The sequence below is a fragment of the Streptomyces sp. NPDC046712 genome (assembly GCF_040645695.1).
Classification (GTDB): Bacteria; Actinomycetota; Actinomycetes; order Streptomycetales; family Streptomycetaceae; genus Streptomyces.
The window spans coordinates 56093-169236 of the sequence record NZ_JBEYYW010000007.1 but is presented as its reverse complement, the minus strand read 5'-3'; the positions used below and the strand labels follow the sequence as shown (position 1 = coordinate 169236).

At 70.4% G+C, this 113144-nt stretch carries 103 protein-coding genes and 10 pseudogenes (1 of these 113 cut by a window edge); 59 read left to right on the top strand and 54 right to left on the bottom strand.

Annotated elements, in window-relative coordinates; translation table 11 throughout:
* Positions 1-19: 19 nt before the first annotated feature.
* Together ABZ939_RS12250 and ABZ939_RS12245 are read right to left on the bottom strand one after the other, a co-directional pair.
* On the bottom strand, positions 20-256 hold the full coding sequence (locus ABZ939_RS12250; RefSeq protein WP_361852340.1) for a hypothetical protein: 237 nt from the start codon (positions 254-256) through the stop codon (positions 20-22).
* A gap of 190 nt (positions 257-446) precedes the next feature.
* Positions 447-725 (bottom strand): hypothetical protein, encoded by a 279-nt coding sequence (locus ABZ939_RS12245; protein ID WP_361852337.1) that lies wholly within the window; start codon positions 723-725, stop codon positions 447-449.
* A 406-nt stretch (positions 726-1131) separates the two neighbouring features.
* Here ABZ939_RS12245 and ABZ939_RS12240 point away from each other — a divergent pair.
* The 9 genes and pseudogenes from ABZ939_RS12240 to ABZ939_RS12200 all read left to right on the top strand — a co-directional run.
* Positions 1132-1956 (top strand): annotated as a pseudogene (locus ABZ939_RS12240) (Rieske 2Fe-2S domain-containing protein); the annotation flags it as partial.
* A gap of 69 nt (positions 1957-2025) precedes the next feature.
* Positions 2026-2607, top strand: a complete 582-nt coding sequence (locus tag ABZ939_RS12235) for a hemerythrin domain-containing protein (RefSeq protein WP_361852619.1) — start codon at positions 2026-2028, stop codon at positions 2605-2607.
* Between the two features lie 64 nt (positions 2608-2671).
* Positions 2672-3673: a hypothetical protein gene (locus ABZ939_RS12230; protein WP_361852334.1), complete on the top strand. Its 1002-nt coding sequence runs from the start codon at positions 2672-2674 to the stop codon at positions 3671-3673.
* 490 nt (positions 3674-4163) lie between these two features.
* Positions 4164-4490 (top strand): plasmid stabilization protein, encoded by a 327-nt coding sequence (locus tag ABZ939_RS12225; protein ID WP_361852331.1) that lies wholly within the window; start codon positions 4164-4166, stop codon positions 4488-4490.
* A 957-nt stretch (positions 4491-5447) separates the two neighbouring features.
* Entirely contained in the window at positions 5448-6524 is a 1077-nt protein-coding gene (locus tag ABZ939_RS12220; RefSeq protein WP_361852328.1) for a YihY/virulence factor BrkB family protein, read from the top strand.
* A 96-nt stretch (positions 6525-6620) separates the two neighbouring features.
* Positions 6621-7199 carry a phosphatase PAP2 family protein gene (locus tag ABZ939_RS12215; RefSeq protein WP_361852325.1) on the top strand — a complete coding sequence of 193 codons (579 nt, stop codon included), beginning with the start codon at positions 6621-6623 and terminating at the stop codon, positions 7197-7199.
* A 582-nt stretch (positions 7200-7781) separates the two neighbouring features.
* A complete protein-coding gene (locus ABZ939_RS12210; RefSeq protein ID WP_361852322.1) occupies positions 7782-8768 on the top strand; it encodes a glutathione S-transferase C-terminal domain-containing protein in 987 nt (328 codons plus the stop codon).
* Positions 8769-8852: 84 nt separating this feature from the next.
* Positions 8853-9389: a DUF3592 domain-containing protein gene (locus tag ABZ939_RS12205; RefSeq protein WP_361852319.1), complete on the top strand. Its 537-nt coding sequence runs from the start codon at positions 8853-8855 to the stop codon at positions 9387-9389.
* Positions 9390-9703: 314 nt separating this feature from the next.
* On the top strand, positions 9704-10849 hold the full coding sequence (locus ABZ939_RS12200; RefSeq protein ID WP_361852316.1) for an SMI1/KNR4 family protein: 1146 nt from the start codon (positions 9704-9706) through the stop codon (positions 10847-10849).
* 73 nt (positions 10850-10922) lie between these two features.
* On the opposite strand, the gene ABZ939_RS12195 is transcribed toward ABZ939_RS12200, so the two are convergent.
* Positions 10923-11672 (bottom strand): transposase family protein, encoded by a 750-nt coding sequence (locus ABZ939_RS12195; protein WP_361852313.1) that lies wholly within the window; start codon positions 11670-11672, stop codon positions 10923-10925.
* 127 nt (positions 11673-11799) lie between these two features.
* Between ABZ939_RS12195 and ABZ939_RS12190 the strand changes: the two genes are divergently transcribed.
* Positions 11800-13911 (top strand): HEAT repeat domain-containing protein, encoded by a 2112-nt coding sequence (locus tag ABZ939_RS12190; RefSeq protein ID WP_361852310.1) that lies wholly within the window; start codon positions 11800-11802, stop codon positions 13909-13911.
* Positions 13912-14030: 119 nt separating this feature from the next.
* Here ABZ939_RS12190 and ABZ939_RS12185 read toward each other — a convergent pair whose 3' ends face one another.
* From ABZ939_RS12185 to ABZ939_RS12170, 4 genes are all read right to left on the bottom strand, one after another.
* Positions 14031-14918 (bottom strand): DUF4436 family protein, encoded by an 888-nt coding sequence (locus ABZ939_RS12185; RefSeq protein ID WP_361852308.1) that lies wholly within the window; start codon positions 14916-14918, stop codon positions 14031-14033.
* A 350-nt stretch (positions 14919-15268) separates the two neighbouring features.
* The gene (locus tag ABZ939_RS12180) at positions 15269-15868 is read right to left on the bottom strand and encodes a hypothetical protein (RefSeq protein WP_361852305.1); all 600 of its coding nucleotides are present in this window, start codon (positions 15866-15868) and stop codon (positions 15269-15271) included.
* A gap of 101 nt (positions 15869-15969) precedes the next feature.
* Positions 15970-16515 (bottom strand): GrpB family protein, encoded by a 546-nt coding sequence (locus ABZ939_RS12175; protein ID WP_361852302.1) that lies wholly within the window; start codon positions 16513-16515, stop codon positions 15970-15972.
* 93 nt (positions 16516-16608) lie between these two features.
* Positions 16609-17223: a transposase gene (locus ABZ939_RS12170; RefSeq protein WP_361852617.1), complete on the bottom strand. Its 615-nt coding sequence runs from the start codon at positions 17221-17223 to the stop codon at positions 16609-16611.
* Between the two features lie 65 nt (positions 17224-17288).
* Between ABZ939_RS12170 and ABZ939_RS12165 the strand changes: the two genes are divergently transcribed.
* Both ABZ939_RS12165 and ABZ939_RS12160 read left to right on the top strand, forming a co-directional pair.
* A complete protein-coding gene (locus ABZ939_RS12165) occupies positions 17289-17837 on the top strand; it encodes a GNAT family N-acetyltransferase (protein WP_361852299.1) in 549 nt (182 codons plus the stop codon).
* Between the two features lie 785 nt (positions 17838-18622).
* A complete protein-coding gene (locus ABZ939_RS12160; RefSeq protein WP_361852614.1) occupies positions 18623-19210 on the top strand; it encodes a TIGR03086 family metal-binding protein in 588 nt (195 codons plus the stop codon).
* A gap of 289 nt (positions 19211-19499) precedes the next feature.
* Here the strand turns inward: ABZ939_RS12160 and ABZ939_RS12155 are convergent, their stop codons facing one another.
* The 5 genes and pseudogenes from ABZ939_RS12155 to ABZ939_RS12135 form a co-directional block, all read right to left on the bottom strand.
* The gene (locus tag ABZ939_RS12155) at positions 19500-19673 is read right to left on the bottom strand and encodes a hypothetical protein (protein WP_361852296.1); all 174 of its coding nucleotides are present in this window, start codon (positions 19671-19673) and stop codon (positions 19500-19502) included.
* 336 nt (positions 19674-20009) lie between these two features.
* A complete protein-coding gene (locus tag ABZ939_RS12150; protein ID WP_361852293.1) occupies positions 20010-20495 on the bottom strand; it encodes a hypothetical protein in 486 nt (161 codons plus the stop codon).
* 1319 nt (positions 20496-21814) lie between these two features.
* The gene (locus ABZ939_RS12145; protein ID WP_361852290.1) at positions 21815-22378 is read right to left on the bottom strand and encodes a GNAT family N-acetyltransferase; all 564 of its coding nucleotides are present in this window, start codon (positions 22376-22378) and stop codon (positions 21815-21817) included.
* 996 nt (positions 22379-23374) lie between these two features.
* Positions 23375-23815 (bottom strand): DUF6086 family protein, encoded by a 441-nt coding sequence (locus ABZ939_RS12140; RefSeq protein ID WP_361852611.1) that lies wholly within the window; start codon positions 23813-23815, stop codon positions 23375-23377.
* A gap of 244 nt (positions 23816-24059) precedes the next feature.
* A pseudogene (locus ABZ939_RS12135) lies at positions 24060-24304 on the bottom strand (transposase); the annotation flags it as partial.
* 187 nt (positions 24305-24491) lie between these two features.
* On the opposite strand from ABZ939_RS12135, the gene ABZ939_RS12130 reads away from it, so the two are divergent.
* Positions 24492-25073, top strand: coding sequence for a GNAT family N-acetyltransferase (locus ABZ939_RS12130; RefSeq protein ID WP_361852287.1), 582 nt, complete (start codon positions 24492-24494; stop codon positions 25071-25073).
* Between the two features lie 199 nt (positions 25074-25272).
* Positions 25273-25623 carry a hypothetical protein gene (locus tag ABZ939_RS12125; protein ID WP_361852284.1) on the top strand — a complete coding sequence of 117 codons (351 nt, stop codon included), beginning with the start codon at positions 25273-25275 and terminating at the stop codon, positions 25621-25623.
* 62 nt (positions 25624-25685) lie between these two features.
* Here ABZ939_RS12125 and ABZ939_RS12120 read toward each other — a convergent pair.
* From ABZ939_RS12120 to ABZ939_RS12105, 4 genes and pseudogenes are all read right to left on the bottom strand, one after another.
* Positions 25686-26171, bottom strand: a pseudogene (locus tag ABZ939_RS12120) (IS5 family transposase); the annotation flags it as partial.
* Positions 26172-26523: 352 nt separating this feature from the next.
* Positions 26524-26619, bottom strand: a pseudogene (locus tag ABZ939_RS12115) (transposase); the annotation flags it as partial.
* A gap of 141 nt (positions 26620-26760) precedes the next feature.
* Entirely contained in the window at positions 26761-27378 is a 618-nt protein-coding gene (locus ABZ939_RS12110) for a DUF1707 domain-containing protein (RefSeq protein WP_361852281.1), read from the bottom strand.
* A gap of 97 nt (positions 27379-27475) precedes the next feature.
* The gene (locus tag ABZ939_RS12105) at positions 27476-28141 is read right to left on the bottom strand and encodes a nitroreductase (protein ID WP_361852278.1); all 666 of its coding nucleotides are present in this window, start codon (positions 28139-28141) and stop codon (positions 27476-27478) included.
* A gap of 178 nt (positions 28142-28319) precedes the next feature.
* Here ABZ939_RS12105 and ABZ939_RS12100 point away from each other — a divergent pair.
* Positions 28320-28722, top strand: a pseudogene (locus tag ABZ939_RS12100) (transposase); the annotation flags it as partial.
* A gap of 282 nt (positions 28723-29004) precedes the next feature.
* A pseudogene (locus tag ABZ939_RS12095) lies at positions 29005-29478 on the top strand (1-acyl-sn-glycerol-3-phosphate acyltransferase); the annotation flags it as partial.
* Between the two features lie 36 nt (positions 29479-29514).
* Here ABZ939_RS12095 and ABZ939_RS12090 read toward each other — a convergent pair.
* The 5 genes from ABZ939_RS12090 to ABZ939_RS12070 form a co-directional block, all read right to left on the bottom strand.
* Entirely contained in the window at positions 29515-31170 is a 1656-nt protein-coding gene (locus ABZ939_RS12090; RefSeq protein ID WP_361852276.1) for a cation acetate symporter, read from the bottom strand.
* On the bottom strand, positions 31170-31454 hold the full coding sequence (locus ABZ939_RS12085; protein WP_361852273.1) for a hypothetical protein: 285 nt from the start codon (positions 31452-31454) through the stop codon (positions 31170-31172). Before ABZ939_RS12085 ends, ABZ939_RS12090 begins: the two co-directional genes overlap by 1 nt.
* Positions 31455-31751: 297 nt before the next feature.
* Positions 31752-33008 (bottom strand): helix-turn-helix domain-containing protein, encoded by a 1257-nt coding sequence (locus ABZ939_RS12080; protein ID WP_361852270.1) that lies wholly within the window; start codon positions 33006-33008, stop codon positions 31752-31754.
* Positions 33009-33423: 415 nt separating this feature from the next.
* The gene (locus ABZ939_RS12075) at positions 33424-33564 is read right to left on the bottom strand and encodes a hypothetical protein (protein WP_361852268.1); all 141 of its coding nucleotides are present in this window, start codon (positions 33562-33564) and stop codon (positions 33424-33426) included.
* Positions 33565-33772: 208 nt separating this feature from the next.
* Positions 33773-35047 carry an acyltransferase gene (locus tag ABZ939_RS12070; protein ID WP_361852265.1) on the bottom strand — a complete coding sequence of 425 codons (1275 nt, stop codon included), beginning with the start codon at positions 35045-35047 and terminating at the stop codon, positions 33773-33775.
* Between the two features lie 265 nt (positions 35048-35312).
* Here ABZ939_RS12070 and ABZ939_RS12065 point away from each other — a divergent pair.
* From ABZ939_RS12065 to ABZ939_RS12040, 6 genes and pseudogenes are all read left to right on the top strand, one after another.
* Positions 35313-35672 (top strand): annotated as a pseudogene (locus ABZ939_RS12065) (GNAT family N-acetyltransferase); the annotation flags it as partial.
* 731 nt (positions 35673-36403) lie between these two features.
* A complete protein-coding gene (locus ABZ939_RS12060; RefSeq protein WP_361852262.1) occupies positions 36404-37054 on the top strand; it encodes a DUF4360 domain-containing protein in 651 nt (216 codons plus the stop codon).
* A 314-nt stretch (positions 37055-37368) separates the two neighbouring features.
* On the top strand, positions 37369-38409 hold the full coding sequence (locus tag ABZ939_RS12055; protein WP_361852260.1) for a vWA domain-containing protein: 1041 nt from the start codon (positions 37369-37371) through the stop codon (positions 38407-38409).
* A gap of 205 nt (positions 38410-38614) precedes the next feature.
* Positions 38615-39946, top strand: coding sequence for an LCP family protein (locus tag ABZ939_RS12050; protein WP_361852257.1), 1332 nt, complete (start codon positions 38615-38617; stop codon positions 39944-39946).
* Between the two features lie 144 nt (positions 39947-40090).
* On the top strand, positions 40091-41368 hold the full coding sequence (locus ABZ939_RS12045; protein WP_361852254.1) for a hypothetical protein: 1278 nt from the start codon (positions 40091-40093) through the stop codon (positions 41366-41368).
* 120 nt (positions 41369-41488) lie between these two features.
* Complete coding sequence (locus tag ABZ939_RS12040) at positions 41489-42037, top strand: hypothetical protein (protein ID WP_361852251.1); 549 nt, start codon at positions 41489-41491, stop codon at positions 42035-42037.
* A 216-nt stretch (positions 42038-42253) separates the two neighbouring features.
* Here the strand turns inward: ABZ939_RS12040 and ABZ939_RS12035 are convergent, their stop codons facing one another.
* From ABZ939_RS12035 to ABZ939_RS12025, 3 genes are all read right to left on the bottom strand, one after another.
* On the bottom strand, positions 42254-44908 hold the full coding sequence (locus tag ABZ939_RS12035) for an ATP-binding protein (protein WP_361852248.1): 2655 nt from the start codon (positions 44906-44908) through the stop codon (positions 42254-42256).
* A 322-nt stretch (positions 44909-45230) separates the two neighbouring features.
* Positions 45231-45656, bottom strand: a complete 426-nt coding sequence (locus ABZ939_RS12030) for a hypothetical protein (protein ID WP_361852246.1) — start codon at positions 45654-45656, stop codon at positions 45231-45233.
* A gap of 279 nt (positions 45657-45935) precedes the next feature.
* Positions 45936-46955 carry a helix-turn-helix domain-containing protein gene (locus ABZ939_RS12025; RefSeq protein WP_361852243.1) on the bottom strand — a complete coding sequence of 340 codons (1020 nt, stop codon included), beginning with the start codon at positions 46953-46955 and terminating at the stop codon, positions 45936-45938.
* A 97-nt stretch (positions 46956-47052) separates the two neighbouring features.
* Here ABZ939_RS12025 and ABZ939_RS12020 point away from each other — a divergent pair, with 97 nt between their 5' ends.
* Positions 47053-47871 (top strand): dienelactone hydrolase family protein, encoded by an 819-nt coding sequence (locus ABZ939_RS12020; RefSeq protein WP_361852240.1) that lies wholly within the window; start codon positions 47053-47055, stop codon positions 47869-47871.
* Positions 47872-47940: 69 nt separating this feature from the next.
* On the opposite strand, the gene ABZ939_RS12015 is transcribed toward ABZ939_RS12020, so the two are convergent.
* The gene (locus ABZ939_RS12015) at positions 47941-48636 is read right to left on the bottom strand and encodes a DUF4232 domain-containing protein (protein ID WP_361852237.1); all 696 of its coding nucleotides are present in this window, start codon (positions 48634-48636) and stop codon (positions 47941-47943) included.
* A gap of 404 nt (positions 48637-49040) precedes the next feature.
* On the opposite strand from ABZ939_RS12015, the gene ABZ939_RS12010 reads away from it, so the two are divergent.
* The gene (locus tag ABZ939_RS12010; protein ID WP_361852234.1) at positions 49041-50150 is read left to right on the top strand and encodes a calcium-binding protein; all 1110 of its coding nucleotides are present in this window, start codon (positions 49041-49043) and stop codon (positions 50148-50150) included.
* A 190-nt stretch (positions 50151-50340) separates the two neighbouring features.
* Here ABZ939_RS12010 and ABZ939_RS12005 read toward each other — a convergent pair whose 3' ends face one another.
* Both ABZ939_RS12005 and ABZ939_RS12000 read right to left on the bottom strand, forming a co-directional pair.
* Positions 50341-50643 carry a hypothetical protein gene (locus ABZ939_RS12005; RefSeq protein WP_361852231.1) on the bottom strand — a complete coding sequence of 101 codons (303 nt, stop codon included), beginning with the start codon at positions 50641-50643 and terminating at the stop codon, positions 50341-50343.
* 118 nt (positions 50644-50761) lie between these two features.
* Entirely contained in the window at positions 50762-51262 is a 501-nt protein-coding gene (locus ABZ939_RS12000) for a GNAT family N-acetyltransferase (RefSeq protein ID WP_361852229.1), read from the bottom strand.
* Between the two features lie 220 nt (positions 51263-51482).
* On the opposite strand from ABZ939_RS12000, the gene ABZ939_RS11995 reads away from it, so the two are divergent.
* Positions 51483-52406, top strand: coding sequence for an aminoglycoside phosphotransferase family protein (locus ABZ939_RS11995; protein ID WP_361852227.1), 924 nt, complete (start codon positions 51483-51485; stop codon positions 52404-52406).
* 246 nt (positions 52407-52652) lie between these two features.
* Here the strand turns inward: ABZ939_RS11995 and ABZ939_RS11990 are convergent, their stop codons facing one another.
* A complete protein-coding gene (locus ABZ939_RS11990) occupies positions 52653-53585 on the bottom strand; it encodes a LysR family transcriptional regulator (RefSeq protein ID WP_361852225.1) in 933 nt (310 codons plus the stop codon).
* A 92-nt stretch (positions 53586-53677) separates the two neighbouring features.
* Between ABZ939_RS11990 and ABZ939_RS11985 the strand changes: the two genes are divergently transcribed.
* Both ABZ939_RS11985 and ABZ939_RS11980 read left to right on the top strand, forming a co-directional pair.
* The gene (locus ABZ939_RS11985) at positions 53678-55135 is read left to right on the top strand and encodes an MFS transporter (RefSeq protein ID WP_361852222.1); all 1458 of its coding nucleotides are present in this window, start codon (positions 53678-53680) and stop codon (positions 55133-55135) included.
* A 162-nt stretch (positions 55136-55297) separates the two neighbouring features.
* Positions 55298-56151 (top strand): annotated as a pseudogene (locus tag ABZ939_RS11980) (transposase).
* 109 nt (positions 56152-56260) lie between these two features.
* Here the strand turns inward: ABZ939_RS11980 and ABZ939_RS11975 are convergent.
* Positions 56261-56764: a GNAT family N-acetyltransferase gene (locus tag ABZ939_RS11975; protein WP_361852219.1), complete on the bottom strand. Its 504-nt coding sequence runs from the start codon at positions 56762-56764 to the stop codon at positions 56261-56263.
* Between the two features lie 201 nt (positions 56765-56965).
* Between ABZ939_RS11975 and ABZ939_RS11970 the strand changes: the two genes are divergently transcribed.
* Both ABZ939_RS11970 and ABZ939_RS11965 read left to right on the top strand, forming a co-directional pair.
* A complete protein-coding gene (locus ABZ939_RS11970) occupies positions 56966-57496 on the top strand; it encodes a GNAT family N-acetyltransferase (RefSeq protein WP_361852216.1) in 531 nt (176 codons plus the stop codon).
* 304 nt (positions 57497-57800) lie between these two features.
* On the top strand, positions 57801-58991 hold the full coding sequence (locus tag ABZ939_RS11965; RefSeq protein WP_361852213.1) for a cytochrome P450: 1191 nt from the start codon (positions 57801-57803) through the stop codon (positions 58989-58991).
* A 106-nt stretch (positions 58992-59097) separates the two neighbouring features.
* Here the strand turns inward: ABZ939_RS11965 and ABZ939_RS11960 are convergent, their stop codons facing one another.
* From ABZ939_RS11960 to ABZ939_RS11945, 4 genes are all read right to left on the bottom strand, one after another.
* Complete coding sequence (locus ABZ939_RS11960) at positions 59098-59445, bottom strand: hypothetical protein (RefSeq protein WP_361852210.1); 348 nt, start codon at positions 59443-59445, stop codon at positions 59098-59100.
* A gap of 121 nt (positions 59446-59566) precedes the next feature.
* Positions 59567-60121, bottom strand: a complete 555-nt coding sequence (locus ABZ939_RS11955) for a Clp protease N-terminal domain-containing protein (protein WP_361852208.1) — start codon at positions 60119-60121, stop codon at positions 59567-59569.
* Entirely contained in the window at positions 60121-60330 is a 210-nt protein-coding gene (locus ABZ939_RS11950) for an HTH domain-containing protein (protein ID WP_030315760.1), read from the bottom strand. The genes ABZ939_RS11955 and ABZ939_RS11950 overlap by 1 nt, the downstream gene beginning before the upstream one ends.
* Positions 60331-60489: 159 nt before the next feature.
* Positions 60490-60894: a hypothetical protein gene (locus ABZ939_RS11945; RefSeq protein ID WP_361852205.1), complete on the bottom strand. Its 405-nt coding sequence runs from the start codon at positions 60892-60894 to the stop codon at positions 60490-60492.
* 826 nt (positions 60895-61720) lie between these two features.
* Between ABZ939_RS11945 and ABZ939_RS11940 the strand changes: the two genes are divergently transcribed.
* Positions 61721-63439, top strand: coding sequence for a PP2C family protein-serine/threonine phosphatase (locus ABZ939_RS11940; protein ID WP_361852202.1), 1719 nt, complete (start codon positions 61721-61723; stop codon positions 63437-63439).
* A 204-nt stretch (positions 63440-63643) separates the two neighbouring features.
* Here the strand turns inward: ABZ939_RS11940 and ABZ939_RS11935 are convergent, their stop codons facing one another.
* On the bottom strand, positions 63644-64558 hold the full coding sequence (locus ABZ939_RS11935) for an oxygenase MpaB family protein (protein WP_361852199.1): 915 nt from the start codon (positions 64556-64558) through the stop codon (positions 63644-63646).
* A 171-nt stretch (positions 64559-64729) separates the two neighbouring features.
* Here ABZ939_RS11935 and ABZ939_RS11930 point away from each other — a divergent pair, with 171 nt between their 5' ends.
* Positions 64730-65266, top strand: a complete 537-nt coding sequence (locus tag ABZ939_RS11930; protein ID WP_361852196.1) for an NUDIX hydrolase family protein — start codon at positions 64730-64732, stop codon at positions 65264-65266.
* 141 nt (positions 65267-65407) lie between these two features.
* Here ABZ939_RS11930 and ABZ939_RS11925 read toward each other — a convergent pair whose 3' ends face one another.
* The 3 genes from ABZ939_RS11925 to ABZ939_RS11915 form a co-directional block, all read right to left on the bottom strand.
* Complete coding sequence (locus ABZ939_RS11925) at positions 65408-67867, bottom strand: macro domain-containing protein (protein ID WP_361852193.1); 2460 nt, start codon at positions 67865-67867, stop codon at positions 65408-65410.
* Positions 67868-68017: 150 nt separating this feature from the next.
* A complete protein-coding gene (locus tag ABZ939_RS11920) occupies positions 68018-68923 on the bottom strand; it encodes a LysR family transcriptional regulator (RefSeq protein WP_361852191.1) in 906 nt (301 codons plus the stop codon).
* Positions 68924-69251: 328 nt separating this feature from the next.
* A complete protein-coding gene (locus tag ABZ939_RS11915; protein ID WP_361852188.1) occupies positions 69252-69953 on the bottom strand; it encodes a type 1 glutamine amidotransferase domain-containing protein in 702 nt (233 codons plus the stop codon).
* Positions 69954-70226: 273 nt separating this feature from the next.
* Between ABZ939_RS11915 and ABZ939_RS11910 the strand changes: the two genes are divergently transcribed.
* Complete coding sequence (locus ABZ939_RS11910) at positions 70227-70697, top strand: flavodoxin family protein (protein WP_361852185.1); 471 nt, start codon at positions 70227-70229, stop codon at positions 70695-70697.
* Between the two features lie 143 nt (positions 70698-70840).
* On the opposite strand, the gene ABZ939_RS11905 is transcribed toward ABZ939_RS11910, so the two are convergent.
* Positions 70841-71224 carry a ribosomal protein L7/L12 gene (locus ABZ939_RS11905; RefSeq protein ID WP_361852182.1) on the bottom strand — a complete coding sequence of 128 codons (384 nt, stop codon included), beginning with the start codon at positions 71222-71224 and terminating at the stop codon, positions 70841-70843.
* A gap of 152 nt (positions 71225-71376) precedes the next feature.
* Between ABZ939_RS11905 and ABZ939_RS11900 the strand changes: the two genes are divergently transcribed.
* The 5 genes and pseudogenes from ABZ939_RS11900 to ABZ939_RS11880 all read left to right on the top strand — a co-directional run bounded on the left by ABZ939_RS11900 (position 71377) and on the right by ABZ939_RS11880 (position 75271).
* Positions 71377-71925 carry an SMI1/KNR4 family protein gene (locus ABZ939_RS11900; protein WP_361852179.1) on the top strand — a complete coding sequence of 183 codons (549 nt, stop codon included), beginning with the start codon at positions 71377-71379 and terminating at the stop codon, positions 71923-71925.
* A gap of 327 nt (positions 71926-72252) precedes the next feature.
* Positions 72253-73002: pseudogene (locus ABZ939_RS11895) on the top strand (sigma-70 family RNA polymerase sigma factor); the annotation flags it as partial.
* 12 nt (positions 73003-73014) lie between these two features.
* Positions 73015-74391: a CAP domain-containing protein gene (locus tag ABZ939_RS11890; RefSeq protein ID WP_361852608.1), complete on the top strand. Its 1377-nt coding sequence runs from the start codon at positions 73015-73017 to the stop codon at positions 74389-74391.
* A 119-nt stretch (positions 74392-74510) separates the two neighbouring features.
* On the top strand, positions 74511-74756 hold the full coding sequence (locus tag ABZ939_RS11885; protein WP_055639523.1) for a helix-turn-helix transcriptional regulator: 246 nt from the start codon (positions 74511-74513) through the stop codon (positions 74754-74756).
* The gene (locus ABZ939_RS11880) at positions 74756-75271 is read left to right on the top strand and encodes a hypothetical protein (RefSeq protein ID WP_361852176.1); all 516 of its coding nucleotides are present in this window, start codon (positions 74756-74758) and stop codon (positions 75269-75271) included. Before ABZ939_RS11885 ends, ABZ939_RS11880 begins: the two co-directional genes overlap by 1 nt.
* 106 nt (positions 75272-75377) lie before the next feature.
* Here ABZ939_RS11880 and ABZ939_RS11875 read toward each other — a convergent pair whose 3' ends face one another.
* A complete protein-coding gene (locus tag ABZ939_RS11875) occupies positions 75378-75878 on the bottom strand; it encodes a hypothetical protein (protein WP_361852173.1) in 501 nt (166 codons plus the stop codon).
* Between the two features lie 152 nt (positions 75879-76030).
* Positions 76031-77404 carry a pyridoxal-dependent decarboxylase gene (locus ABZ939_RS11870; RefSeq protein WP_361852170.1) on the bottom strand — a complete coding sequence of 458 codons (1374 nt, stop codon included), beginning with the start codon at positions 77402-77404 and terminating at the stop codon, positions 76031-76033.
* A 30-nt stretch (positions 77405-77434) separates the two neighbouring features.
* On the opposite strand from ABZ939_RS11870, the gene ABZ939_RS11865 reads away from it, so the two are divergent.
* Entirely contained in the window at positions 77435-77659 is a 225-nt protein-coding gene (locus ABZ939_RS11865) for a hypothetical protein (RefSeq protein WP_361852167.1), read from the top strand.
* Between the two features lie 22 nt (positions 77660-77681).
* Here ABZ939_RS11865 and ABZ939_RS11860 read toward each other — a convergent pair whose 3' ends face one another.
* Positions 77682-78428 carry an SDR family oxidoreductase gene (locus tag ABZ939_RS11860; RefSeq protein WP_361852165.1) on the bottom strand — a complete coding sequence of 249 codons (747 nt, stop codon included), beginning with the start codon at positions 78426-78428 and terminating at the stop codon, positions 77682-77684.
* 109 nt (positions 78429-78537) lie between these two features.
* Between ABZ939_RS11860 and ABZ939_RS11855 the strand changes: the two genes are divergently transcribed.
* Together ABZ939_RS11855 and ABZ939_RS11850 are read left to right on the top strand one after the other, a co-directional pair.
* Positions 78538-79044, top strand: coding sequence for an Rrf2 family transcriptional regulator (locus ABZ939_RS11855; RefSeq protein ID WP_361852162.1), 507 nt, complete (start codon positions 78538-78540; stop codon positions 79042-79044).
* Positions 79045-79287: 243 nt separating this feature from the next.
* Positions 79288-79722 carry an ester cyclase gene (locus ABZ939_RS11850; protein ID WP_361852160.1) on the top strand — a complete coding sequence of 145 codons (435 nt, stop codon included), beginning with the start codon at positions 79288-79290 and terminating at the stop codon, positions 79720-79722.
* A 154-nt stretch (positions 79723-79876) separates the two neighbouring features.
* On the opposite strand, the gene ABZ939_RS11845 is transcribed toward ABZ939_RS11850, so the two are convergent.
* Complete coding sequence (locus ABZ939_RS11845) at positions 79877-80431, bottom strand: DUF3291 domain-containing protein (RefSeq protein ID WP_361852157.1); 555 nt, start codon at positions 80429-80431, stop codon at positions 79877-79879.
* Positions 80432-80463: 32 nt separating this feature from the next.
* Positions 80464-81192, bottom strand: a complete 729-nt coding sequence (locus ABZ939_RS11840) for a helix-turn-helix domain-containing protein (RefSeq protein WP_361852154.1) — start codon at positions 81190-81192, stop codon at positions 80464-80466.
* Positions 81193-81387: 195 nt separating this feature from the next.
* Between ABZ939_RS11840 and ABZ939_RS11835 the strand changes: the two genes are divergently transcribed.
* Positions 81388-82368 (top strand): tellurite resistance/C4-dicarboxylate transporter family protein, encoded by a 981-nt coding sequence (locus ABZ939_RS11835; protein ID WP_361852151.1) that lies wholly within the window; start codon positions 81388-81390, stop codon positions 82366-82368.
* A gap of 162 nt (positions 82369-82530) precedes the next feature.
* Here the strand turns inward: ABZ939_RS11835 and ABZ939_RS11830 are convergent, their stop codons facing one another.
* Complete coding sequence (locus ABZ939_RS11830) at positions 82531-83076, bottom strand: GNAT family protein (RefSeq protein WP_361852148.1); 546 nt, start codon at positions 83074-83076, stop codon at positions 82531-82533.
* 388 nt (positions 83077-83464) lie between these two features.
* Between ABZ939_RS11830 and pucL the strand changes: the two genes are divergently transcribed.
* The 10 genes and pseudogenes from pucL to ABZ939_RS11780 all read left to right on the top strand — a co-directional run bounded on the left by pucL (position 83465) and on the right by ABZ939_RS11780 (position 97572).
* The gene (gene pucL, locus ABZ939_RS11825; protein WP_361852145.1) at positions 83465-84382 is read left to right on the top strand and encodes a factor-independent urate hydroxylase; all 918 of its coding nucleotides are present in this window, start codon (positions 83465-83467) and stop codon (positions 84380-84382) included.
* 138 nt (positions 84383-84520) lie between these two features.
* Positions 84521-84593, top strand: a pseudogene (locus ABZ939_RS11820).
* A 57-nt stretch (positions 84594-84650) separates the two neighbouring features.
* The gene (locus ABZ939_RS11815; protein ID WP_361852142.1) at positions 84651-85805 is read left to right on the top strand and encodes a gala protein; all 1155 of its coding nucleotides are present in this window, start codon (positions 84651-84653) and stop codon (positions 85803-85805) included.
* Complete coding sequence (locus tag ABZ939_RS11810) at positions 85802-87859, top strand: ankyrin repeat domain-containing protein (RefSeq protein WP_361852139.1); 2058 nt, start codon at positions 85802-85804, stop codon at positions 87857-87859. Before ABZ939_RS11815 ends, ABZ939_RS11810 begins: the two co-directional genes overlap by 4 nt.
* Positions 87856-89052, top strand: a complete 1197-nt coding sequence (locus tag ABZ939_RS11805) for an AAA family ATPase (RefSeq protein ID WP_361852136.1) — start codon at positions 87856-87858, stop codon at positions 89050-89052. Before ABZ939_RS11810 ends, ABZ939_RS11805 begins: the two co-directional genes overlap by 4 nt.
* Before the next feature lie 11 nt (positions 89053-89063).
* Complete coding sequence (locus tag ABZ939_RS11800) at positions 89064-90269, top strand: VWA-like domain-containing protein (protein WP_361852133.1); 1206 nt, start codon at positions 89064-89066, stop codon at positions 90267-90269.
* 192 nt (positions 90270-90461) lie between these two features.
* Positions 90462-92345, top strand: coding sequence for a hypothetical protein (locus tag ABZ939_RS11795; RefSeq protein WP_361852130.1), 1884 nt, complete (start codon positions 90462-90464; stop codon positions 92343-92345).
* 39 nt (positions 92346-92384) lie between these two features.
* Positions 92385-94130, top strand: a complete 1746-nt coding sequence (locus ABZ939_RS11790; protein WP_361852127.1) for an FHA domain-containing protein — start codon at positions 92385-92387, stop codon at positions 94128-94130.
* A complete protein-coding gene (locus ABZ939_RS11785) occupies positions 94127-95776 on the top strand; it encodes a serine/threonine-protein kinase (protein WP_361852124.1) in 1650 nt (549 codons plus the stop codon). Before ABZ939_RS11790 ends, ABZ939_RS11785 begins: the two co-directional genes overlap by 4 nt.
* Before the next feature lie 32 nt (positions 95777-95808).
* On the top strand, positions 95809-97572 hold the full coding sequence (locus tag ABZ939_RS11780; protein WP_361852121.1) for a hypothetical protein: 1764 nt from the start codon (positions 95809-95811) through the stop codon (positions 97570-97572).
* A 102-nt stretch (positions 97573-97674) separates the two neighbouring features.
* Here ABZ939_RS11780 and ABZ939_RS11775 read toward each other — a convergent pair whose 3' ends face one another.
* Positions 97675-98229 (bottom strand): hypothetical protein, encoded by a 555-nt coding sequence (locus ABZ939_RS11775; RefSeq protein ID WP_361852605.1) that lies wholly within the window; start codon positions 98227-98229, stop codon positions 97675-97677.
* 137 nt (positions 98230-98366) lie between these two features.
* On the opposite strand from ABZ939_RS11775, the gene ABZ939_RS11770 reads away from it, so the two are divergent.
* Positions 98367-99527: a hypothetical protein gene (locus ABZ939_RS11770; RefSeq protein ID WP_361852118.1), complete on the top strand. Its 1161-nt coding sequence runs from the start codon at positions 98367-98369 to the stop codon at positions 99525-99527.
* 209 nt (positions 99528-99736) lie between these two features.
* Here ABZ939_RS11770 and ABZ939_RS11765 read toward each other — a convergent pair whose 3' ends face one another.
* Both ABZ939_RS11765 and ABZ939_RS11760 read right to left on the bottom strand, forming a co-directional pair.
* The gene (locus tag ABZ939_RS11765) at positions 99737-100372 is read right to left on the bottom strand and encodes a GNAT family protein (protein WP_361852115.1); all 636 of its coding nucleotides are present in this window, start codon (positions 100370-100372) and stop codon (positions 99737-99739) included.
* Positions 100373-100602: 230 nt separating this feature from the next.
* Positions 100603-101838 carry a SpoIIE family protein phosphatase gene (locus ABZ939_RS11760; RefSeq protein WP_361852113.1) on the bottom strand — a complete coding sequence of 412 codons (1236 nt, stop codon included), beginning with the start codon at positions 101836-101838 and terminating at the stop codon, positions 100603-100605.
* A 161-nt stretch (positions 101839-101999) separates the two neighbouring features.
* On the opposite strand from ABZ939_RS11760, the gene ABZ939_RS11755 reads away from it, so the two are divergent.
* Positions 102000-102692, top strand: coding sequence for a VOC family protein (locus tag ABZ939_RS11755; protein WP_361852110.1), 693 nt, complete (start codon positions 102000-102002; stop codon positions 102690-102692).
* A gap of 30 nt (positions 102693-102722) precedes the next feature.
* Here ABZ939_RS11755 and ABZ939_RS11750 read toward each other — a convergent pair whose 3' ends face one another.
* Complete coding sequence (locus tag ABZ939_RS11750) at positions 102723-103304, bottom strand: GNAT family N-acetyltransferase (RefSeq protein ID WP_361852109.1); 582 nt, start codon at positions 103302-103304, stop codon at positions 102723-102725.
* 76 nt (positions 103305-103380) lie between these two features.
* On the opposite strand from ABZ939_RS11750, the gene ABZ939_RS11745 reads away from it, so the two are divergent.
* On the top strand, positions 103381-103911 hold the full coding sequence (locus ABZ939_RS11745) for a GNAT family N-acetyltransferase (protein WP_361852106.1): 531 nt from the start codon (positions 103381-103383) through the stop codon (positions 103909-103911).
* 141 nt (positions 103912-104052) lie between these two features.
* Here the strand turns inward: ABZ939_RS11745 and ABZ939_RS11740 are convergent, their stop codons facing one another.
* Positions 104053-104862: an alpha/beta hydrolase gene (locus ABZ939_RS11740; RefSeq protein ID WP_361852103.1), complete on the bottom strand. Its 810-nt coding sequence runs from the start codon at positions 104860-104862 to the stop codon at positions 104053-104055.
* Between the two features lie 311 nt (positions 104863-105173).
* Here ABZ939_RS11740 and ABZ939_RS11735 point away from each other — a divergent pair, with 311 nt between their 5' ends.
* The 3 genes from ABZ939_RS11735 to ABZ939_RS11725 all read left to right on the top strand — a co-directional run bounded on the left by ABZ939_RS11735 (position 105174) and on the right by ABZ939_RS11725 (position 108163).
* Positions 105174-105914 (top strand): class I SAM-dependent methyltransferase, encoded by a 741-nt coding sequence (locus ABZ939_RS11735; RefSeq protein ID WP_361852101.1) that lies wholly within the window; start codon positions 105174-105176, stop codon positions 105912-105914.
* A 176-nt stretch (positions 105915-106090) separates the two neighbouring features.
* Positions 106091-106831 carry an SDR family oxidoreductase gene (locus ABZ939_RS11730; protein WP_361852602.1) on the top strand — a complete coding sequence of 247 codons (741 nt, stop codon included), beginning with the start codon at positions 106091-106093 and terminating at the stop codon, positions 106829-106831.
* A gap of 258 nt (positions 106832-107089) precedes the next feature.
* Entirely contained in the window at positions 107090-108163 is a 1074-nt protein-coding gene (locus ABZ939_RS11725) for an alpha/beta hydrolase (protein ID WP_361852098.1), read from the top strand.
* A 77-nt stretch (positions 108164-108240) separates the two neighbouring features.
* Here ABZ939_RS11725 and ABZ939_RS11720 read toward each other — a convergent pair whose 3' ends face one another.
* The gene (locus ABZ939_RS11720; protein ID WP_361852095.1) at positions 108241-108741 is read right to left on the bottom strand and encodes an SRPBCC family protein; all 501 of its coding nucleotides are present in this window, start codon (positions 108739-108741) and stop codon (positions 108241-108243) included.
* A gap of 63 nt (positions 108742-108804) precedes the next feature.
* On the opposite strand from ABZ939_RS11720, the gene ABZ939_RS11715 reads away from it, so the two are divergent.
* Positions 108805-109404: a TetR/AcrR family transcriptional regulator gene (locus ABZ939_RS11715; RefSeq protein WP_361852092.1), complete on the top strand. Its 600-nt coding sequence runs from the start codon at positions 108805-108807 to the stop codon at positions 109402-109404.
* 115 nt (positions 109405-109519) lie between these two features.
* Positions 109520-110062: a GNAT family protein gene (locus tag ABZ939_RS11710; protein ID WP_361852089.1), complete on the top strand. Its 543-nt coding sequence runs from the start codon at positions 109520-109522 to the stop codon at positions 110060-110062.
* Between the two features lie 74 nt (positions 110063-110136).
* Here the strand turns inward: ABZ939_RS11710 and ABZ939_RS11705 are convergent, their stop codons facing one another.
* The 4 genes from ABZ939_RS11705 to ABZ939_RS11690 all read right to left on the bottom strand — a co-directional run.
* Positions 110137-111135, bottom strand: coding sequence for a zinc-dependent alcohol dehydrogenase family protein (locus ABZ939_RS11705; RefSeq protein WP_361852086.1), 999 nt, complete (start codon positions 111133-111135; stop codon positions 110137-110139).
* A 149-nt stretch (positions 111136-111284) separates the two neighbouring features.
* Entirely contained in the window at positions 111285-111731 is a 447-nt protein-coding gene (locus ABZ939_RS11700) for a DUF6114 domain-containing protein (RefSeq protein WP_361852083.1), read from the bottom strand.
* Between the two features lie 2 nt (positions 111732-111733).
* A complete protein-coding gene (locus ABZ939_RS11695; protein WP_361852080.1) occupies positions 111734-112390 on the bottom strand; it encodes a DUF6230 family protein in 657 nt (218 codons plus the stop codon).
* A gap of 199 nt (positions 112391-112589) precedes the next feature.
* A protein-coding gene (locus ABZ939_RS11690; protein WP_361852077.1) for a TetR/AcrR family transcriptional regulator crosses the window boundary here: on the bottom strand, positions 112590-113144 show its 3' portion. The gene runs 120 nt beyond the window's last position; only the last 555 of its 675 coding nucleotides appear in the window; its start codon lies beyond the right edge, outside the window; it ends in the stop codon at positions 112590-112592.

The window sequence follows — 113144 nt, the reverse complement described above, 5'->3', positions numbered from 1 at the left end:
GGCACCCAGTACGCGGCCGCTACTCCTGCGTGACAAGGTGCAGTTGCGACACGGGTACTTCCGTGGTCGCGTCGACGTTCTCGCCGTCGTACCACTCGACGGTGGCGGTGTCGCCGGACAACGCGGTGATTCTGCCGACCGGGAGGTCGGCGAGCGACACTGGCGATCCTGCGGTCTGCCCCAGATCCTGCGTGGTCACCCTGTCCCCGACTGCGAATCTGCTGGCCATTGGTTCCTCCGAGATCAGATGCGACATGAAGCCCCCCACCGGGTGAGGCCCCCACGTGAGGGGTCGCGCCGCGGCAGGGCCTCGTATTCACCCGCCTGGCGAAGCCCCGGCCGAGCCCTAACGCCAGGTCTCACTGCTGGGACCGCGCCCCGCGACTCAGCGGGCGGTCGTCGGCGGCCAGATCCGACCGCCCGCGGAGCGGCCACGGGGACCGCGTTCAGGCGGCTGCGGGCCGGGACGGCGGGGCGATCGGGGCGGGGCCGACGACGGTCAGAGGAATGCCCAGGCCCTCGCACATCCGGCGGGTACGGGCGAGCGCGCTGAGTGACGCCGGGGACGGGTCGGCGGTGGCCAGCTGCATCCTGACCAGACGCGGGCGGTGCGCGAGGAGAAGCGTCTCGATCTGCAGAGCGGCCGCGGCGCGACTGGGGACGTCCAGATCATGCAGGAGTTCCACGTGCAGGACGCCGTCCTCGACCAGATGCCTGATGACCATGGAACCTCCAGCGCCCCCGGGCTCGCCCCTGCCGCAGGACGCTCTGGTGAGAGCACTACAAAGGGCGGCACGACCATTATCTGCGAAAACGTGCGGCATGAGCAGTTGAGCGGCGTATGCCGGATGTCTCTCGGCGCCAGGACGGGGCCCGGCCCTTGGCGATGAGCCAGTCCCGCCACGTGCCGGTCCCGCCACAGCGGGCTCGGCCGTGCGGGGGCTGGATCGTGGCGCCCCGCCTGATCGAGAACATTCCCGCTGGACCGATCCGCTCGGCGGAGGGCCGTTTTCTGTGCCCGTGATGGGTTACACGCCAGGCATGGCCACCCACGGACTACGCAGTCGCACTCTCGCGCTCGCCCGCGCGGCACTGCCTTCGAACAGAGGGCCCGGCCGCATCCTGTCGGCGATGGAGCGCGTCGAAAACTCCCCTCGGGCCGACTGGGCCGTCGACGTCCTGCGGGCGGCGGTGAGGGGTCTCCCGCTCGGTAGCGCCCGCGACGTTCTCCACGGGCGATGGCTCGGACATCCGGTCCACCCGCTTCTGGTGCAGGTCCCCATCGGTGCCTGGCTGTCGGCCGCCGTACTCGACCTGCTGCCCGGCGAACGGCGCGCCGCGCGCGTCCTCGTCGGCGCCGGCTTGGTGGGGGCGGTGCCGTCAGCGGTGGCGGGCTGGACCGACTGGGCCGAGTTGCGCCGCCCGCAGATGCGTGTGGGGCTTGTCCATGCGGTTGCCAACGTCACCGGCGTTGCCTTCTACACGACCTCCTTCGTTGCCCGCTGCCGTGGGCGACACCTGCGTGGCAGGGTGTGGGCGTTCTGCGGCCTCGCCGCGGTCGGCACCGGTGGGGCGATCGGCGGGCACCTTGCGTACCGGCAGGCCGCGGGAGCGAACCACGCCGAGGAGGTCACCGTCCTGGTCGCACCGGGCTGGCACGACCTCGGCGATATGACGGCCCTGCCCGTGGGCCGGCCCCAGCAAGGTCGTATCGGCGAGGTTGCCGTGGTGATCGTCCGCGAGACGGACGGAGAGGTCCACGTGCTGGCCGCGCGGTGCAGCCACATGGGCGGACCGCTCGCCCAGGGCGAGATCGTGGACGGCTGCGTCCGCTGCCCCTGGCACGGCAGTACGTTCCGCCTGTCCGACGGCTGGAACGTGACCGGTCCCGCCACCTCACCGCAGCCCGCGTTCGAGGCCCGCGTCGTCGAGGGTCGCGTCGAGGCGCGTCTCCGCGGCCGTATCCGTACCGGTGGGAGCAAGCGGGCACCGGGCGGACCTTCTGCGTCCCCCGAAGGAACGGCCGTGAGCAGCTCGAGGACCGGCACGCCGCACACGGTGGAGTCGGAGGACGACATCTTGGAGCAGCTGGTCCAGCAGCACGACCGGATACGTCAGCTCCTCGCCGAGACCCTCGGATCGGACGGCGTGGCGAAGCAGCGGTGCTTCGACGAACTGCGCGGCCTGCTCGCCGTACATGAGTCCGCCGAGGAGATGGTCCTGCGGCCCGTGGCCCGGCGTGTCGCGGGGAAGGTCGAGGCGGACGCCCGTAACGAAGAGGAGTCCCGGGCCAACGAGATGCTCGCCGAACTGGAGGAACTCGACGTGCACAGCGCCGAGTTCAACTCCCGCCTCATCGCCTTTCAGCAGGCGGTCGAAGACCACGCACAGCGCGAGGAGCGCGAGGAGTTTCCCGCCATTCGCGCCCGGTGCGACATCGAGGACCGCCGGTCGATGGGGCGCCGTCTGCGCATGGCCGAGCGTATGGCGCCCACTCACCCCCACCCCACCACCGCGGGCTCGACCGCCGCGCAGTGGACGGTCGGCCCCTTCGCCGCCCTGATGGACCGCGCGAAGGACGCCTTCCGGAACTCGGGCGGTTGGTGAGGCCCCGCCCCCGGCCGCCCACCCGCCCCGTGCCCCGTGCCCCGTGCCCCGAGAGGAGACGTCCATGGTCGCGCCAGTGACGGTGGCCCGCGCACAAGGACTGTTCAACCTGGCAGGCGGCCTCTGGCCCCTGCTGTCGCTGCGCACCTTCGAACGCGTCTACGGCCCCAAGACGGATGACTGGCTCCAGAAGACCTCCGCGGGACTCCTGGCGGTCTCGGGAATGAGCATGCTGCGGACGGCGGCCACCGCCGAAGGAGTACGCGCGGCGCGGCGCACGGGTGTCGGAACCGCCGTGACCTTGCTGGCCGTAGACGTGGTGTACGTGCCGCGGGGGCGGATCAGCCCTGCCTATCTGATGGACGCGGCCAAGGAGATCGCATGGCTGACCGCCTGGTTCAAGGCCGGCCGCCTCTCGAGAAACGGCTACGGAACCGGGGGCCACGGGGCGGAGGAGCGCGGGGCCGGGGACCGGGGGGTTGTGGGCGCCGGAGCCGATGATCGCGGGGCCGGGGACCGCAGGGCTGTCGGTGCCGGGGCTGAGGACCGCGGGGCCGAGGGGCAGGTCGCCTCGCACGCCTCGGATCCGCGTCTGTTGGACGTCTATCTCAACGACCACCTCGCAGGGGCCTCGTCGGGTGCCGCCCTGATGCGCCGTGCGGCGCGGGCGCACCGCGGCAGTCCCCTCGGGCCCCAGCTGGAGGAACTGGCAGAGGAGGTGCGGCAGGACCGGGCCAGCCTGCGCGGGACGATGTCCGCGCTCGGTGTCCGGCGGCGCCCCAGCAGGGCGGCGCTGGGGCTCGTGCTGGAGAGGGCGGGGCGACTCAAGCTGAACGGCCGGGTCTTCTCCCGCTCTCCGCTGAGCGACGTCGTCGAGTTGGAGGCCATGCGCCTTGGCGTGGAGGGGAAGGAGGCGTGCTGGCGGTCGCTGCGCACGCTCGCCCGTACGGACCCTCGGCTCGATCCGGTCCGCCTCGACTTCCTGATCCATCGCGCCCGCCGCCAGGCCCGGGCTCTGGAGTCGATGCGCGCGTCCTGCGTCCCGCACGCCCTCACGACCCGTTGAGCCGACGGTCGGCGGCCTCGCCGCGTCGCTGCATGGGTACGACCTCCTGCCGCCACCTGGTCGGCGAGCTGCGGTGCCGGGGGCGCCAACGGCGCCGACGCCCGTACCCGCCCGGCGTACCGACGGTGGCGCCCGGCTGGTCAACGCCGAGGTGGTGGACTACCTGCGCAGTGGCGTCGAGTACGGCCTGCTCGTCCCTGACGCCACAGACCCGTCGCCGGAGCCACTGAACAACCGGGCCCGTCGGTCTCGGCACGGAGGGGACGGCTGCCCCTTGATCCCGCGGCAATCGAGCCCACCGGTTGAAGCTGCCGCCGACGGATGAGGCATCCCAAAGACCGGCCATTCGCGGGAAGTCGGTCAGGTCCCGGCTAAATCGGCGGAGACCGGCTTCGGGTTCCCGTCCGGGCGCGCGTGAGATGCGAGGCGGATTGGGTACGCGCAGCATGGCCGGGAACCCCGAATCCCTCTTGAAGGAAGTGCAGTCATCATGCCTAGAGGAAGTAGCCCCAAGCGCGAGCGCCAGTACGAGCACATCAAGGAGTCCGGCGAGAAGCGCGGCATGTCCGAGGGCCGCGCGAAGGAGATGGCCTCTCGTACCGTGAACAAGGAACGCGCACGGTCGGGCGAGAGCAAGTCGGCCAGCCGCAGCTCCACTCAGGGCAAGTCCGCCTCGCAGCGCGGCGGTGAAAAGTCGGGCGGTGGCGGTTCTTCCGAACGCACCAAGGACGAGCTGTACCAGGAAGCCAAGAAGCGCGGCATCGAGGGCCGCTCCAACATGACGAAGCAGCAGCTCAAGAACGCCCTCGGCCACTGAGCACGAGCCCGGCACGTCAATGCTCCTCGGCCTCCCCGCCCGCCTCGGGGCCCCGCCACCCGGGGCCCCGACGCGGTTGAGGCAGTCCACCGTCAGCTGATCAGACGCCCGCGGTGGGTACTGGACGGCGCCCCGGGCCAGTGAGACCAGTCCGGATGGCTTTGCCTAACGGAGCGGATAGCCGCTGAATCGACGAGCATCCAGAAGGTTGGCAGTGGCCGAAAGGGTCAGACGCGAAGACAAGGCAAGCATTCTCGTCACCGACTCAGGAGGCCACGACGAGCAAGCCGCAGGAGCCTGAGCGCGGCGTAGCGGCAATGGAGCAGCCACACCGGAGGGGCTGCGGCCCGGCAGGACCAAGGTCCTAGCCCCGCTCCAGTAAACGGGCGGGCGCGCGAATCTGCGGCCCCGCATCCCGCCCCTGGTGCGCAGAGGATCAATCGCATGGGAATTGTGAAAGCCACTCTCACACGCGTACGCGGGCTCATGAAGGAGTCCGACGGCAAAGCGCTGCAAAATCCGGGGATGCGGATGGAGGGCCGCCGGCTCCAGGAGGAAGGTCAGGCCGAGACCACGGCTGCGCGGGAACGACGAAGGCAAAGGCGACGCGCTCGGTAAAAGGCCCCCCTTCCGGCCTTCCGGCTGCGGCCCCAGCGGGACCGATGCGAACCCCGTGCCCGACTGTGACTCCCTCCCCTCCGATGAATCCACAGGACTTCCAGTCGAGGGCCCGAGGGCTCGAGGGCTATAGGCCACATCGGGAAGGACAGTCCGGTCGTCGCACGAAGTTGCGTGCGACGACCTGGTCAGCGTTGGCAACCCGCTGCACGCCCCTCGACGGCCGCAACGGTCGCGGATGCCCGATATGTTTCGTCATCCAATCACCGCGAAAATTCATGCCCAAAAATACGGAATCCGGAGGTTCATTGGGCGTCATCTGCGGTTACCCGTAGAGGCATGGCACCGATATGGCGACGGAAACGGGATGGCCCATACCAGCAGGATGGCGGGCAACCGGATGGCGGCCGCGGGCCGCACGACGAGCGCCGCGCCGCAGGGCCCGATCCGCAGGTGGAGCGCGCGGCCCCGGACGGGCCCACGGACATGCCGAAGAAGTCGTGGGGGGCGGTGCTGAAACGGACGGTCTCGGAATTCAAGGACGACGAGCTCGCCGACCGCGCGGCGGCGCTGACCTACTACGGCATCCTGGCCCTGTTTCCCGCCCTGCTGGTGCTGGTCTCCCTGCTTGGCATCGCGGGCAAGTCGGCGACGCAGAGCGTCCTGGACAACCTCACAAAGCTCACGCCGGGCTCGGCACGGGACATCATCACCGACGCGGTGACCCAGCTGCAGGCCAGCAGCGGCACCGGATCAATCCTGGCGATTGTCGGTCTGCTGGTCGCCCTGTGGTCAGCCTCGGGATATGTGGCCGCGTTCATCCGCACGTCCAACGCGGTCTACGACGTTCCCGAGGGGCGCTCGGTGTGGAAGGTCACGCCCCTGCGGCTGGTTCTGACGCTCGTGTTGATGATCCTTGCCTGCATCAGCGCGCTGATCGTGGTGTTCACCGGCCCGCTCGCCCAGCAGGTTGGCACCGCCCTGGGTGTGGGAGACGCCGCTTTGACAGTGTGGTCGATCGCCAAGTGGCCGGTCCTCGTCCTACTGGTCACGATCATGATCGCCCTCCTGTACTGGGCATCGCCGAACGCAAGGGTCCGCGGATTCAAATGGATCACTCCCGGCAGCTTCCTGGCTCTGCTGATCTGGATGATCGCTTCGACAGGCTTCGCGCTGTACGTGGCGAACTTCGGCTCCTACAACAAGACCTACGGCGCCCTGGCCGGAGTGATCATCTTCCTGGTGTGGCTCTGGATCACGAACCTGGCGATTCTGCTGGGCCTGGAATTCGATGCCGAGCTGGCCCGCGAACGCGCGATCATCGGCGGCCACCCCGCCGATGAGGAGCCGTACGTCGAGCCCCGGGACACCCGCGCATGGAGTGATGCCGACCGCAAGGAGATGCGCGACCACTGACACTGAGCCTCGATCCCCACCCTGGGCAGGCCGGCGCCCGGAGGCCGGTTCGCTGGATTCCCCATCGGCTGGATTCCCCATGGAAAGCAGGTGGCCATGCGCTTGCTCAACGACTTCCGCCGCCTCGACCGCCGGCTGACGCGCCGGGCCGCCTCCTGGGACACCCCCTGGGCACGACGAGTGCTGCCCGCCGTGGAATCAGCGGCGGAGCGATCCAAACTGTGGTGGGCCGCCGCCCTGGCCATGGCTGCCACTGGCGGGCTCAAGGAACGCAAGGCCGCAGCCGCCGGCGTACTGAGCATGCTCACCGCGCAACTCATGTCGAACGCGGTGTGCAAGCAGCTGACCGAGCGCCGCCGACCGCCGGAAGAGCTGATCCCGCACGATGAGGTCGAGGACCGGCCGGACTCCTCCTCATTCCCCTCCGGGCACACCGCCGCAGCGGTGGGTTTCGCAGCCTCTGTGGCCACCACGTCGCTCTGGTGGGGAGCAGCGGCAGGGGTCGCAGCCGTCATGGTGGCCCTCGAGCGCGTACACACCGGGGCGCACTACCCGAGCGACGTCGTGGCAGGCGCCGTCATCGGCCTGGCCGGTGCCTGGCTGGTCGGCCACGCACCCAGCCTGCTGCTCCGCGCCCTGTCGCCACTCCCCGCAGCGCGGCCTCGCTGTCCCTGAGTGCCGAGGAAGCGGGCCGCCGTCCGTCAGAGCGCCAGCCCTCCGAACGAGTGGACATCGGGCGGCAGCAACCGGGTAGACGAGGCCGGTGTCCAGCCACGACCCACTCCCCTCCCCCGTCCGGCGTGCCATCGACGACATCGTCGAAGCCGTACGCGATCACGACGACGCCCGCATCAACCGCCTCCTGCGCGACTTCGCCCAGGTTGCCGACATCACCGCCCTGTTCGAACTCCGCCGGAAACTGAGCGCAGGCTCAGACAGCCACTCTGCTCGCAGATCCGGTCCTCGGCTGTCACTCGCGGACCCTGGATAGCCAGAACCAGCCTGTGCGCCGGAGAAGATGCCGCCTCGCTGTGCGCAGGAGGCCTGACCTCGAAGAGCCGGCTCGACCCTGGTCTCCATCGGCTACACCGCCTACGGAGACCCGGCGTGGTCACCGCCCTCGCCGGCGGGGTCGGCACCACCGTCCTCGGCCTCATCGCCACCGGCGGATGACCCTGGGAAGCAACGGCTGGGCGGAGCGCTGACGGGCCACGACCTTCGAGCTGCGCGAGGTCCGGAGCGGCTAGGCTGGGGAGCGTGGCTGGCGACGGCGAGTTCGAACGGGACCAGAACTACATCGCGACGCGGATCACGGCGGATGGCCGAGACGGCTACCCCGTGGAACCTGGGCGCTACCGGCTGGTCATCGCCCGGGCCTGCCCGTGGGCGAACAGGGCGGCGATCGTCCGGCGCCTGATGGGCCTTGAGGACGTGCTGTCCATGGGTATCGCCGGCCCGCTGCACGACGAGCGGAGCTGGACGTTCCATCTGGATCCCGGCGGCAAGGACCCGGTCCTGGACATCGAGCGCCTGCAGGAAGCCTTCTTCAGGCGTGAGCCCGGCTATCCGCGTGGCATCACGGTGCCCGCGATCGTCGACATCCCCACGGGCCAGGTGGTGACGAACGACTTCGCCCAGATCACCCTCGACCTGGGACACGAGTGGGCGGCCCACCAGCGGGACGGCGCGCCCGACCTCTACCCGGAAGAACGGCGCGACGAGATCGACGACGTGGCCGACAAGGTTTTCCAGGACGTCAACAACGGCGTCTACAAGTGCGGCTTCGCCAGCACCCAGGGGGCGTACGACAGGGCGTACCGTCGATTGTGGGAGCGGATGGACTGGCTGGAGGAACGGCTGAGGAGCCGGCGCTACCTGGTGGGCGACACCATCACCGAGGCCGATGTCCGGCTCTTCCCGACCTTGGTGCGCTTCGACGCCGTCTATCACGGCCACTTCAAGTGCAACCGCCAGAAGCTGACCGAGCTCCCCGCCCTCTGGGCGTACGCGCGGGACCTCTTCCAAACACCGGGCTTCGGCGACACCATCGACTTCGAGCAGATCAAGGCGCATTACTACGTCGTCCACAGCCACATCAACCCGACGGGGATCGTCCCGAAGGGCCCGGAATCCGGCGGCTGGCTCACCCCTCACGGGCGCGAAGAACTCGGCGGACAACCGTTCGGCGACGGCACGCCGCCCGGTCCGCCGCCCCAGTCCGAGCGGGTGCCGTCGCTCGACTGAGCCGAGAAGAACACGCGACCGTACGCCCCCCGCGGCAACCGAGCTGGCCGCGCTGACGACGAACGCGATGCGGTCGTGAACCGCATGCGACAGGAGACCGTCACCGTCACGCCGCCCCCCGGCACGGCTGGGAGACGAGCTGTCACAGCGGCCCCCTGCGCAACCGACTCCCCCACGCGGCGCGTCGCACCACACATGGAACGCGAATGGCTCTTCTCGCTCATCCCGCTGACGATCGGCGCGGCCTTCCTGGCCTTCGGTATCTACGGACTCCGCCGCGCCGGCGCGCTCCGTCGCCATGGTGTCACTGCGCAGGGCCGGATCGTCCGCCACGACGTCAGGCGCGGCGACGAAGGTGCCAAGTTCTACCACCCGGTCGCAGCTTGGACGACCCGGGACGGCCGCGAGTGCGAGTACTCATCCAGGTTCGGCCGCGGTTCCATCGGAGGCGGCTTCGGCGTAGGCACCTCTGTCACGGTTCGATACGATCCAGCAGATCCCCGCCGGTTCGCGATCCAGGGCTGGGACGTAGCGACGGTCGACCTGCTGTTCACGGTCTTGGGGTCGGTGTTCACAGCGGGCACGTTGATGGTGCTGCTCGTCCGACTGGTCACGCTCTGACCGCAGTCTCGTCCTGGCGGCGGCTCCACGTCCGCATCGAATGACCCGGCCCCCGACAGGGGGGCCTGCCGGCGCAACATGGGGGCTCGCTGTCAGTGCCCTCCGTCATTGAGCTTCTTCGAGTTGGCCACCGATCGGGTGATTGCGACTGAGCGCTTCAGTGTCGAGTGGGCGGCTGCAGCGTCCGGTGCCAGCAGCTTGGTGAGCCGGGCCAAGGGGCCGCTCGAAGCTTGCCGGCCTGAACGCCAACCCGGCGGCAAGGCCGGTGAGCGACGATCAAGCTGTTGTCAGCCGCTGGTTCTAAGGTCGGCCCTATGACATCAGACCTGGTCCAGGACTCATGGACTCGCATCGACGCGTGGCTGCGCGAGCACGCGCCCCGCACGTTTGCCACGCTTCGGCCGCCTGCAGGCGGCGAGGAGATCGCAGCAGCGCAACAGGAACTGGGGGTCACCTTTCCTCCGGACCTGGTCGCTTCACTCCTCCGGCACAACGGGGCGCTGGAGGGACCTGAGGCTTTCCGCTTCAGCACGGGCGACCGGCTGCTCGGAGTGAGCGGAATCCTCGGGGACACCGGGTTCATGCGCGGCATCGACCAGGGCCTCGACGGGGAGACCGAGGGCTACTGGCTTCACGATTACGTGAAGTTCGGTTCTTACGACGTGACGTCGGACGGTCTTCTGATGGATTGCCGTACCGGGCGGGACTCCTTCGGTGTGATCGGACGGTTCTTCGACGAGACCGGCACCAGTTTCGGGCAGGCCGACTCGCTGGGTGAGTATCTGGCCGAACTGGCCGGCACGCTTGAGCGCGGCCAGGACGCCGGTGTCGTCACCTTCAACGGCCGGCTGTTCTGGGAGGCGCGTCCGCCTGCCAGGCCGCAGTACAGTGCCGACGAGCCCCTTCCCGCACCGGATGAGCAGCTGCCAGAGCTGGACCTGTCCTACAGCCCCACCGACCTCCTCCACGTGAGCCACCTGGACGGGCATGAGGAACTCGGTGCGCTGATCGCAGTCCTGCCGTATGAGCAGGTGGTCGACGCCGCGCGGAAGCAACTGCGCAGACTGGCGGTCGAAACGGGTCTGAACAACTACCCGGAGGTCAAGACAGCCCTGGACGCGTGGGAGTGCGGTGTGGCCCTGCCGCAGCCTGACCAGACCGGCCCGCTCGCCTTGCGACTCCGCGCGGTGCTCGCACAGGCCGACACCGGCCGAGACCACACGCGCAGGTGGGCCGCGGAGAAGATAGCCCTCGGGATCTGGGGGTCCCCGTACAGGTCCGTGTGCGAGAGCGCGGAGACCCGGAGTCACTTCACTCTCGATTGGCGTGCGGATCTGCATGCGGACCTGGGCAATCAGCCCCTGCCACCGATACCTGACGACCGATTCTGGGGGGCGCTGCGCAACCCCGCCATCGACTCCAGTTGGTACGCGGCCCAGTACAGCCAAGATCAGGACTGACCCCAGGGGTTTCGGTTCCGCGTGAGCGCTTCATGTGGCGGTTATAGCCAGACGAAGCGCTCACTAAGGATCTTCAGCGCTGCCGGTCCAGCGTGAGGATGGCCTTGACGATTGACGTCATGCGGTTGGGGCTGCACCGGGACCTGCGGAAGATCCGCCAGGACTTCAGGCTCGCGACACCGCGTTCAACGGGCGCTCGTGCTGCGGCCAGCGCCCGGTTGAGGGTCTTCTCGGTGGGAGTGAGTTCCTGGAGTGGCTTGCGTCTGATGCCGGTCGTCCGCCACGGTCCTGCGCCTTGGTAGGCGAGATCGGCCAGGATGGGAACGCCCTGGCGCTCGCAGATCCGGATGATCCGGTGGGTGCGGGCGGCGGTCAGGTCGTGTGTGCGGCCCGGCAGGGCGGGCGAGAGCCACAGCAGCCGGCCGCCCCGGTCGGTGACGACCTGCACGTTCACTCCGTGGCGCCGGTGTTTGTGGGAGTAGTCGGCCCGGCCGTCGCCGACCCGGTCGCACTCGGCGAGGGTTCCGTCGAGCAGGATGAAGTCGGGATCGTGCTCGCGCAGCGTCTTGAGTAGACCCGGTGCTCGTTCGGCGAGCAGGTCGACGACCGCGCGGGTGTAGGCGTGGGCCGTGGACTCGCTGATCCCGAACCCGGCGGCGATCTTCGCCAGAGTGGTGTGCTCTCGCAGGTACACCAGTGCCACCATCGCCCGCTGGGACGGACGGAGCTTGCAGCGCCGGTCGCCCTCACGAGTGACAACCAGCATGGCGACCCACTCCACGAGCGCATGCGGCAGGTCAAGTGCGGCAGGATGGATGACCAACGAGGCCCCCCGAGCCACGTGATTGAGACGTCAGACATCTCGATCAACAGCTCGGGGGCCTCGTTCGTTGCGCTTCACGACCATCACCCGATCGGTGGCCAACTCGAAGAAGTTCATTGTGCCGTCCATGATCAACGAACGTGACAGCATCGACTGGTCGTCGATGGGCCACGCATACGGTCCGGCCGGCGACGTCCCCGTGTGGCTACGGGAGATGGCCTCGGCCGACCCCGACGTACGGGAGAAGGCGTTCCGCAGTTTCTACGGTGCGGCTCACCACCAGGGGCACGTGTACCCGTGCACTGCGGCGAGCCTGCCGTTCCTGTTTGCCCTGGCCGACGACCCCGCGACTCCTGACCGGGCATCGGTCATCGAGTTGCTGATCAGCATCGGACGCGAATCCTTGGACTGCGACATCGACGCCGTCCACATCTCGCCGGACGGCACCGAGTCGACGGCCCACGTGGACGTCGTTGCGGAGATGCGCGGACGCGCCGACGCCCTGGTCCGCTATGCGGCGGACCCGGATCCGCTCGTGCGCCGGGCGGCGATCGAGGGGCTCGGCCTCTTCCTCGACGATGGCGACCGTGCGGTGGAGGCAGTGCGCGGCCGGCTGCCTGCCGAGGACGGGATCGTGGAACGACTGCTGGTCGTACGGACGATGGCCGACCTCGCGCTACGGCTGCCGGCCGCGCATGCCGAAGCCACGGCTTGGCTCGACACCCTGGCCGGCGACACGACGTCGCCCCCCGACATCCGGCTCGCCGCCCTCGTCCACCGGGCCCGATGCACCCCACAGGAGATCGGGCACGACGTCGTACCGACGGCGATCGAGCTCCTTCGCCGGATCACGCCCGCGCCGGACAGCGCGCGCGAGGATGACGCATGCGGGACCGGTTCGGGAGGATGCGCGTGCACGGCGGCCTCTGAGCGCCCGGCTACCCACGACATCCCGCCGCACATAGCGGCCGCCTTCGAGGACCTCGAACGGCACAGCCGCGTCCACGCACCGACCACGTCCCTGCTGGGCACCTTCCACGCGGCGCTGGACGCCAGCGTGCCCAAGCGTACGGCTCTGCTCACCGCGCAACTCCGCAGCCCGGACCCCGCCACCCGATACGACGCGATCCGCATGACCCAGGACCTGATCCTGGCCTGGCGCGGTGATCACACCGACCTCGTCCTGCTTCTCGCGGACTGCCTCCGGCCCGATGATCCGTACACCGCAGCCGCGGCGGCCGAGAGTCTCAAATCTTTGGTGCCCGTCTCCGAGCCCGCTCGCGAGGCCCTCGCCGCCTACGTCGCCGCACACCGCAGCGCGCACGGCCCGGACGTGTGGGCGGCCCCGCAACCGCTGCTACGCCGCGCCCACCAGGAATCAGTCCTCGCGCTGGCACGCCTCGGCGACCTACGGGCCCTGCCTGACCTGCTGACGGCGCTGGACGGCGATGCCGACGCCTGGCGTGCCCTGCAAGTCGCCGGCCGTCTACGCCCTGCCGCCGGTGAACTCGTACCGCGGCTGATCAGGCGTCTTGCCGCCACCGCCTTCTCCCAACAGTGGTCCGAGGCGAGCGCCGGCGCGCTGGTGTCAGCCCTTGCCGCACTGCGCGACCCGGCAGCCGTACCCGCGATCACGGACGCCGTCACCGCCGCAGTCCGTCACGAGGAATGGCGAACTGCCGCCTCCGCCCTGGACGCTCTCGCCTCCTTCGGCGCCGCAGCCGCAGCTGCCCTCGACGTCGTCCGCCCGCTCGCCGACGCGGAGGACGTCGACGTGCGAGCATCTGCCACAACTGCTCTGTGGGAGCTCGGAGGCGACCCCGAAAGCGTGGTGCCGAGACTGCACGACCTGCTCGACAGCTACCGGCACCACGAGGCGGCCGACGTCCTCGGCCGGATCGGATCGCCCGCCGCGATCGTGCTTCCGCGACTCCGGCAGATGCTGACCGCCGACTACGAATGGAGTCGGGTCCACGCCGCGGCCGCGCTGTGGGAAATAGGCGGCGAGCCCGAGGCCGCCGTCGTGGTCCAGACGCTGCTCGGTACCTGGGAAAAGAACGACGCGACCTCCAATCACGTCGTGACCTGCCTGAACCGCATGGGCCCGTCCGCCGCACCTGCCCTGCCCCGCATTCGCACAGAACTCGCACTGCCCCGCCGCAGCGGCCGCTTCAGAAGCACCGCGGACGACGAGGAACTGCAGGGAATCTGCCGCGCCATCGTGGCTCGACTCGCCTGACCTACGCACCACGCCGCCCCGTGATCCTTGGGCGGCAGGCACTCCCACTGAGCGCGTACTCGGCCGGACGGCGGGGTGACGTGGGTTCCGTGAACGACGAGGTGGATTGTGATCGGGGACTAGGTGCGGTGAGTGTCGTCTGACTGGAGGGCGACGCGGACACCGGCGATGACCACAGCGATCAGGCAGAGAGCGATGATGGTCTCGGCCCACAGGAAGGCGAACCAGTCCAACACGCAGCCGATCGGTGGTGTGCCGGGGGCGTTGTTGCGGAACGCCGAGAGGGCGAACAGGGTGGCGGCCATCCAGCCGAGGGCGGCCCAGACCAGGCCCTCGCCGCGGGTCGTCAGGTACCAGGCCCCCATGAGCACGGACGCCGCCAGCGCCCACATCACAACCATCATGAAGACCGCGAAGACGAGCAGGCTGCCCGATCGGGACAGGTTCAGCCCGACGACGGCCTCTTGCGGGGAGGACGTGGGTGTCGCGGAGATCGAGAAGAGTGTGTCGTTGTTGGAGAACAGCAGCCGCACCGGCACCTGCTTGCCACCCAACAGTGCCCGGAACCCGATGTCGGTCTCGTACGAGTCGAACGGGTAGTCGCTGATCGATCCACCCGTGATCGCAACCTGTACGTCCCTGGTCGCGATCCGCTCGTGCGCCTTGAACGCCAGGTCGTCGAGGGTCGCTACGGAGGTCTGGAGGCTGAGGTCGGCCACCGGGGCGATCCCCTCCCCCTCGCCGAAGCTCCCGCGCGGGGTGACCCGGACCCGCAGTGCCAGCTCTCTGGCCGCGGCGTCGACGCCTTGGACGGTGGCTTCCACGTCCACACGGTCGGCGGCTCCGGATCCGACCGTGTGGACCGTGTCGAGCACCTGCCGCTCGGTCACCTGCAGCCACGACCCCACGGACACGGCCACCACGATCAGGACCGCGATGGGAAGCAGGACCGGCAGGAGCGACGCCCTGAAGCGGCGGGGACGAGGTGAGTCCGAGGGTGGGGCCATGGTGACTCCGACGAGGCAGGAAGGGGAACGGACTCCGGCCCGACGCCGGCAGCGGACCTCGCGCCCACGCGGCGCGGTCTGCCGAAGCCGGGCACGAGCGTGGCGGGCAGGCCTCATCTCCGAGACGCGGGGCGGTGACCGCAGTGCGATCCTCGTCGACCGGGCCCACGATCCACCGCATCCGGACGGGCGTGTCGGATGGGGGCACCGACCGAGGCCGGTTCGGATCCGGCGTCTTAGCTGGTCGCAATGAAGGCGGCGACTCCGGCCATGGCCCCGTGAGCAAGGAACCCTTGGCAGGTCCCCTGGGGGAGCTCTGTGGAATCAACGACGGTCAAGGTCGACCGGTCTTACAGGGGCAAGCGTCGGGCGGTCTCAATCCAAGAGGCCTCGTGACGGTTGTCCGTGATCTCTCTGAAGTTACGGGCGGCTACGGTGCCGGTCGGCCGACGCCTGGTCCTTGGCGCGGTGCTCAGCAAGACGGACACGGCCATTGACAGCGATTTGAACGCCACGTAGGGCTGGACCCCGGAGGACCACCAATCGAGCGGTTCACCTCGCTGGATGGTCCGCCTGACGGCCTTGAACGCTTGGCGGACACCACCGAGCACATCGACCTCCTGTCCGGTCAGCACGCGCTCGGCGGCCACTTTGGCCAGCAGGGCTTCGATCTCTCCTTCGGCTGCGGTCGCCCGCTCGAGACATCCCCAGCCGACATGCTCAGGCGTGGTGACGGGCGTGTGGCCGCTCGTTAAGGCATTCCATGTCTTCCAGACAGCTACGAACTCCCCGTAGAGCCGTTGGAAATCCTGCGCAGCGGCCAGATCCATGTCGCGGTTCTTCTTGACCTGGTCCCAGTGATCCGTCACTCGAGTGGTCACAAGCCAGCCGCCACCGAGAGTAGCCGCGACCGTGAGCAGGGGGACACCTACCAACTCGATGATCGACATAGGTCTCCTGACGAGGGGTCATCGCGGGCAATCCAATTGTGCTGCGCCGTGAGAGAGAAACTCCAAGGATTTCGACTGTAGTTGTGGTCCGAAGGGAAGGTTCAGGCGTCACTCAGATCGGGGATCCAGCCGGTGGCCTGAGCCCAGGCGTCAGCGCGGCGGATGATGTCCCACACAACGGCATCCTTCGCCTGGACGTAGCCGGGCCGGTCGTTGCGGAACTTGGCGGCGAAGCGCCGTTTGGCCGCTGCATACTCGGTCATGGCAGACGTGTGGCAGCGGAGGTAGTCGCGAAACAGCAGTGGGAACTGTTGGGAGAAGCTGCCTAGCTGTCGCACGTGTACGTGTGTGCGGTCCTGACCTGGAGGCTCCCGGAAGTACCGTTTGGTCAGTTCGGGATTGTCCGCCCGGTACACGAAGCCCATGCCTGTCAGCGGGCCCAGGAAGGCGTCGGTCGGCTCCAGCGATGTCACTGAGATCTGGATGTCGATCACCGGCTTGGCCGCCAGTCCTGGCACCGAGGTGGACCCGATGTGGTCGATACGAACTGCAGCATCACCAAGGGCCGCACGCAGGGCCACGCCCCACCCGGCGAACATCTCTGGCCATGCAGGGTCATAAGGCACGATCTCGATTGGCTCGCCCACAGTGAACAGTGTTCCAGATCCACTCCAGGCGTGACCGGGCGCCGCCGGTCTCGAGTGGGATGGTCTTGTGCTGTGGCTGGTGTGATCACGGCGTCAGAGCCGTCTCGGCCAGCCCCGTCCACCGGGCTGAGTCCCCGCCTGCGGCGGCTGCAAAGCACAGACAGCGGCTACCTCGACACCGGACTCGTCGTGCCCCACCGCCGGCGCAAGGGCGAACACCTGCCCGGCCGGAAGGCCCAGTGGTTGTCCCCAAACCCTCCCGCCCAAGCCCGGGACGACCGCCCGGCTCGAAGAACCAACGGCAGGCAACACGCCACGAGGTCGGCCTCGAACTCGCGCCCCACCGTGGTGGATGGTGGGCGGCCAGCCATCGCAGCGAGCCGCGCTTGCTCCGTTGGGCGGCCTCGTCCTTCTTCTCCGGGACGGTGCACTGACAACGCCCTTGCAGCTAGGCACGGTTGGCGCGCGAGGAGTAGGCCTTGTCCGCCCGTACCCGGTCCGGCCGAGTACGGGCGGACGGCCGCCGCCAGGCCGAGGCACACGGATGCTCTTGGGCACAGTCCGCCACGGTGCGCCGGTCCGCTTCCGCCACCGAAACCCATTGATGAGCTGCGGTTTCGTCCACTTCGGTGGCCAACCCCGCTGCCCCGTCGGCAGCAACGACTCCAGCACCGCCCACTGCGCGCCGGTCAAATCACCACGACCCATGGCAATGTCATCCCAGTAGTGGATCACCCGGGTCACCGACAACCCACAGGCCCTAACGTTGGTCCATGCTCAAGATGCCGTCACGAGTCGAACTATGCCCGCTCACCCTCGCCGACCAGGACGAGTTCTGCACGCTCGCGCAGGCCAGCTCCGAGCTGCACCTGCCATGGATGCAGCTACCAGCGACCGCGGAGGAGTTCCAGGTCTGGATGCGTCGCTTTGACGACGGCACCAACCGGGGCTTTCTGGTCCGTGTCCGGGAGACCGGCGCAGCCGCAGGCATGGTCAACATCAACTCGATCATCCGGGGCCGGTACCAGGGCGCGTCCCTCGGCTATGCGGCCTTCGCCCCGTCCGCAGGGCACGGGTACATGACCGAAGGGCTCGCCGTCACCCTGCAGCACGCCTTCACCGACCTGCGGCTCCACCGGTTGGAGGCCAACATTCAGCCGGCGAACAAAGCATCCCTGGCTTTGGTCCAGCGGCTGGGCTTCCGCTACGAAGGGGTTTCCCCCGCCTACCTCTACATCGACGGAGACTGGCGGGACCACGAACGCTGGGCCATCACCGCACCAAACCCCTGGACACCCGATCCATCCCTTCCCGAGGTCTGACTCGCACCGCGTCGCTCATGAATCTGACCCGGAGCCTCGGCGCGCGCCACGTTGACGCCGAGGGCGTCTGCCGAAGTTCGTGCGGGCCCCAGCCCTGGGAGGCTCTCATCCCGTCGTGTCCCGGCCGCACGCTGCTGACCACCATTGGCCGGCTACCGGCTCCTGCGCCTGCCCGATCCGACGGCCGCCGGTCAGCCGTCCCCGCAGGCGCGCCTGCGGAGTGCGGATCACGTCAGGTTCAAGGACGCCGGCAGATCCCGTGCGACGGCGGCGGCCAATGCTGCGCGGGCGGCTCGGGCCGGAGGAGCGTACGGGCTGTCGAGCTGTTCGACGAGGTCGTCGTCCCCGGCTGCCATGCGGTGAAGCGCGCTTGAGACCCGCTCTCTTCCCCGGGCGTCCTCCCGGCCCTCCACACAGGAGTTCATCCGGCGCAACGGTCGACCGGTGCCTGACCGGCGACACGGACGCCCTCGGGGCCGACAGCGCGTTCCTGGACCGCATTGCGAACGCCTACCGGCGCCATCACACCGAGGCCTACGGCCAGGAAAAGCGCTGGCGGAGACATGCCTTCTGGCGCCGTCGGCAGCACTCCGAGTGAAGTGGCCGGACCCGTGCATCCTTCCCGTACGGGCCGGGCGTATGCCGCGCGGCTGCTCCGCAGACGGCCGTACGCAGCGATCACGGCGGCGTACCCGGCGATGGCGATGGCGATGGACTGCGGGCGCCGAATCGGCACGGAGCGATGAGTTCTGAAGTCCTCGACGGTCTGTAGTTGCATGGACAAGATGGAGCACATCGATCTGGGAACGGCTGCGGAGCGGGTGGCACGGCTCGCCGAGGGCATCGACGACGAGCGGCTCGGGGACCCGACGCCGTGTCCGGAGTACGCGGTACGGGATGTGCTCGCGCATCTCGCGGGGCTGAGCGTGTCCTTCCGCGACGCGGCCCGCAAGGACTTCGGGCCGACGACCAGCACGCCGCCCGGGTCGGTCCGGCCGGTCCTGGCGGACGACTGGCGTACCGGGCTGCCTGAGGCGCTGGACGCGCTGGCAGCGGCCTGGCGCGAGCCAGGCGCGTGGGAAGGGGACACTCAGGCGGGCGGCATCGAGATGCCGGCCTCCGTCATGGGCATGGTTGCGCTGAACGAGCTGGTGATCCACGGCTGGGACCTCGCGCGGGCGACAGGCCAGGCGTACGAGGTGAGCAAGGAGGAACTGGCGGTGTCCGAGGCCCTGCTGACTCCGGAGGAAGACGCTTCGGCCGAGGAGGGCTTCTTCGGCCCGGTCGTCCTGGTCCCGCACGACGCGCCGCTGCTCGACCGCGTGGTGGGCCTGAGCGGCCGACGCCCGGACTGGCGCCCTCCGACGTCCTGACCAGCGGTGGAGAGACGGCGAATCACCCCCGGCATGCACAAGGCCGCCCGAGTACATGGAGCGCCGGTTGCGTCGACGCTGACGATGTGGGCCAGGGGCTGCAGCCCCTGGTTGGTGCCGGTGCGGGCGGGGGCGCCTCAACGCGACGGGCAGCGGCTCGGCCAACGGCACTCGGCTCCAGCTACGACGTGCTCTGAAGAAGCCGACCGCAGAAGGACGGTTGGCTGAGGGAAAGGCCCCCGACCCGCCTACCGCATCGGCCGATCCACCGGTGCAATGGGAGGCGCGTTCAGCACGGCCCCTTGTCCTGACCGGTGCCGCAGATCGGGCCGGGGTCTTCGTAGATGGAGATCAGAAAGAGACCGAACGCGATCAAGGCGATCGTCATGCCGATCGCCCAGTACCTGTTCTGCCGGCGACGGGCCTCCTCGTCGCGGGCGTCGCGATCTTCGTCGGCGCTCATGATGTCCCCCCTTGGAAGGCTCCCCGCCGCCGGACGTTCCGTGCGGCGTGCCGTGCCCCCAGAGGGAGTCTTTCTCGTCCACGGGGCACTCACTCCTATCCGTCCCGAGATACGCACCCAGGGCTGCCGGCGGCAGGATCGCCGCCGGCGGCCCGCTCCCGCGCCGAGGTTCCGGTCAGCCGTTGTCCCGAGGCCCGACTCGCCACGTAGCCGCGCGCGTGTCGTGTCGCATCCCCCTGAGTGGCGAACGTGATGATGCGTAAGCACTGCACCCGGTTCGCGCGCAGGGTGCGGCCATGGCGATCAGGGTGTCCTGAGCATCCGAACGATGAGAGCTCAGAACATGCGGTGACCCTGCACCCACGCGGTCCTCGTGCCGTCCTGCCGGACGAGGCGGAACTTCTTGATGCCTTCGTACCTGGCGCCGAGGGCCCGGAACGTGAGGCCGGCGACGAAGCCCACGGAGACGAGTGCGAAAAGGATGCCGACAGGGTTCGTCGACTGGTCCGACTCTTCTCGGGTCTGTCCTCCCAGATGGAAGAGCATGGGTACGGTGACCAGCAGCGAGAGCAGGAGCGCCCATCCGAGTACCAGGTAGATCCGACGCTTGACGCGCGCCTTGGCTTCACTCTCGACCCTGACCGAGAACAGTTTCGTGCACCGCGGGCATGCGAACGTCACGTCCTCGTCGCCTCGCTCCGGGCGGAGCATCTCCGGCGTCGACAAGGCGGCCACGCTCCACTTCACTGTGGCCGAGCTGAGCCCGCTCTCCACGCTCATGCGGCACCCGATACCCAGGGAATAGCTCTCATCCAACGACACGATGTCCCCCTGCTTCCCCAGCCCGGCCCCCTGCTCCGTACGCGGCCTGGCAGCGGCCAGATCGTAGCGTTCGGAAGGCGTGCCGGAACCCTGTCATGGTGGACGTCCCTACCCACTTCCGGCGGCACTCATGACCCATTTCCGGCAGTGGGACGTGCCACAGAGCACGTTCGTGAGGCGGAATCGCGGTGAGGGCCGGACGAAGCCCACCTCACTCGCGAGAACAACAGTAAGTCGCCTCCCCCCGGGGCACTTTGAAGCGAACGACGACAACTGACGTTCCAGCGATCGTCCTGCCGCGAGCAGACGCCACAGCCTGTCGTCATCGGAGGAAGGCCGGCGCGCCGACAGCCGATCGCGAAGGCGAGCTACGCGGTCATGGTGCGCAATACGCGATGGCCCGACCGCTGTTGGGGGTGCCTCGAGGATCATTGGCGGGGTGGTGCATCACGACTTGCCATGTGTCGTTGGGTGTATTGGTGGTGATCCGGTTGGAGACAGCAGGGACAAGCCTGTCGCCCAAACCGTGACCGCCGGAGATCGCCGTCTGACCGGGCGGACAGATGGCGAAGCTGGAACGGCTCTCGGCCAGGGGCACCGTGACGATTTCGCCGAATACGGGGGTGGTTTTGAGGGTGCCCGTCGGCCCGGCCTCACCCTGCGGGCCGGCAGGACCTTGCGGACCAGTCTGGTTCCAGGTGACGGTGAGCTCGTTGGCCCGGCACCGCTCCCCGGCCTCGAAATCGATGCCCCGCAGCGCTCCGGTGCGCTGGCTGTAGCAGCCGGTGTAGACCCTGCGGCGATGACGCCCCGTCCGAATGCGTGCCCGACCGCACTCCCGGGTGGGGGCACGGCCACATTCGACTGTCATACGGCTCAGGGCGATCGGGGCACCGTCAGACCCTCACCTGATACCCGTCCGCTAGACGGCACCGTCTACGGGTTGCGATTGCGCGGACGCCCGAGCTACGACCAGGGATGGGCCCCGGTCGCCCCTCACTTACGCGGTCGAGCACGCCGCCACTCCCGGCACCACACTCGCGCTTACCAGCAACCAACCGCACCCGAGCAAGTGGTTCGGCACACGAAGCAGCCCGATCCTGCCTGCCCAGGCGGCTGACACCATCCGCGCCGCCCTCACCGACGGCTGGACGCCGGAGAGCCCCGGCTCACCATTCCGCCGCGACCAGTCAGCGGGCTTCGTCTCGTCCCACTGACTCACCCTCGCTCGAGGCCTCGTCGACCCGGCGATCAGTGAGGCCTTCCGCCGTCCGCCACCAGTCTGCTCGCCCATGGGGGCGTCCCGTGACTCCTGGTCGTCACTGGGGTGCGTCGCGCAGGTCCCGGATGAACCAGTCGAACCGTGTGGCGTCGTTGCTCCGCGGCTGCTTGCCGAGGGTGAACCCTGCCCGCCGCGCGACTGCAGCGGATGCGGGATTCTGCGGATCGACCCGTATCACCGCCTCCTCCCCGCCCTCAGCGGCCGCGTATTGGGACGCCAGGAGGACCGCGCGGGTAGCAAGGCCGCGCCCCCTCCAAGACGGATAGAGGCCATATGCGACATTCACCTGGCCGGAAGCCAACCCCTCTCCTGCGAACCGCAGATCGATCGTCCCCACGAGCGCCTCGTCGGCGCCCACCCGGATGCCGAAAGCGCGGAGCGGACCGGCGGTCTTCCACTGTTCCCGACAGTGCCGGAAGTAGGCTTCAACGCCCTCGCGCGTGCTTGCACCGCCGTTGAGCCAGCGCACCAGCAACTCATCCTCCCCCGTGAGATGCGCCTCCACATCGTCCAGGCGCAACGGCGACAGAGTGATGATCCCGTCGGACAGCTTCACTTCATGCATCAGCCGATTCTTGACGCCGAAGTTGCGTCGCACCATCGGATTCCGCGGGACGTCGCGCAGAGCTACCCCGCCGCAGGAGATGATCTCGGTATGGCTGGTGTGATCAAGGCGTTGGAGCCGTCATGGATGGCCCCGTCCACGGGCTGGGGCCGAGTGCTCGTACCGTTGTTCGGGTACCGAAGTCGGCGGCGGACCGGTTGATCGAGCCGCGTCAATTCGAGAGCAGCGGAGTGGATCACCTGTTGTAGGTGGATCGGCAGAGCTTTGCGATCGACGGGGAGACCACGTTGTCGGCGGCAGCACAGATCTGCCTCATGTCGTACGGCGCCTGATGGACAGGCACGTGCCGGGATGTGGCTGCGGGCTGCTTCGTCTTTCGCACGGTCGCGGTAGGGCGCGGGGCCGGACGCTGGAGGCGGGGGCGAGACGGTGTGCGGTGTGCGGCGGGGCGGGGAGACGGCGTCGTCGAACTCCTCGTCCTCCTGGTGCTCGCCGGCACTTCCGGCGTGCTGGGACCGGTGAAGGCCAACTCCTCGCGTGCCGGGGCCGGGGTCGGCGGAACGGCGAGCGGTGAAGGCGAGCGCGCCTCCGCGGGCGCCAACTGGGGCTGCTGCGGTGGCCGGTATGAGTCGACCGACACACAACCGCCCACTCCGAGGAGGGCGACGAGGGCAAGAGGCATGATCCAACGCACCCGGCCAGCTTTCCGCACCTACAGCCGCTCGCGGCCGCGCCGGCCGCAGGTTCACCATCACGGGCTACGACCACGGCCCGGGCCCACTCGAGCTTTCTCACCCAGTGTCGTGGTGGCTGAGCTCTCTTGCGCACCCCGCCCGAGAGTTCGCCGACGCCCCAAGACGCAGTCCGCCGTTGGCCCACGTCCACAGCCGTCGCCGCAGAGAGGGGCTCCCGTGGCCCCGGCCGTCGTGAGGCGGGCTCCGGCCCCCTGTTGCGTCCCAGCCCAGGGTCGTAGAGCAGCACCGAGTTGTCGACGGCGGGCTGCGACCGGTTCGTCGTGCGCGCCTACTACGGTCAACGGGGCATTCGCCGCCCCAGCTCCCGTGCCTTCTCGCACAGGCCCGCTCTCCAAGCTCCGCCTTCCGCCGGGGCCGACATCCCTGTGACGGCGGAAACCTGTACGTCTTCAAGCGCGGCTTCGGGGCTTGCTCCGAGTTGCGCCCAGTCCACCCCGATCCCAGCGCGCTCTGCGAGAACCAGCACGATGGCGATGAAGTTTTCAGAGAGCGCGAGGATGATGGCGTGGCTCGTTCTTCGGTGCTGCGCCAGCAGCGCGTTGACGAACGTCTTGAAGGCGGCGGGGTCGATCTGGCACTCGTCGTTCTCCATCGGCCCGATTCCCGATGGGATTCCCAGCTCCGACTCGAAGACGGCTACTTGGCACTGGAACATGCGGGAAGCTCCGTTGGACGGGTTCCACAGGGTCTTATCGCCGATGTCGAAGTACTGGCTCATCGCGGCACCTTTCAGCTGATCATGGCGGGTCAGCGTATCCATCCGGATCGCCGCTGTCGCCGGAGTTACGCCCTGCCCAGACGACGGTGGCAGATGGGCCGTCGCAAGGGTGGAATCAGCTCAGGGGCGTTGTCGACGGCTGGCGACCGCCGGGGCGCGCCGCGCGAGCGTCCGAGTCCGTGGTCGGCCGGCTCGGTGTCGATGCCGCCGGGCGGCTCCTTCTGACGATCCCCATTCCTCCCGGTCCGGCGGCGTGCTGGTGGGCCCGGCAGACAGTGGAGTCGACGCTCACATCCCACGTGATCAGGTCCTCTGCGTCCGCTGGGCCTGCAGTTCGGGTGAAGATGACTTCCAGGTGCCGTTGCGCTGCCAGCGCCTGAACAGGTCATAGACCCGGTCCCACGGACCGTACCGTTCGGGCACATCGCGCCACCGCGTCCCGGCTCGATTCCCCACCGTGTCCCGTTGACCAACTGCCGCTGGGTCCATATCGGCGACCGACCGGTCTTCCTGCCCTTGGGTAAGAGCGTTGCCAGTCGGGCCCACTGTTCGTCGGTCAGATCTCCACGCGCCACGGCTCGTGATCATTTCGCAGACAAGATCAGCTTACGTGACGGTCCGAGGTATGTCACAAATCGATGGCCGAGTGTGTGAGTGAGCGTCAGAATTACCGCCCATGGAACCCGTCTCGCTGACGACGCAGCGTCTGCTTTTACGCCCGCATGATCCCAGGGACGAGGACGCGGTCTTCGCAGCTTGCCAGGATCCCGACCTTCAGCGGTGGACGGACATTCCCGAGCCATACGAACGGCAGCACGCCGCCTTCTACTTACGCGAACTGGTGCCGCGTGGCTGGCGCGACGAAACGATGTACCACTTCGCGGTGGAGGACCGGGAAAGCGGAGTGCTGGTGGCATCCGTCAACGTGCACCGTCACGCTGACACATGGGGAATCGGGTACTGGACCGTGGCGGAGCACAGAGGCCGAGGCTATGCGACGGAGGCGGTACTCGCCCTGGCCAACTGGTCCTTCAACGAACGAGGAGTCCAGCGCCTGGAGTGGAGAGCAGAGGCCGGGAACATGGCCTCCTGGGCCGTAGCAGAGAAGGTCGGCTTCGTCGGGGAAGGCACCCTCCGCGCGGCGCAGACCAACAGGAACACCCTGAGGGACACCTGGGTCGGCGCTCTCCTGCCCGCCGACCTCGGTCTGCCCTTCGCTCTCCCCTACTGCCCCGCAGAGCCCGACCTTCCCGGGTGACGCGCACCGAAACGACGACCGCCAAAAGAACGAGAGCCGCCAAGGCCCAGGGCCGATCCACGTGCCCCTGGACGGCGGGGGCAAGCCCCCTAGGGGCTGTCCGGCGGATCAGCTGGAGCTGAGACCGGAGCACTGCCGCACCCCTGTGCACGTCCCGGAGGACGAGTCCGCTGAACTACCTGACGAACTTTTCGACGCTGTGGACGACCTCATCGAGGCTTACGGCGCGGACGACATCGCCGAGATCGTCGCGCAGGCCGTGGCCACAGGCCGCGTCGCGGTGAGGGAGGCGACCACGTTCCTAGGAGTCGCGCAATGGTCCGGTACTGACAACGGTACTTCGCTGCGGCGCACTCTCGATGACTGGGTGCGACGGGCGGACGACACCGCCCGCCTCCACATGGCTCTCCACCAGGATGTATGGCCCTTGCCGACCACCGTGGAGAAGAACGCCAAACTCACTGAAATCATCGCCCGGTACCCGGAACACCAAGCAATCTGCACACACATGATCGCCACCCGCCCTGCACCCGCTCGGCCGCGCCCTTGAGGGCCATCCCGTTACCATCGCAGCTGCTTGAGGAGACACGGGCCTAGGTTCTGTGCAGCGGATCATGCGCGGAGCCAGAGTCTGATGGCGGTTGTGGTGACGGTGCCGGGGAATACGTAGGCGCGTTTGCGTTCGTCGTAGCGGGTGGCGACGGCCCGGTGGTGTTTGAGCCGGTTGATGGTCCGGTCGACTTCATTGCGGCGGTTGTAGAGCTTGCTGTCAAAGCCGGTGGGCCGGCCGCCCTTGCTGCCGCGGCGTTTGCGGTTGGCCCGCTGGTCCTTCGGTTCTGGGATCGTGTGTTTGATCTGGCGTCTTCGCAGGTGGCTGCGGTTGCGGCGTGAGCTGTATGCCTTGTCGCCGCTGACGTGGTCCGGCCGGGTGCGGGGGCGTCCGCCGCCGGGCCGGGCGACACGGATCCGAGCGAGGACTTCGGTGAACTGAGGTGCGTCGCCCCACTGTCCTGGGGTGACCAGCAGGGTCAGCGGGCGGCAGCCACCCTCGCCGGCGAGGTGGATCCTGCAGGTCAGACCGCCCCGGGACCGGCCGAGTCCCTCGTCGGGGCGGTGGTTTCGAGGCGTCGCTCTTTCTTTGGGACCCGCGGGGCTGTCTCGAGCCGGCCCGCCAGATCGGTGTCGGCCTGGACCGCCCACAGGATCCGGTCCCAGGTGCCGTCGCGACTCCTCTCGCCCGCTCAAGGAGCCCAATCCGGCATTCGACGTTGTCGCCTGGCCTTGTATCGCTCACGGTCGAAGCCGGGCGGGCGACCACCGTCGAGCCCCTGCGAAGGCGGTGCCCGGCCTGGTCGCGCTTTTCCGGAATGGTGTGCGGGATCTGCCGGCGACGATCGGCCTTGACCTGCAACTTCTTCAAGACCCTGGCCCAAGTGCCATCGATCTGTCAGCGGTAGAGCGTGTATGAGGTCCTCCACGGACCGTACCGCTCGGGTATGTCCCGCCACGGCGAGCCGGTGCGAGCACGCCACCAGATCCCGTCGAGGGCCTGCCGGCCAACCCCGTGGGGCCCCATCTCGATATCGGCGGCAACAGCCGCTCCAGCGGCGCGCACTGTTGGCCCGTCAGCTCGCCACGAGCCATTCCAAGATCGTTTCAGATCTTGATCAACGCCTTGGCGCGCGTCCTAGCCCTGCGTCGGGTTGCTGTGCAGCTTGCTCCGTTCCCGGCGGTTGGGGTGTCGGATGATTACTCCTCCCGCCCCGCCGGACCCAGTGAGCCGGATCAGCGGAGTTCCCGGGAGCCGGTCGGGAGTGGTCTTGTCCTTCAGGCCGCCGACGCCGGGATCCATGCCGCTGGTGTCTGCGGCCCAGGCGTCGGGGATGACGATCGTGACACCAGATGTCTCCCCGTACGCCTCCACTGCGACCTCCCTGAGGCGGCACTCAACTCGGGTGAAGTCAACCTTCACACCCCCCACGCCTCCGTGAGCGATCACGTGGCTGGGAACCTCCCAGCGCCCGGGGCCTCGAGACGCGCCATACATGCCGCCCTTGAGCACCAGCGGCGGCTGGCTCTCAGAGGAATTCAGCCTCGGCAAGTCGGCGGTCAGGACGGCCAACTCGGCGTGGGTCTTGGACTTCAGCGCCTGCTCCAGGCGTGAATCCAGCTCATCGAGATCGATTCGCCCCTCGGCTGCCGCATCGCGCAGCTGCTCCACCACTGCTTCCCGGTCGTCGTGAGAGGCGCGGAGCTCACTTGAAGGAGCAGGGCGCGGAGAGGGCTCCAGAGGCTGGGCAGTCATGGCCACAAGGATAAGCAGCCAGCGGGCCGGGCGGGCTGGGACTGCACGTCTCAAACAGTGCCTAGGACCCGTCCTGTCGATCTTGACCATCCAGCGGTCACACTCCGATGAAGCTCACTGTTTCCGTCATGTCCGCTCGCCCGGTACGCAGCCGTGGCACACCTTCCTTCTCGTATCCCACTGAGGCACCACAGAAAAGTACGAGCCCGCCATCAGCTCCGACTATCTGGCGGACAGTCTTGTGGTACATGGTCCACATGACCTGGGGGCAGCTGTGCAACCCTTCCGCCCTCAACAGCAGCATGACCGTCTGCAGGTACATCCCCGCGTCAGCCCATTGTCCGGGCCCCATCGTCCGGTCGATGTAGCAGAAGAGGACAACCGGCGCCCCGAACGCTTCCGAGTTCAAGGCGGCGATCTTCTTGGGCCTGTCGGGGTCGTCGCGCTCGATGCCCAGCGCTCTGTACCGCTGGGCGGCCGCGGCGGAAAAGCGGTCCAGATACGGTGACGTCAGTTCGGCCGGGTACATCGGATACTCCCGGTCATCACCCGGGTCTCCCGCCAGTGCCCTGGCCGTCGCGCGCCTCTTCAGTTCGGCCAAGGGCTCGCCGGTCACAACATACACATGCCACGGCTGGAGGTTCCCGCTCGAAGGAGCCCGCGTCGCTGCGGTCAGCACTCGTTCGAGTCTCTCCTTGGATACGGGCTCATCGCTGAACGCCCGCACAGCCCTGCGGCTGTCCACGGCCTCATATACGTCCACGTCTCGCGTCCTCTCACTCGACCGTGCCCCTCTACCGTATTCAGCCCCCCTGACGATCAGTCCAGTCGTGGGTAGGACTGTGGGAGACATCGATGACCTGACGGATGCTCAGTGGGAGCGGCTTCGGCCACTCCTGCCGGCGAGTAGCGGCGGGCGTTGTGGCAGGTGACGGGGTCACCGGCAGGTGATCAACGGGGTACTGCTCCGGATCAGTACGGTGTGCAGTGGCGGGACCTGCCGGAGGTTTATGGGCCGTAGAAAGCAGTGCACGAGCGGTATCGCCGCTGGTCGGCGGCGGCACCTGGGTGCTCGTGCTCCAGCGGGTGCAGGCCGAGCCCGACGCGGTCGGTGATATCGACTGGGTCGTATCCGTGGACTCGACCTCGGTACTGGCCCAGCAGCACGCGCCCGAGCACGTGTGGCACCACCGTCGAGCCTCAAAGGGGCCTCGCCAGGGCGATCAAGACTCCTCGTGTCCGAATGGAACTGGTCGACCTCCCGGCGGGCGTGGTGCCGAAGGCGAGGCGTTCGGCCGCTCGCGCGGCGGCCTCACCACCAAGCTTCCCCTGAGCGCGGATGGCCGCTCCCGCATGCGCAACACCGTCGAGCGGGCGATCAACCGGCTCAAAGGACTTCCGCGCGCAGGTACCGACAAACGTGGCTAGGTCTTCCTTTGCACGGTATCCGCCGCAGCCTCACGATCTGGCTTCGCAACGTGGTGGCACGGTCAACGTAGTCCTGGCGCCTCGCCGTGGGGCGCCAGGATGGCACCGCCGATTCCCGGTATCGACGCGCTCGGACTCAGGGTGGCTCCGCGTCAAAGCCGCCTTCGAGATAACCGCTCGACCGGCGCGCCGACCTGACTCGGCGTGCCGCCCGTCGTATTGGCCGCCGCGGGTCTGTGGCGCATCCCCGTGCTCGGCCGAGCACGGGCCCGCGAAGGCCACATCCCCGTGATCCGCGACGATCGCCGCGCCTCGGACGCTCTCGGCCTCGCCGCGAAGGCCCTTGAACGGGGACGCCTCGTCCTCATCTACGCCGAGGGCGTCGTCCCCCACCGCCGACGCTGTCGAAGCGCCTCCCCCGCGCCTTTCCGCAGCAGCCACTCGTGCCTCGCCCGCTGCACCGGAGCGTCCGTCGTTCCGGTGGGTTAAGCGGGGTGCCAGCCGTGTCACCTCGGGCAACACGGCAGACCGGCTCGCCGGAGGGGCCGCCGCACCGCTGCGGCGGCCTGCTCACCGCTCGCGTGGACCGGGGACATCGCGGCGCGCACGACGCAGGCCCACACGGCGGTGACTGCCGCATGGAGCACTGCGGCCGACCGCCTCGGGGGGCCTCCTGGCTCGGGCAGGATCGCGGGTCGGGTCGGCTCCTTAGAACGCCTCCGCCTGCGTACGTTCGTCAGGGCCAGGGCCATAGCCAGGACCATGCCCCGGGCGCTGACTTGGAGGAGTGGCGCGTCGCCATGCGCCGGTGCTGCCCAGCCGGCCCAGGAGGAAGGCAATAGGCATCGACACGAGGACGACCGTTTGCAGCGGGAACCAGTCGACGTGCCAGTCAGGAAAGAGCGCCAAGGGGTTGCCGGAGAAGACCGGGCTGGACAGTTGCAGCCCGACGGCGCAGCCCAGACCTCCGTACAACGTCCAGAGCAGGCCGGTCCGGGTGTAGCCCTTCCAGAAGAGGGAGTACACCAGTGCCGGAAGCAGGGAGGAGGCGGCCACCGCGAGGGAGAGAGCCGTCAGGAATTGAACGTTCCACCCCTGGACCCAGACCGCCAGGGCGATGCTCAGGACGCCGACGCCGGCGGACGCCAGGCGGGCGGCGGCCACTTCCCGGCCCTCGGTGGTGCGCCCACGGCGCAGTACGTGGGTGTACAGGTCGTGGGCGATCGTCCCCGCTGCCGCCAGGGTGACGCTCGCGACAACGGCCAGTGTGGTGAGAAAGACGCCGGAGGCGACCAGGACGACGAGCAGCGCCCCGTCGGCATCGGCGCCCGAACCGCCCGCCAGTTCGCCGGCGAGCATCAGCAGCGCGCTGTTTCCGCCCGGGTCGGCGGCCAGGATCGCCGGCGCGCCGATCAACGCCGAGGCCGCGAAGCCCATGAGAGCCGTGGTGAAGCAGAACACGCCCACGATCGTGAGGGTGTGGCGCACGGTTCGGCGGGCGGTGGCGGCGTCGGGAGCCGTTCCGAGTTGCAGGGCGACGTGGGGCAGGCAGGCGACGCCAAAGACGATGGTGATCATGAGACCGATGAAGTCCAGGGTGCCCGCGGGCTCGGCGCTGCTGCCGAAGCGTAGGCCAGGGCGCAGGTAGTCGACGGGACGACCGCTTCCCTGTCCGGCCGCGGCGATCAGGGAGTCGGGGCTCCAGTGGAAACGGTGCAGCAGCACAGCGGACACGCCCACGGCCATGCAGAGCAGGACCACCGTCTTGATCACCTGGATCACGACCGTACCGCGCATGCCGCCGAACGCCGTGGTGCAGACGACGAGAGTACCGATCATGACGACGGCCGTCTTCTCGATGCCCGGACCGGACATCCCCAGCAGCGCCGCGGTGGTCACTCCCGCCCCGGAGAGCTGCACGACCAGATAGGGGACGCAGGTGCAGAGGGTGACGACGGCGACCGCGATCCTCACCGCTCGTCCCGGGGCACGCAGGCCGAACGTGTCGCCCAGGGTGTAGCCGGCGCGCTCGCGCAGGGGTACGGCGAGCAGAAGCAGTACGCCGAGGGAGAGCACGGTGCAGAGCGCGATGAACAGGCCGTCGTACCCGAAGACGGCGACGCTTCCCGTGGTGCCGAGCACCGTGGCCGAGGAGAGGTAGACGCCGGAGAGGACGAGAGCCCCTCGCAGGGGCCGCAGTGTGCGGCCCGCCGTGTAGAAGTCGTTGACGCGGTCCCTCGGCGGGCCGCTGAGGACGCACAGGAACAGGATGGGGACGATGAACGCCACGAAGCAGGCGAGGATCAGTGCCTGGGTGTCCGTGTCCAGGGTGCCGGGCGCGGCGAGCGGGATCGCGGGTCTCATCAGTACTCCCCGTGCTCGTGCGCGGCGTGGCGGCTGCCCGTCCGGGACTCGTCCGCCCGACGGTCGTAGCGCGCCGCCGTCCACACCAGCAGCACTGCCTGGAGGAGTAGCGCCGGCACGCCGATGCCGACTTCGCCCTGGACAGGGGCGGCCATGAAGTCGGCGGCGGAGCAGACGAGCAGCAGATGCACGGCGAAGGCCGTTCCGTTGATCACGGCGAAGGACAGGCCTGGACGACGAGGCCGGGAGTGATGAGGGGAGCGGGGGACGTACGGATAGGTCATAGCGGTCTCTCCTGGCGCGCCTGGGTGCGGGTGGATCGCCTCTGAACGAGGCTCACCAGAGCACCCGGCCCCTCGCCTCGTCCATGCGCTTCGCCCGCACCGGTGTCCGTTCCCAACACCCGACAGGTCTGACTGTGCCGTAGCCCAAGGGAGCTGAGGCCCGAGGGAGCCGAGGGCCTAGGGAGCCGAGGGCCTAGGGAGCCGAGGGCGAAGCGAGCCGACGGCCAAGGGAGCCGAGAGCCAAGGGAGCCGACGGCCAAGCGAGCCGAGGGCCAAGGGAGAGGCCGCTAAGGAGAGTCAGGCCGGTGGGCGACGCCGCTGTGCGTCGTCGGCGGAGCGCGCTGCCGCGGACGGTCCCAGCAGGCGGTGGGCGTCGAGGGCGAGGGTGAGTTGCACCAGGTCGCGGGGGCGGGAAAGCGCGAGGCCGGTGATCTGCTCGATACGGCGCAGGCGGTTCAGCACGGTGTTGCGATGGCAGAACATGTGCCGAGCCGCCTGGACGGTGGAGCCACCGCATTCGATCCAGACGCCGATGGTGTCGAACAGCAGGTCGCGGTCGGCGGGTTCCAGGTCGTACAGGGGCCGCAGCACCTGGCGGACGAGTTCGTTGGACAGCTCGGGCCGCGAGAGAAGGAGTCCGTCCGGCAGGCGGGAGTCGAGGCGGACGACCTCCCCGTCGCGCCGGCAGGTGCGAAGAGCGAGTCCCGCCATGTCACGGGCGCGGGCCAGACTCTCCAGGCCGGGGACCACCGGGCTGATCCCGATGCGGAGCCCCGGGCCGGCGACGAGGCCGGAGGCGAACGCCTCCAGTGGCAGGTCGCCCAAGTGGGCGACGAACACGGCCCGTTGACCCCAGGCATGCCGCAGGACGCGTATGCCCCTCAGCTCCGGAGCGGACCGGGGCACGCGGCCGTACGGCGGTGTCGCCTCCGCGACCGCGACGGCGTACAGGTCGTCGAGCGGCAGATCGAGGATGTCGGCCGCGCTCCGGGTGAACTCGGGTTCCTGACGCGTCTCCAGCAGGGCGGCGAGGATCAGACGTACGCGTTCGGCGTGCCGGCCGGCCACTCCCTCGATGACCTGTCGGTAGGCGTCGGCGACCAGGACGGCGTCGCGGTCGTTGCTCTTCCACACCAGCTCGGCGACGTGTACCAGTCGGCGCGCGTCGCCCAGGCCCTCCCGCTCCACCACGTCGATCATCCCGCTCCAGACTTCGGATCCGGCGACACGGAAGGCGTGCAGGACCTCGTCGAGGGGGCGGCCCTGTTCCGCGCGCCGCATGCCCAGCTCTCTGGTGAACCGCTCGACGTCCACGATCCTGCTCGGATCCACTCCGGTCTCCAGCCCGTGGCGGATGCCGGTTCCCACCGTCTCGCGCACGTCGGGCGGCGCGAGCATCGGGTCGGCGTAGTACGGCACCTCGGCGCGGATCTTCTCCAGGACGGCGTCCGTGAAAACCGTGCCGTACCCGAGAAGCCGCCGGCATGCACGGTCGAAGAGCTCGAGCGAGGAGGACGGGTCCGTGGCGCTGCCGGGGGCGGAACTACGGTGCATGGACGCTCCTGGTGGACGGGGTGCGAGAGCACCGCGCGAGGTGCCGACGTGCTCGATGCGGCGCCGACGCGAGGTGCGGACGTGCTCGACGTGCGGTGCCGGCGCGAGGTGCCGACGTGCGCTGCGCGGAGCGCGGGGTCCTTCTCCGGGCCGGTCGCCGTAGGCGAAAGCCGGCAGCGTCCTTCCCGGCGAACACCATGCTAAGCGGTCGGTCAGAGAGTGGTGAGGTCTCAGCCGGATCGTGATGATTCCGTCGCCACGGACGCGTGATGGCACCCAGGCGAACACGTCCGGAAGCCTCGAGCATGCCCCTGCCAAGCCGAGGGAGCGCCGCCGGCCGACGAGGTGGGAACGCTCCTGCCGGCGGCAGCGGCCGAGGGTGTGAATGAGCGCTGCGGCGCGCAGCGCACGGGCCTTAGGGGACGGCTTGGTGGAGGAGTTCGGCCTGGTGGCGGGCGATCGCGGCGAGTGGGACGTCGAGATCGTCCAGGGTGGGATCGCACTGGCCTGCCCGTTCGGTGACCTCGAGGGTCCAGGGCCGCAGGGACGCGCTCACGCGGCGGCGCTCCGGCCCCCGGGGGCCGGAGCGGGCTGCGCATCGAGGCCGGCTTCCAGGTCGGTGGGGAAGTCACCATGGGCGTCGATCGGCTTCTGCGCGGACCGCTCGTCCGCGCGGCCCAGATGTCGGCTTGTCGAAGCCTGCCGTCCGGCCTGGTGGCTGCTCTCATCTCTGCGCTGATCGACATGCGGCAGGTACGGGCAACCTACTGCCCCGCGGCGTCGCCGCCCCGGCTGTCCACGACCTTCGGCCCCGACCTGTGGCTCGGCGTGTACGTCTCCCGGGAAGGCTCGCGTACGCCGAAGAGGAGGCGGGTCGCCCGGGTGCGGCGTACCAGGAGTTCGTAGGCGGCTATCGTCAGGCCCAGCGAACCGAACGCGATGACCAGGTACTTCAGTAGCATCGGCGCCTCCCAGCCGACGACCCCGTACGCGACGGCGACGACGATGGGCTGGTGGAGGACGTAGAGCGGCAGCACCCCGGCTGCCAAATAGCCGTACAGCCGCAGACCGCGGCCGGGCGACCGGTCGGCGGGGCGGGGTGCTCGGCGGGCCGCCCGTCGGTCCAGGAGGCCGAGGATCGCGACCAGCAGGCACCAGCCCGCCGCCCCGTACAGCGCGCGGCCGCCGATCGCGAGACCGGTCATGTCCGTGAACGGATCACCGTCCTCGGCCTCGCCCGCGAGCAGGAAGAGCGGGAGGCCGGTGAGGAAGAGGGCGAGGCCGAGCATGGCCGCGGGCACGGCGTCGCGGCGCATGGCCGTGCGGATCCGTTCGTCGGCGGCGAGCCCGAACCCGTACAGGAAGAACAGCAGATACGCCCAGCGGCTCCAGCCCGCGAAGGATTCCTCCAAGCCGACGAAGGCGCAGATGAGGGTGAGCGGGACGGCGGGGATCAGCAGGATCGCTCCGCGTCGGCGTACGAGAGCGCCGAGGGTCGGCCGGACGTCCCCCTTCGCCAGAAGGGCCAGCCCGGCAAGGAGGAGGGAGAAGGCCAACAGCAGGACCACGAACCACAGATGACCGGTCTCGAAGTACTCGCCCTCCAGCACGAACGGCGCGTCCGACCACTCCCACCGCACGTCGAAGAAGCGCGGCAGGAAGTCGGCGTAGGACTGGTCGTACGCGGGGTCCGCGGCTCGCTCCCGCAGCCAGACGGGCAGCGGGATCAGCAGCACGGTCGCAACCACGAGCGGGAGGCCGAGCCGCAACAGCCGCTCGCGGGTGAAGCCGGCGGCCCCTCGCCTACGCAGAGAGTGGCAGGCGCCTAGCCCGGCGATCAGGAAGAGCATCGGCATGGCCCAGACGACGGCGAGCCCGGCGACGGCTGTCGTCGCCTGGGTGGTCTCGGCGTTCTTCACGTAGTAGTCGTCGCGAGTGTCGAAGACCAGTGCCGAGTGGAAGAAGACCAGGCCGATGACGACCAGAGTCCGGATGGCGTCCAGTTCGGGCCGCCGCGCTGAAGCGTCCTGGGTCGTCATGCGGCACCCACCCCCGTCGAACGCCGCCCTGTGGTCGTTCCAGGCTAGGGGAATCACGCGGTGAAGCCGAGGTGCGCGGCGGGCAGGAAACTCGTTCAGCTCTCTCGCTCTCTTACTCACCGGCTCCGCGGGCGTGCGCTGGTGCGGGTGGCAGGCGGTGTGCTTCCCGACAACCAAGAAGACCGTGGTCATGAAGCGCTGACCGGCCAACTTTGCACCGCGGGTCAGGGATAGGAGCCTGGGGCTGAAGCGCGGCGGAGGAAACGAGGTCGACTACCTCGCGGTCTGCCCTGCGACGGACATCCCTGTGGCGAAGGGCGGCGTCGACTACCAGGCCAAGGAGGGCGTCGGCACTCTGTGGCAGCTGGCAGTCCACCCCGCATTGCAGTCGCGTGGGATCGGCACGTTCCTTGTCGAAGCCGCGGAACTGCGGATCAGGAGCCGCGGTCTGCGGCAAGCGGGGCTGGCTGTGGAGGAAAGCAACACCCGCGCACGTGCGCTGTACGAAAGGCTCGGCTATGTCGCCTTCGACCGTCAGCCGGACTCATGGGACGCGCAGGCCCCCGATGGATCGTTGCGTCGCTACGAAACGATGTGCACATTGATGCGGAAGCAACTCGCTTAGGGTCAGTCACCTTCACGAGATCTGACAGCAAGCTGGTAGCCCCAGCCGCATGACGCGGCACGCGCGCGTACGAGTCCGGCCGCAGCCCATCACTCACCGCGCCCAGGCGACCGGTTCGCACTGCTGACGTCTGACTTCTCCCCCGGTCATGACCGCCCGCCCAAAGCGTCACCGCACACTCCTCCGGGGGTCAGCAGCGCAAGCGAACGAGCTCATCGACGCCGCCTTGGACAGCTGCCCTCGACTGCACCCCACCCAAGGCCCCACAAGTAGCGGGCTTTGAGAGGTCACCTTTCCCAGAGCACCAGCCCAGTCCCCGTCCTGCCACAGACACAGGCTGCGCGTTTCCCTGCCTACAGGGCCCACCTACTGCTCGGACCGCCCGGTTCGTGTGAGGCGTCAGGGGCGCCACCGGCTGTTCCGAGCCAAAGGGAGGGGTGTTCGCGGTGCGATTGTTGGCCGGGCTCCGCACTGTCCTTCCGTGCCCGGGCCTCTAGCATTCGACCACCCCCGCCCGCACCGGCGGGGCGCCCCGGGGATGCGCCTGACATGTACATGATGCTTCAACCGTTGTCGGCTGCACCACCCCTTCCGCACCACCAGCGCCTCGATCCACCGCAGTAGGTCCGTGACGGCCGCCCGCCTCTGTGGCGCGCCGCACCGCCACCCCGCGACCGGGCGCACGCGTGCGCCCGCGCTCGCCCGGCACTGAAGCACTGGATGGGAGAACCATGAGAGCCCCCTTACTGGTAAGCGGAGCGATCGCCGCTCTGTTCGCCTCGGCCCTGCCCGCACAGGCAGGCCCGTCGTCGATCGTCGACCCGCCCCCGGACAAGATCGTCATCGACATCGCCACCGTGAACGGCTCCGGCTGTCCCCTGGGTACCGCCGCCATCGCCGTGTCCGAGGACAACACCGCCTTCACCGTCACCTACAGCGAGTACCTGGCTCAGGTGGGCGGCAACTCCTCCCCCACGGCAGCCCGCAGGAACTGTCAGCTCAACCTCCTGGTGCACGTGCCCCAGGGGTTCACCTACGCGATCGCCAGCGCCGACTACCGCGGCTACGCGTCGCTCCAGCCCGGTGCGAGCAGTACCGAGAAGGCTTCGTACTACTTCCAGGGCTCGCCGAACACCGCGTCCCGGACGCACACCTTCCGAGGTCCGTACGAGGACAACTGGCAGGCCACCGACGACACCGACTGGGCGCAGCTCGTCTGGGCGCCCTGCGGTGTGCAGCGGAACTTCAACATCAACACCGAGCTCCGGGTGAACGCCGGCACGTCGAACCCGGCCACCACCAGCTACATGACCATGGACTCCACCGACGGTGACATCAGCACCATCTACCACCTCGCGTGGAAGGAGTGCCCCGAGAACTGACACCCGTGGCGCCCCGGCCGGGCTCCCCCTTCCCGGCCGGGGCACTGCTCCCCAAGCAGCCCCGGGGCTCCGACGCGCCTGTGCCGGATCGCGCAGCGGACTTGTCCCAGGACGGCCGGAGTCCGGTGGCCCACGGCCTACGGAGAGCCGGCGGGGGCGCGAACACCCTTCGGCCGCACAGCGCTTGCGCGGTTCGACTGCGCGCCCCTGGCGGGGTGGGCTCGTCATCCACCCTGGGAGCCGAGGTCGATTGTCAGTGGTGGGTGAGACGGTAGGAGCATCCAGTCGGAAAGACGGAAAGAGGGGGAGCTGCCATGTCCGGAAGCCAGAACTACATCAATCACGTTGCTCTTGTGTTGGATGCCAGTTCGTCCATGTCGCACCTCAGCCGCAAGGTCGTCGAAGTCGCCGACCAGCAGATCGCATACCTCGCCCGCCGATCGAGGGAACTGGACCAGGAAACCCGCGTCACGGTGTACGTCTTCGCGGACAAGGTGGAGTGCGTCATATACGACAAGGACGTGCTGCGGATGCCGTCGCTGAAGCAGCTGTACCGGGTCGGCGGAATGACGGCTCTGCTGGCGGCCGCACTGAAGTCACAGCGGGAGCTGGCGCAGACGGCTCAACTGTACGGCGACCACAGCTTCCTGACGTTCGTACTGACGGACGGGCAGGAGAACGCAAGTCATCGCTGCCCGGATTCCCCTGTCAGGAATGCGCGTGAACTCGTGAAGGCCGTGGCCGAGATGATCGAGACGCAGGAGGACAACTGGACTCTGGCCGTCCTTGTGCCTGACCAGATGGGCAAGCGCGAGGCCATGCAGTGCGGATTCCCGAAGGAGAACATCGCCATCTGGGATGCCACGAGCACACAGGGTCTGGAAGAGGCCGGACAGGTCATCCAGCAGGCCACCGAGAAATTCATGGTGGGCCGCGCCCAGGGCATCCGCGGATCTCGGGCAGTGTTCTCCACAGGTGCGGAGGCGGTCAACAAGGACACCATCAAGGCGGCCGGTCTCACGCCCGTGGATCCGTCGAAATACCAGCTGATTCCAGTGGCTCGTGACGCGGCGATCCGGGACTGGGTCATCGAATGCGGGCACACCTACCGTACGGGCTGTGCGTTCTATCAGCTGAGCAAGCCGGAGAAGGTCCAGGCGCAGAAGCAGATTGCGGTGCTGGAGAAGAAGACGGACCGGGTGTACACGGGACCCGAGGCTCGGGCGCTGCTCGGCCTGCCGGACGTGGAAATACGCGTCAAGCCGGACCACAACGACGACTTCACGATATTCGTACAGAGCACCAGCGTGAACCGGAAGCTCGTTTCGCACACGCGGCTGCTGCTCATGCTCTGACCTCTACGGAAATCCCCCGGAGCTCCTGCCGTCCCGCGGTGGACACATGGCGTTCCATTCCGGTGCGGACGGTGCCCCGGCAGGAGCAGTCTCCGGCGTGTGGGCGGGGCGGGGCGGGGTGCGGTCGCTAGCGTCGGGTCTCCGGTCCGCCGAGGCGCCGACGGCGACATGCCGACGCGCCGGCCCGCCCCGCCTCCGGGAGGTCGTGTTGCTCCGTACCGCCACCACCATCACCCTGCTCGCCACGCTGGTTTCGGGCGCGGCCTGGGCCGGTCTGCCGGCCGCTCCTTCCCCGGCGGGACGCGGGACGAACATCCTCGTCGTCGGCATCGACAGCCGTACCGGGCTGTCGAACCCGGAGAAGACGCGGCTGCACGTCGGGGGCAAGGGGTGCAACTGCACGGACGTGATGATGCTCGTGCACCTGTCGGAGGACCGTCGCCGGGTGAGTGTGGTGTCGCTGCCCCGGGACTCCTACGTCGAGTACGCCGACGGAAGCGGCGTCCGCGGCAAGATCAACGGTGCGTACGCCCGCGGTGGCGGGACGCTGACCGTCAGGACGGTCGAGAGGGTCACCGGGCTGCACGTGGACCACTACCTGGAGACCGGGTTCACCGGGTTCGAGGCCGCGGTCAACGGACTGGGCGGCGCGACGCTCTGCACCGACAAGCACCTGAAGGACGAGAACTCCGGACTCGACCTGACACCGGGCATGCACCACGCGGACGGCAACGGCGCGCTGCGGTACGTCCGGGCGCGGCACATCGGGCGCCCGGGTGACCTCGGCCGGGTACGGCGCCAGCAGCGCACCGTCTCCGACCTGCTGACTCGGCTGACCGCCGAGGGTGCGCTCGCCGATCCGGTGGCGGCGGCCGGCACCGCGGCCACGCTGCTGAAGTCGGTGCGCACGGACGGGCGCACGGACGTGGCCGACCTGGCCCGCATCGGCCTGGCGCTCGCGCGGCTGGGTCCCAGGGGAACCGAGTTCGCCACCGTCCCGATCCGGCTGTTCGACCATCGCGTGCCGGGGGTCGGATCGACGCTCGTCTGGCACGAGGCCCGCTCGCAGGCATTGTGGAAGGCACTGGCCGAGGACCGGCCGATCACGGGCGACCGGCTCATCCAGCCCGTCCCGGAGACTCCGGTGTCCAGCGACCCCGCCGGGATCAAAGCGCGGGTGGACGAGGCGGGGGTGGCGTCGGCGCTGAAGGCTGGAGGATTCGTCGTCACCGACACCTCGGCCACGGCACCGGAGGTCCGAGGCGAGGGTCCTGCGGTGATCCGCTACCCGCCCGGGCGGGAAACGGACGCGGCCACCCTGGCAGCGGCACTCCCGGGCGCCCGCAGGCAGGTCGTCCCCGGACACGACGCGTACCTCGACGTCGCCGTCGGCACCCGGCAGGCGACGGTCAGGAAGGTCACCTACGACCGGAACGTGGCGGATGGCGCGCCGGTGACGGGCGACCGACTCGGTTGCCTGGCCGAGGGCGGCCGGCGTGCGTCGGGGCCGGCTGCTGTCGGGCCCAACAGGGGCTGACACGGGGAATGACGGGGACTGACCGGGGCTGACGGGGGCACGGAGCGGCCACCGAGGGATTGAGCGCTGCGGGACCGACAGACTCAGCGTTGCGCGCACCGCACCCGCAGGGCGCAGTCAGTGGCCGGGGCTACTGTGCTGCTCATGAAGATCGAATCCCTTCTCGAGGACCTGGACAGCGAAGACGCAGCGCGGGTCGAGGCCGCCGCCGCGCAGTTGGTGGCGCAGGCCGACAGCGTGGTGCCGGAGCTTCTGCGCGGTGTTGCCGGCGTGCAGCGAACCGCCGATCTCCAGCCCGTCATGCGGGCGTTGCGGCTCATAGGGCCGCCGGCTTTCGACGGCGTACTGGCGGCCTGGCGGCGCAAGGAGGTGACGGACTGGCAGGCGGGGCGGTTCCTCGGGGTGTTCGACCAGCGTTCCGCCGACCAGTACGCGGCCCTGGCGGCCGATCCGGACTACGGGAAGTCGGGCGACGGCTTCCAGGGGCTCGTCAGGCTGCGGGCGGACTCCGAGGCCGGACTGTTGGCCCTGGTGGACTGCTTTGCCCGCGGCCGCCTCGTCCCCTACAAGGCGTCCGACTACGCCCGCCTGCTGCACGATTCCTTCCGACCGCGGCTCCGCTCCCTGCGGCGTGACCCGGCCGTGTCCCCGAAGGTCCGGCGGGGTGCGATGGCGGCGCTGGTGGCGGGCGGCGGCGCCGCCGCGCTCGACGACCGCGACCGCGCGGCGATCGAGCGGCTGATCCGGGTGAAGATCCCGCACGAGACCCCGTCGCTGCCGTCGTCGACGCTCAGCGGCTGGTGGATGGCCGTGCCCGGAGCGTCGTACGAGGGCGTCTTCGAGGCCTTGGGCCTGCACGACCGGCGGCCCGTCACGGTCGCAGCGGGCGTCGCGGCATCGGAGGGCCGGGAGATCCAGGTGCCCGCGCAGGAGGGCCGCGCTCGCACCGTGGGGCGGGCCTTCGTCACCCCGGAGCTGGACGGCTGGCGCCTGGTCTTCGGCTCCTTCGAGCTGCTTGTCGGCGACGACCCCTGGTACGACATGATCGAAACCGTCGAGCGGGTCAGCGTCCACTGCGGCCAGGCCCAGTTGTTCTTCCTGGACGACGCCGGCGGCTCCGACGTGTGGATGGTGGCCGAGAACGGCCGGGTGATCCGTCGGTACGCCGCCGAGAGCGACCCGGAATGGGAAGGCGACCCGCTGCCGTGGGAGACCCTCGCGGTCGACGACCCGGACTTCGACCCCGGGTACGACGAGGCCCCGTCCAACGCGGGCACCACAGGCGCCCGGTCGGCCTGCGCGTACCTCTCGGTCGACCCCGGCGAGGTCGGGCCGGACACCGAACTGCGCGGCCACGGCTGGCTGGCCCTCACCGCTCCGGGCGTCGGCCACGGCGCGTTCCCAGGGACGCTCCGTATCTGAGGCTCACCGCCGACGGCCCGCCCCCGCCCCCGGTCGTCGGTCCCGCCTCGGCGCCCCGCCGGAGCCCGCCCGCGGGGCGCCCTGCCGGAAACGGTTTGACCTGTGGTGAATGATGAAATCGTGATCTCCAAGGAACGCGCCGTCGAGCTCGTCGAGTCCTTCCTGGCCAGAGACCTGCCGACGCAGAAATGGAGGGGGCCTGCCCCCACGCCGGACGTCTACCACGTGCAGGAACGCGCCGTCGGCTGGCTCGTCTTCTGGCGCTCGGCGGAGCAGGCCCGCGCCCGTGAGGCGCGCGGCAGCTTCGTCGGCGGCCACTACCTGGTGGACCGGCACGACGGGAGCATCCACTACGTGCCCGCCGTCTGGTGGGAGGACGAGGGCTGGGAGGAGCAGTACCTCCTGCAGACCAAGGGCATCAGGCGGCCTGATCCACTGGCCTCCGCCGTTCGCGCGCTCATCCACTCCGCCGGCGTCGTGGCCGCGATGAGCCACCTGCGCAAGCAGGCCCCGCGGCTGAGCCTGCAGGAAGCGAAGTCCTACGTCGCGACCGTTCGGGACGGTGCCGAACCACCGGAGGAGCTGGCGAGCCTGACGCGGAAGGAGCCGAAGTGGCCGCCTCTGCCCATCGAAACGGTGGCGGGTCCGGTCCAGCAGGGATCTGGCTGAGGAGCGAGGCCGAGACCGTGTCGCCGGTCCACGTCGGGCGAGTCGGCCCCGGGCCGGTGGGTTCCGGCGTCAGCCGTCGACGCGCATGTCGCGGCGTTCCGGGCCGCCCCGCGATCAGGCACTGAACGAGGATCGATGTGACGCACACCGGACGAGGCAGGAGTCGAAACGGGGGCGTACGCGGCCGTGCGCCGCCACCCCGACCCGACCGATCCACTAGCCGACCGGGAAGCCCGCGTCCCGCAGGAGCGACTCCGTCCAGTGGATGAAATCCGGATCGCCGGTGACCCGAGCCAGATCCAGAGCCTTCGTCCAGACCTCGGGTGCCTCCTCGGCACCATCCCCAGCACGCAGGGCGAAGCCGAGGATGAGGAAGGCCGCCGCGCGGCCCATCGGGTCGTCCGCAACCAGACACAGGGTCTCCGCGACCCGGGCGGCGACCACGGCCTCGCCCGGATCCCCCGACCAGTAGCGGGCGTTGGCGAGAGTGATCAGCACTCGCCCCGCCGCACCCAGCCGATCCTCCTCGACCAGGAGGTCGACGGCCCGCTCTGCGGACCCGGCAGCCTCCTCGTGGTCCCCGAGCTGCAGCGCGGCGTGCGCCAGACCGGCGAGGGTCTCGCCTTGGCCGACGGTGTCGTCGAGCTCCGTGAGAAGCGCCAGGGCGCGCCGTCGGCCGTCGACGGCCCGCCGGTGGTCGCCGGAGTCGAAGCTCTCGCGGGCGAGGGCGGTCAGCAGCCGGGCCTGTGCGGCACGGTCCCCGATCCGCCCATAGGCCCCGATGGCGATGTCGTGAGCCTCTGCCACCCGCGGCAGCTCGTCCTCGCGCCAGCGCACCGGATCGTAAAGTTTCCCCGCGCGCCCGGCCGCGCCTTCGGCCGCCAGGTTCGTGGCGAAGCGTTCGAGCAGTTCACACACCTCCCGCCACGGTCCGGCGTCCGCTTCACGTACCGTCCGAGGCATGGCCTGTACCGCGTTCCGTGCGACAGCCGTGACGCCGGTCCTGCGGCCGACCCGGAGCTGCTCCAGGGCCAAGTACGCGCAGGCCAAGGCCTCCTGGAGCGGGGAGTCGGTCCTTCGTGCCGTCCCTGCGGCCATCCGCAGCGCGCGCACGCCCAGGTCCTGGTAGGTCGAGCCGAGGCCGAACCGGCTGAACTCCGCCACCGTCCAGGCGATCTCGAGGTACAGCTCCCCCACGAGCCGCCCGTCGTGCTTCCCGAGCAGGCGGTCTCCCGCCGCAACGGCGTCGAGCGCCTGCCGCAGGGATTCGCCCGCGTCGTAGGCCGACTTCGCGTTCCACGCCCCCTCGACGACCACCTTCTGAAACCGCAACATCGTCACGGTCTTCTCAGCCGCCTCCTCCCGGCGTCCCGCCGCGTTCAGGGCGAGGGCCAGTTCGTGCATGGCCCCCGTTCGGCCCGCGTGGTCGCCCGCCTCCATGGCGAAGCGGACCGCCGACCGGGCGGCCGCCTCCCACTCGGTCGTCTGGCCGCGGTAGGCATGGAGCGCGACCAGGCCCTCCTGGAGGCGCAGGGCGCCGTCGCTGTCGCCGAAGGTCGCGGTCATCGAGATCGCGGCCTGGAGATTGGGATGCTCCCGGTCGAACCAGGCGAGGGCCTCATCGCGGTTGCCGAAGTGCGGTGTCGGTCTGCCGCCGCGCATGATGCTCACGGCTTCCGCCGCCAGGGCGATGTAGTGGTCGAGGAGCCGGTTCGACGCCTCGTCCTGGTCGTCTCCCTCCTGGCCGAGGAGTTCGATCGCGTAGGCCCGGATCAGGTCGTGCTGGCGCCACAGCCCTTCCCCGGCCCGCTCGATCATGTGGGCGCGAGCGAGTTCACGGATAAGCCGCCCCGCCTCGTTGTGGTCGACGTCGACGAGCCTCTCGACGGCCTCGGGGCTGATGTGGGGGCCGGGATTGAGGGGCAGCAGGCGGAAGAGACGGGCCTGTTCCGGCGTCAGACGGCGGTACGAGAGGTCGAAGGCGGCCCGGACCGCACGCTCTCCGTCGTCGAGCACGTCGAGCCTGCGGTGCGCGCCGGCCAGTTCGTCCGCGAGGTCGCCGGGTTTCCGATCGGGGTCGCGGGCGAGCAGGGCGGTGGCGATGTGCAGGGCCAGCGGCAGGTGTCCGCAGAGCCGGCAGAGGCGTTCCGTGCCGTCGGGGTCGTTGCGGACGCGCGGGTCGTCGGCGACCAGCAGCGTCAACTGCTCCTCGACGAGCAGACGGGCGTCGGCCGGACCGAGGGTGCCGAGGACGAGCGTGCGGGAGCCACGGGCGCTGAGAGTGTGCCGGGAGGTGATGAGTGCCCGGTGCGTCCGGGAACGCGGCAGGAGATCGGCCAGCTGGGTGGTCGTGGAGGCGTTGTCGAGGACGAGCAGCACCGGTCGGCCCTCGGCTGCGCGTTCGGCGAGCAACCGGTGGTACTGGGCCGCCTGCCCCCGCGGGTCGGCGTCCAACTGCCCCTGCCCGCCGAGCGCGTGGTGCATGGGCGCGAAGACGTGCTGCGGCATGACATGGTCGGCGGGGTCGGGTGCGTAGCCGTTGAGGTCGACGAAGACGGCGCCGCCCGGGTACCAGCCGCGTGCCACGGCCTCGGCCGCGCAGGATCGGGCCAGGGCCGTCTTTCCGATGCCGGCGAGTCCGGCGACGGAGGAGACGACGACCATGCCTGTGGCGCCGTTGGCCGGGTCGAGGATGGCGAGGACGTTCTGCGACTCCGCGCCGCGGCCGACGAACACGTCCGCCACCGCCTCGCCGGCGGGCAGGACGGGTTCGACGACAGCCAGGGGCCCGGCCGGGCCGGTGTGTTGGTGGACCTCGGACACATGGAGGTCGCGTGCGGCCTGGTAGACGCGTCCACCGCCCGTCGCCACGGCCTCCGAGCGGCGCGCCTTCGCGGGCGGGCCGGCGGCGGGGGCCGGCGCGGGCGGGCCGGGGGCAAGGGCCGAAGCGGGCGCGGGGGCTGACGCGGGCGCGCCGGGCGCGCGATTCGACGCGAGTGCGCCGGGCGCGGGGGCTGACGCGGGCGCGCGGTCCGACCCCAGCGCGCCGGGGCCGGGAGCCGACACGGGCACGCCGTGCACAGGGTCAGACGTCAGCGCGCCGGGCGCGCGGTCCGACGCCAGCGCGCCAGGCGCGACGTCCGATGCGCGCACGCCGGGCTCGCGGGCGGGTTCCCGTGCCACCGTGGAGCCGTCAGTGCTCGGCGATGTTCAGGTCGCGTCCGGCCTGGTAGATCCGGCCCCCGTCGGCGGCGTGCGCCTCCAAGTGCTGGGATCCGATGGTCTGACCGTCGGAGGCGGCGGCGCCTGCCGCGATCTCGTCGGTCAGCCGGGCCAGCCGGTCCGTGAGCTCGGCGGTGAGGGCGGCGTCGGCGAGCAGCAGGTCGCCCAGTCGCACCTGCCAGAGCCGGACCATCGCCTCGCCGACGTCGGCACTGCCCCGCCCGTCGCCGACGAGGGTGTGCAGGCGCGTCAGGTCCTCCTCGACCTCCCCGGCCCGCTCGGGATGCACGCGCCGCCACAGCGCGACGACGCCGTCCCTCGCGTGCTGCCAGGCGTCGGTGGCCATCGCGCCGACGAGTGCGGTGCCGGCCAGACCTGCCACAGCGATCGGATCCAACGTATCCCCCTCGATCCCTCCCGAACGGCGGTCGTGGCGCCCAGGATAGAGCCGCCGGGTGCCCGACGCGTACGGACTGTGCACGGTCGGACCGCGCGGGCTGCCCCGTGGGTTCCCCGTCCGCCGGAAGGGCTTCGTTCGAGCGGCCGGCCATGATGGAGCCGGCCGGGAAGACCGCGCGGAGTTCGCTGGGCTCCCACCCTCTCGACGTAGCCCAGGGCTCGTCCCGTACGCCTCCGATGCCGGCAAGGCCGGGCGGTTCGGAGGGAGTGCGGGCCGTCACCCAGGATGGCGCGGCTTGCGACGCGGGGAGGCCGCGGTGTCATGCGGGCGGTGCAGCGCCGCGCGGTACACACTCGGCTGCCGACCCGTGTATCGGACGAAGATGCGGGTGAAAGTGCCCGAGTCGCGGTAGCCGACGTCGGCGGCGATGCTCGCGACGGTTCTGTCGGTTGTCTCCAACAGGTGTCCGGCTCGGCGCACTCGCGCACTGTGCAGGTACGCAAGGGGGGTTTGACCGGTCTCGTCGCCGAAGCGCCGCAGCATGGTCCTCGTGCTGACGCCGAACACCCGGGCCAAGGCCGGCAGGTCGTAACGGGCAGCGAGATTCTGGTCGAGCCAACGCATGACGCTCAGCGAGAAGCCGCGCCCCACCGTCGGCAGGAGGTCCATATCGACGTACGGCGCCTGCGTGGACCGTGCGTCGTCAAGGAGCGCGATGCGCGCGGTACTTCGGGCGACCCGTGGGCCGTCGTGTTCGCGGATGAACCGCAGCGCGAAGTCGTACATGGCGCTGAAGGCCGCCGTGGTCGTCACGCCCCGGTCGGTCACGACCAGCTTCTCCCGGCGAACCCGCACGTCGGCGTAGCGGCGCGCGAACCGGTCCGCGTACACCCAGGACGTCGTCGCTTCGCGACCGTGCAGCAGTCCGGCCTCCGCGACCAGGAAGGCGCCCACGCAGATCGACACCACCGCGGTTCCCGACGCCGCCTGCGCCCGAATCGTGGCGGTCTCCGGCTCCAGCTTCGCGAGTGCCGCGTCGAGGTCGAGTGCGGGCGGCACCTCGAAGCCCGGCACGATCAGGACGTCCGCCGGGCGAACCGCCGAGACGTCGATTCGCGAACCGCCGGACGCGACCACCCGCCGGCGGGGCGAGACCACGAAGACCTCATACGACGGCTCCACCGCCCCCTGAGCCGCGGCGACATGCGCTGCCATGGTCAGGAGGTCCGGAACGCCGAACACCTCCGACGCGAAGCAGCCGGGATAGGCCAGCACGCTCACCCGCAGCGGACTCATGCGGCACCTCCCCTGGACGACACATGGCGGCATCTCCATGAGACATGGCGATATCGCCGATTCTCCGCGAGGACAGCCTCCCGCCATCCTTCCTGCCATGGCAACCACGCAGAGGCAGAGCAACGACCCGCTGGACGACTTCGAGCGCAGGGACGTCGAGATCGAGAACGTCAGTAAGCGCGTGTACGTCGCCGGGACCGGACCGGCGGTCGTCCTCATGCCGGAGATGCCGGGCATCAGCCCTGACGTCGCCCGGTTCGCGCGGTGGATCCGGGAGGCCGGGTTCTCCGTGTACGTACCTTCGCTGTTCGGTGTCGACGGGGCGTATCCCCTGGCCGATGCAGCCGAGACCGTCGTGCGGCGTGCCTGCGTCAGCGCCGAGTTCCGGGCGTTCGCCGGTGGCGGGACCAGTCCCGTTGTGGCATGGCTGCGCGGCCTCGCGCGTGCGGCGCACGCCGAGCGCGGCGGGCCCGGGGTCGGCGCCGTCGGGCTGTGCTTCACCGGCAACTTCGCCCTGACCATGGCTCTCGAACCTGCTGTCGTCGCACCGGTGCTCAACCACCCGTCACTGCCGCTCGACGATCCTGAGGGGCTCGAGATGGACGACGACGATGCCGCTGCTGTGGCCGAACGCGTCAAGCGCGACCGGCTGAAGGTACTGGCCTACCGCTTCGAGAACGACAGATGGTGTACGAGGGAGCGGTTCGCCGCCTACCAGGCGCTGCTCGGCGACGCCTTCGACGGCCGCGTCCTGCCCAGTGAGGCGGCGAACACCAACCCTCCGCCCTTCTTCCGCGACATCGTCGGCTGCCCTCACAGCGTCGTCACGGCCCATCTCGTGGACGAGGAGGGTCACCCCACCATGAAAGCCCGCGACGAAATCATCGCTTTCCTGGGGGAACGGCTCAGGACGTAGCGTCGATGAGCACGGCGTCGACCGGGCGACGCCGCCCTCGGCGGGGAAGTGGGCCCCGGTCGAGGGCTGTCACTTCGACATGATGAAGTCCAGGGCAGCGCCCGAGGCAGTCGTCCAGTAGGTGACGAGTTGACCGTCGTCCGCGTACAGGGTGGCAACGGGCATGGGGACGTCCAGCGGCTTGCTCGCGTTGCTGCCGAGCTTGCTGCCCTGAAGACGGAGGGTGATGCTCTTCGCCTCGTACTCGTCCCTGGCGCCGCCACTGACGAGCAGAGCGGCGTAGGCCTCCTCACCTGGAGCGATGGTGACGGGCGTCCCCGGGTCCAGGTTGCTGTCCTCGATCACGGGGACCGTGGTCTGGGCATCGGCACCGAGCCGCACGAGAGGGTAGTGGTAGAGGCTGCACTTCTCGTCGCCGGCGTTCTGGACGGTGATGACAAGGTGCCTGGCTTCCTTGCTGTCCGCGGGCTCCTTCACAGCGGACACCGCGAGGTCTTCCGCCGTGCAGGCGGCGACCAGGCCGCTGCCGTCCTTCCCACCAGTGTTGCCCGGAGTGCCGCCCGGCTTCGGCGAAGCCGTCTCAGTCGGCTTCGGCGAGCTGGTCGCGCTCGGCCGGCCGGAAGCCGTGCCCTTGTCCGAACCGTCGGCCGCGCCCGGCTCGCACGCCGTGGACGCGAGCAGCGCGGCGACCACCACGGCCCCGACGACGTAGGGCTTCCAGCCCCTGGGGCTCTTACGGTGCCGACAGGCAGGAGTGTTGTTCATGTCGTCATCCCCCGTGGTCGGCCGTACGCGGCCGCTCTCGACTCTCGCTTGCAAGCAGAGTCTGACCAGAAGCAGAGCTCAACACGCTTGCCTGGCAGCTCTGTTACCGATGAGGTACAGGGAAGAGGCAGTTCCGTGAGACGGTCACCGACACCCGAGCCTAGGGCCGACCGAAGTGCTCTACGGCCATACGAGGTACTCAGCCACAGGTTGTGACCCAGCCCTATTGGTCGGCCGTCAGGCCGTGGGAGCGAGGGGTGTGTCCCGCCCGCCTCGTCTGCCGTCACCCGAATGCGATCAAGGGTCGCCGGGCGGTTCGCGCTGACATACGGTCCGTGACATGTCCGCCCTCTGCGATCACTTCAGGTGATGACCGGAGTGTCGCCCAGGCCCTGGAGGTTCGTATGTTTCCGCTCCGTGTGCCCGGACGCGGTGGCCCGACCGTGCTGGCCGTGGCCGCGCTCCTCGCCCTCGGTCTGCCGGCGGGCGTCGCGTCAGCCGCCCAGCCCACGTGCTTCGGCATCCCGGCGACCCTCACCGGTTCGGGCACGATCGAGGGCACGGAAGGCGCCGATGTGATCGTCGGGTCCGATGGCCCCGACAGCATCGACGGCAAGGGCGGCAGCGACCTGATCTGCGGGCTCGGCGGGGACGACTTCCTGGCCGGAGGACTGGGCGACGACCAGGTCGACGCCGGGCCGGGCAACGACCTCGCCCGTGGCGATGTGATCGCTCTGAGCGGTGACGCCGCGGGCGGCGGAGACGACCGGGTCTTCGGAGGCCCGGGCGACGACCGTCTCGGCGGGGACAGCATGGCCCTCTCGGGAGCGGCCACCGGCGGCGGGGACGACCAGATCTTCGGCGGGCCCGGAAACGACGTCGCGGCCGGTGACAGCCGCGGTACCAGCGCGTCCGGCGCGGGCGACGACCTGCTCGACGGCGGGCCAGGTGACGACTCCCTGACCGGGGACTCCGCCGCCTTCGTCACCGATGCCGAAGGAGCCGGAGACGACGTGCTGCGCGGTGGACCTGGCGTCGAGGATCTCATCGGCGACAGCAACGCGGTCGGCAACGCCTCCGGGAGCGGCGGCGACGACGTCCTGGACATGGGCGGCGACGGCGGGTTCTTCGCCATCGGCGACCACAACGCGGCCGAGGGGACGTCCACCGGCTCCGGCGACGACCGGATCACCGGCGGCAGCGCGGACGAGATCCTCCTCGGCGACAGCTCCGTCGAGACCACCCCGCCGGCCACCGCTGGTGACGACACCATCGACGGCAGGGGCGGGGACGACCGGATCCTCGGTGACAACGCCGACTTCTTCATCGAGTTCACCGTCGGAACGGCGGGCGGCGAGGACCGCCTCGCGGGCGGCGGCGGCGCCGACCTGCTGAGGGCCGGCCCGAGCAACGACTTCCTGGACGGGGGGCCTGGTACCCCCGACACCTGCGACGGCGAAGCGGGCACGGACGTCGCGTCCGGAACCTGCGAGACGACCCCGAACGTGCCCTGACGCCCTCGCTCCGCGTGTACGACGAGATGCGGCACCCCAGTGTGGGTGCCGCATCTCGTCGTCAGACGTGCGCCGGCTCCGCGCAGGCGCGGTGTTCGAGGCCAATCGCGCCCACATCTTCCGCGGCACCGTCACCGTGGCTGCGGTCCGGCGGTGACTCCGCTCCTGATCGCTGGTTCGACAGCCACTGTCACCCTTGGAAGATCTCCCAGCTTGTGCCGGAGGCTTCATCCCGGGTTGCGAGGTGGCCTAGTGGCAGGGCCGGCAGGCTGGCCAACGACGGATCACGCTCCAGTAGATGGGCCGCGTGAACCAGCCTCGGCCGTCCGAACCATCGTGGTTCCGCAGCCGAGAACGCCTGCCAGTCTCCGTCCTCGTCGAGGTGGACGCGCACGACCGGCTGCCCGCGATAGACGCGCTTGGACACGAACACGTGATCATCAGGGGAGAGATCGTGCACCTGGCCACAGCCATCGTGTGCGCCGTTGTCCATCTGCCCTCCCTGACTGAGGAGCCCATCACAGCACACCTCTGGCAGACGGGCGGGATCGGGACCGCTCGAGAGGTGCTGGATCCGCCGGGGCAAGCCCTCACGAGTTGGCCCAACGGCGTCAGGTCAGTTGCTTGTGCATGACGATGCAGGGTCGGCCGTGCTGTCTGTCGGCACGGCGGTCGATCTCCTGCCAGCCCAGTGAGCTCCAGAAGGTGAGGGCGGCAGGGTTGTTCTCCAGGACGGCGAGACGGACGCCGCTCCGGCCCTCGCTGCGAAACCGCTCCTCAGCCAGGCCGACCAGCAGTCGGCCGATGCCCGTGCGATGAAGGCCGCCGTGCACCAGCAGCAGCCCGATCCAAGGGTGGGCGTCAGTGGGGTGACGGTCGAGCAGGCAGAGCAGCCCGACAAGCTGTTCCCGCTCGTCGCGGGCGAGCAGAACCTCGCAGCCATCTGTACCGGCTTCCTCCCTCAGGTCGGCTTCGACCCGCTCGGCACGGATGTTCTCCGGGTCGTACTCGCCGGCGGCGCGGCAGTACTCCGGGTTGCTCGCGTAGAGGTCGACCACCTCAGCGATCTCCCGTTGAGAGAAGCCGAGCGGGGACAGGGAGAGCGGGGACATGCGGACCACAGTAGCCAGCCCTGCCTGGCAGGACACCGACCGCCTGCGCCGGTGCATGTGGACGCAACGCCCGTACGCTACGACGAACCGGCGCCGGGCGACCTAAGGCCAGGTGCCGGCACCCGCCCGGCAGGGGTCACGCACCCCGCCCAACAACATCGGGCACGGAGGCTCAGAAATCCCGTTGCGACCCCGCAACCGGTGACCTACGGTCCCGATCATGCTGCCCCCGGTGGAAACTGACGAAGAGTGGGACACGGTCGTCCCCGACGAGACGATCATGCGGCCCGGAGCGCAGGACCTCTGCGGACGCCTTGGCTTCGGCGACGCGCCGCTGACCCGCTTCGCGGACGGTTCGCAGCCGGTGTACGCGGTCGGTGACGAGCTTGTCCTCAAGCTCTTCCCCGGATCCGCTGCCAAGGACGGCGTCGCCGAGGGCCGCGTGCTCAGTCACGTTCAGGGGCGGCTCCCCGTACCGACGCCGCAGGTGCACGATTTCGGTGCGTACGAGAACGGCTGGCAGTACGTCCTGATGTCCCGGCTCCGCGGTGAGAACCTCGCCCACGCCTGGCCCCACGTGCCGCAGAACCACCGCGAACGCCTCGTCACCGAGATCGGTGAGACCCTGGCGACGCTGCACGCCCTCTCCCCCGATCCGCTCGCGGACGTCCTCGGCCCCGGCGACTGGGGCGCCTTCCTGGACCGCCAGACCACCCGTGCCGTGGAGCAGCAGCGCGCCCGCGGGCTCTCGCCCGCCTGGCTGGACCAGATCCCCGACTTCCTCGCGTCCGTCCCCCTGCCCCGCTCCCCGCACGGCTCCCTGCTGCACACCGAGGTCATGCAGCAGCACTTCATGGTCGACCCCGACGGCTGGCGTCTGACCGGGCTCTTCGACTTCGAGCCGGCGATGATCGGTGATCGCGCGTACGACTTCGTGGGCGTCGGCCTGTTCGTCACCCGCGGCGACCGTGACCTACTCGCCCGGCTGAGCAGGGCGTACGGCCACACCTTCGCGCCGCCCGAACTCCTTGCGTACACCTTGCTGCACGTGTACAGCAACCTCCCCTGGTACATGCGAGAACTGGGCACGACCGCCGAAGCGAAGCTGCCCGCCCTCGCGGAAGCCTGGTTCGGCACGACATGACCGCCCCCGCCCCCTGCGGCCGGGCCCCTGGCGCGTCTCCCGGCGCGTCTCCCGGCGGCGGGGTGCCCCCGGCGCGGCGGCGCCCGCACCGGTAAGTGCCGACGGGAGGTGGCACGTACGTTCACCCCGCCCTGAAGTTGGTGCCGTGCACCACCTGGCCGACGATGGCCGCGGCCTGCTCCGGCCGGCCTTCCAGCCATCCGGCGAGGTGCTCCCCGACGGCCTCCGCGCGGCGTGTTCCGGCGCTCAGCCGGACTGACCGCCGAGCACGAGCAGCTCCCGTACGCAGCCACGCAGCCAGGCGTGCGCCGGGTCGGCGTCGTGGCGCGGATGCCAGGCCAGGCCGACCGGCAGCGGTGGCAGGTCCAGGGGGATCTCAAAGGTCATCAGGCCGAGGGATTCGGCCAGCGAGCGGCTGCGGGCCCCGATCAGGCCGACGAGATCGGTGTCGCGGAGGATGAACAGTGACGCCGGGTACGTGCCGACGGTCGCGACCACCCGTCGCTGCAGTCCGTGCAGGGCGAGTTCGGTGTCGATGGGGCCGTGCAGCCGTCCGCGCCGCGAGACGATCAGGTGGTCCGCCTCCTCCGCGAACCGTCGCCGCGTCAGCCGTCCCTTCAGCAGCGGGTGCCTGGCCCGTACGACCGCGAGCATGTGGTCGTCCAGAAGGTGTTCGGTGTGCACCTCGGGATGGGTGGTGTCAATGACGCCGATCTCGAGGTCGGCGACGCCTTCCCGGAGCGTCGGCGCGTCGACGTGGCTCTCGTTCAGGAACCGTAGCCGTACCTGCGGGGCTTCACGGGCGGCACGCGCCAGCAGTGCAGGCCCGTGCGACGCGGCGAAGGCGTCCTGGCCGAGCACGGTGAACGTGCGCGCGACGGTACGCAGATCGGTGGGCCCGGAGGCGGCGAACAGCGCCTTGGCCCGCTCCACGACGGCGCTGACCTCGGCTCGTACGGAGAGCGCGTACGGCGTCGGCACCATCGCCCGCCCGGCGCGCACCAGGATGGGGTCGCCGAGTGCCTTGCGGATCCGGCCCAGGGTGCGGCTGGTGGCCGGCTCGGACAGATGCAGCCGACGAGCTGCTTTCTGCACACTCTGTTCCTCGAGCAGGACGTCGAGAGCGAGCAGAAGGTTGAGGTCGAGGCCGACCTCGCTCACAGATTGCGTCACACGCACTCACCCCTTGCGAAACATGCACTGGAGGTAATCCACACGGCGAGCCTACGGTGAACGGGCATCCCCTCACCACGACGCTCCATGGAGGAGCCATGCCTTCCCCTGCCCTCTCACCGCCCCCTTCCGTCCCGCTCCAGCCCCCGCCGAACCAGCTCAAGCGCGCGACCCTGCTGGCCCTGTGCGCCTGCGTCCTCGTCGCGCAGAGCATGGTCGCCGCCATCAACCTCCTCATCCCGCAGCTGGCCGCCTCCTCCCTCCACCCGTCCTCCACCGAGCTGTTGTGGACGGTGGACGCGTACGTCATCGTTTTCGCCGGACTGCTCATCCCCGCCGGAGCACTGGGCGACCGCCGCGGCCGCAAGGGCGTGCTGCTCGCGGGACTCGCGCTGTTCGCAGCCGGTGCGGCCCTGAGCGCCCTGGCCGCCTCGCCCGCGCTGCTGATCGCCGGACGCGGGGTGTCGGGGGCCGGAGCCGCCTGCATCATGCCCGCGACCATGTCGATCCTCGTCCAGCTCGCCGGACCCGAGCACCGGGCCCGGGCCCTGGCCTCCTGGACGCTCGCTGTCGGTCTGGGCGGCCTCGCCGGCAACGTCGTCGGTGGCGCGGTCGGCCAGTTCCTCTCCTGGCGCGCCCTGTTCTGGCTCATGGTCCCGTCGGCCGCGCTGCTCGCCTGGACCGTCGCCGCCACCACGCCGCGCATCGAACGCTCCCCGCACGGACGCCCCGACCCACGAGGCACTCTGCTGCTCGTCGCGGCCCTGGTCGCCGTCCTCGCGGGAATCATCGAAGGCCCAAAGTACGGCTGGACCTCACCCCGCATCGTCGTGTTCTTCGCGGTGGGCGCGGTGCTGGCGAGCCTGTTCACCTGGTACGCGCTCCGCTCGCCGGCCGCGCTGTTCGACCCGCGGGTCTTCCGCTCCCGTCGGCTGCGCGCCGCCGTACTGGGCACGGCCACCGGCTTCTTCGGCCTCTTCTCGCTCTTCTACGCCAACTCGCAGTACCTGCAGTACGTCAAGGGGTACAGCCCCGCGGTCACCGGCCTCGCCATCATCCCGCTCACCATCGGCATGGCCCTCTTCCCCAAGGTCGCGGCGCGCTGGCAGGCCGGCTCCGGCCCCCGCCCCGCCGTCGCCACCGGACTGTTCCTGATCGGCGTCGGGCTCCTGGGAGCCTCCACCGCCCACGCGGGCACGCCCTACGCGGTGTACGCCTGCTGGCTGCTGGTGATCTCCGCGGGAACCGGCCTGTGCATGCCGGTCCTGACCGTCGGCGTCGTCTCCGACCTCCCCGCCCACCAGGCCGGCCTCGGCTCCGGCCTCGGCACCTCGGCCCGCGAGATCGGCGCGGCCCTCGGCGTGGCCGTCACCGGCACCGTACTCGCCGCGCACCACACCGGCGCCCAAGAGGCCTCGTTCGCCGACGCGATGAGCCCGGCGCTGCGCACGGTGGGCGTGGTGGTGCTGGTCTCCACGGCCTTGGTCACGGCCGGATACCGGACTTCGACCAGGGAGCAGCCCGCAGCCCGGACCACGCCCACCGAGCCTTCATGAACGGAACACGGCACCTAGTACTCCAGCTGTAGATCGTGATCTTGCTGGTGGGGGCCGGTGCGGCCACCGTAGGTCATCGTGAGTCGTGTGGACTGACGATGAGACGGTGGCCGCAGGTCACGCATAGATCCAGGCCGTTGGCGGGATGCGTTCGAGGTGGCCATGGGCCGTGTCGCGGGCCGCTTCGCCCGGGTCGAACCCCGACTGCGGGCCGGGCGTTTGATGCTGGGGCTGCTGTCGTGGAGCATCTCCACGACGAGGAGGCGATCCTGGTCGTGGACGAGACCGGCGACGTGAAGAAGACCGCTGTCGGGCGGCCGGGCTGGCCGAGGACGCCGTCTTCGCGACCAAGCCGGAGCTGGACCGTACGGTGATCGAACGGTTCCTGGACGCCGGGCACCATATCGACTGGGTGAGGGCGATGAAGTTTACGGCGGCAACCCGAAAACGCGGGCGGCCCTGGAAGAACGCGGTCTGGGCTATGTCCTCGCGGTTGCCTGCTCGGCCGAACTGGCCACCGGTGCAGGGAGGTTCCGCGCCGACGTGCTGGCCGGCAAACTCCCGAAGCGGGCCTGGCAGAAGCTGTCCGCCAGCCCCGGCGCGAAGGGTCATCGTTACCGCACCACCGGCGAACTCGCCTACTACCGCTGCCATTCCACCGGGCCGGCTCGGTTGCGCACCCTGGTCAGGACGGCGGGATCCAGGTGGCGGGTGGAGGAAACCTTCCAGGCCGGGAAGGGGCTGGCCGGACTCGATGAACACCAGGTCCGCCGCTGCTCGTCCTGGCGCCGCTGGGTCACCCTCCCGTCGTCCGCGCAGAGGAACATGCAAGGCGCACTGGTTCGGACGACCTGGCCCCGCTGACCTGCAACGAGATCCAGCACCTGTTTCTCGCCATCGTCGTCCGGCCACCGAGCGACCTCGCTCACCGGATCGGCTGGCCCGACTGGCGACGCCGCCATCAGGCACGATCACAGCCCAGCCATTACCGTCGACAAGCCGCAGCCCAGACATGAAGATCACGATCTACACCTGGAGCACTGACCGATCTCGGCATGCCTGGCGCTCCGCCGGAGAGCGCAGTCGAGCACGCGAGCATGAAGCCCCCGGGGGCGTGCTCTCGCGTCACGGCAACGAGCGTGTGAGCCAGACCACTTCACCGTTGTCTTCCGTGGAAACGTGATCCCGCTCGAACCCGAGCTTCTCAAGGACACGGAGCGACGGTGTGTTCCACGCACCGACGGTCGACCAGAGCCGTTTCCGCCCGGTTGCGATAGCGGCATCGAGCACCGCGCTGGCCGCCTCGGTGGCGTAGCCACGCCCATGCACGCGCTGGAACAGCTCATACGCGATTTCAGGCTCCTCTACGTTGGAGCGGCCGATGATCAGCCCGCAGTAGCCGATGAAGTCGCCTTCGTCACGGCGCTGGATGGGCAACAGGGCGATCCCCGTAGTCGCCGTCGCAGTGAGCAGCTCCGCGATGGACGTCCGGATGTGCTCAACCGTGGGCGTCCCCTTGCCGCGTTCGGAGAGGAGGGCGCAGAACTCAGCGGCGTCCGACTCGTCCCACGGCCGCAGTATCAGCCGCTCGGTCTCAAGGTGGAACGACATCGTCTCGTACGTAGTCATGCCCCCACTTTGCCCCACGAATACGAACTACAGCTGGAGTACTGGTGCCTCAGCTCGGATGGTCGGCCGTGCAAATGGCTCCTCATGACAGCTCGGCCTGCAGCGCCAGACAATGTGGGGTGTGGCGATGAGAAGGGCGATGTCAGCGCAGGCGAAAATTGGTTTGCCGACTCGGATGTCGCGTGGGTAGCTTCGCCATCTGTGACCCCGACTCTGCGCACTGAGCGACTACTTCTGGAGCCGTACGTCCCCGAGGACGAGGAGGGCTTCGTCACTCTGTTCCAGGACACCAGGGTGTCTCAGTGGATGGGTGACGGCCCTGCTTCCGAAGCAGCAGACCGGGCCCTGTTCGGGCGGATCTTCTCGAAGGTCTATGCCCAGGACCTGTTCGATGTCTGGGCTGTTCGTCGCAACGGACTCCTGGTCGGGCATGCCGAGATAAAGCTGACCGACGTCGTCGGAGGCCACGAGATCATCTACGCTCTGGCGCCGACGGCATGGGGGTCCGGGCTAGGGACCGAGCTGGCGGAGGCTCTCGTCGCCTATGGCTTCGACACCCTCGGATTGACCAAGGTGTATGCCACCGTGGCCGCACCAAACGAGGCTTCACTGACTCTGCTGGGCAGAATTGGTTTCGAGCATGTCCGGGACATCAAAGAGGATGACGGCACCACCACCCGCGTGTTGGCCCGCCGTCTGGCTGCGACCGACAAATCGCCCCTCGCCCGATAGGGGCGAGTAACCGCTGCCTCTGAACCCCCCGCGGGTGGTCAGGCGGCGCGGGTCGGGTACCGGGTCCAGGTCCGGATGAGTGAGTCAGGAGCGACGATGGTCTCCGGCTCGGCACGGGCATTGCACCAGCGGACGTAGGCGCCACCTTCATTGCAACGCACCATTGCATTCACTCGCAGCGTCATTGCATCAATTTACCGTGCTACACCTGGGAAGACGCCTTCCGGTCGATTGACGGCATTTTGAACGCAACGTAGCTTTCGACGTGCGTCAAACACGTGCTGTCGCGAGATGAGGAATGGACATGAGTGAATCCCTCCACACCGTCACGACTCTGCCGACGGAGCGTCAGCCGGGCTGCCCCTTCGACCCGCCGGCAGAGCTGCTCGACGCCCGCCGGCACGGCCCCATCAGTCGTTACACGCACCCCGGCGGAAAACCCGGCTGGCTGATCACCGGATACGACCTGGTCAGGTCGGTCCTGGCCGACTCACGGTTCAGCTCGCGCAAGGAGCTCCTGAACGTGGTCGACTTCGAACTCCCTCCGGCGCCGCCCGGCGAGTTCCTGCTCATGGACGAACCGCAGCACGGGCGCTACCGAAAGCCGCTGGTGGGCAAGTTCACCGCACGGCGGATGCGGCTGCTCACCGAGCGCATCGAGCAGATCACCACCGACTGCCTGGACGCCATGGAGAAGAGCGGACCGTCGGCGGACCTGGTGACCGCGTTCGCCAAGCCCATCCCCACGATCATCATCTGCGAGCTGCTGGGGGTGCCGTACCAGGACCGGGACTCCTTCCAGGAACAGATCGACAAGTTCATGAACGGGGAGACGGGCGACGAGGACCTGTTGGCGGCCTACACCGCGACCCAGAACTACCTCGCACAGCTGGTGGCCGCCAAGCGTGCGAACCCCACAGACGACGTGCTCAGCGAACTCACCGACAGCGACCTGACCGATGAGGAGCTGCAGGGGATCAGCCTGATCCTGCTGGCGGCAGGATTCGACACCACCGCGAACATGCTGGCCCTCGGGGCCTTCGCGCTGCTGCAGAACCCGGAGCAACTGGCCGCGCTACGCGCCGATCCCGCGCTCATCGACCAGGCCGTGGAGGAGTTGCTGCGGTACCTGACCGTCGCCAAGTCGTTCATGCGGACGGCGCTGGTGGACGTCGAGGTGGGCGGCCAGACCATCGAGGCCGGCACGACGGTCGTCCTGTCGTACAACACCGCCAACCGCGACCCCGAGCGCTTCGCCGATCCCGACGTGCTCGACATCCGGAGGGAGTCCGGCGGGCACCTGGCCTTCGGCCACGGCATCCATCTGTGCCTGGGTGCGCAGCTGGCCCGTGTCGAAATGCGGGTCGCGTTCTCCGCGCTGCTCAAGCGCTTCCCCACGCTGCGCCTGGCCGTGCCGGCCGAAGACGTTGCCCTGCGGCCGGAGACCGCGGACATCTACGGGGTGAAGAGCCTCCCGGTCACCTGGGACGTGTGACCGCGAGCCGGTGACGAGTGGGCCTCCACGGGAACATTGGAGTGCCCTGGACCGACGGCCGGCCAAGTCGGCGGGCTGGCCCGGTGGTTGGCGGCCCCGGTCGTGGTCAGCGGCCCAACAGGGCCCTGGCACGCTCCACAAGCAAGGGCATCAGGTGCCGGCGCCATGTGTCGAGGTGGATCATGCCGCTGGACATCCCACCGTGGGCGTACTGCTCGCGATAGACGGCCGAACCCTCGGCGTCGGCGAGGTCGAGACCCACGACCTCGCCGAACGCCTCCCGCAGCAGGGCGGTGACTTCATCGACCGACGGCGGGACGTCCGTACCGGACAGGCGGTCGCGCAGTGCCCGCCACACATAGGGGTCGCCGCGCAGACCCCACGTACCCGGCTCGGGATCGAAGAGGACGGCCATGGTCGCGATCGCTGCGTCATCAGGCGCTTCGTTTGCCACGGAGGCAGTCTCGCAAAGACGCGTCGCCGGTTCCAGGGGCGTTTCGGGGGGCCGACCTGGAGCGCGGCCGTCGCGTACGGAGAGGGTACGGCGGCAGTACTCCCCTGGCCGGACGTGAGGGTCAGAGGGCCGTCGGGCTGGAGACCGCGGTGTCGACGGAGGCGTATGTCACGCCGTGGTCGGCGAGAGCCTCTGCGACGACCCCGCCGGTCGTGGTGAGCGCCAGGAGGATGTGCTCGTCGCCGATCTCGCGGTCCTTGCGGGCGACCGCCACCCGGAGGGACTTCTCCAGGACGGTCTTGGCCTCCCGCGAGAAGGACCGGCGGCCCGACCACCATCCGGAGTCCTTGCGGTCACCCGCAAGCGCGCCCGCGCCGTGGGTCTCCTCGACCCGCGCCACGATCTCACCCACGTCGATGCCGAGATCCGCCAAGGCCTCCGCGTCCGCCCGGGACAACCCCGCCCGGCGCCGGGCGTCGCCCAGAGCGGCCACCAGGGACGGACGGCGGTCCGGCGGGCACAGCTGCCGCAGCGCGGCCGCCGCCCGGGTGTCCTCCCGGTCGAGCAGGGCCAGCAGCAGATGCTCATGGGTGACGACCGTCGCGCCGTCGCGCTCCGCGTGCTCGACCGCCCCCTTCACCACGGAACGTGCGGCTTTCGTGAACCGTTCGAACATCACTGCCTCCCGTACTTCTTGTGGACGGCCTGTCGGCTGACACCCAGTTCGGTCGCGATCTCCTGCCACGACCACCCCTGGTTGCGCGCGCTGCGCACCTGGACGGCTTCCAGCTGTTCCAGCAGTCGCCGTAGAGCGGAGACGGCCCGGAGTCCGACCCGGGGGTCGCGGTCGCCCGCCCGCGCGGCGAGATCGGTCGCATCGGTCATGCTGTCAACTTACGTTGACACTCGCATCGCGTCAACCTTAATTGACAGGTGACTCCCGACCGGCCTGCTTGCCCCGCCCTCCCCTGGACCCAAGCGCCACCCACACCGCCACTCCTGCGCCGCGCGACCGATCGCCGGCGTCACCCGGATCGGAGACCCTCAGAGCGCGTCGAATACCGCCTGGAAGGCGTCCGCCGTGGGGGCTATGACGACCGCCTGCCCCTGGAGTTCCGCAGGAAGGTGACGGCGGTCGTCCTCGTGGAAGATCAGCGCGCCACCGTCCTGGGGCACGATCGAGGCCCCGAGGGCTGCCGCCAGCCGGGCGAGCACGCCACTCATCGCGCCGCGGGCGAAGTGCGTCGCCGTCACGCACGGCATCCCGCCCTCGCCATGGGATGCGTGGTACAGGTCCGCCTCGCCACCATCCTCCGCGCGGAGCTGGGAGAAACCCTCCTCCAGGCCGCCCACGACCACGTACGGCTCCGTCACCTGCCGGAGCCGTTCGGCGTCCAGGGGCACGACCTCGCCGTCCACGAACCGGAGCAGGAAGATGCTGTAACTCACGGGCACACTCTCCCATCACCATGATCCGCCGGACAGGCCCTAGTTGGGCGCGGGTCTCAGTTAGGGCCGGCAGCCCGCTTTCCCACCGTATGGCGGCACGAGGGGAGAGCCGACGAAGCACGCAGCCCAGGGTGAATGGGCTGCTCTCCGGTGGGCTCCCCCGCGGAGCACCTGGCCAACCTGGGCCTGGCTCAGGCCGATGTCGCGGGCGCTCGTCTCCTGGTCAACGTCGCCTCGTGCGCGCCGTCGTACCGGGCGACGACGAGAGCGGCGTTCACAGGACGCGACCGTGAGCTGGAGAAAGCACTCCAAGCGCAGGAGCGCACGGCCAGCCCACAAGGTGAAGCGTCGGATTCGCGGACGGTCGGATTGGGCAGATGACGGCGATCGCCGACTGGGCACGAAGGGGGAAGCCGTGCCGACCCGAAGGCCGAAGGGGCCATCAATCGTGTGTGGACCGCGAACGCGCTGGTCGAGCTTCGAAGAACTCTGGTGGCTCGTGGAAGTCGCCGGCCTGCGTGGCAGGCGCTGACACACGGCTCCCTACGACCTCCGCGGCCCGGCGCGGTTGGCCGCTGAACAGGTCAGGGCGGACCAGGGCCACTGATCGAACGCGCCGACGTCGACAGTGCGCGCCCCCGGCTGCCATCGATCGGGCCCTGCGACGCACGGCCGGCCTCGTCGGCGCATGGATCCATTACGTGGGGGCACCTGCGCCCATGGCGGCCGGGGCATTGGGGCCGCGATCCGATGCGAGTCGAGTGGTTGGCGTCGTCGCCGGTCCCTCGGAGGCGAGTGGCGCATCGCGTGGTTCTCGGAGGCGAACATGAGCTTTCCCCTGCCCGACACCGTAGACGCGCTCAAGGGCATGATCGGCCGTGAGGTCTCCTCCTTGCGTGCCGCGGTGCGCCGCACCGCGGAGCGCCCGCTGGGAGGCGCGCAGGGTACGACGCTGGCGTCGCCGCTGCAGTCCCAGTCGGTGCTGCCGCCGACGGCCGAGACGGACGGGGTTTCGCGGTGTCTGTGCAGCACCCACGAGCCGGGTGACAGCGGGCTGTGCTCGGTGCTCCCCGCGATTCCGGCCTCGGCGGTGCTGCTCGAACCTGTGTGGGACGAGGCCGGGGCCGTCCTGGACTTCCGGATCGCGGCCGGCAACCGCGTCCGGTCGGCGGACTGGCTGGAGGCGCCGGACCGCCAGGTCGGACAGCGGTTCCTGGAGGCGCGCCCTGGCGCGGCGCACTCGGGTCTGCTGGCCGCCCTGGCGGAAGTGGTGGACAACGGCCGGCCGCTGTCCGGACGGGTGGTCGACTACACGGAGCAGCGGCTCGGACGAATCCACCGGGCTCCGCTGCTGTACTCCGCGGCCCGGTGCGGTGAGCAGGTGCTGGCGACGTGGCGGCCCGTACAGAGCCAGGCCGAGCTGTTGACCATCGACGCGCAGTACCTGGCGTCGATGGGGTGGGGGAACTGGGATCTTCTCTCGGGGAAGGTGACCTGGTCGGAGGGGCTCAGCCGGATCTTCCATGCCGATGTGCGCATGCCCTGGTCGCTGGAGCAGCTGTGTGACGCGCTGCTGGCGGACGATCTGACGGCGTTCTCCGAGTTCCTCGCCTCGGTGCTGGCGGGCGAGGAGCCCGCCTGGACCCGGATCCGCTTTCTCGTGCTCGGAGAGCTCCGCACCCTTGACCTGCTGGGTCGGCCGGTCGCGGGGACGGACGGCAGGCCGTGGGCGGTCAATCTGGTGGCCCGCGATCTCACGCCGCAGATCCGAAGTCGGCGGCGACTGGCCGAGACGGAGCGGGAGTCGGACCGGCTGCGGCGGCAGACGGAGGCGGAGCGGCGGGTCGCGGACGCGCTGCGCGAGGCGATCCTTCCCACGCATTCTGAAGCGCTGGCGGCGGTCGGGCTGACGGTGGCGGCCTCCTACCGCCCTGCCGAACCGGACGCGGCGGTCGGCGGTGACTGGTACAAGTGCCGACTGCTGCCGGACGGCCGGGTGCTCGTGGCCATCGGCGACGCGTCGGGGCACGGCCTGGACGCCGTGGCCCGCATGGCGCAGCAGCGGCACGCCCTGGCGGGACTGGCGCAGACGGGCGCGTCCGCCGGCGAGATCACGACCTGGCTGAACGAGCTGGTATGCAGCGACCCGGCGGGGCAGACGGCCACGGTGGTCGCCGGTCACATCGACGACGACAAGTTTCTGCGCTGGGCCGATGCCGGCCATCCCGCCCCGCTGCTGCTGCGCGACGGCAGCGTGGAGCTGCTCGGGACGGAGCAGCGCGGCCCGCTCCTCGGCGCGCTGCCGGGGTACGCCTATGAGACCTCGTCGACCCCGTTGCGTCAGGGCGATCTACTGGTGCTGTACACCGACGGGATGGTCGAGCGCCGGAACGAGGACGTGACCGTCGGGATCGAGCGCCTGGCGAACGCGGTGGCGGCCTCGCCCTCGCTGGAACCGCAGCAGCTGATCGACACGCTGGTTGCCGACCCGGACATCGCGGGCCAGGAGGACGACGCGTGCGTGCTGGCCATCCAGGTGGACTGAGTGCGCGGCGTCTGTCAGGTCGGCCCGGGGCGCCACCGGGGCTGGTTCCAGCGGTGGGACCATCTCGCCCCGTCCACATGGCGGCAGTCCACTCCGGCAGGCGCCAAAGAACGCACGTTCGCGGGCATATTCCGACCTGGGCGGTCGCCCTTGCGTCGGCCCCTGGAACCGCGGAGCCGTACCCCGCCGAACAGGCTCTGGTCCTCACCGAGGCGACGGTCCGCCGGTCCGCAGCTGCGGGAAAGAGACCGCGTCCGGCGGCGGAGGAGCCATCGCCCAGCGGATCCCTCTGGTCGCCAACCGCCCGCCCACCCGCCCGGCCGCCCTCGCCGGCCGGGGGAGCAAGGGAAGACCCAGCTGCTCACGTGCCCACGACGGCAGCAGCTCCACCGCACCCGCCGCGAGCAGCGCGTACGGCGCCCGGGCCTGCCAGGGAATCGGGGGGTTCAACAGCAAGAACCGTGCGGTCTCCCGGGCTTCGCGGGTCCCGTCGAGCTCGCCGCGGTACGCCTCCAGCCGCCGCGCGAGCTCGGCCACGTTCCGGGGCGGGCGCTCCACGCCCAGTTCCTCCGCGATCCGGGCCGCGTCCGCCACATAGCCGTCGTAACCCGCGGCGTCGAGCGGGGACGCCCCGTAACACCGGTGCGCCCGCAGGAAACTGTCGACCTCGGCCACGTGCACCCAGCCCAGGAGATGCGGATCGGACGCGTGGTACGCCCGCCCGTCAGAAGTCGTGCCCCGCACCCGCTCGTGGACCGCACGGACGCGCTCCACCGCGCGTCGTGCGTCATCGGCCGTGCCGAACGTCGTGACCGCGAGAAACGTACTGGTCCGCTGCAGCCTGCCCCAAGGGTCGCCCCGGAACCCCGAATGGGCCGCCACGGCCGCCATGGCCAGCGGGTGCAGCGACTGCAGCAGCAGTGCCGCCAGACCCCCGGCGAACATCGCGGCGTCGCCGTGGACCGTACGGATCGGACGTTCGGGGCCGAACCAGCGAGGCCCGGGCGTCTCGTGGATACGGGCGCGCGTCTTCTCGCCCGAAGGGCCGGCGACGCGCCGGAAGAGCTCGCCGCCGAGTCGTTCCCTCAGGCCGACCACGGTGGGAGGCGGCCATCCCATGCGGTCAGTATGCGCCCACGAAGGTGCGAGTCGCCGGGCACGGCCGGCTCCGCTACAGAAAGTCAGCAATCCCCCGCACCCAGCCACAGACACGCTCCGTTCCCGAACTCCCACCCGGCTGGCAGACACGCGACCTGGGCCGAGGAGCGGGCTTGAAAGTATGATCAAGCGATGTCTGACATGACCGAGACCACCCCCGGCTGGCTGACCACGGACGAGCTGCACACGGCCAGGGCCCAGATGCCAATCCTGTACGTCGAGGCCGTCCCCGTGCGCGTCGACGACAGCGGCGAAGTCACCAGCATCGGACTGCTCCTGCGGATCGGCGCAGACGGAACGATCAGCCGCACTCTGGTGTCCGGCCGCGTCATGCACCACGAGCGGGTCCGCGACGCGTTGCTACGGCACTTGGAGAAGGACCTCGGCCCGGTGGCCCTCCCCCGCGTCCCCGCGTCCTTGCAGCCCTTCACGGTTGCCGAGTACTTCCCCACAGCAGGCATCACCGCGTACCACGACCCGCGCCAGCACGCCGTGTCGCTCGCGTACGTCGTGCCGGTGACCGGCGACTGCCGCCCGCGGCAGGACGCGCTGGACCTGGTCTGGTTCAGCCCTCAAGAAGCAGCCTCAGCAGCCTTGCAGAGCGAGATGCCGGGCGGCCACGGGGTGCTGCTGAAGCAGGCCCTCGCGCATGTGGGCCACGCGTACTGAGGGCTCCCCGTACGGGCTGCCGAACAACCGGCAGTCGCCCACCCGTCGGCCCGGGTTCCCTGGGGCGCCGTTGTGCCAGGCCGGCGCGCTCCCTGAGCGCGCCGGCTTCCGCAGGCGACGTCCCGCCGTCTCGAACTCGTCCTAGGACACCAATCCCTGCCCCTCCAGCTCGGTCAGGCGCACGGTGCAAAGGCCCCCGCGCTCGGCCTTCACCTCCGTCACCTCCAGCTGCGTGCCTGGCGCGAGGATGTACTCCTCCTCACCCGTGAAGGCGGAGAACCGCCGGATCCCCACCGCCCGCGCCGGTGTGACCTCGAACAAGGTCCGCCTGCCACGGCTCCCGAGGAACGCCCGGGCCACGCTCAACTCGGACGTGCACGACGACACGCCCCACCACGTCACCGTCCGCCCCACCGGATACTGGGAGCGCAGGTCCAACGCCACACCGCGCCACAACGGCCGCTTCTGCGCCGGCAGCGCCGCCACTGCCGAGAACAGCAAACGCAGATAGGGCAGGTACGGCACCAGCCGCTCCCGGTCCGGGGAACGCAGCACGGCGTTGATCTCGCGGTAGAACGCCGACTCGCACGTGTACAGGTACAGAGCAGAGATCGCGTCCGCGGACAATCCGTCCCCGCTCGCCCCCTCGCCGGACAGCCCGCCCTCCGCCTGCGCCGTCGCGACCTTGGTCTCCCCGAACCGGATCGACCGCTCGATGTGCCGCTGCAGATTCGCGAGCACTCCCGACACCGGCTCGACGGCCTTCCGGAAATCCACCAGCGGCGTGTCGAACACCCCGGTGATCGGCGGCAGGACGAGCCCTTCGTCCTTGACGCTCGTGAGCCGCTCCAGATACAGCTGGTGCAGCTCCATCGTCGACGCGATGAACGCCCCCATCCGCTCCGCGACAGCACCACCCTCCGAGCCGCCGGGACCCGCCGCCTCCCGGTCCCAGCCCTTCCGCGGCAGCCAGTCGACCGGCTCGGCCCCGACCGCCGCCAGGGCATCGTTCACCTGGGCGAAGTGGTCTCCCTCGCAGAAGATGTCCCCCTGCGCCGCCGGATTCGCGTGGTCCAGGTGCCGGACCTCGACCCCGGGGTACTTCTTCTCCAGCCGTTGGACGACCCTCTTGAGGCTCCGGGCATGGGCGCCCCACCAGGCGAACACCACACCCCGGTCCTCCTCCGCCGCGTCCTGCTTCGCCCGGAGGATCTCCTCGACGATCTGCTCGGCCACGGGCCGCCAGAAAGACGTGTGCCGATCGGTCGGCAGCGCCCCGTCCGCACTCGCCGTGAGGGACGCGTTCAGCAGCAGGACACCCTGGGTGAGCATCGCCTGGAACCATTCCGGCGGCTGAACCGTGTCCTCCTTCTTCAGCAAGGCCCGGACGTCGCCGATCGGGGTCTTCTTGGCGATGCCGTACTTCCACATCGCGGCCGCCTTGATGATGCAGCGAATGCTGACCACCCGACCGAACTGACTGTCCTTCCAGTCGTTGAAGGTGTTGTCGAACATCGCGATGCCGGTCGCGCTCTCCGCCCGCGGATACGGGTTCTGTCCGAAGGCGACCACCTTCCACTTCTGCGGCGGATGCGGCTTCAGCGCCTGGAACGTCAACTCACGCACCGGAACAACCTCCGGACTGCGCTTCGGACCGATGAAATCGGCAGCCCCCGGCTGCGCCTCGATCACCGGACCCAACAAAGGCAGCCACGGCTCACCCCCACCGGTGAACAGCTCGGTCAGCCCCAGCGGGTCCCCTGCCGAGGAACCCGTCTCGCCCGCGGCCGGAATGTTGACGTCACTCACGAGGGCAGAACTCCCCGGTATCGAACCGGGCGCCCCCTCGGGCCCGCCGGCATGCTGAACGGTTTCGACGAGGTCGCCGCCGGCGTCCCCGCCCTGTGCGGCGCCTGCCTGCTGAGTGTGCGTGTCCGAACAAGAGGAAGGCTGCTTCGGTACGTTGATCCGCACCCGCCGGGCGGCTCCCGCGCTCTCGATGTCCTCGAGCTGCCCCAGCACAGCGGCCCGCAACTCGTCGTAGTCCGCGAATCCGTGATCGTGGAACAGGGTGTAGCCCGTCCACATCAGATTGGCGCATATCCGCGCGGGCACCCGCCCTGTCTGCGCACCCATCCCCACCAGCGCCACCGACCGGATGCTGCCGGGCGCCTCCCGGTTCTGCAGATGCACCGCCTGGAACGCTGCCGCGCAGGCCAGCGCCACGTTCATCGTCTCGCTGATGTTCTGCGAGGACTGCCGCATGGTCGGCGTCGAGATCAGATACCGCGGTACGGCTCCCCCGGACGGGACGCAGACCGCGCTGCCCACCGGCAGACTCCCGCCGAATCGATCACGGATCGCCCGCTGCACCCGCACCTGAATACCGGCACCGAGATACCGCTTGACGACGGCGTCGACCCCACCGTCCATCCGGCCCCGCGCATTGGTGGGCGACACCCACGCGTCGACATCCACATCGAGAATGGAGCCCCGCCGGATCTCGACCCCGGGCGTGTCCGCGAACGCGGACCGCCAGGCCGCCACCACCTTGTCGTTGACGTCGACCAGAACGACCCTCAAGGCACGCTCGACACCCATGAATTCCCCCGTCTCGCACAATCTCTCGAACGCATCCGAAGCTACAGCGCGCCACTGACAACACCCGGCGCCCCGACCCGAGGGGCCCGCCCATGGTGAGGGGACAGTCCCGGACGGGTCCGGTGGGGTTGCGCGTCGGACGTCCTGGGGTCAGAGTCCGCCCCAGTGCGCTGCCGCCTCGATGAGCCGGTCGCGTACGACGGCAGTGGCCGGGTTCGCCGGCGCGCCCCGGCGTGTGGCGAGGTAGAGAGTGTTGAGCGGCGGAACCTCGGGGTGGTGGAGCTGGACGACGCTGCCTGCGGCCAGGGCCGGTTCGGCGAGGTAGCGCGGCAGTACGGAGATACCGGCTCCGGCCTCGACGGCGGACAGGACGGCGCGGAGGTCGGGGACGAGGAGGGCGACGGGGTTGGTGGGGCGTTGCCCGAACTCGCTGCGCCAGTAGCGACGTACGATCGGCAGGTCCTCCGCGTAGGCGACGAGCGGCAGAGCGGCGAGCGCGTCCGCCGGGGCGGTGCGGAGCCTGTCGGCGTCCACTGTGTGGGCGGCGGCCGGCGCACCGACGAGGAGGAACTCCTCGTCCACGAGCGGCACTGCGAGCGTCGCCGGGTGTGTGGGCCGCACGGCGGAGACGACCAGGTCGAGCCGGCCCGCGGTGAGCTCGGCGAGAAGGTCCTGGGCAAGACCGAGCGTCGCGTGCAGGTGCAGACCGCGGGCCGTCAGCGGCGCGAGCGCGGGGAGCACTCGTACGGTCATGGCCTCGGCCGCGCCGCCGATCCGTACCGTTCCGCGCAGCGCCGGCTCGGTCTCCGTCGAGCTGAGGACGTCGCGGAGTCCGTCCACGTGCAGGCTCACCCCGGCCGCGAGGGCGGCGGCGCGGGGTGTGGGGGTGACGCCCTGGCGGGAACGGACGAACAGCTGCTCGCCGATCTGCTCCTCGAGCCGGGCGAGTTGTCCGGTGACGGCGGGCTGGGTCACGCCCAGCCGCTGGGCGGCGGCGGAGATGGAGCCCGCACGGTAGATCTCCAGGAATGTGGCCAGCAGGTCCAGGCTCGGCACGCGTCCTTCTTCCATCGGTTTCCCGGGGGCGCCGGTCGCTCGGTCCGTGCGGCGTGGCAGTTCAGTGTAGGGAGGACGTTCCGCCGGGAGGGCTGAAGCAGGTTCGTGGCGTGGAGCCGGGGTGGGGGGCCGGGGTGACTTCAGGAGCGATGCCGTGGACGTGTGTGAGCCGCTCCTCTCGCTGTGCTGGCAGATCCGGTGCGGTACGGACGGTCCGACGGCCGGGAGTGAGCGGCCTTTGTTGCCACTCACTCCCGGCCGATCAACAACGCGAGATGCTCGCTTCGATCGCGCGAGGTGCTCGATCGAACCGAGCGTGGTGCTCCGTTCAGGCAGCAAGCGCCTTCAGGACGGCCTCGGCCGCACCCGTGCTCGACTGCGGGTTCTGGCCTGTGATCAGGTTGCCGTCCACGACGACGGTGTTGCTCCAGGCCGGACCGGTCTGGAGCACCGCGCCCTGGTCCCGCAGCCGGGTCTCGACCAGGAACGGCGAGTTCTCGCCCAGCCCGCCCTGGTTCTCCTCCTCGTCCGTGAACGACGTCAGGGCCCGGCCGGCGAACGTGAAGCCGCCGTCGTCCTTGGTCGCGCTCAGCAGGCCCACGACACCGTGGCACAAGGCGGCCACGGTCTTGCCCTGCGCGTCGGCCTCGTTGAGCAGGCGGCCGAGGTCGGCGTCCTGCGCCAGGTCGGCCATGGGGGCGTGACCTCCGGGAATGTAGATCGCGTCGTAGTCGTCCATGGTCGCCTCGGAGAGGGCGAGCGGTGTCGCGAGCTCATCCGCGATGCCGTCGAGGTAGGACCGGAACTTCTCGGCGTCACCCTCGGAGACGCCGCCCTGGTCGCTGAGACTGAGCGCGTCGACGGTGGGGCGGGCGCCGGCCGGGGTGGCGATGTCCACGTCCGCACCGGCGGCCTTGAGAATCTTGTGCGAGGCCGCGACCTCCTCGGCCCAGTAGCCGGTGGGGTGTGTGGACCCGTCGGCCAGCTTCAGGCTGGTGGCGGCAGAGATGACCATCAGAATCTTCGACATGAGGTTGCCTGGCCTTATCAATAGTTAGAGGTGCGCCGCATCGTGTGGGGCGGCTCTCGGGACAACCTCAGGTTCCATCACGGATCTTCCATCCACATCCTCGCTTCCATAAGGAATCTTATGGAAGCGCGGTTGCAGGCCGCTTCGGATCGGGGTAGCCGGCCCGGGGAGCCGGGCGGCCCGCCGCCCTGGCCGACGCAACAGAGGCGTGATGTCACATCCGGCGCCCGCTGCGCTGTCCTTCTTACGGAATCGAAAGAAGGGATCGTCAGGATGAAGCCCGTCATCGTGTGCGCCTCCGTGTCACACGGCAATACGCGTCGTGTCGCCGACACCATGGCCCAGGTACTGGGTGCGAAGGTCGTCGCCCCCGAGGAGGCCGACCTCGATGAGCTGTCCGACGCCGACCTCGTGGGCTTCGGCTCAGGGGTCTTCTACGGCAGGTTGCACCCCCGCTTGACCGACTTCGTCAAGGCACTGCCCGCCAGGCCGGGCCAAGCGTTCGTGTTCGCCACGAGCGGGCTCCCCGAGATTCCGCCGGCGCCTTTCACCCGCCCCCTGATCCGGGTCCTCGAAGGCAAGGGCTTCGAGGTGGCCGGGAGCTTCTCGTGCCGGGCGTTCGACACCTGGACGCCCTTCAAGCTCGTCGGCGGTCTCAACAAGCAGCGGCCGAACGTCGGCGACCTGGCAGCCGCGCGGGCGTTCGCCGAGCGGCTGCGCGACGGGAGAGGGCTGGTGGTCTGACGGGGCGGCTCGGTACCGCCGCGGAGGAGATCACGTGCCATCGATCGAGTCCGTCCGGTTCGTACGTCTCGCCTGAGCGCCGAGGGACCCGACTCCGCACGCAGTCAACATCGTTGAGCGACAGGCGAACGCGTCGCTCACAATTAGAGCGTGTCTCTCAGACCTGGCTGAGAGTTCGTCAGCAGTGGTCGTACCCAGTCCGTCACCGGTGGGCAACTCGCTCGGCAGGTCTCGGGAGGCCATGGCCCTCTACACGGGGCCGGGTCGAGCGGGCTGACCACTCGGGTGATGGTGCGGTCGCACCAGTCGCACAGCACCGTCGCGTGGGCACCCGCGGCCTCAAGGACCCCGGCCGCGTCTTGGGCTGCTTCGAGCCAGCCGGGTTCCGTGACCGCTACGGGCGCACTGTCCAGCAGAAGCTTGCTGTTCCAGAGGCTGAGTCCGGTGACCGTCCGGATCGCACGGACCGCCTCCGTCTTCCGGTCTAATGCCTCCGTCAGCAGGACACGGAATCCTGGCTCTTCCACGCACCCTCCCCGGCGGCCTCAAGCTATCCAGCAAGTGAACCATCCCCACGGTTGCTGCACGCCATGGGCAGGGCGTCCGGAGACGTAGCGGGCTATCGCCGGGCCAGACATCCTGGGTCCGGTGGTCCTCGACAACTCCAGGAGTCACCCTGATGCATCCCGACGTGGAACAGCTCACCCGGATCGTCACGCCGCCGGCGGAGCGCCGCCCGCGGGCCTGGCCCGACGTCGAGGCGCGCCTGGGCACCGCCCTGCCCGAGGACTTCAAGGATCTCGTCGACACCTACGGGGGCGGTGTCTTCGACGAGACGATCTGGGTACTCGAGCCCGACTGCGCGGACCGCGACTACGACCTCCTGGCGATGAAGGAGGAACGCGCCGAGGTGCTGACCCGCCTGTGGGAGATCGGCCCTGAGCCCCGCCCCGTGCAGCTCGATGCCGAGGGAGCCGGCCTGCTCCCCTTCGCCTACGTCGAAGGCACCGGCGCCTACCTCTACTGGCTCACCGGCAAGGACGGGCGGCCCGAGGAATGGACCGTCCTGGCGAACGCCGGCCGCGGACCGGAATGGGAACACCACGCGGTGCAGAGCACCCGCTTCATCCTGTCCGTCATCACCGGCGAGGTCCACTCCGACATCCTGAACAACCTCCCGGCCGAGAACCACACGTTCGCCTCCAATCACGACATCTTGGAAGCGTGACAAGGGCTTCCCCGAAGCAGGGTCACCGCCCGGTCGGGCACCGAGTAACGCCACAAAGACCGACCCCTTTCAGCCGAGTTCGACTCGATTACCCCTTCCCATATCGGGCCTTCAAGATGATTCGGGACCAATATGGACCGTTCTCCCGAGACGTAGGCTCCTGGGCTTCGAACGGGTATCGTCTCGGCCGCTCGGTCGGCAGGCTTCGAGCCCGCACCGAAGATGTGTCGCGGAATTTTCGGCGTTTCCTGTTATCCGGGGGATGCCCTGCGGTCTCCCAGCTGCCGGGCATCGACAACAGGCGGGACAGGCAGAGTGAATCAGGGCATGAGTACACAGCACGGTACGGAGCTGGTGAGGGCTGCGCAGAGCGGGGACCTGTGGGCGCAGGACCAGCTCATCGCCGCCTATCTGCCCCTTGTGTACAACATCGTCGGCCGGGCCATGAACGGCCACCACGACGTCGACGACGTGGTGCAGGAGACGATGCTGCGGGCGCTCGGCGGGCTCGGGAGCCTGCGCGCTCCGGACAGTTTCCGGTCCTGGCTCGTGGCCATCGCGATGAACGGAATCCGCAGCCACTGGCACAAGCAGCAGACCGGTCTCCTCACGGACGCCCTCGACGACGCCCGTGACCTGGCTCACCCCGGCGCGGATTTCGTGGACCTGGCCGTGGTCAAGCTGCATCTGTCCGGGCAGCGGCGCGAGACCGCCGAGGCGACCCGCTGGCTGGAGCCCGACGACAGCGCGCTGCTGTCGCTGTGGTGGCTGGAGTGCGCCGGCGAGCTGACCCGCTACGAGGTGGCGGCGGCCCTCGAACTGTCCACGCAGCACACCGCGGTCCGGGTGCAGCGAATGAAGGCGCAGCTCGACACCGCCCGCGTCGTCGTACGGGCCCTGGCGGAGAGCCCGTTGTGCCCCGCCCTCCGGTCCGAGCTGGGCACGTGGGACGGCCGCCCCTCCGCTCTGTGGCGCAAGCGAATAGCCCGGCACGCCCGCGGTTGCGCGCACTGCGCCGGCCTGTGGAGCAACCTCGTCCCCGCGGAGGGGCTGCTCGCCGGACTGCTCCTGGTGCCCCCGTCGGTGCTCATGCTCAACGCCGCCCGGGAGGGCGTCGGCTTCGGTCTCACCGCGGCAACGACCGCGGCGTTCCCGGCGCAGCAGTACGGCTCCGACACCGTCTATGGGGCCTCGACGCCGTACGGGACGACGGGGAGCTACGAGACGGCCGGCACGTACGGGACCCCGGGGCCGTACGAGACGACCCGTACGTACGAGACGGCGGGTACGTACGAGACCACAGGTGCATACGACACGACAGGTGCGTACGAGACCACGAGTGCGTACGGCATGCCGACGCCGTACGACGGGTCGATGCCGTACGCGACACTCACGCCGCACGAGAGCGCGGCGCCCTACGGCATGCCGTCGCCGGCGCCGTACGAGAGCCCGGCTCCGTACGGGACCGGCGAGCCCTACGGTGACGGCGCGGCCTACGCCCCGTCGGGACCGTACGGGACGAGCAGGCAGGGTGAGCAGGCCGGGCCGATGGGCGGCTTCGAGTCGGCCGCCGACGGGCCGATGGCCGCGCACGAGCAGGGCGGACCGTACGAGCCCCGCACGCCGTACGAGACCCAGAGCACCGTCAGCCCCCTCGAGGCGGGCGCCCGCAGCTCACGAGGTGCCCGACGGCGCCGGGAGCAGGAACGGCGGCGCGGTCGCCGCAGGGCCGTCGTCGCCGCCGGCATGGCGGTCGTGGCGGTCACCGGTGGGTCCTTCTACCTGAGCACCGGGCCCGACGGGGAAGGGGACGCCCTGGACGCGAACCGCGCCGCGGCTCCCGGCCCGGACCTGCCCCTCGGGCAGACGCCGACGACCCTCCTGGAGACCCCCTCGCCTTCGGCGTCGACATCGGCCAGTGCCGGCGCGACCCCGTCCACCCGCCCGAGCCCCACCGCGAAGGCCACTCCGTCGAAGACGGCCGCCCCTCGTACCTCATCGCCCGCGCCCAAGCCGAAGCCGAAGACCACCAGCAGCTCCAACCCGGACTCGGGCTCGGGCGCGGGCGCGCAGGGTGGATCCGGCTCGGACTCCACCGCGGACCAGGTGATCAGCCTGGTCAACGCCGAGCGGGCCAAGGCGGGATGTGGCCCGCTGACGGCGAACTCGCAGCTGACCAGGGCCGCGCAGGCTCACTCCGACGACATGGCCGCCCGGGACTTCTTCGACCACACCAACCCCGACGGCGCCGGCCCGGGCGAGCGCGTCACGGCCACCGGGTACCCCTGGTCGACGTACGGCGAGAACATCGCCATGGGGCAGAGCAGCGCGGAGCAGGTGATGGAGTCCTGGATGAACAGCCCGGGCCACCGCGCGAACATCCTCAACTGCTCCTTCAAGGAGATCGGGGTCGGCATCCACAACCAGGGCGGCCCGTACTGGACGCAGGTCTTCGGCGCACGCTGACGGCGAGGACGATTCTCCGGGTCGGGGTCCGTGTTCGGGCCCCGACCCGCTGCATTTCCGGGCGTCACCTTGGCCGTTTCGCGTTGCACTCCTGCGTATGAATGTAGTACTTCTTATACATGAGCGAGCAGGTACACAACAGGCTGGCCGTTGTCAGGGCTGAGCGGAAGGTGTCGCGACAGGCACTGGCCGAGGCAGTGGGCGTCCACTACCAGACCATCGGCTACATCGAGCGCGGCCAGTACAACCCCAGCCTCGACCTGGCCCTGAAAGTGGCCCGGTTCTTCGGTCTGCCGGTGGAGGCGTTGTTCTCCCTGGAGCCGTTCCAGCCGCTCACCGACGAGGTCTACGGGAGGAAGCAGTGATGACCGCGACGCGCTACGACCGGCACATGTACGCGCTGATGAACGACCGCCGGGCGGCGGGGCTCTACGCCACCGCGCCCCGGCGCCGACTGGTGGTCGGGGCCCATGTCGCCCTCACCGCGGTCGGTGTGGGCGCCTGGATAGGCACGGTCTTCGGGCCATGGTTCTGGCCGGCCGTCGTGGTCGCCGTGGTCCTGGTCCCCTGGGTCCTGCTCACCGGTGTCCTCAACGGCTCGACACGTGGACTGCTCGAATTGCGCGGCCGGATGCTCGACGAACGTCAGCTGGTCGAGCGTGACCGGGTGCGCGCCCTGGCCCACCGCGTCACCCTGTGGCTGCTGCTGGCCGCCGCGTTCGGCACCGGCGTGTACGGCATGCTCGCCGACGCACCGCTCCGGGCGGCCGTCGCCCCGGTCCTGTTCGGAGTTCTCGCCGTGCACTGGATGATGCCGCTGTGGGTGGCCGGGCTGCGGGTCCAGGACGACCTGAGCGACGACCTCGACGAAGAGGCGTAACCCCGGACGCAGGGCCGTCCGCACGGCCTCGGCGTCATGCCGAAGAAGCGGGCCGGTCGACGCCTCTCATACGGAGCGGCCTGACCGAGACGGCGAGACCGCCTGGTCAACAAGCCTTGCGTGCGAGCTTTTCGAATGCCTCTTTGCTCATGGTGCCCCGGAGGGTCAACACCTCTCCGGACGGCACTCGTGCGAGTTGCCCGGCATCGAATGTCACCGAGGCGCTGTAGACGTAGGCGTCGTCAGGATCGGCGAACGCCAGCTCGTAGGTGTATCCCGGCTGGAGGGCCTGTGGGCCGCGGGTCTCGGCTCCCCATGCCGAGGGTGGGGCGAACAGCGGAAAGTCCGCTGCCTTGTGCGGCCCGCGGGTGTCCCAGCCGATCCAGGGTTCCTCCGGCTGGGACGCTTCAGGGGCAGCGCCTCCCGACTCGTCCGAGGTGGCCCCTTCCGTGTCGGGGAGTACGGTGCCGCGCAGCTCGGGGCCCCGTACCAGACCGTCGTCGTCACACGCACGCAGCAACGCGTGTGCGGTGCCCTTCTCGTCCACGTACACCGCTGCCAATGGACGGAGTTCTGGCGAGCAGCCCGTCGCCAGCAGAGTGATCACTCCGCTCAGTGCGGAAGCAATGCCCACCCGCGCTGCGGCAGTTGTCGAGCCCCTCATCATCAGCCCTCCCCCGGGACCAACCCCCACCAACCCCCCGCTCAGTCTCGCACGCGGTGATCCACATGGACACAGCTCATCCGTGTGACGCCGTGTTACGCCGTCGCGCTGCCGGCTGCGCGCCGGATCGCGTCGAGCGTGCGCCTCACGTCGTCGTCGGTGGTCGACCAGTTGCTCACCGAGATACGCATGACGCGTCGGCCGTGCCAGGTGGAGCCGCTGATCCACGCCGTGCCCTCGTCGAGCAGCCGGGCGAGTACGTGGTCGGTGCGTTCGTCGCTGCCGAACTCGGCGCAGACCTGGGTGAACGCGACGTTGTTGAGAACTGTCGCGCCGTCGATCCCGGAGATGCCTGTTGCGAACGTGGCGGCATGGCGGCACAGCCGCTCGACGAGGTCGGCCACACCTGATCGGCCGAGGGATCTGAGTGCGGCCCACACGGTGAAGGCACGGCCGCGCCGTGAGAGCTCGGGAACCTTGTCGATCGGGTCGCCGTGTTCGTGCTGGATGAGGTAGTCGCCGCGTTCGCCCATCGCCGCCCGGACCGCAGACGGATCGCGCACGATCGCGAGCCCGCAGTCGTAGGGGACGTTCAGGGTCTTGTGGGCGTCCGTCGCCCAGGAGTCGGCGTCCGCGCAGCCCGCTGTCAGGTGGGCGTATCGCGGTGAGGCGGCTGCCCACAGTCCGAAGGCGCCGTCGACATGGACCCACGCTCCTGCCTCGCGCGCGGCACGAATGGTCTCGACGAAGGGATCGAAGGCGCCGGAATGGACGTCGCCGGCCTGGAGGATCACGAGCGTGGGCCGCTGCCCGCCGCCCGCCAGTGCGCGCCGCAGGGACTCGGGCTCGATGCGTCCCTGATCGTCGGCCTTCACGAGGTCGGGGCTGCCGAGCCCGAGATAGCGCAGCGCCAGGTCGATCGCCATGTGTCGGGCCTCGCCGGCGATGACATGCACGGCCGGCCCACCGGTGAGACCGTCGCGGGCGACGTTCCAGCCCGTGCGCCGCAGCACCGCGTCGCGGCCGGCGGCGAGGCACGTGAAGTTCGCCATCGTCGCACCCGTGGTGAATCCGACGGAGCTGTCGCTCGGCAGGTCGAGCAGATCGAGCAACCACGCGCCGGCGATGTCCTCCGCCGCCGTGTACGCGGGCGAGACGACGCGCATCACGCAGTTCTGGTCCCAGGCACTGACGAGCCAGTCGGCAGCGAGCGCGGCCGGTTCGGTGCCGCCGACGACGAACCCGTAGAAGCGACCGCTGGGAAAGGCCGTGAGCCCCGGCTCACAGGCCGTGGCCAGCAGGTCGACGACGTCGGCGGGCGTGCTGGGGTCGTCGGGCAGGTCGGCACCGAGCGCGCGCACGATCTCGTCGACCGAAGCGCGGGCGGGAACCCGGCGGTCGGACAGACTGGCCAGCCAGTGGACAGCATGGTCGTACGCCTGTCGGAGCGCCGCCTCGCGCGCGTCCATACCTCGGACTATGAGACCGTCGCCGCCGCCGTGCAAGCCGGAGCAGCCGAGGACGTACACCGTCATGCCGGTGGACGTCGCACCGCCCTCAGCCTGACCGTCGCCGCCTCCTTCTACGGCGGGCTCACCACCGACGGCGGCCACCTCGACACCGATCTCGCGGCGCGCGCTGCACGACGTCGGCCGGAACGTGCGTGGGCGGTGCCCCGGCACACACCCTCCCTGTGGGCCGCCTCCCTCCACACCCGCGTCTGACGGCGGCGGGCAGACGCGCCGGTCAGCCGGCGAGGGTGGCGCTCAGCCAGTCCCGGTAGTGGGTGGCGGCCCGACGGGCGTCGGGGCCGGTGGTGAGGACGTCGCCGCGGACGGCGGCGAACATGCCCGCCTGGTCGTCGGTGACGACGCGGCGGTTGTCGCCGTGGGCGGCGAGGGTGATCCGGCCGATCTCGTCCAGCGCGAGGACGTCGGGTCCGGCGACGTCGAGCGTCCCGTTGAGAGGCGCCGCGGTGGCGACGTCGGCGAGGGCGTCGGCCACATCTGCCGACGCGATCGGCTGCAGGGGTGTGGCGGGCAGGCGGACGACTCCGTCGACCGCGGTCCAGGACATCACCGCGTCCATGAACTCGAAGAACTGGGTGGCGCGGACGATCGAGTACGGGGTGGGGCCTTCGCGCAGCAGGTCCTCCTGGAGCACCTTCGCGCGGTAGTAGTCCAGCTCGGGGACCTGGTCCACGCCGACGATCGAGAGGGCGACCTGGTGGCGCACTCCGGCCCGCTCGCCCGCACGGAGCAGGCTGCTCACGGTGGTGCGGAAGAAGGCGAGGGACTGGTCGTCGAAGGTCGGGGAGTTGGTCACGTTGACGACCGTGTGGGCGCCGGCGAGAGCCTCGTCCAGGCCGGCGCCGGTGAGCAGGTCGACCCCCGAGGACAGGGATGCCGGGACCACGTCGTGGCCGGCCTTCTGGAGCGTGGCGACGAGCTGGGAGCCGATGAGGCCGGTGCCGCCGATGACGGTGATCTTCATGGTGTGCCTTCCTTCATGGGCCGGTCACGGCCCCGGGACGCAAACTCGGATACCCGATGTCCGAGATAATACTCGGATACTCTATGTCCGAGTCAAAAGGGGAGGCGGCATGAAACTGTCCGGTGGCGTGGAATGGGCACTGCACTGCTGTGTCGTCCTGACTGCGGCGAGCCGACCGGTGCCTGCGGCCCGACTGGCGGAGCTGCACGACGTGTCGCCGAGTTACCTGGCCAAGCAGATGCAGGCGCTGTCGCGGGCGGGGCTGGTGCGATCCGTACAGGGGAAGACCGGCGGATACGTGCTGACCAGGCAGGCCGCCGAGATCACCCTGCTCGACGTGGTGCAGGCCGTCGACGGGCCCGATCCGGCGTTCGTCTGTACCGAGATCCGCCAACGCGGTCCCCTCGCGACCCCACCGGAGAAGTGCACGAAGCCGTGTCCCATCGCCCGGGCGATGGGGGCCGCGGAAGCCGCGTGGAGGGCCTCGCTCGCCGGGATCACCATCGCCGATCTCGTCACGTCGGTGGAGGGCGACAGCGGGCCGGACGCGCTCCCGGGAATCGGCTCCTGGCTGACCGCGGGACCCGACGCGCACGCAGGCGCCGACGGCGCCTAGGGGTGCACGCAGGCCTCGGACGGCTCCCAGGAGTAGTGGGGTCATCAGCCGCCGAGGCGCACTCCGGAGCCGCGGCCCACGGGGCGACCGCGAGGACGCTCACGGCGGTGACGGTCGTGAGATCGGCGCTCCGCAGCCGCAGCCCCGCTCGGACCCCACGTCACATTCCCGGCGGCTGCGGTGTCTTACTGCCGAGACGCCGTCCAGGACACGGCGTAGGGCACCGGACAGAGGAGAGATCGCATGTCGGCAGCTGGGACAACAAGCAACGCAGCGAAACTCAGTCGCTTCCACGCGGCCGTGAACAGCGGCGACCCGGACATCATCTCGAAGGCCATCGACGAGTTCGTGGCACCGGACGTGCTCTTCCACGCGCCGGTACCGATGGGCGCGACAGGGGCAGAGGCCCTCAAGCGGGTGTGGGATGTGCTCCTGCACGCGTTCCCCGACATCCACGTCGCCATCGAGGAGACGATCACGGAAGGCGACAAGGTCGTCTCCAGGAACACGGTCACCGGGACCCACCGGGGCGAGTACCAGGGCCTGCCGCCGACCGGAAAGACCGTCACCTACAACGAGATCTTCATCTTCCGCTTCGCCGAAGGGCGGATCGCCGAGATTCGGGGCATCGTCGACGTACTCGCGCAGCTGCGCCAGCTCGGCGCACTCCCGTCCTGACCAGGGTCGCGGGCCGCCGAGGCCGCCACCGCGACCGGGGCAACCACGACGACCGGGGCCGGGGCCCGAGGCGCCGGGCCCAGGGCCGGTTGCCGAGGCCGAGGCCGGGGCCGGGACCGAGACCGGCGCCCGAGGCCGGGCCGGCGGGACACGGTCAGACCGCCGCCGAGTCCCCGGTCGGCGTCAACGGCGCGGTCGGGGCAGCCTGCTCGGACTGCGTCGCCGGCACGACCTGAGGGTGCTGGGCTGCCTCGTCGGCGGTGTAGGAGGAGGCGAAGGTGAACGCGCGCGGGGACGGCCCGTGTGCCCGCAGGTCCGCCAACCGCTCCAGGGCCTCGCCGACGGTCGGGAGGTGCCCGGCGGGGACCCACCAGAGCACCAGGTGCGCCTCGACGTGCCGTTCGAACCATTCGCGGCGCCGCCGCATCACCTCCAGGTGCCCGCTGCGGTAGGCGAAGTCCCACAGAGCCTCCTGGGTCTCCCACACCGACAGGTTGACGATGACGTCCTCGCCCGCCGGGCGAAGGCCGGTGGCGTCGGCCGCCCCCTCCTCCACCAGCCGCCACACGAAGCCGGGCGCGCCGTCGGCGGCGGCGTTGACCGGATCGAGCATCTCGACGAAGGGGGCCACGCGCGGGTCGTCGAACGGGTGGCGGAGCGTGGCGACGTTGAGCTGGGCGAGGTGGGCGGCATGCGTGGATGCGGTCATGGCCTCATCCCAGCACGGCTCTCTTTTCTATGTCAATCTCCATTGTTTTTAGAGCTCTCGACCACCACGCAGCACTCCCCCGGCCGGGGGTCCATGCGAGCGCGGACGGGACCGTCCGCGCCGAGCAGCCCTTCCAGCAGCGCGAGATTCATGCCGCAGACGAGCGGCGGGAAGCGGTCGGCGACAGCGTGGAAGGGGCAGTTGCGCATACGAACAACAACGCGTGCGGCTGCCTCGGTCGCCCCCTCGGAACCTTCGGCGCCCTGGACGCCCTCGGCGCCCTCGACGCCCTCGACGCCTTCCATATGCGGTTCGTAGCCGCGGGCGGCCAGGATCTCCATGGCCTCTTCGAGGCCGCCACAGGGCGCCGCCGAGCCGCGCAGGGCCTCCCCCCGGCGGCGCGCGGCCGCGCAGAGCCCGGCGTCCAGCCCGGCTTCCTCGGCGGCCTCGGCGAGCAGCTCGGCGGCGGTGCGGTAGTCGCGGGCGGGCAGCGACACCGACCGCTCGGCCCGCGCCCGCGTGTACACCTTGGCGGGCCGTCCCGCCCCCGGCCCCGAGCGGCCCGTCAGGCGGCGGCTCCCGCTCTCCAGCAGCCCGGCCTCGGCCAGCTTGTCCAGATGGTGCGCGGCGAGCGTGCGCGCCACCCCCGTCCCCTCGGCGGCCTCGTTGCGCCCGACCTCGCGGCCCTGCGCCACCACGTACTCGTACAGGCGGCGCCGCACCGGATCCTGCAGCATGGCAATCGCGTCGATGTCCTCCACCTGGCCATTCTAGGAACAACACAGGTTGGAGATAGAACGGTGGACCGCCCCGGCGCTTCGACGGCGTCCTCGGCACAGGCCGTGAGCCGACTCGTGCCAGCCATCTCTCGCCGGCGCCCGCCCCATGCACGGGCCATAGGTCCGACGCGGGCGTCCGAGTGGCGGATCGGGCCGAGAGCCGTTGCGATGGGGATCATGAACGAGCCGACCGCCCGCTCTGTGGACGCGCCGACGCCGACCGCCCGCCCGTGGAAGGAGCTGTCGCCCGCCGCGGGCGCCGTGGTGATGGCCACCGGCATCATCTCGGTCGGCTTCCACCTGACCGGGCGTGAGACGCTCTCGCGCGTCCTGCTGTGCCTGGCGGCCCTGGTGTGGGTGCTGCTGGCGTGCGACTTCGCCGCCCGTCTGCTGCGCAGCCGACGCCACTGGGCGGCCGATGCCGACACCCCGCCCGCCCTCACGGCCGTCGCCGCCACCACCGTACTCGGCGTCCGCATCGCCTTCCTCGGCTGGACCGTCGTGGCGGAGGTGCTGCTGGCGGTGGCCACCGTGCTCTGGGTGGTGCTGTTGACCGCGGTCCTGAGACATCTGCGGCGCCGCATGCCGGGAGCCGTCTTCCTGATCTGCGTCGCCACCCAGGGACTGGCCCTTCTGGCCGCGACGCTCGCACCGTCGGCGGGAGACTGGCTCGCCCGGGCAGCCCTGGTCCTCTTCGGCCTCGGACTACTGCTCTACCTGGACGCCCTGACCCGCTTCGACTTCCGGCAGATCACCGAGGGCGCCGGCGACCAGTGGGTGGCCGGCGGAGCCATGGCCATCTCCGCCCTCACCGGTTCCAAGCTCCTCGCCACAGCCGTGTGGTCCGGCTCGGCCCACACCGCGCTGCGTACGACCACGCTCGTGCTGCTCGCCGTAGACCTCAGCTGGTACGTCGTCCTCCTCTGCTCCGAACTGCTGCGCCCACGCCTGCGCTACGACGTCCGGCGCTGGGCCACCGTCTTCCCCCTCGGCATGACGGCGGTCGCCTCTCTGTCGACATCGGCGGCCACGGACATCGCCTGGCTCACCACTCTGGGGAAGGTCCTCCTGTGGATCGCCAGCATCGCCTGGCTCGTCACGCTCTACGCGCAAGTACGAGCGCTGCCCGGACGGGCTTCCCGCCCGGGCAGTCCATGAGCGGCGGCAGCGCGGCGAACTCGGGCGCCCGTCGAACTCCCTCCGGCGGCGCCGTGAGTCGACGTCAGCGACCCGTCCCCGACCGCCGCAGTGTGGGCTGCCCGCCTCGACGCGGGCCATGATCGTGAGGCTGCGCGGCCAAGGTGAGCCGAAAGAAACGACCTAGGACTGAATCGCGTCTGCCGGGACCTCGAAGACGAGCTCGAGCCCGTCGCGCTCGTTCCCCCGCTCGCCGACGCGCGTGAAACCGAAGCCCTTGATGGTGGCCAGGGAGGCGTCGTTGTCGGACCTGATCGTGGCCCGCACGGTCCTGACATCGGGTTCGGCGGCGGCCCTGACGAGCAGCGCCCTCAACATGGCGCGGGCATAGCCCTGGCGACGGTACGCGGGTACGACGGTGTAGCCGACCTCGACCACGCCGGCCTCGTCCGGCGGTCCGTGGAACCCGGCGTCGCCTACGACGGTTCCGTCCGGCTCGGAGACCGCGGCCCGTGCGATCCAGGGTCCGACAGACGGGTCCTTGGCGAGTTGGTCGGCGCGATAGCCGAAGATCCAGCGGGCCCGGTCGCCGACGAAGTGTTCGTCGAGGGCGACCCCGGCCTCGGTGCTGCCGCCGGCGAGGTCACCGTCGGCAAGCGCCCGCAGCGCCTTCGCGTTGAGCTCGACGAAGCGGACGCACTTGGGGACGGAGAGAGGTTCGTTGTTCATCGCGGAGATGCTCGCCCAGCTCCGGAGAGCTGTCCACGGCTTTACGGCATCGGCGGACAGCGTGATCGTCCCGGTCGGGTCGTGACGTGAGAGTGGCCGTACGGACGCCGCGACACCTGCGTCGAGGTCCATCTCGCGATCGTCTCGCTCGTCTCCGACCGCGATCCGCGCAGCGGGCCACCCGCGGCCTGATGAGCACCGAACTCGTCGCCCTTGCCGGAGACCCCCGCGTCGTGCTCCAATCCCTGCCAACACCTACGGACCGGGATGCGCGTCAGTCCCGGGGCGGCCCGGGGCGCGAGGCCGGACGGCGGGGAGTGCTGCGTACGCGGCGCTGGACGCCGGGCGTACGGGATCCATGTATCCGCGTACCCGCAGGAGCAGCACCATGAGCAAGCACGTCCTGGCCCAGAACCAGTACGGCAAGGCCGAGAACCGCATCGTCGCGATCACCCGCAAGGGCAACGAGGGTTCGTGGCACGAGATCCGCGACCTTAACGTCTCGGTCGCGCTGCGCGGCGAGTTCCGCGACGTCCACCTGACCGGCGACAACGGCAACTGTCTGCCGACCGACACCACCAAGAACACGGTCTACGCCTTCGCCAAGGAGCACGGCGTCGAGTCCCCCGAGGCGTTCGGCATCCTGCTCGCCAAGCACTTCGTCACCTCCCAGCCGGTGATCCACGAGGCGCAGATCCGGATCGAGGAGTTCGCCTGGGACCGCATCCCGGTCCCCACCCGCCGCGACCAGCACTCCTTCGTCCGCAAAGGCCAGGAGGTCCGCACCGCGCAGATCACCTACGGCGGATCCACCGGGCTCCAGGTCATCTCCGGCCTGAAGGAGCTGACCGTCATGAACTCCACCAACTCCGAGTTCCACGGCTTCATCAAGGACAAGTACACGACCCTCAAGGAGGCGTACGACCGCATCCTGGCGACCAAGGTCACCGCCCGTTGGGCGCACTCGGTGGTCGCGGCCGACGACGAGGACTTCGACTGGGACCACTCGTACAAGCAGGCCAAGAGGCACATGCTGGAGGCGTTCGCGGAGACGTACAGCTACTCGCTCCAGCAGACCCTCAACGCCATGGCCGAGCGGGTCCTGGACCACTGCCCGTCGGTCAACGAGGTGCGGCTGAACCTGCCCAACAAGCACCACTTCCTCGTCGACCTCGAACCCTTCGGTCTGAAGAACGACAACGAGGTCTACTACGCGGCGGACCGGATGTACGGCCTGATCGAGGGCACGATCCACCGCGACGGCGTGCAGCCGGTCATCGCCACCAGTGACTGGATCACCGCCTGAGCCGATCCACGCGAAGGGCTCGGTCCATCGAGGAACGGGCCCTTCACCGCGCGCCGGCGATCGGCCGTGCCACTCGAGGCACGTGCATCAAACTGGTGATCGAAATCGGGTGCGGGTGTGGCTATGATCGTGCGCAGCAAGGCCGTAGCGCAGAGGTCGTCGCGCCCACGCATCGAGCTGGAGGACGTCGGTTCGAATCCGACCGGTCTTGCGTCTACTTGATGTCGACGCGGACGCCGGGCCCCGGCGGAGGACCGGTGGAGTGGTGATGAACCAGCCGACAACGCCCGTACGCTGCCCCGCGATCGAGCACCCGGATCTGCCGCTCGCCGACCCGGCGGAGCTCGGTCCGCTGATGGCCCGTCTCATGGACGCGCGGTCCGTCGCCGACGACGAGGCATTCCCGCTCGGCACCCTGCGCGCCGACGGTCGGGTGGATCTGTGCAAGCAGGGACTCGGCCCCGACGGCGCCGCCCGGCTGCTGCCCGTCGCCACCGCCTCCCCGCACGCCGCCCATCTGCTCCTCGGCACCAACTCCCTGGGCGACGACGGTGTCCGGTCGGTCGCCGACGCCCTGGTCGCCGCGCGGAACAACGGCGCCTCCCACGGCATCCACACCCTCTACCTCGGCTGCAACCGCATCGGCCCGGCGGGCGTGACCGCCCTCGCCGAGGCGCTCGCCGACGACACCACGGTCCGCGCCCTGTGGCTCAAGCGGAACCCCGTCCTGGAGACCGGCGCCCGCACGCTCGCCGGACTGCTGCGCCGTAACACGGCCCTGCGCACCCTCGACCTCGTCAACTCCGGTATCGGCCCCGCGGGCGTACGGGTCGTTCTCGACGCCCTCCTGAGTCGCGAAGCCCCGCTCGAACGGCTCTTCCTCGGTGGCAACGGCCTGACGGCCGCCGACGCGCCGCTGCTCGCCGCCCTCGTCCGCGACGCCGGCGTCCGCGAGCTCTACCTGACGGCCAACCACCTCGGAGACGAGGGCACCGCCGTCCTGGCCGCCGCGACGGACCCCGCCCGGCCCGTACGGCTCGGCCTCGGCGGCAACGGCATCGGCCCCGAGGGCGCGCGTGCCCTCGCCGACGCCCTCGACGGCATCGAGACCCTCGACCTCGGCCGCGCCATGTCCGAACGCAGCCTCGGCTCCACCGGCAACGCCACCGGCGACGACGGCGCCCACGCCCTCGCCGCCGCCCTGCCCGGCAGCCCGCTGCGCCGTCTCGAACTGCGCCACACCGGCATCACCGGCCGGGGAGCGAAGAGCCTGCTCGCCGCTCTGCCCGACGGGCACCGCCTCGAGTACGTGGGCCTCGGCCCCGGCCTGCCCCGCCGCGTGAAGCGGTCCTTCGCCGAGCGGCTGCGCCCCGCCCGGCCGACCCACCTCGACCTGCGTGCGATCGGCAGCGTGTACCGATGAGCCCGCGTCCGGTGCCGCCCGGGGCCCTCTCGTCCGCCGACGCCTCCGTCTGGGCCCGCGTCCGCCGGTACGCAGTCCCCCGCTGGATGATCGAACGCGCAACGGAAGCACGTCTGGCCGGTGACTGGAAGGCCGCCTGCGCCGCTGCCGCGGTGGACGTCCCGGACGGCCTCGACCCGGAGCGGGTCGCCGACCGGTACGGCCCGGAGGTGGCCGCCCGGGTGGCCGAGGACCTGCGCCATCTGGTGCCGGACCTGCTGCGCTGGCACCTGCCGCGCAACCTCGGCGGTCACACCACGCTCACTCCCTACCGGCGGATCGTCCTCGCCTCGTACGGGAGTTCCGGCCCGGTCCTGTCGGTCACCACCTCCCCGATGCTGGGAGGACCGCAGCGGCTTCCCCTGCACTTCGGTCCCGTGCCCGCGCGCGACCGGCTCCACGGCCTGACGTACGTCACCGAGGACTGGACCGCCGCCCGCCGCTTCTGGGACGACCGCCGCACCGGCGAACTGCGGTACAGCGCAGGACCCGCCGACTCCGGCCGGCTGCCTTTCCTGCGGGCCGACGGCACGCCGCTCACGGCGGAGGAGCTGCCGGTCGAGGACCCGGGGAACGCCGACCCGGCCACCCGCGCCGAGTGGGTCGCCGTGCTCCAGGCCCGCGGCGCCCACACCGACGCGTACGCCGCCGCGGGACTCGACCTCGACCTCACTCCCCCGCCGCGGGGTCCGCGCTCCTACCGCGAGCTCGACGTCGCCCAGCTCATCGAGTACGTCGCTCCCGACCTCACGCGCATGGCCCCCGAGATCCGCCTGCTGGAGCGCGCCGGACGCGGCACGCGTTTCAACATCCCCGTGGACTGGCGCGGTCACCTGCAGATCGAACTCGACACCGCGGACGCCGAGGGCGCCCCGGCGCACGTCTCCGGCCGGGAACGTGGCCTGGAAGGCGTTCCCCTGCTGCCCGGATACGCCTGGCAGCGACTGCCCGACATCGGCCTGCTGCGCGCGGGGCGGATCCGGCCCGAGGATCTGCACCCACTGGTCACCGCCGCTCTGTTCCCGCAGGCGGCAACCGCCGTCGGCCCGCCCGGGCCGAAGCCGCCCGCGCCGGTCCGCGTCCGCTGCGGCGGCGTGTGGCACGAGGTCGTGTCCAAGGACGGCGTGCTCGGCATCCCGCACACCGAGCAGGAGCGGCAGCGCGAACTGGCCCTGCGCGCCTTCGGCGGAACGGTGAGCGGGTGCTTCGCCGCCCAGCACGCCTGGACCAGCGGCGAAGGGCGGCTGCCGCGCGTTCTGCGGGAGCAGCGGCGCGAGCTGTTCCAGCACATCCAGCACGGGGACGCCCCCGCCGTGCTGGCGCTGCTCGACGCCGGAACGGACCCGCACGTCCGCGACAGCACCGGCCGCAGCCTGCTGCACGTCCTCCATCTGCTCGAGCACCGGGAGTTGCTGCCGCGCCTGTTGGCCGCCGGGCTCGACCTGGAGGCGAAGGACAAGACGGACCGCACCCCGCTCCAGAGCGCCGTCCACTACGGAGGGTCCGCCGCCCTGGTCGAGGACCTCCTCGACGCCGGCGCCAGAATCGACGTGACCGACGAGATGGAGCTCTCCCTCGCCCAGGTGATCCGCCGGTACGAACGGACCGACCTGATGTTCCTGCGTCGCCGGGTGCTCAGGGAGCACCCCGGCATCGGCTCCGAGTGGTTCGACGAGTACATGAGCGAGCGGGACTCCGAGCCCGAGTGGGACGAGGACGAAGAGCTGTCCGCGGAACCGGACCCGCTCGAGGAGCCGGAGATCTCCGGGGAGTCGGATCCGTTCGAGGAGTCGGATCCCTTCGAGGAGTCGGCTTCGCCCCGGGAGCCGGCGGCCGAGGACCTGGTTTCGTTCGAGGAGCCGGACTCGGTCGGCGCGCCCGATCCGTTCGAGGAGTCGGATCCGTTTGAGGAGCCGGACTCGGTCGACGAGCCGGACCCGTTCGAGGAGGCCCAGGTTCTCGGGGGGCACGGTCAGGGCGGCTCCGCAGCAGAGGACGAGGACATTCGCGCATGACCACTTCCGTTTCCGTTCCCGCGGCCCTCGCGGCCGCCGACGCCCTCAACGCCCGCCTGCGTGTCACGCGGACCGAACCGGTCGGCAACCCCCAACTCGAGGCGCTCGCACTGGCCGTGACGGCGAACCAGCCGGTGCTGCTGTGGGGCGAACCCGGCATCGGCAAGTCCGCCGGCATGGAACAGCTCGCCGCCGCCCTCGGCGTGCACCTGGAGACGGTCGTCGCCAGCGTCCACGAGCCGTCCGACTTCGCCGGGCTGCCGATCGTCGGCGACGACCCGGCCGTCTCGGGCGTTCCGATGGCCCCGCCGGACTGGGCCGTACGACTCGCGCGTACCGGGCACGGACTGCTGTTCTTCGACGAGTTGTCCTCGGCACCGCCTGCCGTGCAGGCAGCCCTGCTCAGGGTGGTCCTCGAGCGTCGGGTCGGCAGCCTGGCCCTGCCGGAGTCGGTACGTATCGTCGCCGCCGCCAACCCGCCTTCCAGCGCGGCCGACGGTTGGCACCTCAGCCCTCCGCTCGCCAACCGATTCGTCCACCTCGACTGGACGCACGACCCGCGCACCGTGGCCCGTGGCATGGCAGGCACGTGGCCCGAGACCGTTCTGCCCGCGGTGGATCCCGGGCGCACTTCCGGTGCGGTCGCCCGTGCCCGCGGCGTGATCTCCGGCTTCCTGACCGCCCGCCCCGGCCTGGTCCACCACATGCCGAAGGAGGCCGAGGGCCGCGGCCGTGCCTGGCCCTCCCCGCGCACCTGGGAGATGGCGCTGCGCCTGCTCGCCGCCGGGTACGCGTCCGGCGCCGGACGCGAGGCGCAGGCCGCCGCCGTGATGGGCGCCGTCGGCGAGGCGGCCGGCATCGAGCTGCTGTCGTACCTGGAGAACCTCGACCTGCCCGACCCCGACCGGGTGCTCGCCGACCCGTCGGCCTTCGCCCTGCCCGAACGCGGCGACCGCCAACTGGCGTTCCTCATCGCCGTGGTCGCCGCCGTGCAGAGCGAACCCACCCGCACCCGCTGGGAGGCGGGCTGGGACGTCCTCGCCAAGGCCGTGGACGCCGGAGTGCCGGACGTGGCCGCGCGGGCCGCCCGCGACCTTGCCGCGATGCGCGAGCCCGAGTGGCCGATCCCGTCCGGGATCGACGCCTTCCTGGAACTGCTCCAGCTCGCCGGCGCGCTGCCGGGCGCGCGCTGACCGGCCGCTCCGTGACCGCCACCGGAGGGCAGTCCGGGGGACTGGACCGCGCCAAGCTGCTGGCCGCGCGCTACAAGGCGGCCGAGGCGCGCCCGTACCTCGCCTCCGCGCTGTACGCCCTGACGGTCGTCGCCTCGGGGCAGGTGCGCACCATGGCCGTCGACCGGTACTGGCGCTGCTACGTCGCCCCCGCCTTCGTCGAGGCCACGGACATCGACGAGCTGGCCGGGGTGTGGATCCACGAGGCGTCGCACCTTCTGCGCGACCACCACGGGCGGGCCGACCGACTGCCCGCGGCCGACCAGCGCGACCGCCTGCGGGTCAACATCGCCCAGGACTGCGAGATCAACGACGACCTGGTCTCCGACGGACTACGGCTGCCTGAAGGGCGCATGGAGCCGCGCCTGTTCGGTCTGCCCGAGGGCGGACTTTTCGAGGAGTACCTGCCCGGCATCCCGGCCACGTCTCTCCACCCGGTGGACTGCGGATCCGGCGCGCACGGCGTCCCGGCGCCCTGGGACCTGGGGGAGAGCGACGGCGTGACCGGTCTCGGCCCCGTGGAGGCCGAGGCCCTGCGCCGCCAGACCGCTCAGGCCGTCCGCGCCCACCAGCGCTCCCGGGGATCGATTCCGGCGGGCTGGCGGCGCTGGGCGGAGGAGGTGCTGGAGCCCACCGTCGACTGGCGCAAGGCGCTGACCGGCGCCGTCCGCGAGGCCGCCGCGTGGGCGGGCGGTGCGGTCGACTACACGTACCGGCGCCCGTCGCGTCGCACTCCGGCCCTCGGCGGCCGCGTGGTGCTGCCCAGCCTGCGCCGACCGCTGCCGCGCGTGGCGATCGTCGTCGACACCTCCGGCTCGATGGGCGAGGACGATCTCGCGGCCGCGCTCGCCGAGGTGTCGGGGGTGTTGCGCGAGGTCGGGGTGGGAGGCAACCGGGTCGCCGTGCTGGCCTGCGACGCCGACGTCCACGCCGTCGCCCGGGTGACCGCCGTCGACCAGGTCGAACTGGCGGGCGGCGGTGGGACGGACATGACCGTGGGGATCCGGACGGCGCTCGCCGCGCCCGAACCACCGAACATCGTCGTCGTGCTCACCGACGGGCACACGCCCTGGCCACTGGAACCCGTCTCCTGCCGCCTCATCGTCGCCCTGATCGGCCAGGACGCGCCCCAACCTCCGGCTTGGGCCGAGACTGTACGGATCACGCCGACCCTCTGAGACGGCCGTGCAGTCGGGCAGCCGTTCGGCGCCCTCTGAGGCCTTGCGCGACTCGGGCAACAGCCCCTATAAGGTTCGTGCAGGCATCGGTTGGGATGGCCGGAATGGCACCCATGCCGCCGACCAGGGGGACCCTCCACTTCCCGCCGGGATCAGCACGAGTACACGCAGACCGACGGAGAACGTGAGGCCATGACCGAAAACAACGCCTATCGCGATGCCATGACCCGGCTGGCGGTCGACCCCGCCTTCGCGGAGCAACTCGACGGCGACATCGACGAGGTGTCACGAAGACTCGGGCTTACCCCCGAGCAGGTCACCGAGCTGCGCCGGCTCCGCGTGGAGACCGGTACGGCCGACGGTCCGGCGACGCTCGACGCGCGCCTGTCCAAGTCGGCACTCTTCTTCGGCAACGCGGCACACGCCCTGGCGCACCACGACGTGTCCTTCGACCCCATCACGACCGACCAGGTCACGGCCGACGACGCCACGGCGCCGCACGTGGAGGCCGTCGACCCGGGTGACGCTCGTGAGCTGGCCGGCGAGCTCGACGCGGCGGCTGCCGACGTCGGCAGCCTGCTCGGCGACGCGCTCGCCAACCCGTCCCTGGGTGACGGGGGCTCCCTCTTGGACGACCTCGCCACCCCGGGCGGCCTCGGCGACTCGGGCGCGTTCGGCGACTTCGGTGACTTCGGTGACCTCGGCGGCACGGATGCGGGGTTCGGCGAAAACGGTCCCGGCGGCCTGGGGATCGACGGACCCGGCGGATTCGGTGCCGGCGGCGGAATCGACGGCGGTCCCGGCGGCCTGGGGATCGACGGACCCGGCGGATTCGGTGCCGGCGGCCACGGTCCTGGCGGCGGGTTCGGCGGAGGCTTCGGCGAGGGCCCCGGCGGCGGATTCGGCGACGGGTTCGGCGGCCACGGCGGTGGTCTCGGAGGCCACGGCGGCGGAATCGACGGCGGCCCCGGTGGTGGCTTCGGGGGCGGCAACGAAGGCGGATTCGGCGACGGGTTCGGCGGCCACGGTGGTGGCCTCGGAGGCCACGGCGGTGGAATCGACGGCGGCCCCGGTGGCGGCCTCGGTGGTGGCTTCGGGGGCGGCAACGAGGGCGGATTCGGCGACGGGTTCGGCGGCCACGGTGGTGGTCTCGGAGGCCACGGCGGTGGAATCGACGGCGGCCCCGGTGGCGGCCTCGGCGGAGGGTTCGGCGAGGGCCACGGGGGCGGATTCGGCGGCGTTGGCGACGGCTTCGGGGGGCACGGCGGCGGATTCGACGGCGGTCCCGGCGACGGCTTCGGCAGTGCGGGCGGCGGAGCCGGTGACTTCGGCAACGCCGGCGTCTATGAGCGCGGTGAAGGCGGTAGTGACGGCGGTAGCGACTCCGGCGGTAGCGGAGGCGGTAACACCGGCGGCGGCAACGGCGGTGGCGACACCGGCGGCAACAGCGGCGGCAGCCAGGAGAACGAGCGCCGTCCCGGCCACGGCCCCAACACCGGCGGTGGTGAGTCCGGCGGCAGCGGTGGCGGAAACAACGGCGGCGGCAACGGCAGCGGTGGCGACTCCGGCGGTGGCACCGGCGGCGGTGGCGACACAGGCGGCGGTGACGGCGGCAACAGCGGCGGCAGCCAGGAGAACGAACGGCGTCCCGGCCACGGCCCCAACACCCCCGGCGGTGAGGGCGGCAACGGCGGCGGGAACGGCGGCGGTGGTGACACCGGCGGAGGCACCGGCGGCGGAGGCGACACAGGCGGCGGCGGTGAAGGCGGCGGCGACGGTGGCAACAGCGGCGGCAGCCAGGAGAACGAACGGCGTCCCGGCCACGGCCCCAACACCCCCGGCGACGGCGGCGACGACACAGGCGGCGGAAGCACCGGTGGCGGTGGCGACGACGGCGAAGGCGGCCGTGGCGGTGGCCGCGCGAACACTCCTGCCCCCGACTCCGACGGTACGGGTGGCGGAGTGTTCCGCCCGGGCTTCGACCGCCTCGGCGGCAGCAGCCACCTCCACACGGCGGGCCCCGGCCACGCCGCACCCGGCGGCCTGTCCGGCGGTTCGTTCGTCACCGGCTCCTGAGGCGGCGGAACCACCGAAATGCTCTGCCATGCCTGTCGCGTGCACGTTCGGCGCGACTTCCCGTACTGCCTGCGCTGCGGCACGCTCCGCCGCGGCGCGGCTCCGACGTCTTTCGCCGCGCCCCAGTTGCGCGGCGTCGACGACCCCGGCCTGCTCGTACCGCTGACCGGTCAGGTCACGACGCTCGGCCGTGGGGCCGAGAACGACGTCGTCCTGCCGGACGGCAGTGTGTCGCGCCGGCATGCCCGTGTCGTCCGTGACGCCTCGGGCTTCCGGGTCGAGGACCTGGACTCGTTCAACGGCACGGCCGTCGCCGGCGTGAACCTGCACGGCGGGTCTGCGCGGCTCGCCGACGGCGCCGAGCTGTCCGTCGGCGACGTCCGCATGGTGTTCGAACAGCCGAGGGACGCGCGGATCGGCTCCCGGACCATGGTGGTCGGCACACAGCTCACCGAGCTGCCGGCCGTAGCCCCTGAGGAGGAGGCGCCGGAGGCCACCGGACCACTCACCGCGCGTCCGCGCCGCCGCGGTGGTTGGGCGCTCAAGCAGGTGCCCGACGGCGGCCGCGGGGAACCGCCCTGGGTGCTGAGCAACACGCGTACCGGCGTGTACCTCCAGCTGGACGAGCGGGAGGCATTCCTCTGGAACGCCATCGACGGCGACAACACCGTGCGGGACCTGCTGTTCGCCTACGCCGACCGCTTCGGTGAGCTTGCTCTTCCACGGATCGAGGCCGCACTCGCGTCGTTCGCGGGCGCCGGACTGCTGCGCGGCCTGCCGGGGCAGTCGGACGAGCAGGAGGCCACGGGCTGGCGTCGGTTCTGGCGGGCGGTGTACCGCTCCCTGCTCAAGCTGGAGGTGTCCGTACCGGGCCTCGACGGCGCCGTGACCCGCCTCTACGGCCGCTTCGGCTGGCGGTTCTTCACCCGTACCGGAGTGGCGCTCGTGTGGCTGTCGCTGGTCGGCGGTCTGGTGGCGTTCTTCGCGGCGCAGGATCGGCAGCATCTGTTGGACTTCGGCGGAGCCGGGTTCTGGGGTCCGGTGGCGCTGGCCGTCGGATACATCTCGGCCCTGGGGGTGCACGAGCTGGCGCACGCACTGGCGGTGAAGTCGTACGGCCGCAAGGTCAGGCGAGGCGGCTTCATGCTCATGATGGGGATGCCGTTCGCGTTCGTGGACACGAGCGACATGTGGTTCGGCACCCGCTGGTCGCGGGTCGTGGTGGCGCTGTCCGGCCCGATCTCGACCGCGGCCCTGGCGGGCTGGTGCGCCGTGGGCGCGGCGTATCTGCCGGTCGGACCCGTCTCGGCCGTGCTGTTCCACCTGGCCTTCGGGCTGTATCTGAACACCCTGTACAACTTCAATCCGCTGATGCCGCTGGACGGTTATCAGGCGCTCACCGACGCGCTGCGCGTGCCACGGCTGCGCGAGGAGGCGAGTGCGTACTTCCGCAAGGGGCTGTGGCGCGACCTGCGGGCGGGCCGTCGGCCGGGGCCGCGCCAGGCAGGCATGGCCGCGTACGGCCTCGCGGTGATCGTCGGGACATACGGCTTCCTGGTGCTGGCTCTGCTGGCCTGGCGTTCCCGCCTCGGGGAGTGGCTGGAGGGGCGGGTGGACGCGCCGTGGGACACGGTGATCGTGGCGGTGGTCGTCGGTCTGGTGGCGTTCCCGGTGTGGGCGGCGCCGATCCGGTGGCTGATACGTGTGGTGAAGCGGCGTCGCGCGGCGGCGAGCGGAACTCCGGCGCGCCTGGTGGACGGCGCGGCCGTGGAGGGGGCGGCATGACGGAGATGCAAGGTGTTCCGAACGGGGCGGGCGGCTGGGCCGTTCCGGGCTACGAAGCGGTGCGGACGCTCGGACAGGGTGCCGGGGGCCGTGTCGTACTGGCGCGGCACGAGGCGACGAGCGTGCCCGTGGCCGTCAAGTATCTGAGCGAACGGCTCCACGGTGACCGGGAGTTCCTGGCCCGCTTCCGCGCCGAGGCGCGGCTGCTCGGCGACCTGCGCCACCCGTGCGTGGTGCGGCTGTACGAGTACGTGGAAGCCCGGCGGGGCGCGGCGATCGTCATGGAGGCGGTGGACGGCGTCACCCTCCGCGAACTGCTGCGCGCGCACGGGGCCACCGGTGCCGAGGCGGCTCTCGTCCTCCTCAAGGGTTCCTTGCTGGGGCTGGGCGCGGCCCACACGGCCGGGGTGGTCCACCGCGACTACAAGCCGGAGAACGTGCTGGTCCGCGCCGATGGTTCCAGCGCCCTCGCCGACTTCGGTATCGCCGTGCGCGCCGGCCGTGAGGCGGAGGCCGCGGGCACGCCCGCGTACATGGCGCCCGAGCAGTGGGACGGCGAGCCGGCGGGGCCGGCGAGCGACGTGTACGCGGCGGCGGCCGTGTTCTACGAGTGCCTGACCGGACGGCGGCCGTTCGCCGCCGAAGACCTGTTGGCGCTGCGGTTGCAGCACCTGCGGGCACCCGTCGCGATGGACGACGTACCCGATCCGGTACGCGATCTGCTGCGCGAGGGCATGGCCAAGGACCCGGCGGACCGGCCGGGGATCGAGGCATTCCTCGCCGCGCTCGAACGCGCCGCCACTGACGGTTACGGCCCGGGCTGGGAGGAGCGCGGGCGCCGCAGGCTCGCCGAACTCGCCGCCCTGCTCGCCCTGTTGTTCCCGTTCGCGATGACGGGGGCGGTGTACGAGGTGACGCCGGCGTTGACCGTACTGGGGCGCCTGAAGCAACACCTCTGGAAGGCGGCCGTCGGCGTGGCCGCCCTGACCGTGGCCGCCGGTGCGGTGACCGTGGCGACAGCCCGTGGGGACGACACGACGACGGTGGCCGTTTCCGTACCGTCCGGGACCTCTGTGTCCGGTTCCCCCTCCCCGTCGTCGTCCTCGTCCTCGTCGTCCTCCTCGCCATCGGTCTCACCGACGGCGGTGACGACTTCGCCGACGCCGAGCGGGTCGCCGTCCGGCAGCGCATCGACCGAGGCGTCGCCGAGCGGAACGACGACGGCCCCGGCGACGGGCGGCACACCGACCGCGGCCACTCCCCCGGGCGGTGAACCGGGACCGGGCCCCACGCCCACCACCCCGGTCCCGACGACCACGACCCCCGCTCCGCCGACCCCGGGCACGGTCACGATCTCGATCGGTTCCCTGCGCCGTGGACCGGGCTACCGGCTGATCGCCGATGTGACCGTCCGTACCACCGGCACCGGGCCGCTGACGCTGACCGCGGAGTTCTACCGCAACACGCCTGCCGAGCCCTACGGTTCGCAGTCCCGCCGACTGTCGGGCAGCACGCAGTACTCCCTGACCTTCGAGGGCGACTTCTCGAGCCACCCCTGCCGGGGCACGTGGAACGTCGCTGTGAGCAGCAGCCCGCAGTCCGTGAGCGGACGTCAGACGGCATCCGCGGACGCGCCGCCGTGCTGAGCGACATCGACCACCGAGGAGAACAGAACGCGATGAGACCCCCGACTCCCGCCACGGTCGCCGGGCGTGCCCTGTCCGACTGGTCACGTGACGGGCGGTTCGGCACCTGGCACGCCCTGGGACCGGGCAACGGCGGCGAACCGCCGCTCGGCGTGCTGCGGATCGACCGCGACCTGCTCGCTCCGCAGGGTGCGCGGCAGCGGCTGGCGGCCGCGGTGGTCTCGGTGGCGAAGCTCCGGCTTCCGGGTGTGCCGGCCACGGTCGACCTCGTGGCGGAGGCCGGGGACGTGTGGCTGATCGTCGCGCGCCCGCCGGCGCGTACGGTCGCCGACCTTCTGGCCGCGGGCGCGCCCGGACTGGACGAGGGCAGCGCGGCTAGCGTGCTCAACGAGACCGCGCAGACCCTGCTCGCCCTGCACGCGGCCGGCCTGACCCACGGTTCGCTCACGCCCGACTCGGTCGTACTCGCCCCGGACGGCACCGCTCTGCTCGTGGAGACGTCGCTGGCCACGGCACTGGTCGACGACCCCTCTGCGACCTCCACCCAGCTCGACGACATCACGGCGTGGGCGGCGCTCGCCGATAGGCTCGGCACCGCCTGGGCGGCGGCGGGCACACCGGCGGCGGACCTGTTCGCCCGCTGCTCGGCGACCGCCGAGTCCGGCGACCTCGCCGCGGCCCGCACGACGCTCACCACCGGGCGCGCGGCCCTCCCCCAGGACTTCCTGCGCCGGACCGCGCTGCGCACGGCGGCGGCCACCGCCTTGACGGAGCTGATGGAGGCGGCCCGCCGCGGGACGACGGGCGGCGACGCGAACGGGGTGAAGGGAGCGGAAGGTTCGGAGGGGGCGGAGGGGGCGGTCCGTACGGCGGCCGACGCCGACGTGGCCGACGCCTACGTACCCGCACCCGTTGTGCCCGAACCCGACGTGGCTGACGCCGAGGTAGCCGACCCAGACGTGGCCGGACCCGACGCGGCTGACGCCGAGGTAGCCGACGCCGACGTAGCCGAGCCCGAGGTAGCCGACCCGCACGTGGCCGGACCCGACGTAGCCGAGCCCGAGGTAGCCGACCCAGACGTGCCCGAACCCGACGTGGCTGACGCCGGCGTAGCCGACCCACACGTGGCCGGACCCGGCGTAGCCGACGCCGAGGCCACGGTCATCGGCCGGCGTGGGCGGGCCGCGCCGGCCGCCGCCGCGTCGGACGCAGAGGCCACCGTCCTCGGCAAACGGAACCAGAGCATCCCCGCCCCACCCCTCACCCCGGCATCCGCCGAACGCGGAGACGACAGCGAGATCCTGCTGCGCTTCGGCCCCGGCGTCCCCCTCACCGAGGAGGAGAGCCTGCGTGCCCTGTGGGCGGCTCCGGCGCCCGCTCCCACGCGCAGGCGCCGCCGGCGGCGAGCCGGCCTGCTCGGAGGGGTCGCGGTTCTGGCGGCGGTCGCCGTCGTCCTGTGGCTGATGCTGCGCCCGTCGGCCGGCCCGACGGTGACGGCGGCCGAGGTCACGACCCCGACGCGACAACTGAGCTGCGGTCAGACCGCAGACGTGACCGGCGTCGTGACCACCGATGGTCGGGGCGGGCCCATCACCTACCGGTGGGTGCGAAGCGACGGCCAGAAGTCCGGCGAGTTGACCCGCGCGGCCCGCCGTGGCGAGCGCGAGGTGACGGTCCACCTCCAGTGGACGGTGCGCGGCCCCGGACTGTTCCAGGGCACCGCCCGCCTTCAGGTCCTCCGTCCGACGGGCCCACCGATCGAGGCGGAAGGCACGTTCAGCTACTCCTGTGCCTGACGCACAGCGACGGCCGGCAGGTCTCCGTGGAGACCGGGGTCAGCGGTGTCACGGTCCTGGCACGCCTACCGACGCGCGTCCGAAGTCTGAACTTCGACGGCATCAGTGGAACGGACGGGACCGCTGTCGCCGCTCGGGTGGGTTGAAGCTCAACCCGTTCTCGTCGAGGGCGTTGAAGACGGTCGCACGCTTCTCCTCGAAGACGAAGCTGACGTCGATGTTCCCCCGCGGCACGTCGGCGCCTGTCCACTCGAGCAGTTCGACCTCCTTGAGTGACAGACCCCGCAGAGCATGCACCTCCGGCAGGGCCTCGGGACGCCACTGCAGACGGAAACCGGGCCAGTGCACCGGACGTCTGGTGTCGATCGTGTTCCACGTGACGGAGAGCTCGTCGAGCTTCTGATGATTGACCTCGACCTGCTCTCCGCCGAAGTCGAACAGCACGGGGCAGTCGCTGAACCACTCGTCATCCTGCATGTCCCAGACCATCCAGACCCTTGTCAGGGTCCGGCCGGCAAGACCACTCAGGCGCTGCCCGTGCTCCCTCACGACGTCACTGCGACGGTCCAACCAGACCGGCTGGTAGCCCTCGATGCCGAAATCGAGCATCGGATCATCCTGCCAGACGCCCTTCGCACGCCTCTGACGCGGCGGCATGAAGCCCACATGGTGACGACCTATCAGAATCCGATCGGATGAACTTACAGAACGGGCCGTCGATGGGTGCCTACAGCCCGGCGCCGTGCACGCACAGTGAGCGCCACGCAGTCGTGTCCATCGAAGGAGAGAAAGCCATGCACGGACCACACCGTCCCTCCCGCGGCGAGCGCCCACGGCGCCGGCGGATCGCAGCCGCCCTCACCGCCCCGGCGCTGGCCGCGGCGGCCCTGGTCGGCCCGGCCGCGAGTGGGGCGAACGCAGCGCCGGCCACGTGTTTCGGCGCGGTGGCCACGGTCACCGGAACCCAGGGCACCCCTGGGAACGACGTGATCATTGGTACGGCGGGGAGTGACCGCATCGACGGCGGGGGCGGCGACGACAGCATCTGCGGCCTCGGCGGCAACGACTTCCTCTTCGGCGGTGACGGCGGCGACAGCGTCGCCGGAGGAACGGGCGACGACCAGGTCGACGGCGGCCTCGGCGACGACATGCTCGTCGGAGACTCCCCCGCCGAGGGCGACCCGTCCGCCGACGGCGGTTCGACCGGTTCCGTGGGCCGCGACCGGCTGACCGGCGGCGGGGGGCACGACCGCATGTTCGGAGACAACGTGGCTGCGGGCGCCAGGGCCGAGGGCGGGGCCGCGGACACGCTCCACGGCGGTGACGGCGACGACGCCCTCACCGGCGACAGCTCCGGTGCCAGAGCCTTCGGTGGCGGGAACGACATCATCACTGGCGGCGACGGCCACGACCTCGTCATCGGAGACTCGTTCGCCACGTTCGAAGCCGAGGGCGCCGGGGACGACGTGATCCTGGAGGGTGCGGGTGGTTTCGGGTTCGCGATCGGGGACAGCCAAGCCACCGACGGGAACGCCGGCGGCGCGGGCGGCGACGACTCCATCGACCTGGGGCCGGACGGCGGTTTCGGTGCGGTGGGTGACCACGTGTCCCACTTCGGCCGGGCCGTCGGCGCCGGCAGGGACCACATCACGGGCGGCTCCGGGGACGAGATCGTGCTCGTCGGCGACAGTGTGACGAGCGACGCCACCGGGGCGACGGCCGCCGCCGACGTCATCAACGGCCGGGGCGGCGCCGACCGCATCTTCGGCGACAACGTCGACGGGGTCCTCGAGGCCACCATCGGCGACGCCGGCGGAGCGGACCGGCTGGGCGGCGGGGACGGCGACGATCTCCTGCGGGGCGGCCCCGGCCCCGACGGTCTCAACGGCGCCGCGGGCACCGACGACTGCGACGGCGAGTCCGGCGCGGACATCGAGACCGGCTGCGAGATCTGAGGGAGCGGCAAGGACCGAGGCCCGGCACCCTCCACGAGGGTGCCGGGGCCTCGACCATGTCCGCGGGCGGCCAGGAGGCGTCTTGTCGATCAGGCCGGATCAGCGAGCGGCGTCGGGCGCGGCGCATCGCACGGCGGGGAAGGAGTCCACGCACGGCATCGGGGACCGCCCGGCCAAAGGAGAGCACCACCGAGGACCTGCGACTGGAGTCACTGGCCGGGGACCGGGATGTCCCAGGAGCGAGGTCGGGTGAGTGCCTGCCACTCGTCCCGGAGGAGGGCCAGCACCGCGACGTCGTACCGCTCGCCCCGGTGCAGGCAGGCGGAGCGGCGCACGCCTTCCTGGACGAAGCCGGCCCTGGCCAGGACGCCGAGGGCCGCGCTGTTGGTGGTGTGGGTGACGGCTTGGACGCGATGCATCGGCAGTTCGCCGAAGGCCAGGTCGACCAGCGCGTCCACGGCGTCCACGCCGTGCCCCCGGCCCCGGTGGGCGGGGTCCAGCATCAGCATGATCTCGGCCGTACCGTCGACCAAGTCCTGGTCGATCAGGGCGATGTGGCCGATCGGCGTGCCGTCGGGGAGCAGGACGAGGAAGTCGTCGCGGTCGTGCTCGTCGCGGTCGCGCTCGATACGCTCGCGCACGGCGGAGAGGGAGCGCGGCCACATGCCGACCTCATGGGCGGCCAGGGGGTCGGCACGCCATCCGTGGACCAGCTCCGCGTCGTCGACGTCGAGCGGCGCGAAGGCGACGCCCCTCCCCCGCCAGCAGACCTCCCGGAGCGACCCCGCCTCCCCGTCCTCCCTCTCGACACGTCCCGCCACGGCCTCTGCCACATCCTCGATCATGGACGGATGCTACGCGCCGACGGGACGGGTGAACCAGGCAATTCCGTTCCCTCGGGGCAGCCCGACGCGAGCTCCCGGAGCATGAAGCCGAAGGGCGGAGAGCGTAGGTCGAGGCCGTGGGCATACATAGAATTCGAACACGCCCGCGATTCCACTGAAGGGGCAACCGCCGTCGCGGCGGAGGGCCAAGCGGGCGGCCCGGTCAGCGACCTCGCCACTGTGCGGCGGGTTCACAGACGTACGACGATCAAGGCGATGTCGTCGTGGGCGCCGCCGGCCACGCCGAGGCTGGACAGTAGAGCATCGGCGAGGCGGTCGGGGCTGAGTCGGGCATGGCGGGCCAGGCCGTCGGTCAGCCGGTGCAGGCCCGCGTCGATGTCCTCGCCTCGGCGCTCGATGATCCCGTCGGTGTAGAGCACCAGGGTGTCACCAGGTGTGTAGGACAGTGCGGCCTGCGGGCGCGGGACGTGCTGGGGGCGGGCGCCCAGGGGCGGGTCGGTCGCCTGGTCCAGCAGGACGCACGTGCCGTCGGGGTTCAGCAGGACCGGCGGGGGGTGACCCGCACTGCTGTAGGTGATCTGGTGCTGATGCGTGTCGATCACTGCCTTGACGGCTGTGGTCGCCAGTGCCCCTTCGATCGATCGGGCGTACAGACCCAGGACCTCCAGGGATTTGGCGGGGTCCTGCAGGGCCCTGACAGCGGCGCTCAGTGCGCTGCGGAGCATGCCCATGACGGTGGCGGCCTCCAGGCCGTGACCGACGACGTCGCCGACCGCGACACCGAAGCAGTCGCCGGGCAGGTCGACCACGTCGTACCAGTCACCGCACACGTTCAGGGACCCGACCGCGGGCAGGTAGCGCACCGCGATGTCCCGATGGCGGTCCAGGTCGGGCGAGTGCAGCATGGCTTCCTGCAGGGTGACGGCGACCCCGCGTTCCCGGGCATGCGCCTGCCGCAGTTCCTCGTTCAGCCGCTGCAGCTCCCGCGCCCGCGCGTACAGCTCGGCCTCCATCGCTTCCCGCTCCGCCAGTACCCCACCCGCCGTCCGGGCGGAGCGGGACACCATGAACGCCGTCACGTCCTCCACCCGGTGGATGATCCACGCCACCTGCCCATCCGGCCCGAGCACAGGGGTGTTGATCGGGGACCACCACCGCTCCTCGAACACCCCCGGCCGGGAAATCACAGGGATGTCGTACTTCTGCACCGCCATCGTGTCCGGTTCCCTGGACCGCAGAACCCGTTGCAGAGAGGCGTCCAGGTTTCGCACGCCGTCCGCCTCGGGGTCCTGCGGATTGTCAGGGAAGGCATCGAACAAGAACTGCCCGACAAGCTCCTGCCTGCTCCGCCCGGTCGCCCTCAGGTACGCCTCATTGACGTCGACGATCACCAGGTCGGGCCGCAGCACCAGATACGGACTGGGCGTGGCGACGAACAACGCCTCGTAGTCGATCTGCGATGCCACAGGCCTCGTACCCGTCCCTTCCGCCGCTCACGTGCTCCTTCCAATTTACGAAGCATGCGGCGTCCACGCCCCTTGGCCCGTCATCGGCGCCGCGCGGAACGACGGTTTCGGATCCCTGATTCAGCATGAACAGGGCAGGGAAGGCTGCCAGGATGCCAGGCATGGAAGGAACACTGACTGGCAAGGAAGCCTCGGACGCGATCGGCCGCCTGGGCTGGCGCTTTCTGCTGGGCACGTTACGCGCGTCGGTTCCGGTCATGTCGCTGGCGTCGGCGACCGAGGTGGCGGCACGTGCGGTCGCGGCATGCGGTGACGCTGCCGACCAGCACCTTCTCATCGACGTACGGCCTCGTCGGGTCGTCCTCACCTTGCAATCGTCGGACCTCGGGGCGGTGACCACCGACGACGTCGACCTCGCGCATCGGATCTCCGCCGCTGTCCATGAGATCGGGCTGAGTACGGAACCCGAGATCGACACGGGGGCACCGCGGTCCGTCCAGGTCCTGGAGATCGCGATCGACGCACTCGACATCGCCGCGATCCGGCCGTTCTGGAGAGCGGTCTTCGGCTATGCCGATGAGGCGGGGGCCGACGGCCCCGAGGATCCCCTCGTCGACCCCGTCGGGCAGGGGCCGGCGATCTGGTTCCAGCAGATGGAGCTGGCGCGCGCGCGGCGCAATCGCATCCACTTCGACATCTGCGTTCCGCACGACGAGGCGGTCCGACGGATCGAGGCCGCGCTGGCAGCTGGTGGCCGACTCCTCTCCGCCGCACGCGCTCCGGCCTTCTGGGTACTCGCCGACAGGGAAGGCAACGAGGCCTGTGTGACCACCTGGCAGGGCCGGGCCGGGTGAAGTGACGGTGGTGATGCGGGACTTGCAGATTCAGAGATCGCCTTGGATGCGAGCATGCAGGTGCTCGTCGTGCCATCCGTCCGCATGGAGCAGTGCACTCCGCATGGTCCCTTCCAGGGGGAATCCCGCCTTCTCCGCCACCCGGCAAGACGCCGGATTCGCAACAGAATGAGTGATGCGGAGCCGGTGCAGTCCGAGGTCCTCCAGGGCCCATCGGCTGATGCGGACGGTTGAGTCGACCATCACTCCGTGGCCGCGGCCCTCAGGCAGGAGCCAGTACAGGAGCTCGGCGCTGCCTCCTCTGAGGTCGATGTCCGCGAGTCCGATCAAGCCAACTGGCTTGGCACTTGCAGAAGCAGCCACCGCCCAGATCGCCGCTTCTTCACTCCGCCAGCGTTCGCCCCACCGGGAGATCCTGGCGCGGGCCTCATCCAACGAGTGGTCACTGGGCCTGTTCCATTGTTGGATCTCCGGATCGCGGCAGGAGTCGACCAGCACCTCGGCGTCCTCCTGCCGCCAGGAGCGCAGGTGAAAGCCGTTCACGAGTTGGAAGGCCGGCTGTTCGACCCGACTCATACTGCCGGCTGCAACCACCGCAGGGATCACGTTCATCGCAGCATCATGTCAAAGCGAACAGTGCCCTCTTATTCGCTGGTCGCCGCTTGTTGATGGTGGCCATACTGCCGCGATGGATCCAGTGACTCTTGAGACCGACCGTCTGGTGCTGCGGGCCTTCACACCTGCCGACGTGGATGCGGTGTACGAAGCCTGCCAGGACGAGGACATCCAGTTCTACACCCCGGTGCCGGTGCCGTACCGGCGTGCGGACGCGGAGAAGCTCGTCGGCGAGAAGCTGCCCGCTCAGTGGGCCGAGGACAGGGACTACACCCTCGGCGCGTTCCGCAAGGACACCGGCGCCCTGGTCGGCTCGTACTGCCTGACCCTCATCAGCCGCGGCGTCTGGGAGCTCGGTTACTGGGCAGTCAAGGAGCAGCGCGGACGCGGGTACTCGGTGGAGGCCTCTCGGGCCCTGTGCGACTGGGGCTGGGCCACGCTCGACGTGCACCGCATCGAGTGGTGGGCCATGGCCGGGAACACCGGCTCGCGTGCCGTCGCCGAGAAACTCGGCTTCACCGTCGAAGGGACGCTGCGCAATCGCGGCATCGCCAACGATGGCAAGCCGCACGACTGGTGGGTAGGCGGACTGCTGAGGCCGTGATGCTCGGGCCGATGCTTCGCCGGCTGCGTTTGCTCTTCTGCAGGGAAGTTCCCCAGCTCGGACAGTCCCCGCTCGCGCCGGGCCGTGGCGGCGATGAGGGCTGTCCCGGCCTGCGCATGGGGTGGACGGGGCCTTGGTCTTTCAGGTGCGGTCGGCTGTGAAGGCGGCCAGGTCGCGGAGTACGCGGTCCGGGGCCTCCCAGTACACGACATGGCCCGCGCCCTCGTAGACGAGGAGGCGGGAGTCGGGGATCGTGTCGAGGATCGTCTGCTGGTCCTCGCGGGTCAGGAGGGTGTCCTGGTCGCCCCAGACGACCAGGGTGGGGACCAGGATGCCCGACAGCGTGGACCGGAGGTCGGTTTCCAGCAGGCCGCGCAGGGTTTCCCGCCAGACGCGGGCCGGGGCCTTCAGGTTTTCGTCGACGACGGTCTCCAGGAAGCCGCGCCCGATGGGGGCCGCCGTCATCCCGCGGGCGAAGTCCTTCGCGAAGGCGCGGTCCACCGGGTCTTCCAACTCCCGTACGGTATCCCAAAGTTCAGTGACACCCGGTTTGTCGGAGAGCTCGGCCGGAACGCCGAGCAGGACGAGGCCCGCCACCCGGTCCGGTCGGCGGCCCGCGACGATGCGGGCCTGCACCCCTCCGCTCGATCCGCCGACCAGCACCGCGCGGTCGATGCCCACGCTGTCCATGAACGCGACGAGGTCCGTGGCGAAGTCCTCCGGGAGATAGCCGTCGGACGGCTTGTCGGCGTCGCCGTGGCCACGCTGGGTGGGGGCATAGGCGTGCAGGGCGGAGGGCATGCGGCGCAGCATCGGTTCGAACGTCCACCAGGAGTCCACGTAGCCGTGCACCAGCACGATCGGCTTGCCCTCGGGCGGGCCCGCCTCCGCGTACGGAAGCGTCGGGCGCCCGTCCCCCAGGACAGCCCTGTGCACGGCGACGGCGGACATCGCGGCCCTCCTCACCTCTCCCTACCAGCGTAGGAAGAAGTGAGGAGAGGGAGCAATCGGGGGGCGCTCCTCGGCTCCCGCGCCTTCGCCGGCGGCTGGGAGTGGGAGATCGCCCGGAGGCTGTCCATCGGCCGCTCGCACTCGCATGCCCGCTCGTACAGGAGGCCGGGACGAAGTCCGGATCTTTGGGGCTTCTGCCAATACGACGGTCCGTCAGTGTCCGTAGAGACTGCCAGCCAGAGGCCGCGGCTTGCCCCGGGGACGGGGGTCCGTGGCCGAGGACATGCCGAAACGAACGGGGAGGCACCACGATGAGTGTGCAGCAGTACGACGAGATCGGTGAGGCGTTCGAGGGCTTCAAGGGCCTGCCGGTGGTGCAGTACGGCGAGGTGCCCAGCTTCCTGAACATGGTCGGGGACGTGCGTGGCAAGTCGGTTCTCGACCTGGCCTCCGGCACGGGCTTCTACAGCAGGGAGTTCAAGCGGCGCGGCGCCACGGACGTGCTCGGAATCGACATCTCCGGCGAGATGGTCGCCGTGGCAAAGGCGTTGGAGGAGCGCGAGCCGCTGGGCGTGCGCTACGAGGTGGGCGACGCGGCCGAACTGCGGCCCCTTGAGCAGCGCTTCGACGTCGGCGTGGCGGTGCAGCTGCTCAACTACGCGGAGGACATCGACGCCGTGGAGCGGATGTGCCGCAACCTGCACCGGAGCCTGGCGCCCGGCGCCGAGCTCTTCCTGTTCAACATGTCGCCCGACTACGACTTCGGCGGGCCTTCCTTGGCCAAGTACGGCTTCCTCACCGAGCTGACCGGCGAGGAGGTGGAAGCCGGACTGCGCGTCCGGACCACCGCGCTGCTCGACCCGCCGGTCTCGTTCGTCAGCACCTTCCCGCGCCGCGAGGTCTACGAGAAGTGTCTGCGGACGGCCGGATTCAGCGAGCTGACCTGGGTCCCGCTGGAGGTGTCCGACGCCGGCGTGCGCGCGTTCGGTGCCGACTTCTGGGCGGACCTCCTCGCGAACCCGCCGCTGACGATGCTGCGCTGCCGCGCCTGACCACCCACCGGAGATCCCGGCGGCCCGACCTCCGGATTCACCCCGGGGCCGGGCCGCCTACTGTGAGGCCGGGCGCGCCGGTGCTCGGTGGCAACGACTGGCAGACGGTCCGGGCACGGCAGGGGTTGGCCATGGCCAAGACACCTCCGCCGAAGGCCGTGGCAAGATCCATCGGCATGAGGATCGAACAAGCGGATCGGCCCGTCGCCCTGGTCAGCGGGTCCACGTCGGGCATCGGGGAGGCCATCGCGCGGAGGCTGGCGGCGGACGGGATACGGGTGGTCGTGCACTCGCGGCGCAGTACGGAGGCCGGGGAGGCGCTGGCCGCCGAGCTCGGCGGGGCGTACGTTCGGGCGGATCTGGCGGTCGAGGAGGAGGCCCGGGGGCTGGTCGAGGCGGCAGTCGGCCGGTTCGGGCGGCTGGACGTGCTGGTGAACAACGCGGGCATCAGCTGGCCGATCCCGCACGACGACTTGGCCGCGGCGACGCCGGCGGACTGGCGGCAGCTGCTTGAGGTCAACCTGATCGCACCGTGGGTGCTGTGCACGGCGGCACTTCCCGCGCTGCGCCGATCCCCCGTGGGCGGCAGCATCGTGAACATCACCAGCCATGCCGGGGTGCGGCCCAAGGGCTCGTCGGTGCCGTACGCAGCGAGCAAGGCCGCGCTGAATCACGTGACGAGGCTGCTCGCGGCTGCGCTCGGACCGGACGTGCGGGTCAACGCGGTCGCTCCGGGCCTGGTGGACACGCCGATGACCAAGGACTGGGTTCAGGCGCACGAGTTGTGGCGGGATCGCGCGCCCATGCGCCGCCCGGCTCAGCCCGCCGACGTGGCCGACCTGGTGGCGTCGGTGATCGCCAGCAGTTACCTCACCGGCGAGGTCATCATGTTCGACGGAGGACTGAACCTGACCTGAGCCGGCCGGAGTACTACCTCCACGCATACCCCGGCCTACGGCGTCGAGCCGCCGAGGCCCAGCAGGGCCCAGGCACGGACGGCGAACTCGAGGTCGTCGCTGTCGCTCTTGTCGTCCGGGCAGCGGTGTCGGACAGCGGTGTGGTTGGCTACGTCGTATGGGTCTCAGGCGAGTGTTCCCCGCGTGCACGGGCGTGCAGCCGAGCCGCTTCAGCGGGGATGCCGGGCGGTGTCCCGCCGACCGACCGGGGGGTGGGGCATGAGCGTCCACCACCCGCCGTCGGAGTCCGGCCGCAGACCGACGCCTGCACCCCCCTTCGACCCCGAACTGAGCGTCGTACTGGACGCCTTGAGTACGGAGCCGAGGGAACCGATCACCCCGGACAATCTCGAGGCGCGGCAAGCGCGCGATGCCGCGGCCCGGCCCAGGCCGACGGTCGAGGACCTGCGCGCCGACGGCCGGTTCGAGGTGGCGGAGTTCCGTGTGCCGGGACCGCCGGACGGACCGGACGTCACGCTCGTGAGCGCGCGGCCGTCCGGGCTCGTCGGGCCGGTGCCCCTGCTGTACTACATGCACGGGGGCGCCATGATCATGGGCAACGCATGGTCCGTTCTTCCGCGGATCCTGCGCGAGTGGGCGCTGCCGCTGGGACTGGCCGTCGTCTCGGTCGAGTACCGGCTGGCGCCGCGGACGCAGTACCCGGGACCGCTGGAGGACTGCTACGCCGGACTCGTCTGGGCGGCCGAGCACGCGGCCGAACTGGACATCGACGCGGACCGCATCGTCATCGGAGGGAAGAGCGCCGGCGGCGGGCTCGCCGCGGCCCTCGCCCTGCTGGCGCGTGACCGCGGCGGTCCCGGGGCACTGGGGCAACTGCTGCTGTGCCCGATGCTCGACGACCGCGCCGGCACCTTCTCCGGTCATCAGATGTCCGGCCTCGACGTGTGGGACCTCACGTCGAACGCCACGGCCTGGAAGGCCCTCCTCGGCGCCCGCTACGGTGCTGCGGACCTGCCGCCCTACGCGGCCCCCGCCCGCGCCACCGACCTTTCCGGACTCCCCCCGGCCTATGTCGATGTCGGGTCGGCGGACATGTTGCGGGACGAGGGAGTGGCCTACGCGAACGCGATCTGGCAGGCCGGCGGCCAGGCCGAACTGCATGTATGGCCCGGCGCCTACCACGGCTTCGACAGCCTGGCACCGCGGGCGGCCCTCAGCCAGGACGCACGCGACGCCCGCACCCGCTGGCTGAAACGCCTCCTCACACCAGCCGGCGCAAAGAGCGTGGCCGACGAGGACGATCCGGTCCCGGCCCGCCGCCGCACGCCCTAAGGGGTGTCTCGCCGATCACGCCGGGCTCGCGACGCCCGGCACCGCTCCCTGATCCGGGCTGATCGACGACACACCCCCTAGCGGCGGTCGGCGAGCTGGATCAGCGCCCGGAGGAAGCGGACGTACGGGGTCCAGCGGGCCCGGCGGGCGATGGTGCCCATGACCTCGAGCTCCGCGCGGTCCAGGCTGTCCTCCAACAGCGCGTCGTGCAGCCAGCGGAACGCGAGCGGCCACATCACGCGTGCGAGGCCCCTGGGCCGCATCGCGAGCGTGTGCCGCAGGAGGGTGTGCTCCTCGTCGACCGGCAGCACGGCGAACTCGTGGAAGCCCTGGAATCCGCGCGGCTCGGTGAAGGTGAAGCGGACCCACGTGCCGGGCACGTACGCCGCGACCGTGTAGCGGATCGGGCCGTGGCCACCGGCCGACCCCACCGTCAGTCCGCGGTCCAGCGCCATCGACGGCCAGGCCGCGCCCGGCCAGAGCCGGTCCGCAGCCCCGGCGGACACCGTGTCGATGAGCGCGCCGACCTCACTCTTCTTCGCCGCCAGCAGGCGTTCGTGCACGTTGTAGACGCCCATGCGTCCTCCCCTCACGATTATTAGAGACCACTCTCTAATAATCTGGAGAGTACTCTCTGATTCATGGCGAGACCACCCCGCTTCGACACCGACCAGATCCTCGACGCCGCCGTCCGACTGGGCGCCGCCGGACCGGGTGGCGTGACCATGTCCGCCGTCGCCCAGGCGATCGGCGCCCCCAGCGGCTCCATGTACCACCGGTTTCCCGGGCGTTCGGCCCTGCTCGCCGAGGTGTGGCTGCGTACCGTCGAACGGTTCCAGCAGGGCTACTTCGACGCGCTCCACAGCGACAGCGACCCCCATCGGGCCGCACGCGCGGCCGCGCGGCACGTCGTGTCATGGAGCCGCGCCCACCCCCAGGAAGCCCAACTCCTCCTCTACGGCGCCGAGGAGTTCGGCCGGGGCGACTGGTCCCAGGAGCACCGGGAGCGCGCGGACCTGGGCAACCGCCGCGTCTTCGACTCCCTCGGCGATCTCGCGGCGACCCTCGGGGCAGCCCGGCCCCAGGACCGGGAACGCATCGCCCTCGCCGTGGTCGAACTGCCGCTCTCCGTGGTCCGCCGACATCTACGCGCCGGCGACTCCCTGCCCCCACACGCCGAGGACCTCGCCGAGCAGTGCGCCGCCGCCCTCCTCCAGGCCGACGAACAGCCCGCCCCGTAACCGCCGATCGAGGCGGCGGCCCGCCGACCTGTCGATCGCGCCCGCAGGCATTCCAGGACGGCTGCGACCCCTTATTGGTTTGCCGTCGGCGAGGCCGGTCGGATAGGAAGATCGCATGCTACGAGGCAGCAAGGTCGGGCTCAGGGCCCGGCACGAGGACGACATCCCGATTCTGCGTACAGAGCTCTACGACGACGTGGTCAACGCCTCGCGGGCCGAGGGCCGGCCGTGGCGGCCGATCACGCCCGGCTCGAAGGACTCGCGGCTCGTGGTGGACGACAAGGAGCAGGGGCACGTCCCGTTCTCCGTGGTGGAGCTGGACGGCGGCACGCTGGTCGGCGCCGCGACGCTGTGGGGCATCGACAACCACAGCCGGTCCGCGCACATCGGCCTTGGACTGCTGCCGTCCGCCCGCGGCAAGGGCTACGGAACCGACGTGGTCGCGACGTTGTGCCACTACGGTTTCGTCGTGCGCGGCCTGCAGCGGCTGCAGATCGAGACACTGTCGGACAACTTCGCGATGCTGCGCTCCGCCGAGCGCAACGGCTTCGTCCGCGAGGGCGTGCTGCGCTCATCGGCCTGGGTGCTGGGCCAGTTCATGGACGAGGTGCTGCTCGGGCTCCTCGCCCAGGAATGGAAGCCGGACTCGAAGAGCTAGACCGCCGTCCTACCTCGCCGGCTCCTGCTACGACCACAGCCACGGCCGCGGCCGCGGCAGGAGCCGGGGGCGGGTCAGTGGTCGACGGTGACGACGATCTTGCCCACGTGAGCGCTCGCCTCCATGTACTGGTGCGCCGCGGCGATCTCGTCCAGGGGGAAGGTGCGGTCCACGACGGGGCGGAAGGCGCCCGTGCGCAGGCCCGAGGAGACGAACGCCTCGGCGCGGCGCAGGCGTTCCGGGTCCCTGGTCGTCTCGTGCATCGTGTACGTGCGCATGTTCAGCGCGGGCATGCCGAGTTCGAACCCCGGATAGGGGGTCTCCCGGCCGCTCACCGCCCCGTACAGGAAGAGCGTGCCGCCGGGGGCGACCGCCCTCGCCAGGTCCACCACGCCGGGTCCTGCGACGGCGTCGAAGACGAACTCGGCGCCCCGGCCCGCGGTCAGGGCGAGTACGCGGTCGGCGACGCTCTCCTCGTCGGTGACGATCACCTCCGCCGCCCCCGCCTTCAGCAGTGCGTCTCTCTTGGCGCGGCTGCGCGTGGTGGCGACGGGTGTGGCGCCGACGCGCCGCGCGACCTGGATCGCGGCCAGGCCGACGCTGCTCGAGGCGGCGGTGAGCACGACCGTGTCCCCCGCACGCATCCCGCCCACCTCGATCAGCGCTCCGTAGGCCGTCACGTACGGCATCCACACCGCCGCGCCCTCGACCGCGCCCAGTCCGTCGGGGCGGTGCACGACCGCGGCCGCGGGAACGATCGCGCGCTCGGCGTAGACGCCGTAGTCGTTCATCGAGAACGCGGGCACCACGCTGACTGGCCGGCCGACCTCGAGCCCCTTCACCTGCGGGCCGACCGCCTCGACCACGCCCGCGGCCTCGAGACCGAGTCGGGCGGGGAACTCCTTGACCGGCTCGATGTAGTGGCCGCTGCGGAACAGCACCTCGGCGCGGTTGAGGCCGATCGCGTCCACGCGGATCAACACCTCACCGGGGCCGGGTTCGCGGACCTCCACACTCTCCAGTTGCAGGACCTCGGGCCCGCCGTACTCATGGAACCGCACCGTCGCAGCCATCACGCATCCCCCTCCGATCGACGACGGCGGAGGCGCGTCGCCGTACCGCCGCACCCCACTCAAACGCAAAGTACGATGACTGTCAAAGTTTGACGGTGGTGATAATTCGACAGATGCCCGGCAGGCGTGGGCTGGTGCGCCCGATGGCGCTACACCGTCGCGCGTCGCCGGCGGCGCCTGGGCTGGTCGGGGAGCCAGCCGAAGGCCAGCGAGCTGCCGACGAGTCCCAGGAGCATGCCGATGAAGAAGCCGCCGAGGTTCGAGGTGACCCAGGTCGCGAGCGAGGCCAGGACGGCGACGATCGAATAGAACAGCCGCTGGCGTGGGTTGAGGACGATGAGTACGCCGGACACGATCATGATCACCGGCAGTACGTAGCCGACGAGACTGTCGGCGCCCGCTGTCAGGATCACCGAGATGCTCGCCTGCTGGGTGAGTAGGATCTCGCCGCCGCCCAGGGCGATGGCGAGACCCGCTCCGAAGGGCCGGCGGTGGCGCCATCGGCGGAACGTCCGCCAGGGGTGCCGACCGTCGGGGGCCGGCGGACCGGCACCGGTGCCGGCCGGGTCGAGGTTGGTATCCGTCCCCGACGCCATGGTCAGCAGCCCCTCGAGCTGAAGCTCATGTGCAGGTCGGGCAGGGTGAACCGGGTGGCCGTGGTGGCGTAGTTGGTCTGTCGTACGTTCTTGATGGTGACGGTGTCGGCCTGCTGGCCGAAGACGCCGAGCGGGCCCTTGACCGGGGGTTTGTCGAAGGTGCTGGCGTCACCGCCGATCTCGATGTTGTCGAACGCGGCGAGTTTGCCGGAGATCTCGGTGGAGTCGGTGGTCAGGCCCGACGCCTTGACCGGCGTGCCCTTGTTGCCTGCCGTGATGTGCAGGTAGGTGCCGCCGAGTTCCACGCTCTGGCAGAGGTTGGTGAGTTCCGCCTCGCGGATGGCCGTGACGATGACCAGCACCTGCCCGCCGGTGTCTCCGGCGTTGGGACTGCCCTCGGGCATGTTGTCCAGCGCCCCGAACTGGCCGAAGCCGGTGCCCCGCAGGGTGTCGGCCGTCACGGTGAACGGCATTCCGGAGATGGCGAACTGGGCGGCGAGCGCGCCTTGTGCGGTGAGGACGACGAGACCGGCGGCGAGGGCGAAGGCGGGTGCGCCCATCAGGGCCGCGCGCCGGAGGCGTACCCGGCCGCGGCGCTCGGAGTCTTCGTCCGAGGATAAGGAGGAGGTGGCGCCGGTGGGGTCTTCGGACAGAGCCATGAGGTGCTCCTGACATGAGTGAGGAAACAGACCTGTGGCGGCGATGTCCTGGCGCGGACGGTTCCCCAACCTGCCTGGGTCTTCCTCGGACTCGTGCCGAGGCGGCGTGCCGCAGGGAACCGTTCGGACCGTACGCCCGTCGTTACTGCCCAGTCAACTACTGTGCGAGAGACCGGTGTTGGTGGGGAACGTGATGCCTTCAGGGGCGCGTGAACGGCGACACGACGACATGCACCAGGATGTCCAGCAGCCGCGGGAGCTCGCCGGTCCGGCCCTCGTCGACCGCGCGATGCACCGCCGCGTGCACGGCGCCGACGACGGTGGCCACCAGCTCGTCCCGGTCCACTCCGGGCGGCGCTGGGGGCGCGTCCACGAAGAACTGGCGGAAACCGGCCAGAAGTTCGGCCCGCGCGCGGCGCCCGGCCGGCCCCGCCGACTCGATCTCCACCACCATCCTCGCGAAGGCGGGGGTCTGCTCCAGCAGCGCGAGCATCACGCGCAGCCCGGCCCGTACGGCCGACGGCCATTCCTCGGTGCCGCCCGCCTTGTCGTACGCCTCCCGCATGGCTCGCACCACCACCTGGGTGCCGCCGCGGTACGCGGCCAGTACGGCGTCCTCCTTGCCGCTGAACAGGGCGTAGAACACCGGCCGGGTCACCCCCGCCGCGGCGCAGATGTCGCTGATCCGGGCACCGCCGTACCCGTTGGCCGCGACGGTACGGGCGACCCCGTCCAGCAGCCGGTCTCGCTGCCG

Bases quoted from the DNA above. Each gene is read 5' to 3' on its own strand.
- ABZ939_RS12250 (WP_361852340.1), bottom strand. From the start codon at position 256: ATGTCGCATCTGATCTCGGAGGAACCAATGGCCAGCAGATTCGCAGTC.
- ABZ939_RS12245 (WP_361852337.1), bottom strand. From the start codon at position 725: ATGGTCATCAGGCATCTGGTCGAGGACGGCGTCCTGCACGTGGAACTC.
- ABZ939_RS12230 (WP_361852334.1), top strand. From the start codon at position 2,672: ATGGTCGCGCCAGTGACGGTGGCCCGCGCACAAGGACTGTTCAACCTG.
- ABZ939_RS12225 (WP_361852331.1), top strand. From the start codon at position 4,164: ATGCCTAGAGGAAGTAGCCCCAAGCGCGAGCGCCAGTACGAGCACATC.
- ABZ939_RS12220 (WP_361852328.1), top strand. From the start codon at position 5,448: ATGGCACCGATATGGCGACGGAAACGGGATGGCCCATACCAGCAGGAT.
- ABZ939_RS12215 (WP_361852325.1), top strand. From the start codon at position 6,621: ATGCGCTTGCTCAACGACTTCCGCCGCCTCGACCGCCGGCTGACGCGC.
- ABZ939_RS12205 (WP_361852319.1), top strand. From the start codon at position 8,853: ATGCGACAGGAGACCGTCACCGTCACGCCGCCCCCCGGCACGGCTGGG.
- ABZ939_RS12200 (WP_361852316.1), top strand. From the start codon at position 9,704: ATGACATCAGACCTGGTCCAGGACTCATGGACTCGCATCGACGCGTGG.
- ABZ939_RS12190 (WP_361852310.1), top strand. From the start codon at position 11,800: ATGATCAACGAACGTGACAGCATCGACTGGTCGTCGATGGGCCACGCA.
- ABZ939_RS12185 (WP_361852308.1), bottom strand. From the start codon at position 14,918: ATGGCCCCACCCTCGGACTCACCTCGTCCCCGCCGCTTCAGGGCGTCG.
- ABZ939_RS12180 (WP_361852305.1), bottom strand. From the start codon at position 15,868: ATGTCGATCATCGAGTTGGTAGGTGTCCCCCTGCTCACGGTCGCGGCT.
- ABZ939_RS12170 (WP_361852617.1), bottom strand. From the start codon at position 17,223: ATGGGTCGTGGTGATTTGACCGGCGCGCAGTGGGCGGTGCTGGAGTCG.
- ABZ939_RS12165 (WP_361852299.1), top strand. From the start codon at position 17,289: ATGCTCAAGATGCCGTCACGAGTCGAACTATGCCCGCTCACCCTCGCC.
- ABZ939_RS12160 (WP_361852614.1), top strand. From the start codon at position 18,623: ATGGAGCACATCGATCTGGGAACGGCTGCGGAGCGGGTGGCACGGCTC.
- ABZ939_RS12155 (WP_361852296.1), bottom strand. From the start codon at position 19,673: ATGAGCGCCGACGAAGATCGCGACGCCCGCGACGAGGAGGCCCGTCGC.
- ABZ939_RS12145 (WP_361852290.1), bottom strand. From the start codon at position 22,378: ATGGTGCGACGCAACTTCGGCGTCAAGAATCGGCTGATGCATGAAGTG.
- ABZ939_RS12140 (WP_361852611.1), bottom strand. From the start codon at position 23,815: ATGAGCCAGTACTTCGACATCGGCGATAAGACCCTGTGGAACCCGTCC.
- ABZ939_RS12130 (WP_361852287.1), top strand. From the start codon at position 24,492: ATGGAACCCGTCTCGCTGACGACGCAGCGTCTGCTTTTACGCCCGCAT.
- ABZ939_RS12110 (WP_361852281.1), bottom strand. From the start codon at position 27,378: ATGACTGCCCAGCCTCTGGAGCCCTCTCCGCGCCCTGCTCCTTCAAGT.
- ABZ939_RS12090 (WP_361852276.1), bottom strand. From the start codon at position 31,170: ATGAGACCCGCGATCCCGCTCGCCGCGCCCGGCACCCTGGACACGGAC.
- ABZ939_RS12085 (WP_361852273.1), bottom strand. From the start codon at position 31,454: ATGACCTATCCGTACGTCCCCCGCTCCCCTCATCACTCCCGGCCTCGT.
- ABZ939_RS12080 (WP_361852270.1), bottom strand. From the start codon at position 33,008: ATGCACCGTAGTTCCGCCCCCGGCAGCGCCACGGACCCGTCCTCCTCG.
- ABZ939_RS12070 (WP_361852265.1), bottom strand. From the start codon at position 35,047: ATGACGACCCAGGACGCTTCAGCGCGGCGGCCCGAACTGGACGCCATC.
- ABZ939_RS12060 (WP_361852262.1), top strand. From the start codon at position 36,404: ATGAGAGCCCCCTTACTGGTAAGCGGAGCGATCGCCGCTCTGTTCGCC.
- ABZ939_RS12055 (WP_361852260.1), top strand. From the start codon at position 37,369: ATGTCCGGAAGCCAGAACTACATCAATCACGTTGCTCTTGTGTTGGAT.
- ABZ939_RS12045 (WP_361852254.1), top strand. From the start codon at position 40,091: ATGAAGATCGAATCCCTTCTCGAGGACCTGGACAGCGAAGACGCAGCG.
- ABZ939_RS12025 (WP_361852243.1), bottom strand. From the start codon at position 46,955: ATGAGTCCGCTGCGGGTGAGCGTGCTGGCCTATCCCGGCTGCTTCGCG.
- ABZ939_RS12020 (WP_361852240.1), top strand. From the start codon at position 47,053: ATGGCAACCACGCAGAGGCAGAGCAACGACCCGCTGGACGACTTCGAG.
- ABZ939_RS12015 (WP_361852237.1), bottom strand. From the start codon at position 48,636: ATGAACAACACTCCTGCCTGTCGGCACCGTAAGAGCCCCAGGGGCTGG.
- ABZ939_RS12010 (WP_361852234.1), top strand. From the start codon at position 49,041: ATGTTTCCGCTCCGTGTGCCCGGACGCGGTGGCCCGACCGTGCTGGCC.
- ABZ939_RS12005 (WP_361852231.1), bottom strand. From the start codon at position 50,643: ATGGACAACGGCGCACACGATGGCTGTGGCCAGGTGCACGATCTCTCC.
- ABZ939_RS12000 (WP_361852229.1), bottom strand. From the start codon at position 51,262: ATGTCCCCGCTCTCCCTGTCCCCGCTCGGCTTCTCTCAACGGGAGATC.
- ABZ939_RS11995 (WP_361852227.1), top strand. From the start codon at position 51,483: ATGCTGCCCCCGGTGGAAACTGACGAAGAGTGGGACACGGTCGTCCCC.
- ABZ939_RS11985 (WP_361852222.1), top strand. From the start codon at position 53,678: ATGCCTTCCCCTGCCCTCTCACCGCCCCCTTCCGTCCCGCTCCAGCCC.
- ABZ939_RS11975 (WP_361852219.1), bottom strand. From the start codon at position 56,764: ATGACTACGTACGAGACGATGTCGTTCCACCTTGAGACCGAGCGGCTG.
- ABZ939_RS11965 (WP_361852213.1), top strand. From the start codon at position 57,801: ATGAGTGAATCCCTCCACACCGTCACGACTCTGCCGACGGAGCGTCAG.
- ABZ939_RS11955 (WP_361852208.1), bottom strand. From the start codon at position 60,121: ATGTTCGAACGGTTCACGAAAGCCGCACGTTCCGTGGTGAAGGGGGCG.
- ABZ939_RS11950 (WP_030315760.1), bottom strand. From the start codon at position 60,330: ATGACCGATGCGACCGATCTCGCCGCGCGGGCGGGCGACCGCGACCCC.
- ABZ939_RS11940 (WP_361852202.1), top strand. From the start codon at position 61,721: ATGAGCTTTCCCCTGCCCGACACCGTAGACGCGCTCAAGGGCATGATC.
- ABZ939_RS11935 (WP_361852199.1), bottom strand. From the start codon at position 64,558: ATGGGATGGCCGCCTCCCACCGTGGTCGGCCTGAGGGAACGACTCGGC.
- ABZ939_RS11930 (WP_361852196.1), top strand. From the start codon at position 64,730: ATGTCTGACATGACCGAGACCACCCCCGGCTGGCTGACCACGGACGAG.
- ABZ939_RS11925 (WP_361852193.1), bottom strand. From the start codon at position 67,867: ATGGGTGTCGAGCGTGCCTTGAGGGTCGTTCTGGTCGACGTCAACGAC.
- ABZ939_RS11915 (WP_361852188.1), bottom strand. From the start codon at position 69,953: ATGTCGAAGATTCTGATGGTCATCTCTGCCGCCACCAGCCTGAAGCTG.
- ABZ939_RS11910 (WP_361852185.1), top strand. From the start codon at position 70,227: ATGAAGCCCGTCATCGTGTGCGCCTCCGTGTCACACGGCAATACGCGT.
- ABZ939_RS11900 (WP_361852179.1), top strand. From the start codon at position 71,377: ATGCATCCCGACGTGGAACAGCTCACCCGGATCGTCACGCCGCCGGCG.
- ABZ939_RS11890 (WP_361852608.1), top strand. From the start codon at position 73,015: ATGCTCAACGCCGCCCGGGAGGGCGTCGGCTTCGGTCTCACCGCGGCA.
- ABZ939_RS11885 (WP_055639523.1), top strand. From the start codon at position 74,511: ATGAGCGAGCAGGTACACAACAGGCTGGCCGTTGTCAGGGCTGAGCGG.
- ABZ939_RS11880 (WP_361852176.1), top strand. From the start codon at position 74,756: ATGACCGCGACGCGCTACGACCGGCACATGTACGCGCTGATGAACGAC.
- ABZ939_RS11870 (WP_361852170.1), bottom strand. From the start codon at position 77,404: ATGGACGCGCGCGAGGCGGCGCTCCGACAGGCGTACGACCATGCTGTC.
- ABZ939_RS11860 (WP_361852165.1), bottom strand. From the start codon at position 78,428: ATGAAGATCACCGTCATCGGCGGCACCGGCCTCATCGGCTCCCAGCTC.
- ABZ939_RS11855 (WP_361852162.1), top strand. From the start codon at position 78,538: ATGAAACTGTCCGGTGGCGTGGAATGGGCACTGCACTGCTGTGTCGTC.
- ABZ939_RS11850 (WP_361852160.1), top strand. From the start codon at position 79,288: ATGTCGGCAGCTGGGACAACAAGCAACGCAGCGAAACTCAGTCGCTTC.
- ABZ939_RS11845 (WP_361852157.1), bottom strand. From the start codon at position 80,431: ATGACCGCATCCACGCATGCCGCCCACCTCGCCCAGCTCAACGTCGCC.
- ABZ939_RS11835 (WP_361852151.1), top strand. From the start codon at position 81,388: ATGAACGAGCCGACCGCCCGCTCTGTGGACGCGCCGACGCCGACCGCC.
- ABZ939_RS11830 (WP_361852148.1), bottom strand. From the start codon at position 83,076: ATGAACAACGAACCTCTCTCCGTCCCCAAGTGCGTCCGCTTCGTCGAG.
- pucL (WP_361852145.1), top strand. From the start codon at position 83,465: ATGAGCAAGCACGTCCTGGCCCAGAACCAGTACGGCAAGGCCGAGAAC.
- ABZ939_RS11815 (WP_361852142.1), top strand. From the start codon at position 84,651: ATGAACCAGCCGACAACGCCCGTACGCTGCCCCGCGATCGAGCACCCG.
- ABZ939_RS11810 (WP_361852139.1), top strand. From the start codon at position 85,802: ATGAGCCCGCGTCCGGTGCCGCCCGGGGCCCTCTCGTCCGCCGACGCC.
- ABZ939_RS11805 (WP_361852136.1), top strand. From the start codon at position 87,856: ATGACCACTTCCGTTTCCGTTCCCGCGGCCCTCGCGGCCGCCGACGCC.
- ABZ939_RS11795 (WP_361852130.1), top strand. From the start codon at position 90,462: ATGACCGAAAACAACGCCTATCGCGATGCCATGACCCGGCTGGCGGTC.
- ABZ939_RS11785 (WP_361852124.1), top strand. From the start codon at position 94,127: ATGACGGAGATGCAAGGTGTTCCGAACGGGGCGGGCGGCTGGGCCGTT.
- ABZ939_RS11780 (WP_361852121.1), top strand. From the start codon at position 95,809: ATGAGACCCCCGACTCCCGCCACGGTCGCCGGGCGTGCCCTGTCCGAC.
- ABZ939_RS11775 (WP_361852605.1), bottom strand. From the start codon at position 98,229: ATGCCGCCGCGTCAGAGGCGTGCGAAGGGCGTCTGGCAGGATGATCCG.
- ABZ939_RS11770 (WP_361852118.1), top strand. From the start codon at position 98,367: ATGCACGGACCACACCGTCCCTCCCGCGGCGAGCGCCCACGGCGCCGG.
- ABZ939_RS11765 (WP_361852115.1), bottom strand. From the start codon at position 100,372: ATGATCGAGGATGTGGCAGAGGCCGTGGCGGGACGTGTCGAGAGGGAG.
- ABZ939_RS11755 (WP_361852110.1), top strand. From the start codon at position 102,000: ATGGAAGGAACACTGACTGGCAAGGAAGCCTCGGACGCGATCGGCCGC.
- ABZ939_RS11750 (WP_361852109.1), bottom strand. From the start codon at position 103,304: ATGAACGTGATCCCTGCGGTGGTTGCAGCCGGCAGTATGAGTCGGGTC.
- ABZ939_RS11745 (WP_361852106.1), top strand. From the start codon at position 103,381: ATGGATCCAGTGACTCTTGAGACCGACCGTCTGGTGCTGCGGGCCTTC.
- ABZ939_RS11740 (WP_361852103.1), bottom strand. From the start codon at position 104,862: ATGTCCGCCGTCGCCGTGCACAGGGCTGTCCTGGGGGACGGGCGCCCG.
- ABZ939_RS11735 (WP_361852101.1), top strand. From the start codon at position 105,174: ATGAGTGTGCAGCAGTACGACGAGATCGGTGAGGCGTTCGAGGGCTTC.
- ABZ939_RS11730 (WP_361852602.1), top strand. From the start codon at position 106,091: ATGAGGATCGAACAAGCGGATCGGCCCGTCGCCCTGGTCAGCGGGTCC.
- ABZ939_RS11725 (WP_361852098.1), top strand. From the start codon at position 107,090: ATGAGCGTCCACCACCCGCCGTCGGAGTCCGGCCGCAGACCGACGCCT.
- ABZ939_RS11720 (WP_361852095.1), bottom strand. From the start codon at position 108,741: ATGGGCGTCTACAACGTGCACGAACGCCTGCTGGCGGCGAAGAAGAGT.
- ABZ939_RS11715 (WP_361852092.1), top strand. From the start codon at position 108,805: ATGGCGAGACCACCCCGCTTCGACACCGACCAGATCCTCGACGCCGCC.
- ABZ939_RS11710 (WP_361852089.1), top strand. From the start codon at position 109,520: ATGCTACGAGGCAGCAAGGTCGGGCTCAGGGCCCGGCACGAGGACGAC.
- ABZ939_RS11705 (WP_361852086.1), bottom strand. From the start codon at position 111,135: ATGGCTGCGACGGTGCGGTTCCATGAGTACGGCGGGCCCGAGGTCCTG.
- ABZ939_RS11700 (WP_361852083.1), bottom strand. From the start codon at position 111,731: ATGGCGTCGGGGACGGATACCAACCTCGACCCGGCCGGCACCGGTGCC.
- ABZ939_RS11695 (WP_361852080.1), bottom strand. From the start codon at position 112,390: ATGGCTCTGTCCGAAGACCCCACCGGCGCCACCTCCTCCTTATCCTCG.